General features: G+C 57.7%; 106 protein-coding genes and 1 pseudogene (2 of these 107 running past the window's edge). 79 read left to right on the forward strand and 28 right to left on the reverse strand.

Annotated elements, in window-relative coordinates; genetic code table 11:
* The 5 genes from SB725_RS21705 to SB725_RS21725 form a co-directional block, all read right to left on the reverse strand.
* A protein-coding gene (locus SB725_RS21705; protein WP_059182348.1) for a termination factor Rho crosses the window boundary here: on the reverse strand, positions 1 to 269 show its 5' portion. 112 nt of this gene lie to the left of the window's left edge; the window shows 269 of its 381 coding nt (coding positions 1-269); it begins with the start codon at positions 267 to 269; its stop codon lies off the left edge, out of view.
* Between the two features lie 25 nt (positions 270 to 294).
* A complete protein-coding gene (locus SB725_RS21710) occupies positions 295 to 549 on the reverse strand; it encodes a hypothetical protein (RefSeq protein ID WP_027924063.1) in 255 nt (84 codons plus the stop codon).
* Positions 550 to 593: 44 nt separating this feature from the next.
* A complete protein-coding gene (locus tag SB725_RS21715; protein WP_027924064.1) occupies positions 594 to 932 on the reverse strand; it encodes a hypothetical protein in 339 nt (112 codons plus the stop codon).
* An 83-nt stretch (positions 933 to 1015) separates the two neighbouring features.
* Positions 1016 to 2221, reverse strand: coding sequence for an MFS transporter (locus SB725_RS21720; RefSeq protein ID WP_410922572.1), 1206 nt, complete (start codon positions 2219 to 2221; stop codon positions 1016 to 1018).
* A 112-nt stretch (positions 2222 to 2333) separates the two neighbouring features.
* Entirely contained in the window at positions 2334 to 2987 is a 654-nt protein-coding gene (locus tag SB725_RS21725; RefSeq protein ID WP_410922573.1) for an HD domain-containing protein, read from the reverse strand.
* A gap of 146 nt (positions 2988 to 3133) precedes the next feature.
* Here SB725_RS21725 and SB725_RS21730 point away from each other — a divergent pair, with 146 nt between their 5' ends.
* The 6 genes from SB725_RS21730 (at position 3134) to SB725_RS21755 (ending at position 8946) form a co-directional block, all read left to right on the forward strand.
* Positions 3134 to 3616: a GNAT family N-acetyltransferase gene (locus SB725_RS21730; RefSeq protein ID WP_027924067.1), complete on the forward strand. Its 483-nt coding sequence runs from the start codon at positions 3134 to 3136 to the stop codon at positions 3614 to 3616.
* Positions 3617 to 3773: 157 nt separating this feature from the next.
* On the forward strand, positions 3774 to 4766 hold the full coding sequence (locus SB725_RS21735) for a 2-dehydro-3-deoxygalactonokinase (protein ID WP_059182351.1): 993 nt from the start codon (positions 3774 to 3776) through the stop codon (positions 4764 to 4766).
* 19 nt (positions 4767 to 4785) lie between these two features.
* Positions 4786 to 5406 carry a 2-dehydro-3-deoxy-6-phosphogalactonate aldolase gene (locus SB725_RS21740; protein ID WP_027924069.1) on the forward strand — a complete coding sequence of 207 codons (621 nt, stop codon included), beginning with the start codon at positions 4786 to 4788 and terminating at the stop codon, positions 5404 to 5406.
* A 47-nt stretch (positions 5407 to 5453) separates the two neighbouring features.
* Complete coding sequence (gene dgoD / locus SB725_RS21745; RefSeq protein ID WP_007903915.1) at positions 5454 to 6602, forward strand: galactonate dehydratase; 1149 nt, start codon at positions 5454 to 5456, stop codon at positions 6600 to 6602.
* A 169-nt stretch (positions 6603 to 6771) separates the two neighbouring features.
* Positions 6772 to 8082, forward strand: a complete 1311-nt coding sequence (locus tag SB725_RS21750; RefSeq protein WP_027924070.1) for an MFS transporter — start codon at positions 6772 to 6774, stop codon at positions 8080 to 8082.
* Between the two features lie 60 nt (positions 8083 to 8142).
* Positions 8143 to 8946, forward strand: coding sequence for an IclR family transcriptional regulator (locus SB725_RS21755; protein ID WP_027924071.1), 804 nt, complete (start codon positions 8143 to 8145; stop codon positions 8944 to 8946).
* Here SB725_RS21755 and SB725_RS21760 read toward each other — a convergent pair.
* Complete coding sequence (locus tag SB725_RS21760; protein WP_410922574.1) at positions 8943 to 9995, reverse strand: NAD(P)-dependent alcohol dehydrogenase; 1053 nt, start codon at positions 9993 to 9995, stop codon at positions 8943 to 8945. The genes SB725_RS21755 and SB725_RS21760 overlap by 4 nt on opposite strands.
* Before the next feature lie 190 nt (positions 9996 to 10185).
* On the opposite strand from SB725_RS21760, the gene SB725_RS21765 reads away from it, so the two are divergent.
* On the forward strand, positions 10186 to 11076 hold the full coding sequence (locus tag SB725_RS21765) for an AraC family transcriptional regulator (protein ID WP_027924073.1): 891 nt from the start codon (positions 10186 to 10188) through the stop codon (positions 11074 to 11076).
* A gap of 100 nt (positions 11077 to 11176) precedes the next feature.
* On the opposite strand, the gene SB725_RS21770 is transcribed toward SB725_RS21765, so the two are convergent.
* Positions 11177 to 12841, reverse strand: coding sequence for an electron transfer flavoprotein-ubiquinone oxidoreductase (locus SB725_RS21770; RefSeq protein WP_194940688.1), 1665 nt, complete (start codon positions 12839 to 12841; stop codon positions 11177 to 11179).
* 547 nt (positions 12842 to 13388) lie between these two features.
* Here SB725_RS21770 and SB725_RS21775 point away from each other — a divergent pair.
* The 10 genes from SB725_RS21775 to SB725_RS21820 all read left to right on the forward strand — a co-directional run bounded on the left by SB725_RS21775 (position 13389) and on the right by SB725_RS21820 (position 22853).
* The gene (locus SB725_RS21775) at positions 13389 to 14138 is read left to right on the forward strand and encodes an electron transfer flavoprotein subunit beta/FixA family protein (RefSeq protein WP_007945693.1); all 750 of its coding nucleotides are present in this window, start codon (positions 13389 to 13391) and stop codon (positions 14136 to 14138) included.
* Positions 14139 to 15068, forward strand: a complete 930-nt coding sequence (locus SB725_RS21780) for an electron transfer flavoprotein subunit alpha/FixB family protein (RefSeq protein ID WP_027924075.1) — start codon at positions 14139 to 14141, stop codon at positions 15066 to 15068.
* An 81-nt stretch (positions 15069 to 15149) separates the two neighbouring features.
* Positions 15150 to 15983: a substrate-binding periplasmic protein gene (locus tag SB725_RS21785; protein WP_027924076.1), complete on the forward strand. Its 834-nt coding sequence runs from the start codon at positions 15150 to 15152 to the stop codon at positions 15981 to 15983.
* 9 nt (positions 15984 to 15992) lie between these two features.
* Complete coding sequence (locus tag SB725_RS21790; RefSeq protein WP_027924077.1) at positions 15993 to 16349, forward strand: DUF4398 domain-containing protein; 357 nt, start codon at positions 15993 to 15995, stop codon at positions 16347 to 16349.
* Positions 16346 to 17158, forward strand: coding sequence for an OmpA family protein (locus tag SB725_RS21795; RefSeq protein WP_059182354.1), 813 nt, complete (start codon positions 16346 to 16348; stop codon positions 17156 to 17158). Before SB725_RS21790 ends, SB725_RS21795 begins: the two co-directional genes overlap by 4 nt.
* 248 nt (positions 17159 to 17406) lie before the next feature.
* Positions 17407 to 18846: a PLP-dependent aminotransferase family protein gene (locus SB725_RS21800; RefSeq protein ID WP_027924079.1), complete on the forward strand. Its 1440-nt coding sequence runs from the start codon at positions 17407 to 17409 to the stop codon at positions 18844 to 18846.
* Positions 18847 to 18934: 88 nt separating this feature from the next.
* Positions 18935 to 19408, forward strand: a complete 474-nt coding sequence (locus SB725_RS21805; RefSeq protein ID WP_027924080.1) for a hypothetical protein — start codon at positions 18935 to 18937, stop codon at positions 19406 to 19408.
* Between the two features lie 165 nt (positions 19409 to 19573).
* The gene (locus SB725_RS21810) at positions 19574 to 19828 is read left to right on the forward strand and encodes a YkgJ family cysteine cluster protein (protein WP_027924081.1); all 255 of its coding nucleotides are present in this window, start codon (positions 19574 to 19576) and stop codon (positions 19826 to 19828) included.
* Positions 19829 to 19869: 41 nt separating this feature from the next.
* Positions 19870 to 20475: an START domain-containing protein gene (locus SB725_RS21815; protein WP_027924082.1), complete on the forward strand. Its 606-nt coding sequence runs from the start codon at positions 19870 to 19872 to the stop codon at positions 20473 to 20475.
* 284 nt (positions 20476 to 20759) lie between these two features.
* Complete coding sequence (locus tag SB725_RS21820) at positions 20760 to 22853, forward strand: LTA synthase family protein (protein ID WP_059182355.1); 2094 nt, start codon at positions 20760 to 20762, stop codon at positions 22851 to 22853.
* Positions 22854 to 22923: 70 nt separating this feature from the next.
* Here SB725_RS21820 and SB725_RS21825 read toward each other — a convergent pair whose 3' ends face one another.
* The gene (locus tag SB725_RS21825) at positions 22924 to 23082 is read right to left on the reverse strand and encodes a DUF3309 family protein (protein WP_172825980.1); all 159 of its coding nucleotides are present in this window, start codon (positions 23080 to 23082) and stop codon (positions 22924 to 22926) included.
* 283 nt (positions 23083 to 23365) lie between these two features.
* On the opposite strand from SB725_RS21825, the gene SB725_RS21830 reads away from it, so the two are divergent.
* From SB725_RS21830 to csrA, 3 genes are all read left to right on the forward strand, one after another.
* The gene (locus SB725_RS21830) at positions 23366 to 24181 is read left to right on the forward strand and encodes an SDR family oxidoreductase (protein WP_027924084.1); all 816 of its coding nucleotides are present in this window, start codon (positions 23366 to 23368) and stop codon (positions 24179 to 24181) included.
* Positions 24182 to 24245: 64 nt separating this feature from the next.
* Complete coding sequence (locus SB725_RS21835) at positions 24246 to 24578, forward strand: YnfA family protein (protein ID WP_059182356.1); 333 nt, start codon at positions 24246 to 24248, stop codon at positions 24576 to 24578.
* A 153-nt stretch (positions 24579 to 24731) separates the two neighbouring features.
* Positions 24732 to 24917 carry a carbon storage regulator CsrA gene (csrA, locus tag SB725_RS21840; RefSeq protein ID WP_027924086.1) on the forward strand — a complete coding sequence of 62 codons (186 nt, stop codon included), beginning with the start codon at positions 24732 to 24734 and terminating at the stop codon, positions 24915 to 24917.
* 5 nt (positions 24918 to 24922) lie between these two features.
* Here csrA and SB725_RS21845 read toward each other — a convergent pair whose 3' ends face one another.
* The 4 genes from SB725_RS21845 to SB725_RS21860 form a co-directional block, all read right to left on the reverse strand.
* Positions 24923 to 25150, reverse strand: coding sequence for a YheU family protein (locus tag SB725_RS21845; protein WP_007945785.1), 228 nt, complete (start codon positions 25148 to 25150; stop codon positions 24923 to 24925).
* Between the two features lie 117 nt (positions 25151 to 25267).
* Positions 25268 to 26458, reverse strand: a complete 1191-nt coding sequence (locus SB725_RS21850) for an osmoprotectant NAGGN system M42 family peptidase (protein WP_059182357.1) — start codon at positions 26456 to 26458, stop codon at positions 25268 to 25270.
* 141 nt (positions 26459 to 26599) lie between these two features.
* Positions 26600 to 28345: an N-acetylglutaminylglutamine synthetase gene (ngg, locus tag SB725_RS21855; RefSeq protein ID WP_410922575.1), complete on the reverse strand. Its 1746-nt coding sequence runs from the start codon at positions 28343 to 28345 to the stop codon at positions 26600 to 26602.
* Positions 28346 to 28348: 3 nt separating this feature from the next.
* Entirely contained in the window at positions 28349 to 30121 is a 1773-nt protein-coding gene (locus SB725_RS21860; RefSeq protein WP_059182359.1) for an N-acetylglutaminylglutamine amidotransferase, read from the reverse strand.
* A gap of 296 nt (positions 30122 to 30417) precedes the next feature.
* Between SB725_RS21860 and SB725_RS21865 the strand changes: the two genes are divergently transcribed.
* Together SB725_RS21865 and SB725_RS21870 are read left to right on the forward strand one after the other, a co-directional pair.
* Positions 30418 to 33342 (forward strand): dermonecrotic toxin domain-containing protein, encoded by a 2925-nt coding sequence (locus SB725_RS21865; RefSeq protein WP_410922576.1) that lies wholly within the window; start codon positions 30418 to 30420, stop codon positions 33340 to 33342.
* 324 nt (positions 33343 to 33666) lie between these two features.
* Positions 33667 to 35220: an NEL-type E3 ubiquitin ligase domain-containing protein gene (locus SB725_RS21870; RefSeq protein WP_410922577.1), complete on the forward strand. Its 1554-nt coding sequence runs from the start codon at positions 33667 to 33669 to the stop codon at positions 35218 to 35220.
* 6 nt (positions 35221 to 35226) lie between these two features.
* Here the strand turns inward: SB725_RS21870 and mnmC are convergent, their stop codons facing one another.
* On the reverse strand, positions 35227 to 37206 hold the full coding sequence (mnmC, locus tag SB725_RS21875) for a bifunctional tRNA (5-methylaminomethyl-2-thiouridine)(34)-methyltransferase MnmD/FAD-dependent 5-carboxymethylaminomethyl-2-thiouridine(34) oxidoreductase MnmC (protein ID WP_410922578.1): 1980 nt from the start codon (positions 37204 to 37206) through the stop codon (positions 35227 to 35229).
* A 299-nt stretch (positions 37207 to 37505) separates the two neighbouring features.
* On the opposite strand from mnmC, the gene pap reads away from it, so the two are divergent.
* Positions 37506 to 39020, forward strand: coding sequence for a polyphosphate:AMP phosphotransferase (gene pap / locus SB725_RS21880; protein ID WP_027924092.1), 1515 nt, complete (start codon positions 37506 to 37508; stop codon positions 39018 to 39020).
* 102 nt (positions 39021 to 39122) lie between these two features.
* Complete coding sequence (locus tag SB725_RS21885) at positions 39123 to 40307, forward strand: thiolase family protein (RefSeq protein ID WP_194940692.1); 1185 nt, start codon at positions 39123 to 39125, stop codon at positions 40305 to 40307.
* A gap of 111 nt (positions 40308 to 40418) precedes the next feature.
* On the opposite strand, the gene SB725_RS21890 is transcribed toward SB725_RS21885, so the two are convergent.
* Positions 40419 to 40613, reverse strand: coding sequence for a DUF6316 family protein (locus SB725_RS21890; protein WP_027924094.1), 195 nt, complete (start codon positions 40611 to 40613; stop codon positions 40419 to 40421).
* Between the two features lie 182 nt (positions 40614 to 40795).
* On the opposite strand from SB725_RS21890, the gene SB725_RS21895 reads away from it, so the two are divergent.
* Positions 40796 to 41755 (forward strand): DMT family transporter, encoded by a 960-nt coding sequence (locus tag SB725_RS21895; RefSeq protein ID WP_027924095.1) that lies wholly within the window; start codon positions 40796 to 40798, stop codon positions 41753 to 41755.
* A 105-nt stretch (positions 41756 to 41860) separates the two neighbouring features.
* On the opposite strand, the gene SB725_RS21900 is transcribed toward SB725_RS21895, so the two are convergent.
* The gene (locus SB725_RS21900) at positions 41861 to 43255 is read right to left on the reverse strand and encodes a class II fumarate hydratase (RefSeq protein ID WP_027924096.1); all 1395 of its coding nucleotides are present in this window, start codon (positions 43253 to 43255) and stop codon (positions 41861 to 41863) included.
* A 193-nt stretch (positions 43256 to 43448) separates the two neighbouring features.
* On the opposite strand from SB725_RS21900, the gene SB725_RS21905 reads away from it, so the two are divergent.
* The 7 genes from SB725_RS21905 to SB725_RS21935 all read left to right on the forward strand — a co-directional run bounded on the left by SB725_RS21905 (position 43449) and on the right by SB725_RS21935 (position 51334).
* Positions 43449 to 43976, forward strand: coding sequence for a DUF2059 domain-containing protein (locus SB725_RS21905; RefSeq protein WP_027924097.1), 528 nt, complete (start codon positions 43449 to 43451; stop codon positions 43974 to 43976).
* 12 nt (positions 43977 to 43988) lie between these two features.
* The gene (locus tag SB725_RS21910; RefSeq protein WP_059182364.1) at positions 43989 to 44285 is read left to right on the forward strand and encodes a BolA family protein; all 297 of its coding nucleotides are present in this window, start codon (positions 43989 to 43991) and stop codon (positions 44283 to 44285) included.
* 172 nt (positions 44286 to 44457) lie between these two features.
* Complete coding sequence (locus SB725_RS21915) at positions 44458 to 45399, forward strand: rhodanese-related sulfurtransferase (RefSeq protein ID WP_027924099.1); 942 nt, start codon at positions 44458 to 44460, stop codon at positions 45397 to 45399.
* Positions 45400 to 45402: 3 nt separating this feature from the next.
* Positions 45403 to 46044 carry a DsbA family protein gene (locus SB725_RS21920; RefSeq protein WP_027924100.1) on the forward strand — a complete coding sequence of 214 codons (642 nt, stop codon included), beginning with the start codon at positions 45403 to 45405 and terminating at the stop codon, positions 46042 to 46044.
* Positions 46037 to 47854, forward strand: a complete 1818-nt coding sequence (locus tag SB725_RS21925) for an ABC transporter ATP-binding protein (RefSeq protein ID WP_027924101.1) — start codon at positions 46037 to 46039, stop codon at positions 47852 to 47854. The genes SB725_RS21920 and SB725_RS21925 overlap by 8 nt, the downstream gene beginning before the upstream one ends.
* A gap of 180 nt (positions 47855 to 48034) precedes the next feature.
* The gene (locus SB725_RS21930) at positions 48035 to 50494 is read left to right on the forward strand and encodes an EAL domain-containing protein (protein WP_059182365.1); all 2460 of its coding nucleotides are present in this window, start codon (positions 48035 to 48037) and stop codon (positions 50492 to 50494) included.
* A 78-nt stretch (positions 50495 to 50572) separates the two neighbouring features.
* Complete coding sequence (locus SB725_RS21935) at positions 50573 to 51334, forward strand: TenA family transcriptional regulator (RefSeq protein WP_228758893.1); 762 nt, start codon at positions 50573 to 50575, stop codon at positions 51332 to 51334.
* Between the two features lie 141 nt (positions 51335 to 51475).
* Here SB725_RS21935 and SB725_RS21940 read toward each other — a convergent pair whose 3' ends face one another.
* The 5 genes from SB725_RS21940 to SB725_RS21960 form a co-directional block, all read right to left on the reverse strand.
* Complete coding sequence (locus tag SB725_RS21940; protein WP_059182366.1) at positions 51476 to 52402, reverse strand: GGDEF domain-containing protein; 927 nt, start codon at positions 52400 to 52402, stop codon at positions 51476 to 51478.
* Between the two features lie 372 nt (positions 52403 to 52774).
* On the reverse strand, positions 52775 to 53515 hold the full coding sequence (locus SB725_RS21945) for a YciK family oxidoreductase (RefSeq protein WP_008031809.1): 741 nt from the start codon (positions 53513 to 53515) through the stop codon (positions 52775 to 52777).
* Between the two features lie 191 nt (positions 53516 to 53706).
* Complete coding sequence (gene mupP, locus SB725_RS21950) at positions 53707 to 54378, reverse strand: N-acetylmuramic acid 6-phosphate phosphatase MupP (protein WP_027924105.1); 672 nt, start codon at positions 54376 to 54378, stop codon at positions 53707 to 53709.
* Positions 54379 to 54382: 4 nt separating this feature from the next.
* Positions 54383 to 55081, reverse strand: coding sequence for a bifunctional 2-polyprenyl-6-hydroxyphenol methylase/3-demethylubiquinol 3-O-methyltransferase UbiG (gene ubiG / locus SB725_RS21955; protein WP_007945809.1), 699 nt, complete (start codon positions 55079 to 55081; stop codon positions 54383 to 54385).
* 58 nt (positions 55082 to 55139) lie between these two features.
* Positions 55140 to 56474: a TRZ/ATZ family hydrolase gene (locus tag SB725_RS21960; RefSeq protein WP_027924106.1), complete on the reverse strand. Its 1335-nt coding sequence runs from the start codon at positions 56472 to 56474 to the stop codon at positions 55140 to 55142.
* A 108-nt stretch (positions 56475 to 56582) separates the two neighbouring features.
* On the opposite strand from SB725_RS21960, the gene mtnA reads away from it, so the two are divergent.
* The 30 genes and pseudogenes from mtnA (at position 56583) to SB725_RS22110 (ending at position 88518) form a co-directional block, all read left to right on the forward strand.
* Positions 56583 to 57659, forward strand: coding sequence for an S-methyl-5-thioribose-1-phosphate isomerase (gene mtnA, locus SB725_RS21965; protein WP_027924107.1), 1077 nt, complete (start codon positions 56583 to 56585; stop codon positions 57657 to 57659).
* A gap of 445 nt (positions 57660 to 58104) precedes the next feature.
* Positions 58105 to 60759 carry a DNA gyrase subunit A gene (gene gyrA, locus SB725_RS21970; protein WP_027924108.1) on the forward strand — a complete coding sequence of 885 codons (2655 nt, stop codon included), beginning with the start codon at positions 58105 to 58107 and terminating at the stop codon, positions 60757 to 60759.
* A 265-nt stretch (positions 60760 to 61024) separates the two neighbouring features.
* Entirely contained in the window at positions 61025 to 62110 is a 1086-nt protein-coding gene (gene serC, locus SB725_RS21975; protein ID WP_027924109.1) for a 3-phosphoserine/phosphohydroxythreonine transaminase, read from the forward strand.
* Positions 62110 to 63204, forward strand: coding sequence for a prephenate dehydratase (gene pheA / locus SB725_RS21980; protein ID WP_007899727.1), 1095 nt, complete (start codon positions 62110 to 62112; stop codon positions 63202 to 63204). The genes serC and pheA overlap by 1 nt, the downstream gene beginning before the upstream one ends.
* Positions 63205 to 63214: 10 nt before the next feature.
* Positions 63215 to 64327, forward strand: coding sequence for a histidinol-phosphate transaminase (gene hisC / locus SB725_RS21985; RefSeq protein ID WP_410922579.1), 1113 nt, complete (start codon positions 63215 to 63217; stop codon positions 64325 to 64327).
* Between the two features lie 28 nt (positions 64328 to 64355).
* Positions 64356 to 66563 carry a bifunctional prephenate dehydrogenase/3-phosphoshikimate 1-carboxyvinyltransferase gene (locus SB725_RS21990; protein WP_410922600.1) on the forward strand — a complete coding sequence of 736 codons (2208 nt, stop codon included), beginning with the start codon at positions 64356 to 64358 and terminating at the stop codon, positions 66561 to 66563.
* Positions 66560 to 67249 carry a (d)CMP kinase gene (cmk, locus tag SB725_RS21995; RefSeq protein ID WP_027924112.1) on the forward strand — a complete coding sequence of 230 codons (690 nt, stop codon included), beginning with the start codon at positions 66560 to 66562 and terminating at the stop codon, positions 67247 to 67249. The genes SB725_RS21990 and cmk overlap by 4 nt, the downstream gene beginning before the upstream one ends.
* A gap of 120 nt (positions 67250 to 67369) precedes the next feature.
* A complete protein-coding gene (gene rpsA / locus SB725_RS22000) occupies positions 67370 to 69061 on the forward strand; it encodes a 30S ribosomal protein S1 (protein ID WP_027924113.1) in 1692 nt (563 codons plus the stop codon).
* A 214-nt stretch (positions 69062 to 69275) separates the two neighbouring features.
* Complete coding sequence (locus SB725_RS22005) at positions 69276 to 69554, forward strand: hypothetical protein (RefSeq protein ID WP_027924114.1); 279 nt, start codon at positions 69276 to 69278, stop codon at positions 69552 to 69554.
* Positions 69555 to 69700: 146 nt separating this feature from the next.
* Positions 69701 to 70009, forward strand: coding sequence for an integration host factor subunit beta (ihfB, locus tag SB725_RS22010; protein ID WP_059182368.1), 309 nt, complete (start codon positions 69701 to 69703; stop codon positions 70007 to 70009).
* An 11-nt stretch (positions 70010 to 70020) separates the two neighbouring features.
* A complete protein-coding gene (locus tag SB725_RS22015) occupies positions 70021 to 70260 on the forward strand; it encodes a LapA family protein (protein ID WP_059182369.1) in 240 nt (79 codons plus the stop codon).
* A gap of 229 nt (positions 70261 to 70489) precedes the next feature.
* A complete protein-coding gene (gene rfbB / locus SB725_RS22020; RefSeq protein ID WP_410922580.1) occupies positions 70490 to 71569 on the forward strand; it encodes a dTDP-glucose 4,6-dehydratase in 1080 nt (359 codons plus the stop codon).
* Entirely contained in the window at positions 71566 to 72459 is an 894-nt protein-coding gene (gene rfbD / locus SB725_RS22025; protein WP_059182371.1) for a dTDP-4-dehydrorhamnose reductase, read from the forward strand. Before rfbB ends, rfbD begins: the two co-directional genes overlap by 4 nt.
* On the forward strand, positions 72456 to 73337 hold the full coding sequence (gene rfbA, locus SB725_RS22030) for a glucose-1-phosphate thymidylyltransferase RfbA (protein WP_410922581.1): 882 nt from the start codon (positions 72456 to 72458) through the stop codon (positions 73335 to 73337). The genes rfbD and rfbA overlap by 4 nt, the downstream gene beginning before the upstream one ends.
* Positions 73338 to 73497: 160 nt before the next feature.
* Positions 73498 to 74553 carry an LPS O-antigen chain length determinant protein WzzB gene (locus SB725_RS22035; RefSeq protein WP_059182373.1) on the forward strand — a complete coding sequence of 352 codons (1056 nt, stop codon included), beginning with the start codon at positions 73498 to 73500 and terminating at the stop codon, positions 74551 to 74553.
* Positions 74554 to 74673: 120 nt separating this feature from the next.
* Positions 74674 to 75228 (forward strand): annotated as a pseudogene (gene rfbC / locus SB725_RS22040) (dTDP-4-dehydrorhamnose 3,5-epimerase); the annotation flags it as partial.
* Positions 75226 to 75669 carry a sugar 3,4-ketoisomerase gene (locus SB725_RS22045; RefSeq protein WP_172825981.1) on the forward strand — a complete coding sequence of 148 codons (444 nt, stop codon included), beginning with the start codon at positions 75226 to 75228 and terminating at the stop codon, positions 75667 to 75669. The pseudogene rfbC and the gene SB725_RS22045, both read left to right, overlap by 3 nt.
* A 64-nt stretch (positions 75670 to 75733) precedes the next feature.
* Positions 75734 to 76855, forward strand: a complete 1122-nt coding sequence (locus tag SB725_RS22050; RefSeq protein ID WP_410922582.1) for a DegT/DnrJ/EryC1/StrS family aminotransferase — start codon at positions 75734 to 75736, stop codon at positions 76853 to 76855.
* A gap of 6 nt (positions 76856 to 76861) precedes the next feature.
* Positions 76862 to 78133, forward strand: coding sequence for an O-antigen translocase (locus SB725_RS22055; protein ID WP_194940697.1), 1272 nt, complete (start codon positions 76862 to 76864; stop codon positions 78131 to 78133).
* Between the two features lie 44 nt (positions 78134 to 78177).
* On the forward strand, positions 78178 to 79143 hold the full coding sequence (locus tag SB725_RS22060) for a glycosyltransferase family 2 protein (RefSeq protein ID WP_194940698.1): 966 nt from the start codon (positions 78178 to 78180) through the stop codon (positions 79141 to 79143).
* A 3-nt stretch (positions 79144 to 79146) separates the two neighbouring features.
* Positions 79147 to 80319: an O-antigen polymerase gene (locus SB725_RS22065; protein ID WP_194940699.1), complete on the forward strand. Its 1173-nt coding sequence runs from the start codon at positions 79147 to 79149 to the stop codon at positions 80317 to 80319.
* A gap of 65 nt (positions 80320 to 80384) precedes the next feature.
* Positions 80385 to 81518: an NAD-dependent epimerase/dehydratase family protein gene (locus SB725_RS22070; RefSeq protein WP_194940700.1), complete on the forward strand. Its 1134-nt coding sequence runs from the start codon at positions 80385 to 80387 to the stop codon at positions 81516 to 81518.
* 11 nt (positions 81519 to 81529) lie between these two features.
* The gene (locus SB725_RS22075) at positions 81530 to 82096 is read left to right on the forward strand and encodes a serine O-acetyltransferase (protein WP_410922583.1); all 567 of its coding nucleotides are present in this window, start codon (positions 81530 to 81532) and stop codon (positions 82094 to 82096) included.
* Positions 82093 to 83091 (forward strand): hypothetical protein, encoded by a 999-nt coding sequence (locus SB725_RS22080; protein ID WP_194940702.1) that lies wholly within the window; start codon positions 82093 to 82095, stop codon positions 83089 to 83091. The genes SB725_RS22075 and SB725_RS22080 overlap by 4 nt, the downstream gene beginning before the upstream one ends.
* Positions 83088 to 84068 (forward strand): NAD-dependent epimerase/dehydratase family protein, encoded by a 981-nt coding sequence (locus SB725_RS22085; protein WP_194940703.1) that lies wholly within the window; start codon positions 83088 to 83090, stop codon positions 84066 to 84068. The genes SB725_RS22080 and SB725_RS22085 overlap by 4 nt, the downstream gene beginning before the upstream one ends.
* A 12-nt stretch (positions 84069 to 84080) precedes the next feature.
* Positions 84081 to 85091, forward strand: a complete 1011-nt coding sequence (locus tag SB725_RS22090) for an MraY family glycosyltransferase (protein ID WP_059182382.1) — start codon at positions 84081 to 84083, stop codon at positions 85089 to 85091.
* 185 nt (positions 85092 to 85276) lie between these two features.
* Positions 85277 to 86215: a glycosyltransferase family 2 protein gene (locus SB725_RS22095; RefSeq protein WP_194940736.1), complete on the forward strand. Its 939-nt coding sequence runs from the start codon at positions 85277 to 85279 to the stop codon at positions 86213 to 86215.
* Positions 86208 to 86660, forward strand: a complete 453-nt coding sequence (locus SB725_RS22100) for a sugar 3,4-ketoisomerase (RefSeq protein WP_194940705.1) — start codon at positions 86208 to 86210, stop codon at positions 86658 to 86660. Before SB725_RS22095 ends, SB725_RS22100 begins: the two co-directional genes overlap by 8 nt.
* Before the next feature lie 19 nt (positions 86661 to 86679).
* Positions 86680 to 87036: a GtrA family protein gene (locus SB725_RS22105; RefSeq protein WP_324188407.1), complete on the forward strand. Its 357-nt coding sequence runs from the start codon at positions 86680 to 86682 to the stop codon at positions 87034 to 87036.
* An 18-nt stretch (positions 87037 to 87054) separates the two neighbouring features.
* Entirely contained in the window at positions 87055 to 88518 is a 1464-nt protein-coding gene (locus SB725_RS22110; protein WP_194940707.1) for a hypothetical protein, read from the forward strand.
* 51 nt (positions 88519 to 88569) lie between these two features.
* Here SB725_RS22110 and SB725_RS22115 read toward each other — a convergent pair whose 3' ends face one another.
* Positions 88570 to 89046, reverse strand: coding sequence for an acyltransferase (locus SB725_RS22115; RefSeq protein ID WP_059182386.1), 477 nt, complete (start codon positions 89044 to 89046; stop codon positions 88570 to 88572).
* Positions 89047 to 89427: 381 nt separating this feature from the next.
* On the opposite strand from SB725_RS22115, the gene SB725_RS22120 reads away from it, so the two are divergent.
* From SB725_RS22120 to fabF, 4 genes are all read left to right on the forward strand, one after another.
* The gene (locus SB725_RS22120; RefSeq protein WP_059182387.1) at positions 89428 to 91422 is read left to right on the forward strand and encodes a polysaccharide biosynthesis protein; all 1995 of its coding nucleotides are present in this window, start codon (positions 89428 to 89430) and stop codon (positions 91420 to 91422) included.
* Positions 91423 to 91534: 112 nt separating this feature from the next.
* Positions 91535 to 91870, forward strand: a complete 336-nt coding sequence (locus SB725_RS22125; RefSeq protein ID WP_059182388.1) for a ComEA family DNA-binding protein — start codon at positions 91535 to 91537, stop codon at positions 91868 to 91870.
* Positions 91871 to 92075: 205 nt separating this feature from the next.
* Complete coding sequence (locus SB725_RS22130) at positions 92076 to 92870, forward strand: SDR family NAD(P)-dependent oxidoreductase (protein ID WP_410922584.1); 795 nt, start codon at positions 92076 to 92078, stop codon at positions 92868 to 92870.
* Positions 92871 to 92902: 32 nt separating this feature from the next.
* Positions 92903 to 94177, forward strand: coding sequence for a beta-ketoacyl-ACP synthase II (gene fabF, locus SB725_RS22135; protein ID WP_059182390.1), 1275 nt, complete (start codon positions 92903 to 92905; stop codon positions 94175 to 94177).
* On the opposite strand, the gene SB725_RS22140 is transcribed toward fabF, so the two are convergent.
* Positions 94174 to 94731, reverse strand: coding sequence for a TetR/AcrR family transcriptional regulator (locus tag SB725_RS22140; protein ID WP_027925681.1), 558 nt, complete (start codon positions 94729 to 94731; stop codon positions 94174 to 94176). The two genes, fabF and SB725_RS22140, sit on opposite strands and share 4 nt — an antisense overlap.
* A 175-nt stretch (positions 94732 to 94906) precedes the next feature.
* Between SB725_RS22140 and SB725_RS22145 the strand changes: the two genes are divergently transcribed.
* Both SB725_RS22145 and SB725_RS22150 read left to right on the forward strand, forming a co-directional pair.
* Positions 94907 to 95560 carry a GntR family transcriptional regulator gene (locus SB725_RS22145; RefSeq protein WP_027925682.1) on the forward strand — a complete coding sequence of 218 codons (654 nt, stop codon included), beginning with the start codon at positions 94907 to 94909 and terminating at the stop codon, positions 95558 to 95560.
* Between the two features lie 15 nt (positions 95561 to 95575).
* Complete coding sequence (locus SB725_RS22150; RefSeq protein WP_027925683.1) at positions 95576 to 96427, forward strand: urea carboxylase-associated family protein; 852 nt, start codon at positions 95576 to 95578, stop codon at positions 96425 to 96427.
* Between the two features lie 45 nt (positions 96428 to 96472).
* Here SB725_RS22150 and SB725_RS22155 read toward each other — a convergent pair whose 3' ends face one another.
* Entirely contained in the window at positions 96473 to 96640 is a 168-nt protein-coding gene (locus SB725_RS22155; protein WP_081744012.1) for a DUF2897 family protein, read from the reverse strand.
* Positions 96641 to 96763: 123 nt separating this feature from the next.
* Positions 96764 to 98128, reverse strand: a complete 1365-nt coding sequence (gene eat, locus SB725_RS22160) for an ethanolamine permease (protein WP_027925684.1) — start codon at positions 98126 to 98128, stop codon at positions 96764 to 96766.
* 416 nt (positions 98129 to 98544) lie between these two features.
* On the opposite strand from eat, the gene kdpF reads away from it, so the two are divergent.
* From kdpF to SB725_RS22190, 6 genes are all read left to right on the forward strand, one after another.
* Positions 98545 to 98634: a K(+)-transporting ATPase subunit F gene (kdpF, locus tag SB725_RS22165; protein ID WP_007899818.1), complete on the forward strand. Its 90-nt coding sequence runs from the start codon at positions 98545 to 98547 to the stop codon at positions 98632 to 98634.
* Positions 98635 to 98642: 8 nt separating this feature from the next.
* Positions 98643 to 100337: a potassium-transporting ATPase subunit KdpA gene (kdpA, locus tag SB725_RS22170; protein WP_027925685.1), complete on the forward strand. Its 1695-nt coding sequence runs from the start codon at positions 98643 to 98645 to the stop codon at positions 100335 to 100337.
* A 10-nt stretch (positions 100338 to 100347) separates the two neighbouring features.
* Complete coding sequence (kdpB, locus tag SB725_RS22175) at positions 100348 to 102405, forward strand: potassium-transporting ATPase subunit KdpB (RefSeq protein WP_410922585.1); 2058 nt, start codon at positions 100348 to 100350, stop codon at positions 102403 to 102405.
* Positions 102406 to 102551: 146 nt separating this feature from the next.
* The gene (gene kdpC, locus SB725_RS22180) at positions 102552 to 103097 is read left to right on the forward strand and encodes a potassium-transporting ATPase subunit KdpC (protein WP_027925687.1); all 546 of its coding nucleotides are present in this window, start codon (positions 102552 to 102554) and stop codon (positions 103095 to 103097) included.
* A 136-nt stretch (positions 103098 to 103233) separates the two neighbouring features.
* Positions 103234 to 105885, forward strand: a complete 2652-nt coding sequence (locus SB725_RS22185) for a sensor histidine kinase (RefSeq protein WP_059182393.1) — start codon at positions 103234 to 103236, stop codon at positions 105883 to 105885.
* A 48-nt stretch (positions 105886 to 105933) separates the two neighbouring features.
* Positions 105934 to 106623 carry a response regulator gene (locus SB725_RS22190; protein ID WP_027925689.1) on the forward strand — a complete coding sequence of 230 codons (690 nt, stop codon included), beginning with the start codon at positions 105934 to 105936 and terminating at the stop codon, positions 106621 to 106623.
* 104 nt (positions 106624 to 106727) lie between these two features.
* Here the strand turns inward: SB725_RS22190 and SB725_RS22195 are convergent, their stop codons facing one another.
* A complete protein-coding gene (locus SB725_RS22195) occupies positions 106728 to 107768 on the reverse strand; it encodes a patatin-like phospholipase family protein (RefSeq protein ID WP_027925690.1) in 1041 nt (346 codons plus the stop codon).
* A gap of 225 nt (positions 107769 to 107993) precedes the next feature.
* Between SB725_RS22195 and SB725_RS22200 the strand changes: the two genes are divergently transcribed.
* The 3 genes from SB725_RS22200 to SB725_RS22210 all read left to right on the forward strand — a co-directional run bounded on the left by SB725_RS22200 (position 107994) and on the right by SB725_RS22210 (position 110118).
* Positions 107994 to 108272: a hypothetical protein gene (locus SB725_RS22200; protein ID WP_027925691.1), complete on the forward strand. Its 279-nt coding sequence runs from the start codon at positions 107994 to 107996 to the stop codon at positions 108270 to 108272.
* Between the two features lie 45 nt (positions 108273 to 108317).
* Positions 108318 to 109085 (forward strand): CHAD domain-containing protein, encoded by a 768-nt coding sequence (locus tag SB725_RS22205; protein ID WP_410922586.1) that lies wholly within the window; start codon positions 108318 to 108320, stop codon positions 109083 to 109085.
* A 235-nt stretch (positions 109086 to 109320) separates the two neighbouring features.
* The gene (locus tag SB725_RS22210) at positions 109321 to 110118 is read left to right on the forward strand and encodes an acyl-CoA thioesterase (protein ID WP_027925693.1); all 798 of its coding nucleotides are present in this window, start codon (positions 109321 to 109323) and stop codon (positions 110116 to 110118) included.
* Here SB725_RS22210 and SB725_RS22215 read toward each other — a convergent pair whose 3' ends face one another.
* From SB725_RS22215 to SB725_RS22225, 3 genes are all read right to left on the reverse strand, one after another.
* Positions 110119 to 110484, reverse strand: coding sequence for an Mpo1-like protein (locus tag SB725_RS22215; protein WP_027925694.1), 366 nt, complete (start codon positions 110482 to 110484; stop codon positions 110119 to 110121).
* A gap of 210 nt (positions 110485 to 110694) precedes the next feature.
* On the reverse strand, positions 110695 to 112176 hold the full coding sequence (locus SB725_RS22220; RefSeq protein WP_027925695.1) for a methyl-accepting chemotaxis protein: 1482 nt from the start codon (positions 112174 to 112176) through the stop codon (positions 110695 to 110697).
* A gap of 204 nt (positions 112177 to 112380) precedes the next feature.
* Entirely contained in the window at positions 112381 to 113190 is an 810-nt protein-coding gene (locus SB725_RS22225; protein WP_059182398.1) for a TatD family hydrolase, read from the reverse strand.
* A gap of 235 nt (positions 113191 to 113425) precedes the next feature.
* Between SB725_RS22225 and SB725_RS22230 the strand changes: the two genes are divergently transcribed.
* Both SB725_RS22230 and SB725_RS22235 read left to right on the forward strand, forming a co-directional pair.
* A complete protein-coding gene (locus tag SB725_RS22230; protein ID WP_194940712.1) occupies positions 113426 to 114847 on the forward strand; it encodes a transglycosylase SLT domain-containing protein in 1422 nt (473 codons plus the stop codon).
* 103 nt (positions 114848 to 114950) lie between these two features.
* Positions 114951 to 115343 carry the 5' portion of a DoxX family protein gene (locus tag SB725_RS22235; protein ID WP_027925698.1) on the forward strand. 42 nt of this gene lie beyond the right edge of the window, so 393 of the gene's 435 nt are visible here — the first part of the coding sequence; the start codon lies at positions 114951 to 114953; the stop codon falls past the right edge of the window.

A 115343-nucleotide genomic window follows, 5' to 3' on the forward strand; every position in this document is an offset into this window, starting at 1 on the left:
CGCGAAGCCTTGCTGTTACGCGAATGGCCTTCACGGGTCGCCACCGCCCGCCGCGATGATTCCTTGCGATCCTCGGACTTGGCACTGGCCGGTTTCTTGCGCCCGGAACCCCCGGCGCGTTCACCGCCACCCGACTGCTTGTTCACCGTGGCCCAGGCGCGGGCCTCGGCTTCATCCTTGGACACACCTTTGTGTTCATAGCTTTCTTCGATGTGCTCGGCCTTGCGCTTTTGCTCGGCGGTGTATTTGTCTTTGCTTCCACGAGGCATGGGATCTCTCCTGGCTTCAGAGTGTTCAGATTTCCAGTTTGCGTGCCGCTTCAACCCCGGCGCAACTGAGCTTGATCGGCAGGTTCAGCGAGTGCTCACCCGCTTCGTTGCACGTCACGTGGCCGTGTTGAATCAGCCCTCGGTCCTGCAGGGCGGCGAGGGTGCTGGCCACGACTTTCTCCCCGCGATAATTGTCCAGGACCTCCTTGCCCAAGCCACTTGGGTGGGCGTGCAGCAGGCGGATCAGGACTTCTTTTTCCAGGTTGTTATCGTCGTTCATGCTTACCTCTGGATGGTGGTGGAGAGGTTGCTCGCGGCGGCGAGCTATTGATTGGCGGCCCCTTCGGAACCCGAGCCGCCGGTGGTGGTTTTCGAGCCGATGCCACTGCCGGCGTTATCGGGTGTGCGCGTGTCGGGCAGATTCAGCCCGCCTTGACGGCCGGCGTCGTTGCCCTGAGTCCGTGGGTCAGTGCCCGTGGAGGGCGGCAGGCTGTTGTCGATGCCGGAGCCGTTGGTGTTCATGCCGGGTGCGCTTTGGATGGCGGGCGCTTTCGGGCCCTCGACCGGGTTGGTGGGGCCGGTTCCTTCAGCGAGTGTCGCGGCGAATGCGGCAGAGGACAGCAGCGTGGTGAGGGCGAGGGCGGTCAACCTGGACATGAACATGGCATCGTCTCCGTTTAATAGAGTCCTTACCTGATGTTGGTCCGCCCGGGATTTGCATTGGTGCCTGAGGAGCGACGAACGGTCTAGGCTGGCTGCACGGCTTTAGCCGGCGCAAACCGACGCCAGATCAACCGGCCCACGGTGATCAGCCAGTTCAGGACAGCCACGGCCAACACGGTCAGGAGCAGCGTCGGCATCCCGTGTTCAACGATGATTGTCCCCGCCAGCAAAGGAAATCCAAACACACCGATGAAGTAGGCGAGGCTGAACAACAGCAAGGCTTGTGAGGTCGTGCCGTGCGGCGCTTCGTTGGCCGCCAGGCCATTGATCACCGAATAGGTCAGCCCGTATCCGACACCGAGCATCACCGCCGCCAGTACATAGCTGACCCCGCTGTCGACCACGAAACCAAACACCACAATCGAGCCCATCATCAGGCCCGACAACAGGCAGGAGGCGCGGAACGGGTCACGCTTGACCACGATGCCTGCGATCAACATGCGGCTGCTGATCGCCGCGCCCATGAAGCCGAAAAAGAACAGTGAGTAGTCCAGCGAACGGGATGCGGCGTAACTGGTCTGGAAGCTCGACAGACCGCCGAACACACAACCGCCGAGACCGACCATGATGATCGGGAACACAGCTTTGGACGACAGCACTTGAGCCGTTGCGCGCCAGGAAATCCGTGCGACCGAGGTGGCAGGCGCGGGCGCTTTCTTGAGCTGTGCATCCAGTCGCCAGAACAGTAAAACGCCGATCAGGCTGGCCAGTGCGGCGAGGTAAAACGCGGCGGTCACCGGATAACCGAGGGCGCTGGCGGCACGGCCCAGCAACGGGCCGCTGCCAATCCCGGTCATCATGCTGCCCGACAGCAACGCAAAGTATTTGGCGCGTTGGGCCGACGTCACCAGGCTGGCCACGATGATCGGCCCGAGGGTGTAGAACACGCCCCAACCCAGCCCCAGCAACAGTCCGAAAAACAGCAGCAGGTTGCCGAAGCCCGGGGTCAAGGCGAAGCCGAGACTGGCCGCCACCAGCAACACGCCAAACACGGCAATCGACCGCGCAGCACCGAGCCAGTCAGACAAATGCCCGGAGACGATCACCGCCGCAAAGGTGCTGAGCATGGCCGCCGAAATCACGCTGCCGGCATCGTGTTCATTGCCGCCGCGTGAGCCGATCAGCAACGACAGTAAAAACGTTGCGCCATAGGACAGCGACAGCAAATAGCTGGCGAGGCAAAACAGACCGAACAACCGGCTGGAGACTGGGGGTGTTGCGCTGGACATGACGCGGTTCCTTGACCCGATAGACGTGAGCGTTATCTATCTATCACGGAGGGCGCCGATGTTAGGTCTGTGGTTACCGATTTCAGGGTTAGTGCTCGCCGGAGTATCGCCTTCAGCAGGCGCCGATCTCTTCCTTGAATTGCTCCATGAAACCCTTCAGGCGCTTATGCCTGATCTGCGCCAGGTCTCGACCGGTTGCGGTCTGGAAGCCGTCCGCCAGGTGCAGCAGCTTGGTCTGGAAATGGTCGAGGCAAAAGCGTTTATCGTCGTAGTCGCGATGCTGTGCGTCCGGGTCCAGCGGGTCGTACAACGCGCTGCCCATGCGCCCGGCAACGTAGAACGTGCGCGCGACACCGAGCAGGCCGAGGGAATCAAGGCGGTCAGCGTCCTGCATGATTTGCGCTTCGAGCGATGCCGCGGGAATGTTGGCGGAGAAGCTGTGAGCTTCGATGGCGTGGGCCACTGCGCTGATGTTGGCGCGTGACCAATTCAGGTCGGCCAATACGACAGATGCTTTTTCGGCGGCCAGTCGTGATGCTCGCGAACGCAGCGGAGAGTTCTTCTCCACCGCCACACAATCATGCAACAACACCGCTGCCAGCAACACCTCAAGATTGCCGCCTTCCTGCGCGTGAATTGTGCGCGCGTTGTGCCAGACCCTCTGCAAATGCGACAGGTCATGGGCGCCGTCCTCTGAAGGCTCCAGCGCATGGGGCAGCAAGTCAGCGGCGAGGGTTTGCAGCGGCGCGAAAGCATCAGTGTTCATAAACATCCTGTTAAGTGAAAAAGTTTTCAGCCACAACACAACCCTGTGCAGCAGCTGGGCCATGATTCAGGATCAATTTCCCATGTGACGGACGCAGCGTGGCAACTTAGTATGGCGTTTTCAACCTTTGACGAAGGCACGTCCCCATGACGATCGAGATCCGCCCGGCGACCCCCAGCGATGCACCGCAAATCCTCGGGTTCATCACTGAACTGGCCGACTACGAACGTGCCCGCCACGAAGTCATCGCCAGCGTCGCCGACATCGAGCGCAGCCTGTTCAGCGAAGGCGCCACCGCCCACGGCCTGATCTGCCTGCGCGACGGCCTGCCGATCGGCTTCGCCGTATTCTTCTTCAGCTACTCCACCTGGCTCGGCAGCAACTGCCTGTACCTCGAAGACCTTTACATCACCCCTGAACAACGCGGCGGCGGGGCGGGTAAAACCTTGCTGCGCCACCTGGCGAAAATCGCCTGCGCCAATGATTGCGGACGGTTTGAGTGGAGCGTGCTGGACTGGAACAAACCGGCGATCGAGTTTTATAAATCGCTGGGCGCGCAGCCGCAGGAAGAGTGGGTTCGGTACCGGATGGATGGGAAGGTGTTGCGCGAGTTTGCCGAGGGTAATTGATCGTCAGCCTTGTCGTTTAAAAGATCGCAGCCATGAGCTGCGATTTTTTTTTGCGCCGATCCCAATATATGGGAGTGATATTTATATATTGAGATTATCCTGCTTCCGGGTTTATAGTCCGGCTCACTCACTGCCAATAAACAAAACAGGTGAAGCGATGCTGGCGCAATTGATCGCGCTCGATTGGGGGACAACCTCATTACGTGCTTACAAACTCGCCGCAGGTGGCCAGGTGCTCGAACAGCGTTCGCTGTCGTCGGGGATCATGCAGCTGCCGCGCACGCCGCGAATCATTAACGGTCAGGAATGCGCCGACGGTTTCGAACTGGCCTTCGATGAGGCGTGCGGTGACTGGCTCGATGCACAGCCGGATTTGCCGGTGATTGCCTGCGGCATGGTCGGCAGCGCCCAGGGTTGGCGTGAAGCGGCTTACCGCGATACACCGGCGAACGTCGCCAATCTCGGCACTTCCCTGCAAACGGTTCGCAGTCTTCGCGGTGTCGATGTGCACATCGTGCCGGGTGTGATTCAGCGGTCGCGTTTGCCAAATGTCATGCGCGGCGAAGAAACCCAGGTCCTTGGTGTTCTGCAAACCCTGTCGAGCGAGGCGGGCAGCGACCTGTTGATCGGCCTGCCGGGCAGTCATTCGAAATGGGTGGAAGTGGCCGACGGCTGCATCGTGCATTTCGATACCTTCATGACCGGCGAAATCTTCGCCGTGCTCAGCGAACACAGCATTTTGGGGCGCACCCAGCAGCAGGGCGCGTCCTTCGATGGCCAGGCTTTTGATCGTGGTGTGCAAGTGGCGTTGTCGCCAGACGGCGAAATCGGTCCGCTGTCGACGGTGTTCAGTGCCCGCAGCCTGGGGCTGACCGGTGATCTGAGCGCCACGGCCCAGGCGGATTATCTGTCGGGCTTGTTGATCGGTCATGAACTGTCGGCGCTGGCGACGGCCCAGCGGCGTCGGCGCAATAGCGTGCACCTGCCTTCGATCATCCTCATCGGTAATGCCCACCTCTGTGCCCGCTACAGCCGGGCCCTCGACGCCTGCGGGTTTGCCCGGGTGACGCTGGCCGAACAAGCCACTGAACGCGGGTTGTGGCAGTTGGCGCTTGCCGCCGGACTGATCACTTCCAACCCATCCCGTTAAACCTGACTGGAGGTCTGACATGCTCAAACACGCCTTGGCGCAAAACGGCCTGATCGCGATCCTGCGTGGCCTGCGCCCGGAAGAAGCGGCGGCCATCGGCGAAGTCCTGTACGCCGCCGGATTTCGCGTCATCGAAGTGCCGCTCAATTCCCCTGAACCGTACGAAAGTATCCGCATCCTGCGCAGCACCTTGCCCGCCGATTGCCTGATCGGCGCCGGCACGGTGCTGACACCGGAGCAGGTCGAGCAGGTGAAAGCCGCTGGCGGCCAAGTGATCGTCATGCCGCACAGCGACCCGAAAGTGCTGCGCGCAGCGAAAGCGGCGGGGTTGTTCCTGTCGCCGGGTGTGGCGACACCGACCGAAGCGTTTGCCGCATTGGCCGAAGGTGCCGACGTGCTGAAGATGTTTCCTGCCGAGCAGATGGGGCCGGCAGTCGTCAAAGCCTGGCTCGCGGTATTGCCCGCCGGGACCATTCTGGCGCCGGTCGGCGGGATCACGCCCGACAACATGCAGGTGTTTATCGACGCGGGCGTCAAAGGTTTCGGTCTCGGTTCCGGCTTGTTCAAACCGGGAATGACACCAGAGGACGTGGCCGTCAATGCCAAGGCCTACGTGGCTGCCTGGAAAGCCCTTCGCTAAGACTTTTTGGCGCGGTGAGCGCTGCCTCTAATAAGAGAGACAAGACAATGAAAATTACCAAACTTACCACCTTCATCGTTCCGCCGCGCTGGTGCTTCCTCAAGGTCGAAACCGACGAGGGCGTGACCGGTTGGGGCGAGCCTGTGGTTGAAGGTCGCGCCCACACCGTGGCGGCGGCCGTTGAAGAATTGTCCGACTATCTGATCGGCAAAGACCCACGCAACATCGAAGACATCTGGACCGTGCTCTATCGCGGCGGCTTCTACCGGGGCGGTGCGATCCACATGAGCGCGCTGGCCGGTATCGATCAGGCGCTGTGGGACATCAAGGGCAAGGCCCTGGGCGTGTCGGTCAGCGATCTGCTCGGTGGTCAGGTGCGCGACAAGATTCGTGTGTATTCGTGGATCGGCGGCGACCGGCCGGCAGACACCGCTCGTGCGGCGAAAGAAGCGGTTTCCCGTGGTTTCACGGCGGTGAAAATGAACGGCACCGAAGAGCTGCAATTCCTCGATTCCTTCGAGAAGGTCGACCTCGCCCTGGCCAACGTCGCTGCCGTGCGTGACGCGGTCGGGCCGAACGTCGGCATCGGCGTCGACTTCCATGGCCGGGTGCACAAGCCAATGGCCAAGGTGCTGATGAAGGAGCTCGATCCGTACAAACTGATGTTCATCGAAGAGCCGGTGCTCAGCGAAAACTACGAGGCGCTGAAAGAACTGGCGCCGCTGACCAGCACCCCGATTGCCCTCGGTGAGCGCCTGTTCTCGCGCTGGGATTTCAAACGTGTGCTGAGTGAAGGTTACGTCGACATCATCCAGCCGGATGCGTCGCATGCCGGCGGCATCACCGAGACCCGCAAGATCGCCAACATGGCCGAAGCCTATGACGTGGCGCTGGCGCTGCATTGCCCGCTGGGGCCGATTGCGCTGGCGGCGTGCCTGCAACTGGACGCGGTTTGCTACAACGCGTTCATCCAGGAGCAGAGTCTGGGTATTCATTACAACGAGAGCAATGACCTGCTCGATTACGTGAAAGATCCGCGGGTGTTCGATTACGACAAAGGCTTCGTGAAGATTCCGAATGGCCCGGGGCTGGGGATCGAGATCAACGAGGAATACGTGATCGAACGCGCGGCGGTCGGCCATCGCTGGCGCAACCCGATCTGGCGCCATGCCGATGGTAGTTTTGCTGAGTGGTGAGTGCTTTCTGACTCACCACTATCCCCTGTAGGAGTGAGCCTGCTCGCGATGGTGTGTCAGTGACATCAATGCTGAATGACACACCTCTGTCGCGAGCAGGCTCACTCCTGCAAGAGGCCTGCGCCAGTCTTTCGAACGACCTCAATAAACATAAGAAGAGGCACTCCTCATGCAACCGCAAACCCTCGCCGGGCAAGCGTCGTTGGTGACGCCCAGTCGCAAGCGATTTTTCATCATGGTCCTGCTGTTCATCACCGTGGTGATCAACTACCTGGACCGCAGCAACCTCTCCATCGCCGCCCCGGCGCTGACCAGCGAACTGGGCATCGATCCGATCCACGTCGGGCTGATCTTTTCGGCTTTCGGCTGGACCTACGCCGCCATGCAGATCCCCGGTGGCTGGCTGGTGGACCGTGTGCCGCCGCGCATCCTCTACAGCGTCGCCTTGCTGCTGTGGTCGATTGCCACCGTGATGCTCGGTTTCGCCGCCAGCTTCATCGCGCTGTTCGTCCTGCGCATGGCGGTCGGGGCCCTGGAAGCGCCGGCGTACCCGATCAACAGCCGCGTGGTCACCACCTGGTTCCCCGAGCGCGAGCGCGCCACGGCCATCGGTTTCTACACCTCCGGGCAGTTTGTCGGCCTGGCCTTCCTGACGCCGGTTCTCGCTTGGCTTCAGCACGAATTCGGCTGGCACATGGTGTTCGTCAGCACCGGTGCGGTGGGCATTCTGTGGGCGGTGATCTGGTACGCGGTGTACCGCGAGCCCCGTGATTTCAAAGGCGCCAACGACGCCGAAATCGACCTGATCCGCGAGGGCGGCGGGTTGGTGGATATCCAGGCCGAGCAAGCCAAAGTCAAAGCGAAATTCAGCTGGACCGACCTAGGGGTTGTCCTGACCAAACGCAAACTGTGGGGCATCTACCTCGGCCAGTTCTGCCTCAACTCGACGTTGTGGTTTTTCCTGACGTGGTTCCCGACCTACCTGGTGAAGTATCGCGGCATGGACTTCATCAAGTCCGGTCTGCTGGCGTCGTTGCCGTTTCTCGCGGCCTTCGTCGGCGTGTTGTGCTCAGGGTTCTTCTCCGACTTCCTGATTCGTCGCGGTTACACGGTGGGTTTCGCTCGCAAGCTGCCGATCATTGGCGGCCTGCTGATTTCCACCTCGATCATCGGCGCCAACTTCGTCGAGTCGACGCCGCTGGTGATTGCGTTCCTGGCACTGGCGTTCTTCGGCAACGGGCTGGCGTCGATCACCTGGTCACTGGTGTCAACGCTGGCACCGGCGCGTTTGCTGGGACTGACCGGCGGGGTGTTCAACTTCATCGGCAACCTGTCGGCGATTACCACGCCGATTGTCATCGGTTTCCTGGCGACCGGGGATTCGTTTGCCCCGGCGATTACCTACATCTCGGTGCTGGCATTGATTGGCGCGCTTTCCTACATCTTGCTGGTGGGCAAAGTCGAGCGTATCAAGTTGTAGTGGCAGGCATCGGGCGACCATAATGCCGCCCGTTCACTCGCTCAACGGTAAAGGCTGGATATGCAGGAAGACGCCCCAAAAATCGCCAAGGACGCCGCCCCGACCGGCACCCAGACACTGCTTCGTGGCCTGGGTGTGGTTCAGGCCGTGGCCAGCGGCGCCCGCGATCTCAAGGAAATCGCCCGGCTGATCGGCACGACGCGCAGCACCACCCATCGTCTGGCCAGTTGCCTGGTGGACGAGCGTTACCTGCGTGTGGTGCCGCAAGTCGGTTATCTGTTGGGGCCGAAGCTGATCGAACTGGGTTTCCAGGCGCGCGAAGAGTTGCCGTTGGTGACCTTGGCCGGGCCGTATCTGGATGAGTTGTCGGCGTTGACCGGTGACACCATTCACCTGGCGATCCGCGAAGGTGACGAGGTGCTGTACCTGCACAAGAATCCGGGGCGCAATGGCCCGGAAATGCGTTCGCGGGTCGGCCATCGCATGCCGTTGGCCCGCACCGGGATCGGCAAGGCCTTGATGCTTGATGACTCGCAGGAAGAATGGCAACGGCTGTACGAAGTCAGCTTGCCAGCGGGTGGGAAAAATCTGTTTTGGCCGCAGCACCCGGAGCAATCCTGGGAGCAGTTTCAGCAGCGCATGGTCGAGTATGTGGCGGGTGGCTACGCCTTCGATCTGGAAGACAACGAGCCGTCGATCCGCTGTGTGGCGGCGCCGATCCGTGATGCCAGCAAGCGCATCGTCGCCGGCATCAGCATCGCCAGCACCGTGCCTTATATGCCGCTGGAAAAAATGGCCGAGCTGATCCCCCTGATAAAAGGGGTCACAGCCCGGCTCTCGGCAGAACTCGGCGCGAAGGTTTAGACCTTCAAGGTCGCCATGTCGATCACGAAGCGGTACTTCACATCACCGGCGATCATGCGGGCGTAAGCCTCGTTGATCTGGCGGATGTCGAGCATTTCGATGTCGCAGGTGATGTTGTGTTCGGCGCAGAAATCCAGCACTTCCTGGGTTTCTGCGATGCCGCCGATCAGCGAACCGGCGAGCACACGACGGCCCAACACCAGTTTGGCGGCATGGACCGGCGGATCGATCGGTTCGATCAGACCCACCAGAATGTGCACGCCATCGAAACGCAGGGTGTCGAGGTACGGGTTGAGATCGTGCTGCACCGGAATGGTGTCGAGCAGGAAGTCGAAGTAGCCGGCAGCGGCATTCATCTGGTCGGCATCGGTGGACACGATCACGTGGTCCGCACCCTGGCGACGACCTTCTTCGGCCTTGCTCGCCGAGCGGGTGAACAGCGTCACTTCGGCGCCCATCGCCTTGGCGAACTTGATGCCCATGTGGCCGAGGCCGCCCATGCCGAGGATCCCGACCTTGTCGCCGGCCTTGACCCCGTAATGCTTGAGCGGCGAATAGGTGGTGATGCCGGCACACAGGATCGGTGCAGCGCTGGCCAGCGCGAGTTTTTCCGGGATGCGCACGACAAAGTGCTCGCTGACCACGATGCTGTCCGAGTAGCCGCCCATGGTGTTGCTGCCATCGACCCGGTCCGGGGTGGCGTAGGTCATGGTCGGACCTTCGAGGCAATATTGCTCAAGGTTGGACTGGCAGGCTTCGCAGCTGCGGCAGGAATCGACCATGCAACCGACACCAACCAGATCGCCGATTTTATGCTTGGTAACGTTCGCACCGATGGCGGTGACTTTGCCGACGATTTCGTGGCCGGGCATCAGCGGGTACACGGCAATGCCCCACTCGTTGCGGGCCTGGTGGATGTCGGAGTGGCAGACGCCGCAGTAGAGAATTTCGATCGCCACGTCGTCGGCCCGAGGGCTGCGGCGTTCGAATTTCACGGGGGCGAGGGGAGTGGTGGCCGACTGGGCGGCGTATCCGATGGCGGTGTACATGAGGAACCTCGCTAAAGCAGTGACAAGTGAGGCGGTGCATTCTGGGCGCCGCACCTGGCATCGACCATGGCGATTCCTCCGGGTGTCATGCCTATTCCTCCGGCATCCACGCTGGATTGATCAAATGCGCGGTCAGACCTGCGAAGATGCTTTCATCCCTTTTTCCGCGACATTTTTGTGAAGAGCTCCCATGTTGTTGACCCGACATCTCGATGCCAATGCCACGCTGGTTTCGCTGATCCAGCCGCTGACCACTCGCGACGGCTTCGCGCCCACCGCGTTGCCGGGCGTGCAGGTATTGCGCGCCAGTTGCGATGTGGCCCGTGGTCCGCAGATCTATGAGCCGAGTCTGGTCATCATCGTCCAGGGCAGCAAATTGGCATACCTGGGCCCGCGCACGCTGGAGTACGGCGCCGGCCATTATCTGATTCAGGCCTTGCCGGTGCCGTTCGAGTGCGAAACCTTTGCCGCGCCGGAGGGGCCGATGCTGGGGATTTCCATCGCGATCGACCGCACGTTGCTCGGCGAATTGGTGTTGGCCATGGGGCTGGTGGCGGGGCGCAGTATTGCGGCACAGACGCTGGAGTCGATGACCTCGACGGTACTCGACGACGCGATGCGCGGGTGTGTCGAACGGTTGCTGCGTTGCCTGCACGATCCGCTGGAATGCCAGGTGATGGGGCAGGCGCGTTTGCGTGAGTTGCTGTTCGTCGCGTTGCGCGGGCCGCAAGCCGATGTGTTGCGTGCACTGGTGGAGCAACAAGGGCAATTCGCCCGGGTCGCGGCTTCGCTCAGTCATCTGCATGCACATTACACCGAGCCGCTGAATGTCGAGACGCTGGCCAGTTGCGCGAACATGAGTGCGTCGACGTTTCACGAGCATTTCAAACGCAGCACGTTGTTGTCGCCGGTGCAGTATCTGAAGCGCTTGCGTTTGCTCAAGGCGCAGCAATTGTTGCTGTCTGAAGGCTTGGGCGTGGCGCAGGTGGCGCATCGGGTGGGGTATCAGAGTACGTCGCAGTTCAGTCGGGAGTACAAGCGCTACTTTGAGCGTAATCCGGGGGATGAGCGCGCTGCCTGAGTTGGCAGGCTCACTCCTACAGGGGGATTTGTGGTGTCGGTGAAATCGCGGGCAACAAAAAGGCCCCCATTTCGGGAGCCTTGATGTTCAGAGGTTCGGCTTACATGTTCGGGTAAGTCGGGCCGCCAGCACCTTCCGGTGTCACCCAGGTGATGTTCTGTGCAGGGTCCTTGATGTCGCAGGTCTTGCAGTGAACGCAGTTCTGGGCGTTGATCTGGAAGCGCTTCTCGCCGTCTTCCTTGGTGATCACTTCGTATACGCCGGCCGGGCAGTAACGCTGGGCAGGTTCATCGTACAGCGGCAGGTTTTTGCTGATCGGGATGCTTGGGTCGGTCAGCTTCAAGTGGCAAGGCTGTTCTTCTTCGTGGTTGGTACCGGAGATGAACACCGAGCTGAGTTTGTCGAAGCTGATTTTGCCGTCCGGTTTCGGGTAGTCGATCTTCTTGCAGTCGGCCGCCAGCTTGAGGCAAGCGTAATCCGGCTTGGTGTCGTGCAAGGTGAACGGCAGTTTGCCGCCGAAGATGTTCTGGTCCAGCCAGTTGAAACCGCCGCCGACGATGGCGCCAAACTTGTGGATCGCCGGGCCGAAGTTGCGGCTGGCGAACAGCTCGTCGTAGAGCCAGCTCTTTTTGAAGGCGTCGACGTAAGTGGTCAACTCTTCGGTGCTGTCTTTTTCAGCGAACAGCGCCTCGGCCACGGATTCAGCGGCGAGCATGCCGGACTTCATCGCGGTGTGGCTGCCTTTGATCTTGGCGAAGTTCAGGGTGCCGAGGTCGCAACCGATCAGCGCGCCGCCCTTGAAGACCATTTTCGGCAGCGAGTTCAGGCCACCTTTACAGATGGCACGCGCGCCGTAGCTGACGCGCTTGCCGCCTTCCAGGTACTGCTTGAGCACCGGGTGATGCTTGAGGCGCTGGAACTCGTCGAACGGCGACAGGTACGTGTTGCTGTAGGACAGATCGACGATCAGGCCGACGACCACCTGGTTGTTTTCCAGGTGGTAGAGGAACGAACCACCGGTGTTCTCGGTGCCCATGATGTCCAGCGGCCAGCCGGCGGTGTGAACCACCAGGCCTGGCTGGTGCTTGGCCGGGTCGATTTCCCAGATTTCCTTCAGGCCGATGCCGTAGTGCTGGGCGTCGGCTTCACTGTCGAGGTTGAAACGCTGGATCAGTTGCTTGCCGATGTGGCCACGGCAGCCCTCGGCGAACAGCGTGTATTTGCCACGCAGTTCCATGCCCGGGGTGTACAGGCCTTCTTTCGGATGGCCTTCGCGGTCAACGCCCAGGTCACCGGTGATGATCCCGCGAACCACGCCATTCTCGTCGATCAGCGCTTCCTGGGCAGCGAAGCCCGGGTAGATTTCCACGCCCAGGTTCTCGGCCTGCTGAGCCAGCCAGCGGCACAGGTTGCCCAGGGAGATGATGTAGTTGCCTTCGTTGTGCATGGTCTTGGGCACAAAGAGGTCAGGAATCTTTTGCGCGCTTTCAGCATTCTTGAGAACGAAGATGTCATCGCGGGTGACCGGCGTGTTCAGCGGGGCGCCGAGTGCTTTCCAGTCCGGGAACAGTTCGTTCAGGGCGCGTGGTTCGAACACGGCACCGGACAGAATGTGAGCACCGACTTCGGAGCCTTTTTCGACCACGCAGACGCTGATTTCCTTACCGGCTTCAGCAGCCTTCTGCTTCAAGCGGCAGGCAGCGGAAAGACCAGCGGGGCCGGCACCGACGATGACGACGTCGAATTCCATGTATTCGCGTTCCACAGGTTATCTCCTACTCAAGGCTCAACAGTTTTTTTCTAATTGGAGGTTTGGTGTCGCATCCATGAATCCCTGCACTGATGCTGGGAGGGGACAATCGATTAGTCACCTTTCTCTCTGGGTGGCGCATTATATCTACACCACTCCTAGCGTCCAATACAAACGTTTGTTTGAATTGGCTCAAAGCCAGAGAAATCAAAGTCACGCGGCTTACGAACGGCCATTTTGCCGTATTGACCGGAATAGGCGTTCCGGTCAAGATACGGTCGGTTTTGCGCTCGCCGTAGGCTGACTGTTGGTTTCAAGAGCACCTCTAAAGACAGGGCGATGGCAGTGGCAAGTGATGCGCAGCTCAGGTTTGGCTCGCAGTTTACACGTCGCGATATTGAATGACTCGTTGGTCACCACTGACGAACGGTCATGCACTTCATGAGCGATGGTCACTTGACACGTTTGCCGGCGTTTTTAGAGGTGCCCTTGCGCCCGATGAGCATCAACCGCCAGGTTCGCCTAGGCGACTTTCTTTTCACCGGAGAGTAACGAGGAATCCATGAAGGTTCTTGTAGCTGTCAAACGCGTTGTGGATTACAACGTCAAGGTCCGCGTCAAGGCGGACAATTCCGGCGTCGATCTTGCCAACGTCAAGATGTCGATGAACCCGTTCTGCGAGATCGCCGTGGAAGAAGCCGTACGCCTGAAAGAGAAAGGCGTTGCGACTGAAATCGTCGTCGTCTCCGTCGGCCCGTCCACCGCTCAAGAGCAACTGCGCACCGCGCTGGCTCTGGGTGCCGACCGCGCCATCCTCGTCGAATCCGCCGAAGACCTGACTTCTCTGGCCGTTGCCAAACTGCTGAAGGCCGTTGTCGACAAGGAACAGCCGCAGCTGGTAATCCTTGGCAAACAAGCCATCGACAGCGACAACAACCAGACTGGCCAGATGCTCGCTGCATTGAGCGGCTACGGTCAGGGCACGTTCGCGTCGAAAGTCGAAATCAGCGGCGACAGCGTTGCCGTGACTCGCGAAGTCGACGGCGGCGCGCAGACAGTTTCCCTGAAACTGCCGGCCATCGTCACCACCGACCTGCGTTTGAACGAGCCGCGCTACGCGTCCCTGCCAAACATCATGAAAGCCAAGAAGAAGCCTCTCGAAGTGCTGACTCCGGACGCTTTGGGCGTTTCCACCGCCTCCACCAACAAGACCGTGAAAGTCGAAGCGCCTGCTGCACGCAGCGCGGGTATCAAGGTCAAGTCGGTGGCTGAACTGGTCGAGAAACTGAAAAACGAAGCGAAGGTAATCTAAATGACTATCTTGGTTATTGCTGAACACGACAACAAAGTAGTGGCCCCGGCCACACTGAACACCGTGGCTGCCGCTGCCAAAATCGGTGGTGACATCCACGTTCTGGTTGCAGGCCAGGGCGTTGGCGCCGTGGCTGAAGCCGCTGCGAAAATCGCTGGCGTGAGCAAAGTATTGGTAGCTGACAACGCTGCCTATGCTCACCAACTGCCGGAAAACGTAGCGCCTCTGGTTGCAGAGTTGGGCAAGGGCTACAGCCACATCCTGGCTGCCGCGACTTCCAACGGCAAAAACATCCTGCCGCGCGTTGCCGCTGCGCTGGACGTTGACCAGATCTCCGAGATCATCTCGGTCGAAAGCGCTGACACCTTCAAGCGCCCGATCTACGCCGGTAACGCCATCGCGACCGTTCAGTCCAACGCTTCGGTGAAAGTCATCACCGTGCGTGCCACCGGTTTCGACCCGGTTGCTGCTGAAGGCGGTTCGGCTGCGGTTGAGTCCGTTGCTGCTGCTCACGATGCTGCGATCTCCAGCTTCGTTGGCGAAGAGCTGGCCAAGTCCGATCGTCCGGAACTGACCGCTGCCAAAATCGTCGTTTCCGGCGGTCGTGGCATGCAGAACGGCGACAACTTCAAACATCTGTACGCCCTGGCTGACAAGCTGGGCGCTGCTGTCGGTGCTTCCCGCGCCGCGGTCGACGCAGGTTTCGTACCCAACGACATGCAGGTCGGTCAGACCGGCAAGATCGTTGCTCCACAGCTGTACATCGCGGTCGGTATCTCCGGCGCGATCCAGCACCTGGCCGGCATGAAAGACTCCAAAGTGATCGTTGCGATCAACAAGGACGAAGAAGCGCCGATCTTCCAGGTGGCCGATTATGGCCTGGTGGCAGACCTGTTCGAAGCAATCCCCGAGTTCGAGAAGCTGGTCTAATCCAGCGGCCTGACTTATAAAGAGCCCGACCTTTTGGTCGGGCTTTTTTTTTGTTCCGGAGTTGAGTGGGAGAGTGTTGCCATGGATCTGCGTCGCGTGTGTGGCTGGTCGTTATTGCTGGGCCTGACGATGTTGCCGACCTTGTCCAATGCGGCGGGCAAGTGCGATCGACTGATTGTGACCGGCAGCCCGGACGCACCACCGTATTTGTGGCAAGACCCGCAAAACCCTAAAAAGCTGATCGGTGCCAGTGCTGACCTGTTGCAGCAAGTGGCGGGGGAGTTGGGCATCAAGGTCGAGTTGCTGTATGCCGGCAAACGCGCCCAGGCGCTGGACGAAGTACGCAGCGGGCGCATGGACATGTTGGCCGATGCAACGTTGACCGTGAGCGAACTGGAAACCCTGGATTACATTCATCCGCCGTTGCTGGAAAACGATTACCTCGTCTGGACTCGCAAAGACTCGGCATTGATCTACAACCAGGCCCAGGACCTCCACGGCCATCCCGGCGCATTGTCGGAAAAGTCTCGAATGACCCCGGATTTCGGCACTTTTGCCGATCAGCAATTGACCCTCACCCGTACGCCCAACCTGACCCAGGCCTTTCAGAAATTACTCTTGGGCGAGGTGGAATTTGTACTCGCCGGACGCTACTCCGGCATGGCGGCCGCGCAGGCGCTGAGCATGGCCAATGACCTGGTCCCCCGTGCCGAGCCAATCGACAAACCCGGTCTGTACCTCGCGGTTTCCCATAACTCCGCCTGCAACGATCCGTGGTTGCGCGGACAGCTGGCCAAAAAGATGACAGAATTGCCCGCCTCAGGACTGACGGACACCGCGTTGCAACGCAATATCGAGCGTTGGAAAGCGCAGCAACAGCAGCAGCAACAACCTGTCAGTACCCCAAAACAGTAGGGATTTTTAGTGAGTATTCGACCTCTTTTCGCTGCCCTGGCCGTTCTGGCTCTGGCGGGTTGTGCAGCCGATCCGGCGCCGAATGAACAGATTCGCCTGACCGAACAGGCACTCGTCCAGGCAAAAGCCGTGGGCGCCACCGCCGACGACATGCCGGAAATGAAACTGGCCGAAGAAAAATTCGCCCGTGCCCAAAGCAATATGACCGAGCAGTCCTACAAACATGCGCGCATGCGGGCCGAGCAGGCCGAACTGGACGCGCGCCTGGCCGAAGCCAAGGTGTTGACCCTCAAGAGCGAGGAGCAATTGAACGTGCTCAATACCCGTATCACCCGTCTGCGCAAGCAACTGGGAGATGCCCAATGAGCCTGAAGTCGAAAGCGCTCGCCAGCTTGATCCTCGTCGGCTGCACCAGCCTGTATGGCTGCGCTGGCCAGCACAGTGACGCCGCTTTGCAAGAAGCGGGCGCCGACTTCCAGAAGGTCAAGGAAGACTCCAATGTGCTGCGCATCGCGCCCAAGGACGTGATCCGCGCCGGTGAGTCGCTGGCCCGCGCCGATCGTCTGTCCAGCTATTGGGGCAGCGGTTCGGACGTGGTGCATTACGCCTACCTGAGCCAGCGCTACAGCGAAATTGCCCGGGAGCACACCAATCTGGTGCTCAACGAAGAGCGCGCGGCGAAGCTCGAACTGGAGCGTCAGCGTCTGCAACTGGCATTGCGCGAATCCAAATTGCTCAGCGTTCAGCAACAGGGCAAGTGGCTCGAAGAGCAGATTGTCGCGCTGGCGACCACCCAGACGGATCGTGGCCTGGTGATGACCTTGGGCGATGTGCTGTTCGATACCGGTGAGGCCGAGCTGAAAAATTCGGCCAACCGTGTGGTGCTGAAGATTGTTCAGTTCCTGCAGCTCAATCCGAAACGCGTGGTGCGGATCGAAGGCTATACCGACAGCACCGGCGGCAAGCAGGACAACCTCAAGCTGTCCCGTGACCGTGCGCAATCGGTGGCTGACGTCCTGATGGATTTGGGCATCGACGACAAACGCATTCAAGTTGAAGGCTATGGCGATGAATACCCGGTGGACGTAAACGCTTCCGAGCGTGGCCGTGCGCAGAACCGTCGGGTGGAAATTGTGTTCTCCGACGAAAAAGGCCAGCTCGGCGCCGCCCGCTAAGCATCTTTGGAAAGGTAGGTTCGCGAAAGCGAATTACCCCCGAAATCTTGTAGCAAACCCGGCCTGCCAGACAGAGCCGGGTTTTTTTTCGTCTACTTTTTGCAGGGTTGATCGCAAAAAGCAGTACAGATTTTGCTGACACTGCACTGTACGGTCGACTATTGTGGCAACTGTCCCAGTACACTTCTAAACTGTTCCGGTATTGTTTCACACAAGAATAAAATGCCCGTGAAATCGAGTGCTGCGTCATGACCAATCTCTTGCTCTACCAACGTATTGCTCAACAACTGGCCGAAGACATCCGCCGTGGTGTCTATCAACCGGGGGAGCGCGTGCCTTCGGTGCGCAAGATGAGCTCGCAGCTCAACGTCAGCCATGCGACGGTGTTGCAGGCGTATGCCAATCTTGAAGATCAAGGGCTGATCCGCGCCCGGCCGCAGTCGGGCTACTACGTTCACCAGACGCCGGCCCTGACTGCGCCGACGCCGGACATCGCCCGGGTCGAGCGTCCTGGCCTGGTCACGCGCAGCAGCATCATTCAACAAGTGTTGGTCGAATCCCGCCGCGAGGGTGTTTTTCCGTTGGGTGCCGCAGTGCCCAGTGTCGATTACCTGCCGGTGCGGGCGCTGCATCAGCAATTGGCCAAAGTCACTCGTTTCCATAGCCCGCGAGCCTTCAGCTACATGTTCAGCCCCGGTTTTGAACCGTTGCGCCGACAAGTGGCGATCCGTATGCGCGATGCCGGCGTGGTAGTCGATCCTTCCGAAGTGGTCATCACCCACGGCTGCGTCGACGCGTTGCAGATGTCACTGCGGGTATTGACCCGGCCGGGCGACCTGATCGCCGCCGAATCGCCGACGTATTACGGTCTGCTGCAACTGGCCGACTTGCTCGGCCTCAAAGTGATCGAAATCCCGAGTGATCCTGCCACCGGTATGAGCCTGGAAGCACTGCAACTGGCGGCCAACCAATGGTCGATCAAGGCGCTGGTGCTGACCACGCGACTGAGCAATCCCTTGGGTGGGACCATGCCCGAGGAGCGGCAGAAACAATTGCTGCGCCTGGCGTCTGATTTCGACATCCAGATTGTCGAAGACGATATTTACGGCGAACTGATGTTCGAGCAGGGGCGTACCAAATCACTCAAGGCCTATGATCGGCTGGATCGGGTCATCTATTGTTCAAGCTTCTCCAAAACCCTGTCGCCGGGCGTGCGGATCGGCTGGATGATTGCCGGCAAATACCAGCAGGAAATCCAGCGCCTGCAGACGTTCAGTACCCATTCGGCGTGCAGTGTTACGCAAATGGGCATTGCGGCGTATCTGGAAAACGGCGGCTACGACCGACATTTGCGCTACATCCGCCAGGAATACCGCAAGAACCTCAGCGCCTTCCAGCTCGCCGTTCAGCAATACTTCCCTGAAGGCACGCAGATGACCCGGCCGACCGGCGGCTTCATCTTGTGGGTCAGTTTGCCGGGGCGGGTCAACACCCAGGAATTGCACGTACGGGCGTTGCAGCAGGGCATCAGTATTGCGCCGGGGCTTATCTTCAGTAACACCGAGCAGTTCAATCACTGCATCCGGCTGAACTGCGGCATACCCTGGAACCGTGAAGCCGAACGGGCCTTGATGACGTTGGGGATGCTGGCGACGCAACTTTGCCAGGAGACGGCCGGCGGCTTCTGAGCAGTCGGGGGGAGGTTCTCGGCGGAGCTTGTCATGTGGCGCGCAACAGGCGAGCATATGGCCCTCTGCCGTTACTGCTGTTGGGTTCATGAAACCGATTTTTCCTGCCGTCTGCCTGTTTCTTTGCCTGTTGATGACCGTTCACGCTGAAGGCGTCATGGCAGCGGCTGCCCAGGAAAAACCTGCCGCCAGCGCAACCGCAAAAAAACCGCTGCCTGCGAAAAAGGCCACGACGGTGAAAAAGCCAACGGCGGTGGTGAAAAAGCGTCCACCCATTGCCGCCAAGTCGAAGGCGCCCAGTGAAGTGGTGAAAACCCAACTGCCTCCCGTCAAACTTGACTTGAGACTGCCACCGCAGATGGCCCAGGAACTGAAACCGATCGGCACCGTGCCGCTGCCCAGTCACGATGCGCTGCTGCCACAAATGTTTGGTGAAAAGTCCGGCAGTAGCCCGTTTCAGCTCAACGGTCGGCTGCTCAGTAACGAAATGCAATTGCAGCTGCGCAATGAAGAGCGTCGGGACGTCGAAGGCGCAGCCTTGGATTTCGAGTTCAAGCAGTAAATCGTTCCCATCCGTGAGCCGCTGGCCAGACGCTTTGTCGGAGACTGGTCAGTCACACGGATTTGAATGAAAAAACCCCGGTCCGGGTAATTTTAAACAACTGTTTTAGCGGTTACTCTGTGCCCTGTCCTTTTACACATCACACCTCGTGAGGAGCTCGTCGTCATGAAATGCCGTGAAGGCTGTGGCGCCTGTTGCATTGCCCCTTCCATCAGTTCACCGATTCCCGGTATGCCCCATGGCAAAGCCGCTGGCGAACGTTGCGTGCAACTTTCGGTCGATAACTTGTGCAGCATCTTCGGCAAACCCGAACGCCCCGCAGTCTGTTCGGCTTTTGAAGCCGATATCGAAGTCTGCGGCAGTAGCAGTGACGAGGCGATCAAATTGCTGGGATGGTGGGAGCAAATGACGGCGGCGTGATGTGTTCAACCAACGGAACTTCAACAATAAGGAATAAAACCATGGGTTCACTGCATCGTATCGCTGTGTTGTGTGGATTGACTGCGGTTCTGGCTGCTACGGCTGCCCAGGCCGAAGACTGGAAGGTCGCCAAGAACGAAGACGGCATCAAGATCTCTCTGGCCGAAGTACCGGGTTCGGACTACAAGGCCTATCAGGGCGTCACTTTGATGAAGACCACCGTCGCCAAACTGCGCGCTCTGCAAGAAGACGCGTCCGGTGCCTGTGCCTGGATTCACGACTGCAAAATGCAGAAGTCGCTCAAGCACGAAGGCGACCAGAGCTGGACCTATACCCAATTCAATACCCCGTGGCCCGTCACGGCACGTGATTCGGTGCTGCACATCACCACCGTTGAAGGCGCCGATGGAAGCATGACCCGCAAGCTCGAAGGTGTACCGAAATACATTCCGGAAGAAAAAGGTTTCGTGCGCGTCGCCAAAGTCGACGGGTTCTGGAAGTTCGTGCCCAAGGGTGACCAGGTCGAAGTGACCTATCAGGTGCACACCGAGCCAGGCGGCAGCGTGCCATCGATGATTGCCAACAAGTTCGTGGTCGATGCACCATTCAATACCCTGAAAGCCCTGAAAGAACGCGCCGAGAAGTAATTACAGCGTCGTTCAGCAAAACGCCCCGACTGGTTCGGGGCGTTTGCGTTTTCAGCCGTGCGCGGCTTTATTGTGTTTCCGGATATGCGTTGCACAAAATTTTCACAAAGCCTCCAAGACAATCCGCCCGCATCTGTCAGCCAAACAGTAATCAATGGCAATGAGGCGGGTGATGGTGCAACATTTGCGCATCGCGCAAGCCCCGGGGCCAAGCAATGGTCAATAGAGGGCAGGGCGCCGCTGTATTTTTTGAAACTTCAACTTCCAATGGGTCCTTAAACGACATGGCAAACCCGGACGCCCTGAATCAGCAGCGAGCTTCTAGTCGCCTGCTGCAACCGACCGTCAAATCGCATCTGGCCTACACGCTGCTATGTGCCTTGATCATGATGGTCATGTTCAGCCTGCTGCGTGTTGCGCTGCTGGTCTACAACCGCTCGATGATCCTCGACACCCCGGCTTCGACTTTCCTTGAAGCGTTCGCCAACGGCCTGCGTTTCGACCTGCGCCTGGTGGTTTACCTCAGCGTTCCGCTGTTGCTGGCGCTGTTCAGCGCGCGGGCCATGGCTGCTCGCGGGTTCTTCCGGTTCTGGCTGACCATTGCGTCGAGCATCGCGCTGTTCCTCGGGCTGATGGAGATGGACTTCTACCGCGAGTTCCACCAGCGCCTCAATGGCCTGGTCTTCCAGTACGTGAAGGAAGACCCGAAAACCGTGATGAGCATGCTCTGGTACGGTTTCCCGGTGGTTCGCTATCTGCTGGCGTGGGCCTTTGGCACATTGATCCTGACCCTGGCGTTCAAGGGCGCCGACCGTGCGACCCGGCCTCGTGGCCCGTTCAGTGGCGGCAGCATCGGCACGCGTCAGATCGCCCCCTGGTATGCGCGAGGCGTCGTGTTCGTGGTCTGTCTGCTGGTCTGCGTGGTCGCCGCTCGGGGCACCCTGCGCCAGGGACCGCCGCTGCGTTGGGGTGACGTCTACACCACCGACTCGAACTTCGCCAACCAGTTGGGCCTCAACGGCACGCTGTCGCTGATCGCGGCGGCCAAGAGCCGGATCTCCGAAGATCGCGACAACATCTGGAAAGCCACACTGCCGCAGCCTCTGGCTCAGCAGACCGTGCGTGACATGTTGGTGATGAAAGACGAAAAACTGGTGGATGCTGAAACAGCCGCCGTGCGTCGTGACTACACACCACCGGCCGACAAGACCCTGCCGATCAAGAACGTGGTCGTGATCCTGATGGAAAGCATGGCCGGTCACTCGGTCGGCGCGTTGGGCGGCCCGGGCAACATCACGCCGTACCTCGACAAACTGTCGAAGGAAGGCCTGCTGTTCGACCGCTTCTTCTCCAACGGCACCCATACCCACCAGGGCATGTTCGCCACCATGGCGTGCTTCCCGAACCTGCCGGGTTTCGAATACCTGATGCAGACCCCGGAAGGCAGCCACAAACTGTCCGGCCTGCCACAGTTGCTCAGCGCCCGAAAATACGACGACGTGTACGTCTACAACGGTGATTTCGCCTGGGATAACCAGTCGGGCTTCTTCAGCAACCAGGGCATGACCAACTTCATCGGTCGTAACGACTTCGTCAACCCGGTGTTCTCCGATCCGACCTGGGGCGTGTCCGACCAGGACATGTTCGACCGTGGCCTGGTAGAGCTCAAGGCCCGGGAAAACGGCAAGCCGTTCTATGCCCTGCTGCAGACGCTGTCCAACCACACGCCGTACGCCTTGCCGACGCCATTGCCGGTCGAGCGCGTGACCGATCGCGGCAGCCTCAACGAACACCTGACCGCCATGCGTTACTCCGACTGGGCGTTGGGTCAGTTCTTCGAGAAAGCGCGTAAAGAGCCGTACTTCAAGGAGACCCTGTTTGTGATCGTGGGTGACCACGGTTTCGGTAACGAGCAGCAAATCACCGAAATGGACCTGGGCCGTTTCAACGTGCCGATGCTGATGATTGCACCGGGTATCCAGGAAAAGTTCGGCCAGCGTGACCACACCGTGGGCACTCAGATCGACATCGTGCCGACCATCATGGGGCGTATCGGTGGCGAAGTGCGCCATCAGTGCTGGGGGCGCGACCTGCTCAACCTGCCGGAAGGCGACACCGGTTTTGGTGTGATCAAGCCGTCAGGCAGCGAACAGACCACGGCCATTCTCACGGCTGACCAGATTCTGGTGTTGCCGAAAGAGAAGGAAATGGAGCCAAAGATGTACCGCTATGAACTGGGCGCGAAGCCGCATGCCGAGATCGTGCCGAACGATCCACGCACTGCCGAGTTGAAGCTCAAGCTTGAGTCGTTCCTGCAAACCGCGACCAAGAGCCTGCTCGACAACACCGCGGGTGTTGTGGACGGCAAGCCGGACTAAGTTTTCGGCGCAATAAAAAGAGGCCCTTTTTCAAGGGCCTCTTTTTTTGTCCGTTAATTCGTTATATCCGTTAGATCCTGCCAAGCAAGAGCAGAATCAACAGCACTACCAGGACGACGCCGATGATACCCGACGGGCCATAACCCCAACTTCTGGAGTGTGGGAAAACCGGCAGACCACCGATCAGCAAGAGGATCAGAATAACGATCAGAATTGTGCCCATGTCTATTATTTCCTTGTTGGAAGTGTTCTGGATTGACCTGTCTTTTAACGGTCAGCTGGAAGGTTATTAATTCAAGCTGCTTACAACGTCCGACTGGTGCGTGAGTCGGAAAATTCCATGTTTTTTTAATGTTTTTCGAAGGCCTGTTTATTTCGTTTTTTCCAGGATTAGTTGAACCACACGCGCCCACGGTTTGTTCGGGCCATTCAGCAATCTGATGGAGCGTGGGTCGGGCAAGGACCTTCGCTACACTCAGCGCATCTTTCCCGGAACCACAAGGCTGTTTGCTATGCAAAATCGCATGATGATCACTGGCGCGGGCTCGGGCCTGGGTCGCGAAATCGCGCTGCGCTGGGCGCGTGAAGGCTGGCAACTGGCCTTGTCGGATGTCAGCGAACCCGGCCTGCAAGAAACCTTGAAGCTGGTTCGCGACGCCGGTGGCGATGGCTTTATCCAGCGTTGCGATGTACGCGATTACAGCCAGCTGACCGCATTCGCCCAGGCCTGCGAAGAGAAGCTCGGCGGCATCGATGTCATCGTTAACAACGCCGGTGTCGCGTCCGGCGGCTTCTTCAGTGAACTGTCGCTGGAAGACTGGGACTGGCAGATCGCGATAAACCTGATGGGGGTGGTCAAGGGCTGCAAGGCGTTCCTGCCGCTGCTGGAGAAAAGTAAAGGCAAGATCATCAACATCGCGTCGATGGCTGCCCTGATGCAAGGCCCGGCGATGAGTAACTACAACGTGGCCAAGGCCGGCGTGGTGGCGTTGTCCGAGAGCCTGTTGATCGAACTGGCGCAACAGGAAGTGGGCGTGCATGTGGTTTGCCCGTCGTTCTTCCAGACCAACCTGCTCGACTCTTTCCGTGGCCCGACTCCGGCGATGAAAGCCCAGGTCGGCAAACTGCTGGAAAGTTCGCCGATTACCGCCACCGACATTGCCGACTACATATACAACCAGGTGGCTGCTGGCGAGTTCATGATCCTGCCGCACGAGCAGGGCCGCATGGCCTGGGCGATCAAGCAGAAAAACCCGCAACTGCTCTACAACGAAATGACCCTCATGGCCGACAAAATGCGCGCCAAGGCCAAACAAAGCGCAGGCTGATCTTGCCCGTAGGCAACCGCGTCGTTAGGGTGGCCGCCATCGGTCACTCTAACGAGACACCTGCATGCTCAATTACCTGTGGTTTTTCCTCGCGGCGCTCTTCGAAATCGCCGGCTGCTTCGCGTTCTGGATGTGGCTGCGCCAAGGCAAAAGCGTCTTGTGGGTGCTGCCTGCGTTGCTCAGCCTGACCTTGTTCGCGCTGCTACTGACCCGAGTCGAAGCCACCTACGCCGGGCGCGCCTATGCGGCCTACGGTGGGATCTACATCATTGCCTCGATTGGTTGGCTGGCCGTGGTCGAGCGGATTCGACCGCTGGGCTCGGACTGGATCGGCGTAGCGCTGTGCGTGATCGGCGCGAGCGTCATTCTGTTTGGCCCGCGCTTTTCCGCATCCTGAAGGATCGGTCCTGCATTAAAACAATTTGTCGGACGCTTCCGTCAGGAGGGTTCTTCCAGAGCTGTAGGGCTGGACTGATTTGCCGCCATCGCATTGAAGACCCGCTAAACGCCGGGCATCTTCAAGGGCCGGCAATCTTCAAGGACCAATACCATGCTTGTACTCAGTCGCGTTGTGGGCGAGATGATTTCCATCGGTGATGACATTTCAGTGCGTATCCTCAACGTCAGCGGCAACAGTGTGCGTTTTGGCGTCGAGGCGCCGCAGAACGTCAATGTGCATCGCGCCGAGGTCTATGAGCGCATCCAGGTCAAACTGGCCAAGACCAAGGGGCGCTGAGCCGTTCAGTCGAACAGGTGCTTGGGTACATCGTGCTTGAGCATCAACTGGCACTGCTCGCTTTCCGGATCGAACACGATCAGTGCCTGACCTTTGGTCAATGCCTGGCGAACCCGCAATACACGGGTCTCCAGCGGTGTGTCATCGCCGTTGTCCGTACCGTCACGGGTCACGAAATCCTCGATCAGGCGGGTGAGGGTGTCGACTTCAAGTTGGTCGTAGGGAATCAGCATAGGCACCTCGGCTAAAACAATGTCGGGATGCTACGGCGAATGATCGGTCGCGGCTAGCCTCGGGCTGATGTGTTGCCAGGCCTGTCCCCTCGCGAGCAGGCAATACAAATGTCGGGATCAGCTATCGGAGCGCTGCCCGACAAGGCTGTCCACCGAAGGAACCCGCGTATCACTTTCCATCTGCGTCTCATGTTCGATCTGATGACTGAACCGGTCCAGCGACCCCTTCGCTGGTTGCGCGTCACTGGCAAACACCGGCGGGCTCAGGATGTAGGCGCCGAGCAAGCGACTCAACGCCGCCAGGCTGTCGATGTGCGTACGCTCATAACCGTGCGTGGCGTCGCAACCAAAGGCGAGCAGGGCGGTGCGGATGTCGTGTCCAGCCGTCACCGCCGAATGCGCATCGCTGAAGTAATAACGGAACAGGTCGCGGCGCACGGGTAATTCGTTGTCACTGGCCAGGCGCAGTAAATGCCGCGACAAGTGATAGTCATAAGGCCCGCCGGAATCCTGCATCGCCACGCTCACCGCGTGTTCGCTGGAATGCTGGCCGGGCGCGACCGGCGCAATGTCGATACCGACGAATTCACTGACATCCCACGGTAGCGCGGCCGCCGCGCCACTGCCGGTTTCTTCGGTGATGGTGAACAGCGGATGGCAGTCGATCATCAACTCCTCGCCACTGTCGACGATGGCTTTCAGCGCCGCGAGCAACGCCGCAACGCCGGCCTTGTCGTCCAGGTGACGGGCGCTGATGTGACCGCTTTCAGTGAACTCCGGCAAGGGGTCGAAGGCCACGAAGTCACCGACGCTGATCCCCAGCGAGTCGCAGTCGGCGCGGGTGGCGCAATAGGCATCGAGGCGCAGTTCGACGTGATCCCAACTGATCGGCATTTCGTCCACGGCGGTGTTGAAGGCGTGCCCGGAAGCCATCAGCGGCAACACGCTGCCGCGAATCACACCGTTGTCGGTAAACAGGCTGACCCGGCTGCCTTCGGCAAAACGACTGGACCAGCAACCGACCGGTGCCAGAGTCAGGCGTCCGTTGTCTTTCACGGCGCGAACCGCCGCGCCGATGGTGTCCAGGTGCGCGGACACCGCACGGTCGGGGCTGTTTTTCTTGCCTTTGAGGGTGGCGCGGATAGTCCCGCGACGGGTCATTTCGAAGGGGATGCCCAATTCTTCAAGGCGCTCGGCGACATAGCGCACGATGGTGTCGGTGAACCCGGTGGGGCTGGGAATGGCGAGCATTTCCAGCAGGACTTTTTGCAGGTAGTTGAGATCCGGTTCAGGGATTTTAGTGGTCATGGAAACTCCTGATGAGTGAAGAGCTGATCGTTCCCATGCTCTGCGTGGGAATGCAGCGAGGGACGCTCTGCGTCACAAGGGCGGACGCGAAGCGTCCGATGAGGCATCCCCACGCAGAGCGTGGGAACGATCAAGAAGGAGCTAGACCGCCGGCTGACTATGCGGAAACAACAAATCCACAAACCGCTCAGCCGTGGGCTGCGGTTCATGGTTGGCCAGACCGGCGCGCTCATTGGCTTCGATAAACACATACTCCGGCTGATCGGCCGCCGGCACCATCAAGTCGAGCCCGACCATCGGGATATCCAGCGCCCGGGCCGCCCGCACCGCTGCATCGACCAACGTCGGATGCAGAATCGCCGTGACGTCCTCCAGCACCCCGCCCGTATGAAGATTCGCTGTACGCCGTACGAACAAATGCTCACCCGCCGGCAGAATGCTGTTGTAGTCGTAACCCGCGGCGTGCAACGTGCGCTGGGTCTCATGATCGAGCGGTATTTTGCTCTCGCCACTGGTGGCTGCCTGTCGCCGTCGACTCTGGGCTTCGATCAATGCGCCGATGGAATGCTGACCGTCGCCAACCACCTCCGCCGGTCGCCGAATCGCCGCCGCCACCACCTCAAATCCGATCACCAGAATCCGCAGGTCCAGGCCTTCGTGAAAGCTTTCCAGCAGCACTCGACTGTCGAACGTGCGGGCGGCTTCGATGGCTTGCTGCACGTCTTCAATGGTTCGCAGGTCCACGGCAACGCCCTGGCCTTGTTCGCCATTCAGCGGTTTGACCACCACCCGCGCGTGCTCATCGAGAAATGCCAGGTTGTCATCGGCGTTGCCGGCCAGTTGTTGCGAAGGCAGGTTCAAACCTGCGGCCTTGAGCGCTTTGTGGGTCAGGCTCTTGTCCTGGCACAAGGTCATGCTGATGGCGCTGGTCAGATCGCTCAACGATTCGCGGCAACGCACCCGGCGCCCGCCATGGCTGAGGGTGAACAGGCCGGCATCGGCGTCATCGACCTGCACATCAATGCCGCGGCGAAGGGCTTCCTCGACAATGATCCGCGCATACGGATTGAAGTCCGCCTCCGGACCGGGCCCAAGGAACAGCGGCTGATTGATGCCGTTCTTGCGCTTGATCGCAAAGGTCGAGAGGTTGCGAAAACCGAGCTTGGCGTAAAGGCTTTTTGCTTGTCGGTTGTCATGTAGAACCGATAAGTCCAGGTAACTCAGCCCACGGCTCATGAAGTGTTCGATCAAATGCCGCACCAACACCTCACCGACGCCCGGCCGCGAACAATGCGGATCGACCGCCAGGCACCACAAGCTGCTGCCGTTTTCCGGATCGTTGAATGCCTTGTGGTGATTGAGGCCCATGACACTGCCGATGATCGCGCCGCTGTCTTCGTCCTCGGCCAGCCAATACACCGGTCCGCCCAAGTGTCGCGGGGTCAGCAGGTTTGCATCGATCGGCAACATGCCGCGCGCCTGATACAACTGATTGATCGCCTGCCAATCCGCATCGCTTTGTGCCCGGCGAATGCGGAAGCCGCGAAACACACGAGTGGCTTGACGGTAATCGCTGAACCACAAACGCAAGGTGTCGGACGGGTCGAGAAACAGCTGGGCCGGTTCCAATCCAAGGATTTGCTGCGGCGCGGCAACGTATAAAGCAATGTCGCGCTCGCCCGGTTGCTCATTGAGCAACTCCTGGGCGAGGCTGGCCGGATCGGGGAAAGTGTGCCCGATCAGCAACCGGCCCCAGCCGCAATGCACGGCAATCGGTTCCGCACTCAGTTCGCTGCCGTCTTCGGCGAGACGCGCCTGCAAGCGTTCATAAGACGGTGTCTGGCCGCGCAACAAGCGTTGGCTATAAGCCGTGGCGTGGGGTTTCATCGATCAGATTCCTTGCTCGCTGAGCCACAGGTTCAGGGCCGCCAGTTGCCACAGCTTGGAGCCGCGCAGCGGAGTCAATTGACCCTGCGGGTCAGTCAGCAAACGGTCGAGCATCGCCGGGTTGAACAGACCGCGATCCTGACTCGGATCGAGCAGCAGTTCGCGCACCCAGTTCAGCGTATCGCCCTGCAAATGCTTGAGGCCGGGCACCGGGAAGTAACCCTTCTTGCGGTCGATGACTTCACCCGGAATCACCAGGCGCGCCGCTTCCTTGAGCACTTGCTTGCCGCCGTCCGGCAGTTTGAATTTGCCCGGCACACGGGCCGACAACTCCACCAGTCGATAGTCGAGAAACGGCGTGCGTGCTTCCAGGCCCCAGGCCATGGTCATGTTGTCGACGCGTTTGACCGGGTCGTCCACCAGCATCACCGTGCTGTCCAGACGCAGGGCTTTGTCCACCGCCGCATCGGCGCCGGGCTGTGCGAAATGTTCCTTCACGAAGTCACCGGCGGCGTCATTCGCTGTCAGCCATTTCGGCTGCACCGTGGCGGCGTAATCGTCATAGCTGCGGTCGAAAAATGCCTCGCGATAGGCGGCGTACGGATCGGCGGCGCCGTCGACTTGCGGATACCAGTGATACCCGGCGAACAACTCGTCCGCGCCCTGGCCGCTCTGGACCACTTTGCAATGTTTGGCCACTTCGCGGGACAGCAGATAAAAAGCGATGCAGTCATGACTGACCATCGGCTCGCTCATGGCGCGGAACGCAGCAGGCAGTTGCTCGATGATCTCTTTTTCGTCGATGCGCAATTGATGGTGCTGAGTGCCGTAGTGCTTGGCGATCAGGTCCGAATACTGGAACTCGTCGCCGCGTTCGCCGCCGGCATCCTGAAAACCGATGGAGAAGGTCGACAGGTTTTCCACGCCGACTTCACGCAACAGCCCGACCAGCAAACTCGAGTCGACGCCGCCCGATAGCAGTACGCCGACATCGACCGCCGCCCGTTGACGAATCGCCACCGCATCTCGGGTGCTGTCGAGCACCCGGTCGCGCCAGTCTTCCAGGGTCAGGTTCATTTCGTCGGCGCGAGGGCCGTAGGGCAGGGTCCACCAGGTTTTCTGCTCGGTGCGGCCATCGGCTTCGATGCGCATCCAGGTGGCTGGCGGCAGTTTTTCAATGCCGGCCAGCAAGGTGCGCGGTGCCGGGACCACGGCGTGGAAGTTCAGGTAATGATTGAGCGCCACCGGGTCGAGTATCGGGCTGATGTCGCCACCCTTGAGCAACGCCGGCAGTGCCGAGGCAAAGCGCAGGCGCTGGCCGGTGCGCGACAGGTACAGCGGCTTGACGCCGAGACGGTCGCGGGCGATGAACAGGCGCTGGGCATCGCGCTCCCAGATAGCGAAGGCAAACATGCCGTTGAGCTTGGGGAGCAAGGCTTCGCCCCAGGCGTGATAGCCCTTGAGCAGTACTTCGGTGTCACCGCCGGAATAGAAGGCATAACCAAGGCTTTCGAGCTCGGTGCGCAATTCCGGAAAGTTGTAGATCGCGCCGTTGAAGGCCAGGGACAAGCCCAATTGATTGTCGACCATCGGCTGCGCCGAACCGTCCGACAGGTCCATGATTTTCAGCCGACGATGACCAAGCGCAATCGGCCCTTGGGCATGGAAACCCCACGCATCGGGGCCGCGAGGGGCCAGGTGATGGGTGATTCGTTCAACGGCCGCGAGGTCCGCAGGTTGATGATCAAAGCGTAACTCGCCAGCTAATCCGCACATAAAATCCTTACCGGTTTTTCCGTTGGGGAGGGTCAATCGATACCCGGCCAAAACGGCGGGTACTCAGAAACTGACCCGGTGGGACCGTGGGAGTTTTAGATCGATAAGTAATAAGCCGCCGCAGTGAACCGGACGGCCTTACCCGAAAAGAGCTGGAGGTGTGCGGTACATATTGATGCGACGCATTGAAAATGCTGCTGCTTAAGCAACTGAATACACGAGGTTTTCTGGTTATTCATTGACGATTGAAGGGGCTACTTTAGGGACTCTCCCGCTTGCAATAAGGAACATTGCGAATGTCAGACAAGGACCCCGTCAACCCGGCTGTCAAGCCATTCACGGATTCAGATCAGCTATCGGCTTTGATCGACATGACTGGCGATCTGGACAGTGCCGAAACGCTTCAAAAGACCTTGCCCAAGTGGCTGACCGACGCCACACCCGAGCAGATCGCCGCGCTTGCCAGCGCCATGCGTGAGCTGCAGGTCTGTCAACTCAAGGTTCAGCCGACACTTGATGCGCTCAAGCCGCTGTACGAGTTCTGTCGCACTGAATTGACGGAAGCGCTGACGACGCAATTCGCTGTGGCGTTCGACGTTGAAAAAGACGCCGTCGAGCTACCGGGATTCGATTGCGGTTGCCCCGGTTCCACCGCGACCGATGATGTAGCCAAACAGCAAGTGATCGCCCAACGCAGCTTGTTACAGGCTGCAATGCATAACTTCACCGAGGACGAAACGGCTGAGAATGGCTTCCCTCCAGGCGCGATTGTACGTCTGGTTTCAACGCCAGAGGGTTTGCGCCGGTTGACGCCCATGGCATTTGCCAAAGTGTGTCGCGATCTGGATTTGGGGAAGCGCTACCAGACTCATTTCGAGACCACCTTCAAACCTGCCGCGGTAGGGCTGGACATCCGCCGGCTGAAATTGAGTGCGCTCAAGGTGGACGCTCATACGGCGCTATTGAAAGGCGACATTGGTGACTCGGCGTTTCAGATGTTGCAAAGCCTGGAGTTGAACAGCGGCGCAGGCGACGCTGCGGGCGTGAAGGCCATTCTCTACGAGGATTTACCGGTTCATACGCAAGGGCTGGAGTTGTTCGGAACCTGTGTCTGGGGAGTGGTCATCTTCTCAAAACGAGCGCTAACGGATCATCCGATCGACGGGTGTGTCGTGTACATGCCGAACGAGCCAACCCGGCCGTTATACGAATACAGCACCTTCGCCCTGTTCGAGTATTATTTGTACCGACAGCTGAAGGATCGTGCCTACGCGGATTTTTTCGCCAGCTACATCGATGAAAGCAACAAAACCAATTTCTACACCTCTGTCACACAAAAGAAGGCAATGAACCTGCAGGCGTCTCCCATTCTGGTGACGCTGTTCAATTTCCTTTACCAGAGCCATGTCACGAAGATGCAGAGTGATGCATTGATCCTGGCTGTGCCGACGGCGGATGTTGACGCCGTTTCGCGTCAGAACCGTCTGGAAGCATACGAAGAAGCAGGCCTGCTGATCGCCAACATCGCCGGGTTATTTGTTCCGGTGCTGGGGCAATTGATGATGGGGCTTGCGGTTGGACAACTGTTGGGCGAGGTCTACGACGGTATTGAAGACTGGCGCCATGGCGACAAGGCCGGGGCAATGGCCCACCTGCTCAACGTTGCAGAAAACATTGCCATGATGGCGGCATTTGCGGCGGGCACCAAAGCCATCGGTTCACTGGTCAGGAGGACTGTCGAGCAGCATCCGGAATTTTTCAGTCGGTTCACCGCCGTAAAGAATTCGGCAGGCAACCCCCGGCTCTGGTTGTCGGACGGGGCGCCCTACCGACGAACGCCGCCAGTGGGGGGCACCGCTGATGCCGAGGGCATCTATCACGTCGGTCCCCAGCGTTTCATCAGGATCGACGATGCGAATTATGAGATTACCTTCGATCAGGTTCTGGACGCATGGCGAGTCAGCCATCCTGCCCGCCGCGGCGCTTTTTCACCGGTTGTCGAGCAAATCGGTGAGGGCGGTTGGCGCTTTGCTCATGAACAATCCGAAACTTGGAGCAGCGGTGTCTATGCCTTGAAACGCATCGATCCGCGGTTGGCCGAACTCGATGAGTGGCGGCTGGAAGATATACGGAAAATCACCGACACCCCGTTCGCGCGACTGCATCATCTGGCTGACAAAAACAGAGGGTTGCCTGCGCGGTTCAAGGATAGCGTCGCGCGTTTTCGTCTCGAGCAGCGGCTGACCGATTTCATTGCAGACCTGGAGAAAGGTGATACACGACGTGCCGAGTATGCCCTGGAGCAACTGCATACCTTGCCATCCCTGCCGGGTTGGCCAGCAGACCGTTATATTGAAGTGCTCGATAACGAGCGCAAGATCACCGCGATGTACCCGCCAACGACGTTGGTCCCGGACGAAGAGTTGAGTATCGTAGTGACCGAGGCGCAGTTGGCCAGGGGCGATTTGCTGGATACGGTGGTGGCCGGGCTGTATCAGAGTGAGGTCGATGCATTGCTGGGCAAGCCCATCGTCAAAGGTACAGAGAGCGGATTGCTTGCGAGGAAAATCGGAGCGGCGGTGAAGGCTGATCGCAGATCCGTCTTCAAGCACCTGTATCAACGGCATGACCAGAGCATCGTCAGCGATGTGCAAAAAGTACGCAGCGTCTTTTCCGAACTTCCCGCCGGTCTGGCGCAGGAGTTGATCGCCGCCTCTAGCAGTGCCGAACGCCTTGGCTTGCGAGCAACAGGGCGGATTCCCATGGGGTTGGCGCAAAACGTCCGGCAAGTGTTGGCCGATATCCGTCTGGACCGGGCGCTGGCCGGGTTTTCGTTACCCGAAATTGCGGAGGCCGACACGCGGAAGCTGGCCATACCGTTGCTTTCCCGCCTGGGTGGCTGGAGCAAAGATGTGCGGATTGAACTCCGAGAGGGTTCTACCACCGGTACCTTGTCGGCCAGCGTGGGCAACGAGAACGCTGCGCTCAAACGCGTCATCATCAGCACTGCCAGCGGACACGAAGCGTTCGGCAGCGATGGGAAATCGCTTGGCGCCGCTTTGGGGGCCAACAGCCTCTACAGCGCGATCTTGCGCGCGCTTCCCCTGGAGCAACGCACGGCCATGGGCGTCGCCGGAATCGGGGACAACGATGCGCGGCAATTGAGTGTCGATCTGCTGGGCAAGGGCGTTGAGAGTAGAGCCATCGCCGAGCGAGTGTAGTCAGGTGCCTCAATTGAAGATCCGCCTTCGTCCGGCGAGTGCCTGCAAGCCGATGAACCGGTGCCCGGAACGACTCACCCTCGAGCGCTGGTTCGCAAGGTCAGAAAGCTTTACCCGCTGCTGACCGACGCTCAGGCCCGGGCATTGCTTGAGGGACTGGGTAGCGACCACTTGGTGCGAGCGAAGGAGGTCAGAAGTCGACAGCAGGCGTTGAAAAAGCTGCGAAGTACGCTCCGCGCCTGGCGCGCAGAGGAGATCGATCCGAGGTCACCGACCGAGAACCCCAGCGAGTGGCGCCAGAGTCGCTTGCAAGTGTCCGACATCATGGAAAACAGCTGGCGTCGTCTGTTTTTCATGCGCAATGAAAAAGCGACTTCGGTACCGGGTTTGAGTCTGGACAAGATGCGCGTTGGCAAGCTTCCGATCTTGCCACCCGAGGTCACCTTTGATCACGTGCAATACCTGTCGCTCAAGGACATGGAGCTGGATAACGATGTGGCGTACTTCCTCAAGGCGTTCAGAAACCTTGAATCCCTGGTGCTGGATGCCAACAAACTGACATTGCTGCCGGAAATTCTTTCGCAGATGCCGACGCTCAAACACCTCAGCCTGGCGAACAACGATTTGCAATTGACCGAGCAGACCTTGAAGAAGTTGAACGGTATGCGAACGCTTGAAACCCTCAACCTGACTGGAAACCGCCGACTCGGCGCAACGCTGGATGTTGGCCGGCTGTTTGATTTGCGTTACCTGTCACTGCGCGACACCCGGGCTACTGAATTACCGAAAAACCTCGCGCGCTTACCCAATCTGGAGCGAGTTGATCTGCGCGACAATGAGATCAAGGACCTGCCGGACTGGTTGTTCAGCAGCACCCGGCGGTTGAGCGAAACACTCAACTTGCGGCATAACCCTCTATCGGACGATAGCCAGTCCCGCCTTGGGCAATTTCGTGAACGGGTCGGCGTCGGCATGGGGTATCTCGAAGACGACATTGCCCGCTTGAACGAGCAACAGGCGCGAGAACTCTGGTTGCCAGAGGAGTGGGTGTCGCCCGCGCGGGCTGCAACATGGACGGCATTCAAGGACGTCCCGGCATCTGATGGTCTGTTTCGATTACTGGCCGAACTGGGAGACACCGCGGATGCCGAATATGTGCGCGAGGACATGACCCGACGAGTCTGGAGCGTGCTGGACGCCGCCCAGGCCAATACGTTGCTGCGCGAGCAGGTGTTCGAACTGGCTGCCAATCCAATCAACTGCACGGATTCGGCGGCAATGAACTTCAGTCATCTGGAAGTGGCCACGGAAGTGGACAAGGCGATCAATCCCGTCGGGAGTTTGCGTTCTACGGCAGCAGGTTTGTTGAAGCTTGGGCGAGGTCTATTTCGGCTTGAGGAACTGGAGAAGCTCGCTCAAAGCCACATCAGGCAGGACCTCAAGGCTGATCCGCTGGAAGTCAGCCTCGCCTATCGAACCGGGTTGGCCAACACTCTGGACTTGCCGGGACAACCCACACACATGCGCTATGCCTCTTTGAGCGGTGTGAAGCAGACCGATCTCGACATTGCGGAACGCAAAATTAAAAGCGCAGAGCTGTCACCGCAGTTAAAACGGTTTTTGATCCGTCAGCCGTTTTGGACGGATTACCTGAGTCGCCATTACTCTGGACGATTCGCATCGGTCAGCGGGACGTATCCGGCAAAGTTGCAAGCGGTATTCGATAAGGCCGAGAGCCTGACGACGGCCGATTATCTCAGTCAGGTATCGGTGATCAAGACCGAAAAAGAAACGGCGGAGAATGCCGTTTTCGAGCGCTTGACCGAGGACGTCATGAAAATGGTGGAGCTGGGCACTTGCTCTCTGGCGGACGGTTGAGCGGTTTCACTGACCCCGGATCAAACGCCGCAAGGCAAAGCGGTTTGGATGACAGGCTTCAGCCACGGCTCTGGGTAATGGCAGCGGCTCGTCATCCAGCCACGCTGCCAGCAACTCGCCCGACAACGGCGCAGTAATCAGCCCCCGTGAACCGTGACCGCTGTTGACGTACAAACCGTCCAGCCATGGGCAAGGGGTGTCCGGAGTTTGCCGGGCATCCTTGCTCAGGGCGATGTAGGCGTCGGCAAATGCCTGGCTGTCGGCCAAGGGGCCGACAATCGGCAAGTAATCCGGGCTGGTGCAGCGAAACGCTGCGCGCCCTTCAAGTGCTTCTGGTTGCAAGGTGTCTGCACCGAGTCGCGCGACCAGGTCCATCGAGATTTCTTCGAGCATGTGCAGATTGCCGGCATGCTCGGCAGCTGTGGGGGTCAGGTCATCGTTATTGAAATCGAAACTCGCGCCGAGGGTGTGCTCATCCAAACGTGCCGGAGCGACATACCCTTCGGCGCACACGACGGTGCTCAGGCTTTGGCTTTCAGGTGTCTGGTGCAGGCGGGTGATCTGCCCGCGAATTCGTTTGAGCGGCAGCTCGCTGCTGTAGGGGAAGCGCTTGATCTCGGCGGCGCCGGCAAGCACCACCACGGGAGCATCGGCCAGCAATGATGTGCCATCCCACGCTTGCCATTGCCCGTCGACACGGCGTAGCTCCAGCACATCACGATGGGTCAGAATCCGGATGTTCGGATGCCCGGCTTGCCAGTGGCACAGGGCGGGTGGATGCACCCAACCGCCTTCGGGGTAAAACAGGCCGCCCGATTGCAGCGCGACACCGGCGCGACGCTCGGCTGTTTCGCGATCAAGCAGGTGCAGCAGGTCTTCGGGAAACGCTGCCGCCAACTGCGCCTGACGTTCCGCTTCCTTGGTACTGAAGGCCAATTGCAGTACACCGCAATCGCCCCAGTCGACACCGCGCTGCAAATGCTCCAGCAACCGACGGGTGTGGCCAAAACCGCTGACAATCAATTGTGACAAAGCCGTGCCATGGGCCGACAGCTTAAGGTACAAAACGCCTTGTGGATTGCCTGAGGCTTCTTGCGCGAGCGCGTCGTGACGCTCCAGCAAGCTGACCTGCCAACCCCGTGCAGCGAGACTCGCGGCCGTGGCGCAGCCGGCCAGTCCGGCACCGATCACCAGCGCATGACGTTCGCCGTCCAGCGGCGTCGGGCGAGCAAACCAGGGTTTTGCCGTAACGGGTGCGGCGCTGTCTTCAGGCCAACCGAGAAACACGCCCCGCAGGATTTCCCATTTGTGGCCGATGCCAGGCGTGCGCTTCATCTTGAAGCCCGCCGCATTCAGCAAACGGCGCACCCAACCGGTGCTGGTGAATGTGCTGATGGTCGAGCCTGGCGCTGCGAGCCGTGCCAGTTCGGCAAACAGTTCGGCGGTCCACATGTCGGGATTTTTCGCCGGGGCGAAACCGTCGAGAAACCAGGCGTCAATCTGCGCGTCCAGTTGCGGCAACTGCTCCAGTGCATCGCCGATCAGCAGCGTCAGGGTGATCCGGCCGTTGTCCAGGACCAGACGCTGGAAGCCTTGATGGATTGCCACGTATTGCGCGAGCAGTTGATCGGCGAACGGTTTGAGTTCCGGCCATAACGCCAGGGCTCGTTGCAAATCGGGTGCGTTCAACGGGTACTTTTCGACGCTGACAAAGTGCAGTCGCGCACCCGCCACCGCGTGTTGCTCAAACAATTGCCAGGCACACAAAAAATTCAACCCGGTACCGAAGCCGGTCTCGCCAATGACCAAGCGGCCACCGTCCGCTAACGCCGCAAATCGCTCACGCAAATTGTTTTGTTCGAGGAACACGTAACGGGTTTCTTCAAGACCGGATTTGTCCGAAAAATACACGTCATCGAACACTCGCGAATACGGGCGACCCTGGTCGTCCCAGTCGAGTTGGGCGTGAGGCAATACAGGTTTCATGGCAGGCTCGGCAACGGCAAGGCCGCCATTCTAGCCGATCGCCGGGGGGATGCTTGATCTATGGCACGGGATACTTGTAGCCGCTGCCGAAGGCTGCGTTCGGCCGCGCAGCGGTCGCAAAATCGAGCCATGGGTTTTTTTCAGGTAAATAACGAGTTCAGGTTTCACGACCGCTACGCAGTCGAACGCAGCCTTCGGCAGCTGCTACACGAAACTGTTCCGGCAGTGAGGTGAGGGATTTCTCCCCCGCAAGGGAGGTCAATCCGCTAGTCTTGCTCAATCAGGAAAGGGAGCCGTCCATGTTTGAATCCGCCGAAATCGGTCACGCCATCGACAAAGAAACCTATGACGCCGAGGTGCCGGCGCTGCGCGAAGCCTTGCTGGAAGCGCAATTCGATCTTCAGCAGCAGCAACGTTTCCCGGTGATCATCCTGATCAATGGCATCGAAGGCGCCGGCAAGGGCGAGACGGTCAAGCTGCTCAACGAATGGATGGACCCGCGCCTGATTGAAGTCCGCACCTTCGACCAGCAGACCGACGAAGAGCTGGCGCGGCCACCGGCCTGGCGTTACTGGCGGATGTTGCCGGCCAAGGGCCGCATGGGGGTTTTCTTTGGCAACTGGTACAGCCAGATGCTGCAAGGCCGGGTCCATGGCCTGTTCAAGGATGCCGTGCTCGATCAGTCGATCAACCAGTCCGAGCGCTTTGAAAAAATGCTCTGCGACGAAGGTGCGCTGATCGTCAAGTTCTGGTTCCACCTCTCCAAAAAGCAAATGAAGGCACGCCTCAAGGCCCTGGCCGACGATCCGCTGCACAGCTGGCGCATCAGTCCGCTGGACTGGCAGCAATCCCGGACCTACGACAAATTCGTGAAGTACGGCGAGCGTGTATTGCGTCGCACCAGTCGCGACTACGCGCCGTGGCATGTGATTGAAGGGGCGGACCCCCACTATCGCAGCCTGGCGGTGGGCAAGATCCTGCTCGAAGGCCTGCAAAATGCGCTCAAGCGACCCAAGGTCCATCCCGACAAGGTCAACGCCGCGCCGCTGCCGATCCATATCGATCAGATCAACCTGCTCGACAGCCTCGACTTGACCCAGCAGCTGGACAAGGAAGATTACGAAGAACAGCTGATTACCGAGCAGGCGCGGTTCTCCGGTCTGATGCGCGATAAACGCATGCGTCAGCACGCGTTGGTGGCGGTGTTCGAAGGCAATGATGCGGCGGGCAAGGGCGGGGCGATCCGGCGAGTCGCGGCGGCGCTCGATCCGCGTCAGTACAGCATCGTGCCAATTGGCGCACCCACTGAAGAGGAGCGGGCACAGCCCTATCTGTGGCGGTTCTGGCGCCACCTGCCGGCCAAGGGCAAGTTCACGGTATTTGATCGGTCCTGGTATGGGCGGGTGCTGGTGGAGCGCATCGAAGAGCTCTGTCCGCCAGCAGACTGGCTGCGGGCCTACAGTGAGATCAACGACTTCGAAGAGCAGATTTCCGATTCGGGCATCATCGTCGTCAAGTTCTGGTTGGCCATCGACAAGCAGACCCAACTGGAGCGTTTTCAGGCGCGAGAAGAAATTCCCTTCAAGCGTTTCAAGATCACCGAAGACGATTGGCGCAATCGCGAAAAATGGGACGCTTACCGCGCCGCCGTCGGCGACATGGTCGATCGCACCAGCACCGAAATCTCGCTCTGGACCCTGGTGGAAGCCAATGACAAGCGCTGGGCGCGGGTCAAAGTCCTGCGCACGATCAATCGGGCATTGGAGGACGCGTTCGAAAAGTCCGACAAGAAGGCCAGGCAGCACAAGAACTGAGGCGATGGTTACGCATACGCGGGGTGAATGATTGTCGCGGTCGGTTATGAGGTGGACTTATGCTCGGTCCACTCTCAACCGACAACAACAATGAGGTATGCCATGCGTGAAGTGGTGATCGTCGACAGCGTGCGGACCGGCCTGGCCAAATCCTTTCGCGGCAAGTTCAACCAGACCCGTCCGGACGACATGGCGGCCCATTGTGTCGATGCCTTGTTGGCGCGTACCGGCATCGATCCGGCCAGCGTCGAGGATTGCATTGTCGGTGCGGGCTCCAACGAAGGCGCGCAGGGCTACAACATCGGGCGCAACGTGGCCGTGTTGTCGCGTCTGGGCATCGGCACCGCCGGCATGACCCTCAACCGCTTTTGCTCCTCGGGCTTGCAGGCGATTGCCATCGCCGCCAACCAGATTGCGTCGGGTTGCAGCGACATCATCGTTGCCGGTGGCGTCGAGTCCATCAGCCTGACCATGAAAAGCGTCAACACCGACAACCTGATCAACCCGCTGCTGAAAGAGCAGGTGCCTGGCATCTATTTCCCGATGGGCCAGACCGCCGAAATCGTCGCGCGTCGCTACGACGTCAGCCGCGAAGCGCAGGATCTGTATGCGTTGCAAAGTCAGCAGCGCACGGCAAAGGCTCAGGCCGCCGGTCTGTTCGATGATGAAATCGTGCCAATGGCGGTGAAGTACCGGGTCGAAGACAAGGCCACCGGGCAAATTCAAATCCTCGATGGCATCGTCGATCGCGACGACTGCAACCGCCCGGACACCACGCTGGAAAGCCTGGCCGGTTTGAAACCGGTGTTTGCCGAAGACGGCTCGGTCACGGCAGGCAACTCGTCGCAACTGTCCGACGGCGCGTCGATGACGCTGGTGATGAGCCTGGAAAAAGCCCTGGAACTGGGCTTGAAGCCCAAGGCGTTCTTCCGTGGTTTCACGGTTGCCGGGTGTGAACCGGATGAAATGGGCATTGGTCCGGTGTTCTCGGTGCCGAAGTTGCTCAAGGCCAAGGGCTTGCAGTTGGCCGACATTGACCTGTGGGAACTCAACGAAGCGTTTGCTTCGCAGTGCCTGTACAGCCGTAATCGGCTGGAGATCGATCACGAGAAGTACAACGTCAATGGCGGCTCGATTTCCATCGGGCATCCGTTCGGCATGACCGGTTCGCGTCAGGTCGGGCATCTTGTGCGGGAGTTGCAGCGACGCAATTTGCGTTATGGCGTCGTCACCATGTGCGTGGGTGGCGGGATGGGCGCGACGGGGTTGTTTGAGGCGGTGCGTTAAATTCGCAAAACGGTGTCGCCTGATCAATCGCTATCGCGAGCAGGCTCACTCCTACAGTTGATCGCATTTCAATTGCAGGAGTGAGTCTGCTCGCGAAGGCAGCGCCTCGGTCTAACGGCGGGCCCTTAAAATCTGCATCCGCTCGATATACGCCTGAATCTCCCGCGCCGCCGCCTCGGCATTATCAAACGGCCCTTCGAGCGTATTTTCCCGAGTACTGAAATACAGTTCCCCATTCACACGACACAACCGGTCACTGCGAAAGTGCATCGCGGGGGCGTTGTCCTTGGCGCGCATGCCGTACATGGCGATCTCCTGGGGGGAATACCGTGAGCTTATGCACGAACCTCCGACTGTGCCCGGCCAACTGATCGACGGCCGCTGCGACCTGCACAGTTTCATTCGCGTCCACTCGCCAACTGTCCCTGTGTGCCAGACGCCGCTGCGCCTAGAATGGTGTTTCTCGCCATCAGGCTGTTGGGGTTCGCATGCACATTTCATCCGGTCGCTGGGTTTACGGTCTGTTTCTGGCCCTGTTGACTGCGCTGTTGTGGGGAATCCTGCCGATCAAGCTCAAGCAAGTGCTGTTGGTGATGGACCCGGTGACTGTCACCTGGTTTCGCCTGATTGTGTCCGGTGGTTGCCTGTTTGTGTATCTGGCCGCGACCAAACGTTTGCCAACGCGCAAAGTCCTCGGCCCGCGAGGTGGCTGGCTGGTGTTGATGGCGGTGCTCGGTCTGGTCGGCAACTACGTGCTGTACCTGATGGGTTTGAACCTGCTCAGCCCCGGCACCGCGCAACTGGTGGTGCAGATGGGCCCGATCATGTTGCTGATCGCCAGTCTGTTTGTGTTCAAGGAGCGTTTCAGCGTGGGGCAGGGGATTGGCCTGTTGGTGCTGCTGATCGGTTTCGCCCTGTTCTTCAATCAGCGCCTGGCCGAGTTGCTCACTTCGTTGACCGAATACACCACGGGCGTGCTGCTGGTGTTGTTGGCGTCCACGGTCTGGACTTTCTATGCCTTGGGGCAGAAGCAATTACTGACGGTGTGGAATTCGTTGCAGGTGATGATGGTGATCTACCTGTTCTGCGCGTTGTTGCTGACACCGTGGGTGCATCCGCTTGAAGCGCTGCAATTGAGCCCGCTGCAAGGCTGGCTGCTGCTGGCGTGCTGCATGAATACGCTGATTGCCTATGGCGCGTTTGCCGAAGCGCTGGCCCATTGGGAAGCTTCACGAGTGAGTGCGACGCTGGCGATCACGCCGTTGGTGACGTTTGTCGCGGTGGCCGTGGCCGCGTGGTTGTGGCCCGATTATGTGCATGCCGAGACGATCAACGGTCTGGGGTATGGCGGGGCGGTGCTGGTGGTGTTGGGGTCGGCGTTGGTGGCGTTGGGGCCTTCGTTGATGGCGGGGCTCAAGGCTCGTAAGGTCCGGATGGCAGCAGGTTAATCGCGTCATCGTTCATCGCGGGCAAGCCACGCTCCCACAGGAAATGGCGATCCCCCTGCAGGAGTGAGCCTGCTCGCGATAGCAATCTAACTGACACTGTAAAACTTAACCTTTGGCCCCAGCCTCCAGCATATTCTCCGGCCTTACCCAGGCCTCAAACTGCTCATCCGTCAGATACCCCAGCTGCAATGCCGCTTCCCGCAAGGTCAGCCCTTCGGCATACGCCTTCTTGGCAATCTCCGCCGATTTGTCATAACCGATGTGCGGATTCAGTGCTGTCACCAGCATTAACCCACGCTCCAGGTGTTCAGCCATTTTCTCTGCGTCCGGCTCAAGCCCGGCGATGCAGTGCTGCTGGAAGTTGCTGCAGCCATCCCCCAGCAGGCGGATCGATTGCAGCAGGTTGTGAATGATCACCGGTTTGAACACGTTCAATTGCAGATGGCCCTGACTCGCCGCGAAGCCGATGGCGACGTCATTGCCCAACACCTGACAGGCCAGCATCGACAGCGCTTCGCACTGCGTCGGATTGACCTTTCCCGGCATGATCGAGCTGCCCGGTTCATTGGCCGGCAATTTAACCTCGGCCAGACCGGCGCGGGGGCCGGAGCCCAGCAGGCGCAAGTCGTTGGCGATTTTCATCAGGGTCACCGCCAGGGTCTTCAACGCCCCCGAAAGAGTCGTCAGCGGTTCGTGACCGGCCAGCGCCGCGAATTTGTTCGGTGCGGTGATGAAGGGCAGGCCGGAAAGGGCCGCCAGCTCGGAAGCAATCGCTTCGCCAAAACCGTGGGGCGAGTTCAGCCCGGTGCCAACGGCGGTGCCGCCCTGGGCCAGTTCACACACGGCTGGCAGTGCGCTGCGGATCGCCCGTTCGGCGTAATCCAGTTGCGCGATAAACGCCGAGATTTCCTGGCCGAAAGTGATCGGCGTGGCGTCCATCATGTGCGTTCGGCCGGTCTTGACCAGTTTCATGTGGCGCGCCGCCAACTCGGCCAACCCGCCCGACAGTTCACTGATGGCCGGTAGCAAATGCTGTTGCACGGCTTGGGCCGCCGCGATGTGCATGGCGGTGGGGAAGCAGTCATTGGAGCTTTGCGAGCGGTTGACGTGATCGTTGGGATGCACCGGCGACTTGCCACCGCGCGGGTTGCCGGCCAGTTCGTTGGCGCGGCCGGCGATCACTTCGTTGACGTTCATGTTGCTTTGAGTGCCGCTGCCGGTCTGCCAGACCACCAGCGGGAACTGGTCGTCATGGCTGCCATCGAGCACTTCGTCGGCGGCCTGTTCGATCAGCCGGGCGATGTCGGCGGGCACATCACCGTTACGGTCGTTGACCCGCGCCGCCGCTTTCTTGATCAATGCCAAAGCGTGCAGCACCGCCAGCGGCATCTTTTCGTTGCCGATGGCGAAGTTAATCAGCGAGCGTTGCGTCTGAGCGCCCCAGTAAGCTTCATCCGGGACTTCCACCTGGCCAAGGCTGTCGGTTTCGATACGGCTCATCAATGCACACTCCTGTAGGGCTGATAGCGCAGTTTAGGCCGTGATCGCCGGCCGTGGTTCCATCTGAAGGTTTTTTGCCTCTTCAACCCCTCTAATTCAGGCCTGACAAGGCTTGGGGTTGAGCGACACACTTTTTTAGGCGCAGAATGGACGCCCTTGGGGTTTTACCTCGCCTGCTAGAAAAGGAAACTCGATGACTCGTCTTCGTGCCATCTGTACCGCGGTTGCACTGGTTTGCGCCAGCGGCCCAGTTTTTGCCGATACCGCCAGCCACAACGCCAGTGCCGAAGCTTTCCTGACTCTGGCGCACGCTGACAAATTGGGCACTCCGGTGTACATGCAAGTACAGCAAATGTTCGCTCAGCGCTTTGAACAGACCAAAGCCCCTGAATCGAAAAAAGCCTTGCTGGAAACGTATCAAGCCAAAGCCAACGCCGCGCTGGACCAAGCCATTGGCTGGAACAAGCTGAAGCCGGACATGGTCAAGCTCTACACCACCAACTTCACCGAGTCCGAGCTCAAAGACCTGGTAGCGTTCTACCAGTCGCCGCTGGGCAAGAAAGTCCTGGAAAAAATGCCGCAGCTGACTCAGCAATCGGCCCAGATGACTCAAGCCAAGCTGGAAAGCGCGGTACCTGTGGTCAACAAACTGTTGGCTGACATGACTGCCGAGCTGGACCCGAAAGGCGCTGCGGCTCCAGCAGCCAAGAAAAAGCCTTAAGCGGAGTTCGGTATGACCATGCAACAACGCATCGAATCAACGCTGGGCCTGTTACAGCCGCAGCATCTGCAAGTGCTGGATGAAAGCCACATGCACAGTCGTGGGTTGCAGACTCACTTCAAGGCCGTGGTGGTCAGCCAGCAGTTCGAAGGGCTGAACCGGGTCAAGCGTCATCAAAAAGTCTACGGCACGCTCGGCGAGCTGATGGGCGAGTTTCATGCGTTGGCGCTGCATACCTACACGCCTGAGGAATGGGCACAGATCGACGCGGCTCCGGCCTCGCCGACCTGTGCTGGAGGAAAGCAGTAAAAAGCAGCTTCAAGCTGCAAGCTGCAAGATCACGGCGACCTGCTTCAACTTGCCGCTTGAAGCTTACCGCTCGAAGCTGCTTTCTTGCTAAAATCCGCAACGCGCCGCTCACCCGGCGCGTTTTTTTTATCCGGTTCACCCTTTGCGAGGGTAGCCACCTGGAGAAATACCCATGACACAACAGATTGTCGTGGCGGCACTGTATAAGTTCGTCACCCTGGAAGATTACGTCGCCTTGCGCGAGCCACTGCTGCAAGCGATGGTCGACAACGGCATCAAAGGCACGCTGCTGATTGCCGAAGAAGGCATCAACGGCACCGTGTCCGGCAGCCGCGAAGGCATTGACGGGCTGATGGCCTGGCTCAAGAACGACCCACGCATGGACGACATCGATCACAAAGAGTCGTACTGCGACGATCAGCCGTTCTACCGCACCAAGGTCAAGCTCAAGAAAGAAATCGTCACCCTCGGCGTTGAAGGCGTAGACCCGAACAAAAAGGTCGGCACCTACGTGGATCCACAGGACTGGAATGCGCTGATCAGCGATCCGGAAGTGTTGTTGATCGACACCCGTAACGATTACGAAGTCTCGATCGGTACCTTCGAAGGCGCCATCGACCCCAAAACCACCAGTTTTCGCGAATTTCCTGACTACATCAAAGCCAACTTCGACCCGGCCGTGCACAAGAAGGTGGCGATGTTCTGCACCGGTGGCATTCGCTGCGAGAAGGCGTCGAGCTATATGCTCAGCGAAGGCTTTGATGAGGTCTATCACCTCAAGGGCGGCATCCTGAAGTACCTCGAAGAGGTGCCGCAGGAAGAAACCAAATGGCAGGGCGACTGCTTCGTGTTCGACAACCGCGTGACCGTGCGGCATGACCTCAGCGAAGGCGACTACGATCAATGTCATGCCTGCCGTACGCCGATCAGCGTTGAAGACCGCGCCTCCGAGCATTACGTCGCCGGCATCAGCTGCCCGCATTGCTGGGATACGCTGAGCGAGAAGACCCGACGCAGTGCCATTGATCGGCAGAAGCAGATCGAACTGGCCAAGGCGCGCAACTTGCCTCACCCGATCGGCTACAACTACAAGCAAACCCCTTCCGAGGCTTGAATCATGTCTGCGCGCCGCCGTCTGCTCTATGTGATGGATCCGATGTGTTCCTGGTGCTGGGGTTTTGCGCCAGTGGCCACTGCCTTGGTCGAACAGGCGCGTGCGGCGGGCGTAGAGGTGCATCTGATTGTCGGTGGTTTGCGCACCGGCAGTGGTGCGGCGCTGGAGCCGACTACCCGACGTTACATTCTTGAACATTGGCAGGCGGTCACCGAAGCCACCGGCCAACCGTTCAAGACAGAAGGCGCGTTGCCGGACGGCTTTGTGTATGACACCGAGCCTGCCTGCCGGGCGTTGGTGACCGCACGTGCCCTGGCGCCGGATTGCGCATGGAAACTGTTAGGCCTGATCCAGCACGCGTTCTACGTCGAAGGGCGCGACGTCACCCACGCCAGTGTGCTGGTGGAATTGGCCGAGCAGGCCGGTCTGCCGCGCATCGAATTCGCCGCCTTGTTTGACAGTGCCGATATGCACGCCGCCACGGCGGCCGATTTCACCTGGGTCCAGGACCTGGGCATCGCCGGTTTCCCTACCTTGCTGGCTGAGCGCAAAGGTCAATTGGCGTTGCTGACCAATGGCTATCAGCCCCTGAGTGAATTGTCCCCGTTGCTCGGCCGCTGGCTGGAGCACTCTGTCTGTGCATGATGGTCCTGATGGCGTCCCGGCTCCCGCGTGTGTCGATCGGCTGAGCTGGGCCGAAATCCGCCGACTGGCCTTGCACCATAAAAAATCCCTTTGGATCGCCAATGGCGTCGCCGTGTTGGCGACCTTGTGCAGCGTGCCGATTCCGTTACTGCTGCCGTTGCTGGTGGACGAAGTGTTGCTGGGCCACGGTGACGCCGCGTTGAAGGTGATGAACCACGCCTTGCCCGAAGGCTGGCAGAAAGCGGCAGGCTACATCGGCCTGATGTTGTTCGTGACCTTGTTGCTGCGCTGCGGCGCCTTGTTGTTCAACGTGATCCAGGCGAAATTGTTTGCGGCGCTGGCCAAGGACATTGTGTATCGCATTCGTACCCGCCTGATCGAGCGGCTCAAGCGCATTTCACTGGGCGAATACGAAAGCCTGGGCAGCGGCACGGTGACCACGCACCTGGTCACCGACCTGGACACGCTGGACAAATTCGTCGGCGAAACCCTCAGCCGGTTTCTGGTGGCGATGCTGACGCTGGTCGGCACCGCGAGCATTCTGATCTGGATGCACTGGAAGCTGGCGCTGCTGATCATGCTGTTCAATCCGTTGGTGATTTACGCCACGGTGCAGCTGGGCAAGCGGGTCAAACACCTGAAAAAACTCGAAAACGACAGCACCTCGCGCTTCACCCAGGCACTGACCGAAACCCTCGACTCGATTCAGGAAGTGCGTGCTGGCAACCGCCAGGGGTTCTTCCTCGGTCGCCTTGGCCTGCGGGCCCGGGAAGTGCGCGATTACGCGATCAGCTCGCAATGGAAAACCGATGCCTCGAACCGTGCGAGCGGCCTGCTTTTCCAGTTCGGTATCGATATTTTTCGCGCGGCGGCGATGCTCACCGTGCTGTTCTCCGACCTGTCCATCGGCCAGATGTTGGCGGTATTCAGCTACCTGTGGTTCATGATCGGCCCGGTGGAGCAATTGCTGAATTTGCAGTACGCCTATTACGCCGCCGGGGGTGCGCTGTCGCGGATCAACGAGCTGTTGGCCAGGGCAGATGAGCCGCATTATCCCGGTGGGGTCGACCCGTTCCAGGGCCGCGACACGGTGGGTATTGAAGTGCAGGGGCTGAGCTTCGGTTATGGTGATGAGTGGGTGTTGAACAAGATGGACCTGTCCATCGCCCCCGGTGAAAAAGTCGCGATTGTCGGCGCCAGTGGCGGTGGCAAAAGTACGCTGGTGCAACTGTTGCTGGGGTTGTACACGCCGTTGGCCGGGACCATCCGCTTCGGTGGTTCGACCCAGCAGGAGATCGGCCTGGACACCGTGCGCGAAAACGTCGCCGTGGTCCTGCAACATCCGGCGCTGTTCAACGACACCATCCGCGCCAACCTGACGATGGGCCGTGTACGCAGCGACGATGCCTGCTGGCAGGCACTGGAAATTGCCCAACTGCACCACACGGTTCGAGAGCTACCCAATGGCCTGGACAGCGTCGTCGGGCGCTCCGGCGTGCGTTTGTCCGGCGGCCAGCGCCAACGCCTGGCGATTGCGCGGATGATACTGGCCGAACCCAAAGTGGTGATTCTCGACGAGGCCACCTCGGCGCTGGACGCTGCCACCGAATACAACCTGCATCAGGCCTTGTCGCGGTTTCTGAGCCACCGCACCACGCTGATCATTGCGCACCGGTTGTCCGCGGTGAAACAGGCTGATCGGGTGCTGGTGTTCGATGGCGGACAGATTGCCGAGGATGGTGACCATCAACAGTTGATAGCTGATGGTGGTTTGTACGCGAAGCTTTATGGTCATTTGCAGCAACTTTAGCGTCGACGTACAGTCCCTTTTCTATTGCGCTTCATGCGTCGCCGGGAACATCCCGGCGAATAATCAAGGACTTGCCCGTCCTGGCAGGCTTCTCGCTTGCCGGGATCGAGAACGCACCCTAGTCTAGCTATAGCGATCACGTTGGGATGATGATCTGGCAGTGCTAAAACAAGGGACCTCATGAATCAAACCCGGACTCTCGGAACGCCACGGTTGTTGGGCATCGTCTGGCCATTTATTGCCGTCGTGCTGTTTCAGGCCCTGTTGGGTGGCGTCAGCCTGTACGTTCTGTCGGCGGTTCGCGGCTACGTTGCCGGTGAAAGCCTTTGGTCAAAGGGCCAAAAGGACGCCATCTATTACCTCAACCTCTACGCGGACAATCGCGACGAGGCGATTTTCCGCAAATACCAGAACGCCATTGCCGTTCCTCAGGGTGGCCACGAATTGCGTGTGGCGCTGGATCTCCAGCCGCCCGATATCGAAGCTGCGCGAGTGGCTATCCTCAAGGGGGGTAACCACCCCGACGACGTTTCAAGCCTGATCTGGCTCTACCTCAATTTCCGCCATTTCACCTACCTTGAAAAAGCCATTGACCGCTGGACGGTGGGCGACGCGTACCTGCTGCAACTCAATGACGTGGCGCAAGAGATGCACCAGCGCATTACCGAAGGTCAGGCCACCACCGCCGATATCTGGCGCTGGAAGGATCGGATATTCGCCATCAACGATGCAGTGACGCCCGCTGCCAAAGCGTTCAGCGATGCGTTGGGCGAAGGCTCGCGCCTGATTCTCCGGTTGCTGCTGGTGACCAATCTCGCCACGGCGCTGGGCCTGATCGCGCTGGCGTTGCTGCGTACCCACAAGTTGCTCAGGCAGCGCCATGAGTTCGCCGAGGCGCTGCAACTGGAGAAAGACCGGGCGCAGATCACCCTGCAATCCATTGGCGACGGGGTCATTACCACGGATGTCGAAGGCGCTATTGCCTACATGAACCCCGCCGCCGAGGCGCTGACCCACTGGAAAGCCGAACAGGCGACGGGTCTGCCTTTGGCGGCACTGTTCAACTTGCTGGATGAAAACGCCCAGGCTGATGGTTTCACGTTGATCGAACATATTCTGAGCGGTCAGCTCAGCGGGGGCAGCGAACATTCAAAGCTGATTCAGCGCCTGGATGGCAGCACGGTGTCGGTGACGCTGGTTGGCTCGCCGATTCGCAATGCGGGCAAGGTCAGCGGCACCGTGCTGGTGTTGCATGACATGACGCAGGAGCGCCAATACATTGCCAATCTGTCCTGGCAGGCGACTCATGACGCCTTGACCGGGCTCGCCAACCGCCGAGAGTTCGAGTTTCGGCTGGAGCAGGCACTGCACAACCTGACGCGGCATTCCGGGCGTCATGCCCTGATGTTTCTCGATCTGGATCAATTCAAACTGGTCAACGACACCTGTGGCCATGCGGCGGGCGACGAGTTGCTGCGGCATATCTGCGCGCTGTTGCAGTCGGGCTTGCGCGAAGGCGACACCCTGGCCCGCCTCGGTGGCGACGAATTCGGCATCTTGTTGGAAAATTGCGCGCCGGAAGCGGCCGACAAGATTGCCGAGAACCTGCGCCAGACCGTCCAGAACCTGCACTTTGTCTGGAAAGGCCGGCCCTTCGTGACGACGGTGAGCATCGGGCTGGTTCATCTGGCGCAAACGCCAACTTCCCTTGAAGCCTCGCTGCGTGCTGCGGACATGGCGTGTTACATGGCCAAGGAAAAGGGGCGCAATCGAGTTCAGGTCTATCACGCCGATGACTCGGAGCTGTCGCTGCGCTTTGGCGAGATGGCCTGGGTCCAGCGTCTGCATATGGCGCTGGAAGAGGATCGCTTTTGCCTGTACTCCCAGGAAATCGCACCGCTAGGGCATACCGAGCGCGGGGGTGGGCATATCGAAATTCTGTTGCGCCTGCATGACGAAGCCGGCCGCATGATCCTGCCGGACAGTTTTATTCCGGCGGCGGAGCGTTATGGCTTGATGACTGCACTCGATCGCTGGGTCGTGGAGAACGTCTTCAAGGTCATTGCCCAATGTATATCGGAGGCGCGTAAAGGTCCGTTAGCCATGTGTGCGATTAATCTGTCAGGTACTACTATCGGAGATGAGGCGTTTCTGGACTTCCTGCGTGAACAGTTTGTTAACTATTCCATTCCGCCTGAAATGATTTGTTTTGAAATCACTGAAACCAGTGCTATTTCCAATTTGGGCAGTGCAATCAGATTTATCAATGAGCTCAAGGGTTTAGGTTGTCACTTCTCGTTAGATGACTTTTGCGCCGGAATGTCCTCGTTCGCTTACTTGAAACATTTGCCTGTAGACTTCTTGAAGATCGACGGGAGTTTCGTAAAGGACATGCTGGACGACCCGATTAACCGCGCCATGGTCGAAGTGATCAACCACATCGGCCATGTCATGGGTAAGCGCACGATTGCCGAGTTTGTAGAGTCACCCCAGATCGAGCAGGCATTGCTGGAAATCGGGGTCGATTTCGCTCAAGGGTATGTGATTGAACGCCCGCATCTGTTTACCTGCGATAGTTTGCAAAGTCGTCCTGCCCGGCCTCAGCCTTTGTTGTTCAAGGCCCCGGGCACGTTCCGTTGAAATCTCTTGCTGATCCGAACAATCACAATCAAAAGGAGCCCGACAGTGATCGACACATTCAACCGAACCGGACCACTCATGGAAGCTGCAAGTTATCCTGCCTGGGCGCAACAGCTCATCAAGGATTGCAGCGAGAGTAAGCGCCGGGTTGTCGAACACGAACTGTATCAGCGCATGCGAGATAACAAACTCAGCGCAAAAACCATGCGTCAGTACCTCATCGGTGGCTGGCCGGTCGTTGAACAGTTCGCGTTATACATGGCACAAAACCTGACCAAGACTCGCTTTGCCCGCCATCCTGGCGAAGACATGGCGCGTCGCTGGCTGATGCGCAATATTCGCGTGGAATTGAACCATGCCGATTACTGGGTGCACTGGAGTCGGGCGCACGGCGTCAGCCTTGAAGATTTGCAGGCGCAGCAGGTGCCCCCTGAACTTCATGCCTTGAGCCATTGGTGCTGGCACACCAGTTCGGCGGATTCGCTGATCGTCGCCATCGCCGCGACCAACTACGCCATTGAAGGCGCAACCGGTGAGTGGTCGGCGCTGGTTTGCTCCAGTGGCGTCTATGCGGCGGCGTTTCCGGAAGAGGATCGCAAACGGGCGATGAAGTGGTTGAAGATGCATGCCCAGTACGACGATGCCCATCCGTGGGAGGCACTGGAAATCATCTGCACCCTGGCGGGCATGAACCCGAGCAAGTCATTGCAAGTGGAACTGCGTCAGGCCATCTGCAAAAGCTATGACTACATGCACCTGTTTCTGGAGCGCTGCATGCAGCTGGAGCATTCGGAAAAAGCACCGGTGGCGCGTGAGCGCATGGCGCTGGCAGAAAGCTAAACGGGTTTAAAGACACTACAAACCAAATGTGGGAGCGAGCTTGCTCGCGATGGCTGCTAAACATTCAATAAAGATGCTGAATGTTAGAAAGCTATCGCGAGCAAGCTCGCTCCCACATTGGTTTGTAGTGTTGTTTAGAGCTCAACCCGCCATCGTCAACCGGTTGCGCCCCTCGCGCTTGGCGACATACAACGCACTGTCAGCCCGTCGCAACAAGCTCTCGGCAGACTCACCCGGCAGCAGGGTCGAACATCCGAGGCTGACGGTCAGTTCTACTGCATTGCCATCCGCCCGATAGTCCTGAGCCTGAGCTGCTGCCCGCAGCCGTTCGCCGACCATGGCGGCAGCTTCTCGAGTGGTGTTGGACAGCAGGATCAGAAACTCTTCGCCGCCAAACCGGAATACCATGTCGACATTGCGCAACTGGTTTTTGATCGCCGTGGCGACGGCCTTGAGTACGTCATCGCCGGCGTTGTGGCCATAACTGTCGTTAACGTTTTTGAAGTGGTCGATGTCCAGCATCAGCAGGGACAGAGGCATCAAGTGGCGTCGCGACATCTCGATTTCGCGTTCCAGGGTCTGATCCATGGCGATGCGGTTGCCAGTATCGGTCAATGGGTCACGCAATGCGCTTTGCGTCGCCGCCCGGTAAAGCAGGGCATTGCGCATCGGGAACAGCAGTGCCGACAGCAACGACTCCAGATTGCCTTGATCAAGCTCGCTGAATCGCTGATTGCGGCGGAAGACCAGTTCACCCAGCTGCTCGCCTTCATGGCTGAGGCTGTAACTGACCGAGTGATGGCCGCGCTGACCGAACTCCAGGCGCAAGTCACTGGCCTGATGCCGATAGTTCAAGGCATCCAGTGGTACCAGGCGCTGAACTTCGCGGAAGAAAAGTCCGAGAATGCGTTGTGGCTCGAGGCTGGTTTGCAACTGCTGACCCAGTTGCTGGCGCAATAGCGCAAGGCTGACGGGGCGTTCCAGAAGAGGAGGTTGCTGACCAAATCCCAGGCGTTGCAATTTGGCGCTATCGAAGTCAATTGCGTTGGTCTGGGAAGGTGATTTCATATGGCTGAGCCCCTAAGCGGTAAAGCTGTCTTACAGGCTGGGTGAGAGCGGCTTCAGGCTGCGCGTCATACTGGTCCATCAGTCCCGTGGGACAGTTGGCGCAAGTTTAGTCTGCTTTGCCGAAGATTAGTAACCTATCGACTTGGGAGCCCGCCTGTCTGCTTTCACACTGCGTGTCTGAGCAAATTTAGAGCGAAAGTCGTGCCATTCGGTTCATTCGAATATAAAGCTATAAAAAACATAGAGTTGAGTTTGATTTTGAGTTTTTTTAACGAAAAGGGGTGGCGGTTGTTTGACTGGGAGGAGGGTAGTTACGACTCACTTTGAGTGCCGCGCCGGAAAATCGGCACGGCACAAAAGCGACGCACGGTGTTACTGGGCGTTGAACGCCTGGCCGTTGATGCCAGTGCTGTCCGGTCCCATCAGGTAGAGGTAGACCGGCATGATCTCCTCCGGGGTCGGGTTGTTGAGCGGGTTTTCCCCAGGGTAAGCCTGGGCCCGCATGCTGGTGCGCGTGGCGCCCGGGTTGATGCTGTTGGAGCGGACCGGGGCCACGGTGTCCACTTCGTCGGCCAGGGTTTGCATCAGGCCTTCGGTGGCAAATTTGGACACGCCATAAGCGCCCCAGTACGCGCGGCCCTTGCGGCCGACACTGCTGGAGGTAAATACCACCGAGGCGTCTTGCGACAATTTGAGCAGTGGCAGCAGGGTGCTGGTGAGCATGAACATGGCGTTGACGTTGACTTGCATGACGCGCATGAAGTTTTCGCCGGACAGTTGTTCGATCGGCGTGCGGGGGCCGATGATCGATGCGTTGTGCAGCAAGCCGTCGAGATGGCCGAATTCGGTCTCGATCATCGCCGCCAGTTCATCGTACTGGTGGGGCAGGGCGGTCTCCAGATTGAACGGGATCACCGCCGGCTGTGGATGCCCGGCTGCTTCGATTTCGTCATACACCTGAGTCAGGTTGGCTTCGGTCTTGCCCAGCAGCAGGACAGTGGCGCCATGGGCTGCGTAGGTTTTCGCAGCCGCCGCGCCGATGCCGCGGCCGGCACCGGTGACCAGAATGACCCGGTCCTTGAGCAATTCGGGGCGAGCGGAATAATCAAACATAAGAAAACCTCAACACAATTCAACAATAAGGCGAACACCGAACCTGTGGCGAGGGAGCTTGCTCCCGCTCGGCTGCGCAGCAGTCGTGAAACCTGCAGATGCGGTGTGCCTGACAGAGTGCGGTGATAGCTAGAGGGGTCGCTTCGCGCCCCAGCGGGAGCAAGCTCCCTCGCCACAAAAAGCCGCTCTACTTAGCAACTGCATAAAGCGCTATCGAGCACCTTGCGCAACTCCAGCGGGTGATCAACCACCACGTCCGCACCCCAGTGACGCGGGTTGTCGTCGGGGTGAATGTAGCCGTAGGTCACCGCAGCGGTCTTGGTGCCGGCATCGCGGCCCGATTCGATATCGCGCAGGTCATCGCCGACAAACAACACGCTGGCCGGGTCCAGGTCGAGCATCTTGCATGCCAGAATCAGCGGCTCCGGGTCTGGCTTGCTGTTCTTCACGTGGTCCGGGCAGATCAGCAGCGCGGAACGCTCGGCCAGCCCCAGTTGCTGCATGATCGGCTCGGCGAAACGCAGCGGCTTGTTGGTCACCACGCCCCAGATCAGGCTGGACTGCTCGATGTCGGCCAGCAATTCGCCCATGCCGTCGAAGAGCTTGCTATGCACCGCGCATCCGGCGAGATAGCGCTCGAGGAATTCGAGTCGCAGCTCTTCAAAGCCTGGCGACTCCGGGTCCATCGAGAAGGTCACGGCGACCATCGCCTTGGCGCCGCCGGAAATCTCGTCACGGATGTGCTTGTCATTCATTGACGGCAAGCCGCGATCGGCGCGCATTGCCTGGCAGATGGCAATAAAGTCCGGCGCGGTGTCGAGCAGCGTGCCGTCCATGTCAAAAAGGACTGCTCTGATACGCATCGGCTTACTCCTCGCGCAGGGTCTGGATCATGTAGTTGACGTCCACGTCGGCCGCCAGTTTGTAGTGCTTGGTCAGCGGGTTGTACGTCAGGCCGATGATGTCCTTGACGGTCAGGCCAGCCATGCGGCTCCAGGCGCCGAGCTCGGAAGGGCGGATGAACTTCTTGAAATCGTGCGTGCCGCGCGGCAGCAGCTTCATGATGTATTCAGCGCCGACGATGGCGAACAGGTACGCTTTCGGGTTGCGGTTGATGGTGGAGAAGAACACCTGGCCGCCCGGCTTGACCATGCGGAAGCAGGCGCGAATGACCGACGACGGATCCGGCACGTGCTCGAGCATTTCCAGGCAGGTAACAACGTCGAACTGCTCGGGCATTTCCTCGGCGAGGCCTTCGGCGGTGATCTGCCGGTACTCGACGTTCACGCCCGACTCCAGCTGATGCAACTGCGCGACCGCGAGCGGTGCTTCGCCCATGTCGATGCCCATGACGGTGGCACCGCGCTGGGCCATGGCCTCGCTCAGGATCCCGCCGCCGCAACCGACGTCCAGCACCTTCTTGCCGGCCAGGTTGACGCGTTCGTCAATCCAGTTGACCCGCAGCGGGTTGATGTCGTGAAGCGGCTTGAACTCGCTTTCACGGTCCCACCAGCGATGGGCCAGGGCTTCGAATTTGGCGATTTCGGCGTAGTCGACGTTGCTCATGGTTCAGTCCTCTAAAACTTGAAAAATCCTGTTGCCCCGGTTTTCTGGTCCGGGGATCTTACGATTCGGTGCGGCCACTGATGCGCTGGCCCCAGGCCTTGGCGGTGGCGCATAACTGTTCTTCATCGAGGCGGGTCAGGCGTCGGTCATCAAGCAGCTGCTTGCCCGCGACCCACAGGTGTTTCACGCAGTCCCGGCCGGTGGCGTAGATCAGTTGCGAAACCGGGTCGTAGACCGGTTGCTGCGCCAGGCCGGAGAGGTCAAACGCGACGATGTCTGCCGCTTTGCCGATTTCCAGCGAGCCGGTTTCAGCCTCGATCCCCAGCGCACGGGCGCCATTGAGCGTGGCCATGCGCAAGGCGCGATGAGCATCCAGCGCGGTGGCCGAGCCGGCGACGGCCTTGGCCAGCAACGCAGCGGTGCGGGTTTCGCCCAACAGGTCCAGGTCATTGTTACTGGCGGCGCCGTCGGTGCCGACGGCCACATTGACGCCGGCCTGCCACAAGCGCTCGACCGGGCAAAATCCGCTGGCCAGCTTGAGGTTGGATTCCGGGCAATGAATCACGTTGGTGTTGCTTTCTACCAGCATCACCAGGTCTTCATCGCTGATCTGGGTCATGTGAACGGCCTGGAAGCGCGGCCCGAGCAAGCCCAGGCGGCCAAGGCGAGCCAGCGGGCGTTCACCGCGCTGCTCGACCGATTGCTGCACTTCGAAGGCGGTTTCATGGACGTGCATGTGGATCGAGGCGTCCAGCTCTTCGGCAATCACCCGGATTTTCTCCAGGTTTTCATCGCTCACGGTGTAAGGCGCATGGGGGCCGAAGGTGATTTTGATGCGCTCGTGGTGCTTGAGATCGCCAAACAATTCCACGCCCTGACGAATGGCTTCGTCCGCCGTGCTGGCGCCCGGGATCGGGAAATCGAGGATCGGAATGGCGATTTGTGCGCGTATACCGCTGTTGTGCACGCGCTCGCTGGCAACCTTCGGGAAGAAATACATGTCAGAGAAGCAGGTGATGCCACCTTTGATCTGCTCGGCGATGGCCAGGTCCGTGCCGTCCCGTACGAAGGCTTCATCGGCCCATTTGGCTTCGGCGGGCCAGATGTGGTTTTCCAGCCAGGTCATCAGCGGCAGGTCATCGGCCAGGCCACGAAACAGCGTCATGGCGGCGTGACCGTGGGCATTGATCAGGCCGGGGCTGAGCAGCATGTCCGGCAACTCGCGCACTTCAGTTGCGTTAAGCTTCAGCGCAGTCGAGCGTGGGCCGATAAATACGATGCGTCCGTCACGGATGCCCAGGCCATGCTCTTTGAGGACAACGCCAGCGGGTTCGACGGGTACCAGCCAGGTCGGCAGCAATAACAGGTCGAGCGCAGCGGCAGTGTTCGGCATCGAGGGTCGGTTCCAGTGCTTTTGTAAAGGATGGCGAAGTATACCCGAGCGTCTTCGCGGGGGGATCGCTATAATCGGCGGCTTTTGTGCTTGAGTGCGGGGTGTGGGATGCGCGATCGACTGTTGGCTGCGGAGAAAGTGAAGGCCATCGATTGGCGTGATGGCGCCCTGTACCTGCTGGATCAGCGTGTTTTGCCCTTCGAAGAAACCTGGATTGCCTACACCAGTGCAGCCGGTGTGGCCGAGGCCATTCGTTCGATGGTGGTGCGCGGTGCGCCGGCGATTGGCATCAGTGCGGCGTATGCCATGGTGCTGTCGGCCCGCGCCCGGATTGCCGAGGGCGGTGACTGGCAGGCTGCGTGGGAAGAGGATTACGCGGTACTGGCCGATTCCCGTCCAACCGCGGTGAATCTGTTCTGGGCCCTGAGTCGCATGCGCGACCGCCTGGATCGTCTCAAGGAAGACGCAGACCCACTGGCGGCCCTGGAGGCCGAGGCTCTCGCCATTCATGAAAGTGATCGCGAAGCCAATCTGACCATGGCCCAGCTGGGTGTGGACTTGATTCGCAAGCACCAGGGTAATGCTCAGGCAATCCTGACCCACTGCAACACTGGCGCACTGGCCACCGGCGGCTTCGGCACGGCGCTGGGCGTGATTCGCGGGGCCTTTATCGAGGGTATGGTCGAGCGGGTTTACGCCGATGAAACCCGGCCGTGGCTGCAAGGTTCGCGTCTGACCGCATGGGAGCTGGCCAATGAAGGCATTCCCGTGACCCTGAATGCCGACTCCGCCGCCGCGCACATCATGAAAACCAAAGGCGTGACCTGGGTAATCGTCGGCGCCGACCGCATCACTGCCAATGGCGATGTGGCGAACAAGATTGGCACTTATCAGCTGGCGGTCAACGCCATGCACCACGGCGTGCGCTTCATGGTGGTGGCGCCGAGTTCGACCATCGACATGAACCTGGCCAGTGGCGATGAAATTCCTATCGAAGAACGCGATGGTCGTGAATTGCTGGAGGTCGGGGGCAAGCGGATCGGGGCGGATGTCGATGCGTTCAACCCGGTGTTCGACGTGACCCCGGCGGACTTGATCGACGTGATCGTTACCGAAAAGGGCATTGTCGAGCGCCCGGATACGGCGAAGATGGCGCTGTTGATGTGCCGTAAGCGCTTGCATTAATAATGTCTAGCGCCTGAAACATCGCTTTCGCGGGCAAGTCTGCTCCCGCAGGGATCTGCATCGTTCGGGAGATCTCGGGCATGCAGAGATCCCTGTGGGAGCGGGCTTGCCCGCGAAGAGGTCATCAAAGTCAATGAATCAGCATGAATCAGGCATGATTTTTTGATTCGGTGCAGCTCTAAGCCCCTCTCGTCTCCCTCAAGCCTGTCACCGGTCAACTTACTATGCTCCATGCGCGTCTGGGGGATAGGTGCGTGGCGGCTCTTGTGATAACATCCGGCGTTTTCCGAGGCAGTCCCACGGGGTTGTCTTTACTGCGCAAATCCATGGTTAATCTTGTTGATTTGTCGTAAGTCGGTGTATGGCACTCAGCCTGCAGCGGCGAGCTTCGTTCGTCCCATATGGATGTGACGAAGTTTCACCAGAAAAAGGAATCGAGCTTCTCATGGGCGAACTGGCCAAAGAAATCCTCCCGGTCAATATCGAAGACGAGCTGAAGCAGTCCTACCTCGACTACGCAATGAGCGTAATTGTCGGGCGGGCCCTGCCGGATGCGCGCGATGGCTTGAAGCCCGTGCACCGGCGTGTGCTGTTCGCGATGAGCGAGCTGGGCAACGACTTCAACAAGCCGTACAAGAAATCTGCCCGTGTTGTCGGTGACGTCATCGGTAAGTATCACCCGCACGGTGATACCGCGGTGTATGACACCATCGTCCGCATGGCACAGCCGTTCTCGCTGCGCTACCTGCTGGTAGACGGTCAAGGCAACTTCGGTTCGGTGGATGGCGACAACGCCGCGGCCATGCGATACACCGAAGTGCGCATGACCAAGCTGGCGCACGAGCTGCTGGCTGACCTGCATAAAGAAACCGTGGACTGGGTGCCGAACTACGACGGCACCGAAATGATCCCGGCGGTCATGCCGACCCGTATTCCCAACCTGCTGGTCAACGGCTCCAGCGGTATCGCCGTGGGCATGGCGACCAACATTCCGCCGCACAACCTCGGTGAAGTCATCGACGGTTGCCTGGCCCTCATCGACAACCCTGAGTTGACCATCGATGAGCTGATGCAATACATCCCCGGTCCGGACTTCCCGACCGCCGCGATCATCAACGGTCGCGCCGGCATCATCGAAGCCTACCGCACCGGTCGCGGCCGCATTTACATGCGTGCCCGCTCGACGATCGAAGACATCGACAAGGTCGGTGGCCGTCAGCAGATCGTCATTACCGAACTCCCTTACCAGCTCAACAAAGCCCGTCTGATCGAAAAGATCGCCGAGCTGGTGAAAGAGAAGAAGCTTGAAGGCATCACCGAGCTGCGCGACGAGTCCGACAAGGACGGTATGCGCGTTGTGATCGAATTGCGTCGCGGCGAAGTGCCAGAGGTGATCCTCAACAACCTCTACGCCCAGACCCAGTTGCAAGCGGTGTTCGGTATCAACATCGTCGCGCTGATCGACGGCCGCCCACGGATCCTGAACCTCAAGGACCTGCTGGAAGCCTTCGTTCGTCACCGTCGCGAAGTCGTTACCCGTCGTACTGTGTTCGAACTGCGTAAAGCCCGCGAACGCGGTCACATCCTGGAAGGTCAAGCGGTTGCCCTGTCGAACATCGACCCGGTCATCGCCCTGATCAAGGCCTCGCCAACGCCGTCGGAAGCCAAGGAAGCGCTGATCAGCACAGCCTGGGAATCCTCCGCCGTAGTGGCCATGGTTGAACGCGCTGGTGCCGATTCTTGCCGCCCTGAGACCCTGGACCCGCAATACGGTCTGCGCGACGGCAAGTACTTCCTGTCGCCAGAACAGGCGCAAGCCATTCTGGAGCTGCGTCTGCACCGTCTGACCGGTCTGGAACACGAAAAACTGCTGGCCGAGTATCAAGAGATCCTCAACCAGATCGGCGAGCTGATCCGCATCCTCAGCAGCGCCACGCGCCTGATGGAAGTGATCCGCGAAGAACTGGAAGTGATCCGCGCCGAATACGGTGATGTGCGTCGCACCGAGATCCTCGATGCCCGTCTCGACCTGACCCTGGGTGACATGATCCCGGAAGAAGAGCGCGTCGTGACCATTTCCCACGGTGGCTACGCCAAGACCCAGCCATTGGCTGCGTACCAGGCTCAGCGTCGTGGCGGTAAAGGCAAATCGGCCACCGGCGTCAAGGATGAGGACTACATCGCTCACCTGCTGGTCGCCAACAGCCACACCACGCTGCTGCTGTTCTCCAGCAAGGGCAAAGTGTACTGGCTGAAAACCTACGAAATTCCAGAAGCGTCCCGCGCTGCTCGTGGTCGTCCGCTGGTCAACCTGCTGCCGCTGGACAGTGATGAATACATCACCACCATGCTGCCGGTCGAGGAATACACCGAAGGTCACTTCATCTTCATGGCGACCGCCAAAGGCACCGTGAAGAAGACCCCGCTGGAATCCTTCAGCCGTCAACGCAGCGTGGGTCTGATCGCGCTGGAGCTGGACGAAGGTGACGTACTGATTTCTGCGGCCATCACCGATGGCGAGCGCGAAGTCATGCTGTTCTCCGACGGCGGCAAGGTCACTCGCTTCAAGGAAACCGACGTTCGCGCCATGGGCCGTACCGCTCGCGGTGTTCGTGGCATGCGTCTGCCGGAAGGCCAGAAGCTGATTTCCATGCTGATCCCGGAAGAAGGCAGCCAGATCCTGACCGCTTCGGCGCGTGGTTTCGGCAAGCGTACGGCGATCACTGAGTTCCCTGAATACAAACGTGGCGGTCAGGGCGTTATCGCCATGGTCAGCAACGACCGTAACGGCCGACTGGTCGGCGCGGTCCAGGTGCTCGATGGTGAGGAAATCATGCTGATTTCCGACCAGGGCACCCTGGTTCGTACCCGTGTCGACGAAGTGTCCAGCCTCGGTCGTAACACCCAGGGCGTGACCCTGATCAAGCTGGCCAGCGATGAAACGCTGGTCGGTCTGGAGCGGGTTCAGGAGCCATCGGAAGTCGAAGGTGAAGAGCTGGAAGGTGAAGAGGGTGCAGAGTTCATCGGCGAAGTCGTGATCGACGACGTTGTTGATGATCAGCAACTCGATGCCGCCGCTGACGAAGAGCCACAAGAGTAAGCGAACAAACAGGGGGCGGATGAGAATTCGCCCCCTTGTTGTTTGTCCCGTATGAAAATATCGACACCTATGGAGTCCCTTGTAGGAGTGAGCCAGCTCCGGGCGGCGTTCCGACGATACGGGCGCCGCGGTATGTCTGACACATCGCGGTGATGCATTCGCGAGCAGGCTCACGCCTACAAAAGCTGTGCTTCAGCAGGGACTCTGTGTCGATTGATGTTGTGATTTATTGCGTGATTACCACCAAATCAGAGCGAGATTGGATGTGAGCAAGAGAGCCTATAACTTCTGTGCCGGTCCTGCGGCACTTCCCGAAGCTGTCCTGCAGCGCGCTCAGGGTGAACTCCTTGACTGGCACGGCAAGGGCCTGTCGGTCATGGAAATGAGCCATCGCAGTGATGAGTTCGTGTCCATTGCCACCAAGGCCGAGCAGGATCTGCGTGATCTGCTGAATATCCCTTCGAACTATAAAGTGCTGTTTCTGCAAGGCGGCGCCAGCCAGCAATTTGCTCAGATTCCTCTGAACCTGTTGCCGGAAAACGGTACTGCCGACTATATCGACACCGGTATCTGGTCGCAGAAAGCCATCGAAGAAGCTTCGCGCTACGGCAATGTGAATGTCGCCGCGACTGCCAAGCCTTACGACTATTTCGCTATTCCCGGTCAGAATGAATGGAACCTGTCGAAAGACGCGGCCTACGTTCACTACGCGCCGAACGAAACCATCGGCGGCCTGGAATTCCAGTGGATTCCGCAAACTGGTGATGTTCCGCTGGTGGCCGACATGTCCTCGGACATCCTGTCGCGTCCAGTCGATGTTTCGCGCTTCGGCATGATCTACGCCGGCGCCCAGAAAAACATCGGCCCGAGCGGCATCGTGGTCAACATCGTTCGTGAAGACCTGCTCGGTCACGCCCGTTCCCTGTGCCCGACCATGCTCAACTACAAGGTAGCGGCCGATAACGGCTCGATGTACAACACCCCGCCAACCCTGGCCTGGTACTTGTCCGGCCTGGTGTTCGAGTGGCTGAAAGAGCAGGGTGGTGTTGAGGCCATCGGCAAGCTCAATGAAGTGAAGCAGCGCACGCTGTATGACTTCATCGACGCCAGCGGCTTGTACAGCAACCCGATCAACAAGCCGGATCGCTCGTGGATGAACGTACCGTTCCGTCTGGCTGACGACCGTCTGGACAAGCCGTTCCTGGCCGGTGCCGACGAGCGTGGCCTGTTGAACCTCAAGGGCCACCGTTCCGTGGGTGGCATGCGCGCCTCCATCTATAACGCCGTCGACATCGTTGCGGTCAACGCACTGGTTTCGTACATGGCAGAGTTCGAGAAGGAACACGGCTAATGTCTGAGCAAGAACTCAAGGCACTGCGCCTGCGCATTGATGCCCTGGACGAAAAAGTCCTGGAGCTGATCAGTGAGCGCGCACGCTGCGCCCAGGAAGTTGCGCGAGTAAAGATGGCCTCGCTGGCCGAAGGCGAAGTGCCGGTGTTCTATCGTCCTGAGCGTGAAGCCCAGGTGCTCAAACGCGTGATGGAGCGTAACCAGGGGCCGCTGGGCAATGAAGAGATGGCGCGGTTGTTCCGCGAAATCATGTCTTCGTGCCTGGCGCTCGAGCAGCCGTTGAAAGTGGCTTACCTCGGCCCTGAAGGCACCTTCACCCAAGCCGCAGCCATGAAGCACTTCGGCCACGCGGTGATCAGCAAGCCGATGGCGGCGATCGACGAAGTGTTCCGCGAAGTGGCGGCCGGTGCGGTGAACTTTGGCGTGGTCCCGGTGGAGAACTCCACCGAGGGCGCGGTCAACCACACGCTGGACAGCTTCCTCGAACACGACATGGTGATCTGTGGCGAAGTCGAGCTGCGTATTCACCACCACCTGTTGGTCGGTGAAAACACCAAGACCGACAGCATCAGTCGCATCTATTCCCATGCCCAATCGCTGGCCCAGTGCCGCAAGTGGCTGGACGCACACTACCCGAATGTCGAGCGCGTGGCGGTGTCCAGCAACGCCGAAGCGGCCAAGCGGGTTAAAGGTGAGTGGAACTCGGCGGCGATTGCCGGCGACATGGCCGCTGGTCTGTACGGGTTGACCCGTCTGGCCGAGAAAATCGAGGATCGCCCGGATAACTCCACGCGATTCCTGATGATCGGCAGCCAGGAAGTGCCGCCGACCGGCGACGACAAGACCTCGATCATCGTCTCCATGAGCAACAAACCGGGCGCGCTTCACGAGTTGCTGGTGCCGTTCCACGACAACGGTATCGACCTGACGCGCATCGAGACGCGTCCGTCGCGCAGCGGTAAATGGACCTACGTGTTCTTCATCGACTTCGTCGGCCACCATCGCGATCCATTGGTCAAAGGTGTGCTGGAAAAGATCAGTCAGGAAGCAGTGGCACTCAAAGTGCTGGGTTCCTACCCGAAAGCAGTTCTCTAAGGGGTAGCAAATGAGTGATGACTTCCTCGCCCTGGCACAGCCGGGCGTGCAACAACTTTCGCCGTACGTCCCGGGCAAGCCTGTGGACGAACTGGCGCGCGAGCTGGACCTTGATCCGGCGAGCATCGTCAAACTGGCCAGTAATGAAAACCCGTTGGGCGCGAGTCCCAAGGCGCTGACGGCGATTCAGAATGCGCTGGCCGAGCTGACCCGTTATCCAGACGGCAATGGTTTTGCGCTCAAGACCCTGTTGGCCGAGCAGTGCCGCGTCGAACTGAATCAAGTGACGCTGGGCAATGGCTCCAACGACATTCTGGAGCTGGTCGCGCGTGCCTATCTGGCGCCGGGCCTCAATGCCGTGTTCAGTGAGCATGCGTTTGCGGTCTATCCGATCGTGACCCAGGCCGTCGGTGCCCAGGCCAAAGTGATTCCGGCCAAAGACTGGGGGCATGACCTGTCGGGCATGCTGGCGGCGATCGATGCCGACACTCGCGTGGTCTTCATTGCCAACCCGAACAACCCGACCGGAACCTGGTTCGATGCCGAGGCACTGGACGAATTCCTGCAGGATGTTCCGGCGCATGTGCTGGTCGTGCTGGACGAGGCCTACATCGAATACGCCGAGGGCAGCGACTTGCCGGATGGCCTGGATTATCTGGCGGCTTATCCGAACCTGCTGGTTTCTCGTACGTTCTCCAAGGCCTATGGCCTGGCGGCATTGCGGGTCGGCTATGGCTTGTCCACCGCCGTGGTCGCGGACGTCCTGAACCGTGTGCGTCAGCCGTTCAACGTTAACAGTTTGGCCTTGGCCGCTGCATGCGCTGCGCTGCAAGACGTCGACTACCTGGCGCAAAGCCGTCGCCTGAACGAGTCCGGCATGCTGCAACTGGAAGCCGGTTTTCGTGAGTTGGGGCTGAGTTGGATCCCGTCCAAGGGCAACTTCATCTGCGTCGATCTCGGTCGCGTGGCTGCACCGGTGTTCCAGGGGCTGTTGCGCGAAGGCGTGATCGTGCGTCCGGTGGGCAACTACGGCATGCCGAACCACCTGCGTGTCACGATCGGTTTGCCGGCGGAAAACAGCCGCTTCCTAGAGGCGCTGACCAAGGTTCTGGCTCGTGGTTGATGTCACTGCACTGCAATCTGCTGCACCTATGATCGGTCGCCTGGTGGTGGTCGGTCTGGGATTGATCGGTGGTTCGTTCGCCAAGGGCATGCGTGAAAGCGGCCTGTGCCGCGAAGTGGTCGGGGTTGACCTGGATCCGCAGTCGCGCAAGCTGGCGGTCGAGTTGGGCGTGGTGGATCGCTGCGAAGAAGACCTGGTCGCTGCTTGCCAGGGCGCTGACGTGATTCAACTGGCCATTCCGATCCTGGCCATGGAAAAGATGCTGGCACGCTTGGCGGCAATGGATCTCGGATCGGCGATTCTGACCGACGTCGGTAGCGCCAAAGGCAATGTCGTCCGTGCGGCAACCGAAGCGTTTGGCGGCCTGCCGTCGCGCTTTGTGCCGGGGCATCCGATTGCCGGTTCCGAGCAGAGCGGGGTGGAAGCCTCCAACGCCGAGCTGTTCCGTCGTCATAAAGTGATTCTGACGCCGCTGGATCAAACCGATCCGGCCGCGCTGGCGGTGGTCGACCGTCTGTGGCGCGAATTGGGCGCCGATGTCGAACACATGCAGGTCGAGCGCCACGATGAAGTGTTGGCGGCGACCAGTCATTTGCCGCACCTGTTGGCGTTCGGTTTGGTCGATTCGTTGGCCAAGCGCAATGAAAACCTTGAGATCTTCCGTTACGCTGCCGGCGGTTTCCGCGATTTCACAAGAATTGCGGGAAGCGATCCGGTCATGTGGCACGACATCTTCCTCGCTAACCGCGAAGCTGTCCTGCGCACACTCGATACATTTCGCAGCGACCTCGACGCCTTGCGCGACGCGGTCGATGCAGGGGATGGGCACCAATTGTTGGGCGTGTTCACGCGCGCCCGGGTTGCCCGCGAGCATTTCAGTAAAATCCTGGCCCGCCGGGCCTATGTGGACGCTATGAACTCCAACGACCTGATTTTCCTGGCACAACCTGGTGGCCGCCTGACTGGGCGGATTCGTGTACCGGGCGATAAATCGATTTCCCACCGTTCGATCATGCTTGGCTCCCTGGCCGAAGGCGTCACCGAAGTCGAAGGCTTCCTCGAGGGCGAAGACGCTCTGGCGACCCTGCAAGCCTTCCGTGACATGGGTGTTGTGATCGAAGGTCCGCATCATGGTCGTGTGACCATCCACGGTGTCGGCCTGCATGGCTTGAAGCCGGCACCCGGCCCGATCTATCTGGGTAACTCCGGTACTTCGATGCGTCTGCTGTCTGGCCTGTTGGCTGCGCAGAACTTCGACAGCACCCTGACCGGTGACGCTTCGCTGTCCAAACGCCCGATGAATCGCGTGGCCAATCCGCTGCGTGAAATGGGTGCCGTGATCGAGACCGCTGCTGAAGGTCGTCCACCGATGATCATTCGTGGCGGCCACACGCTCAAGGGCTTGACCTACACCATGCCAATGGCCAGTGCCCAGGTTAAATCCTGCCTGCTGCTGGCGGGTCTGTACGCTGAAGGCAAGACCACCGTTACCGAGCCTGCCCCGACGCGCGACCACACCGAGCGCATGTTGCAAGGTTTTGGTTATCCGGTCAGTGTCAGCGGTGCGACTGCATCGGTCGAGTCCGGGCACAAGCTGACCGCGACCCACATCGAAGTGCCGGGCGACATCTCGTCCTCCGCGTTCTTCCTGGTGGCCGCATCGATCGCTGAAGGTTCTGAGCTGGTGCTCGAACACGTCGGCATCAATCCGACCCGTACCGGCGTGATCGACATCCTGCGCCTGATGGGCGGCGATATCACCCTGGAAAACCAGCGTGAAGTCGGCGGCGAACCGGTCGCGGACTTGCGCGTACGTGCAGCTAAACTTAAAGGTATCGAGATTCCCGAGGCCCTGGTTCCACTGGCCATCGACGAATTCCCGGTGCTGTTCGTGGCCGCGGCCTGTGCCGAAGGGCGCACGGTGTTGCGTGGTGCCGAAGAGCTGCGGGTCAAAGAGTCGGACCGGATCCAGGTCATGGCCGATGGCTTGCTGGCGCTGGGCGTCAAATGCGAGCCGACCCCGGATGGCATCATCATCGACGGCGGCCAGATCGGCGGCGGCGAAGTGCATGGTCATGGCGATCACCGGATTGCCATGGCGTTCAGCGTTGCATCGCTGCGCGCGACTGCACCGATCCGCATCCACGATTGCGCCAACGTCGCGACGTCGTTCCCGAACTTCCTTACGCTGTGCGCGCAGGTCGGTATCCGGGTTGCTGAAGAGGCTCAGTCGTGATCAACAAGTCGCCAGTCATTACCATCGATGGCCCGAGCGGTTCCGGTAAAGGCACGATCGCCGGGATTCTGGCGAAACGTCTGGGCTGGAATCTGCTGGATTCCGGTGCGCTGTACCGTTTGCTGGCGTTCGCTGCGCACAATCATGGTGTTGATCTGACCAATGAAGAATTGCTGAAGGCGCTCGCGGCACATCTGGACGTGCAGTTCATCGCTGCGACGGACGGTCAACTGCAGCGAATCATTCTGGAAGGCGACGAAGTCAGTGATGTGATTCGTACTGAAAGTGTCGGCGCCGGCGCATCCCAGGTTGCGGCATTGCCTGCCGTACGCGAGGCGCTGCTGCAGCGCCAGCGTGCTTTCCAGGAAATGCCGGGGCTGGTAGCCGATGGCCGGGATATGGGCACGGTGGTTTTTCCGGACGCGCCCTTGAAGATATTCCTCACTGCCAGTGCCGAGGAGCGTGCGCGCCGTCGATACTTGCAGTTGAAGGGCAAAGTCGATGGTGTTAGTCTGTCGAGTCTGCTAGATGAGATACGTGTCCGCGATGAGCGTGACACCCAGCGAGCGGTAGCCCCGCTCAAACCGGCGGCTGACGCCATACAGCTGGATTCCACGGAATTGTCCATTGATCAGGTGTTGGAACGCATCATGAGCGAGATCGCCATTCGCGATATCGCCGGGTGACCAAGAAGGCCGCGGGGGACCAGTCATAGTCCTGCGGTGGCTTCTTTTAAATGAAACTAACCCATACCGTCTGGGGTGTGGAGATGGGCGTAGTCTTCGCCCTCATCAACAGGAATTAAAATGAGCGAAAGCTTTGCGGAACTCTTTGAAGAAAGCCTAAAAACCCTGAACCTTCAGGCAGGCTCCATCATCACCGGTGTTATCGTTGATATCGATTACCAAGCTCGCTGGGTAACCGTTCACGCTGGCCTGAAGTCTGAAGCACTCATCCCGCTTGAGCAGTTCTACAACGACGCTGGCGAACTGAACATCAACGTCGGTGACGAAGTTCACGTTGCTCTGGACTCGGTTGAAGACGGCTTTGGTGAAACCAAGCTGTCCCGTGAAAAAGCCAAGCGCGCTGAATGCTGGATTGTTCTGGAAGCAGCCTTCGCAGCCGAAGAAGTGGTCAAGGGCGTTATCAACGGTAAGGTTAAAGGCGGCTTCACTGTCGACGTTAACGGCATCCGTGCGTTCCTGCCAGGTTCTCTGGTTGACGTCCGTCCTGTGCGCGATACTACGCACCTGGAAGGCAAAGAGCTGGAATTCAAGGTCATCAAACTCGACCAGAAACGCAACAACGTTGTCGTTTCCCGTCGCAGCGTCCTCGAAGCCGAGAACTCCGCCGAGCGTGAAGCTCTGCTGGAATCCCTGCAGGAAGGTCAGCAAGTCAAAGGTATCGTCAAAAACCTCACCGATTACGGCGCATTCGTCGATCTGGGTGGCGTCGATGGCCTGCTGCACATTACCGACATGGCTTGGAAGCGTATCAAGCATCCTTCCGAAATCGTCAACGTTGGCGACGAGATCGATGTCAAGGTTCTGAAGTACGATCGCGAACGCAATCGTGTTTCCCTGGGCCTGAAGCAACTGGGCGAAGATCCATGGGTTGCTATTAAAGCCCGTTACCCAGAAAGCACTCGCGTTACCGCTCGTGTAACCAACCTGACCGACTACGGCTGCTTCGCTGAGCTGGAAGAAGGCGTTGAAGGCCTGGTACACGTTTCCGAAATGGACTGGACCAACAAGAACATCCACCCTTCGAAAGTCGTACAAGTCGGCGACGAAGTGGAAGTTATGGTTCTGGACATCGACGAAGAGCGTCGTCGTATCTCCCTCGGCATCAAGCAGTGCAAATCTAACCCATGGGAAGATTTCTCTGGCCAGTTCAACAAGGGCGATAAAATCTCCGGCACCATCAAGTCGATCACCGATTTCGGTATCTTCATTGGTCTGGACGGTGGCATCGACGGTCTGGTTCACCTGTCCGACATCTCCTGGAACGAAGTGGGCGAAGAAGCCGTTCGCCGCTTCAAGAAGGGCGACGAGCTGGACACCGTTATCCTGTCGGTTGACCCAGAGCGCGAGCGTATCTCCCTGGGTATCAAGCAACTGGAAAGCGATCCGTTCTCCGAGTACGTTCAAGAGAACGACAAAGGCGCAATCGTTAAAGGCATCGTGAAAGAAGTTGACGCTAAAGGCGCCATCATCACTCTGGCCGACGATATCGAAGCGACTCTGAAAGCCTCCGAAATCAGCCGTGACCGCGTTGAAGACGCGCGCAACGTTCTGAAAGAAGGCCAGGAAGTAGAAGCCAAGATCATCAGCGTTGACCGCAAGAGCCGTGTAATCCAGCTCTCCATCAAGTCGAAAGACGATGCTGAAGAGAAAGAAGCAATCCAGAGCTTGAAAGACAAGCCTGCTGCTGACGTCGCTGCTGGTCCTACCACTCTGGGCGACCTGTTGCGTGCACAAATGGAAAAACAGAACTAAGTTCTGTCAGACCATAGAAAAAGGGCGACTTCGGTCGCCCTTTTTTGTGCCTGCGATTTGGTGGTCTCGCCGATGCTTTTTGGCTGCAAGGATTGTGAAACCAATATCCCCGATAAGTTGTCTCTTTCTTTAATCGGATCAATCGTTTGTTTGCAGCTAACCTTTAGCCTGAAGTGAACGACAGTCGGGCAAGCCGCCCGGCATAAGGAAGTGAATGAACAAGCTCATTGTCGTAATAGCAGTACTGACATTGGCGGGTTGTACCACTAATGCCAAGACTCATGTCGTGCGCGGGGTCAGTGGTATTGAGATTGACTGTTCCGGGCTGGGGTCCGGGTGGGAAAAGTGTCGCAAGCGTGCGGATAGGGAGTGTAAGGCGGCAGGGTATAAGGTCGTCGCAAGGTCTGATGACGCCAAGGACGAGGATGAATTCCCTTTTGGTTTCAATCCGGCGGGCTACCTGACGCGGACCATGTTGGTTATCTGTCGCTGAGTGAGGGCTATATCGGGGAGCCGGGGTTTATATGGCATCCCCGGGGCTTGAAAATATATGTGAAAACTCGGGCTGTTCAAATTCTTTCGAGCATGCTAAAACCTTTGAAGCGCTTTTCCTAGCTGCTTGAAAAAGAAGGGAAAAATATGACGAAGTCGGAGTTGATCGAACGAATTGTCACCCATCAAGGGCTGCTCTCATCCAAGGATGTGGAGCTGGCCATCAAGACCATGCTTGAGCAAATGTCCCAATGCCTCGCCACAGGGGATCGTATCGAGATCCGTGGGTTTGGCAGCTTCTCCTTGCACTACCGTGCACCACGCGTAGGTCGCAATCCAAAAACCGGCCAGTCCGTCAGCCTCGACGGTAAGTTCGTTCCGCATTTCAAGCCGGGGAAGGAGTTGCGCGATCGGGTCAATGAGGAAGAGGAGGAGGGTTTTGGCCTTCATGAATAAAGGATCGGCGCATGCGTAACCTCAAGCGCGTACTACTCGCAATAGTTGTCCTGTTGCTGATTTTGGCAGTTCTGGCTTTCATGCTTGAAAATCAGCAGTCGGTTTCATTGCTGTTCCTCGGCTGGTCAGTTCCGCAAATGCCAGTATCGCTGGTCATGGTTCTTGCGCTGCTGTTTGGTATGCTGATTGGGCCTATTCTAGGGTGGTTTCTGGGGCGGGCGTCCAGATCTTCCCGCAAGCGTCTTGTCTGATCACGAAAACCTCAGGCGCATCAAGAATTCGCTTCACAGCTTGTCTATATCCATTAGTAAAAGCGTCATTAAGCTGTAAAATGCTGCGCTTGTCCGATAATGGCACTGTCCTGCATCGGTACAGACTGACACTGTCAGAAGCCTCAGCTTAGAAGACGGCTTTTGCATTCATGGATTAGGCAGCGCTCGGTTGACGGCCCTGTCAGTAACTCAAAGGGTGTGTTTTCGCGTGAAAATTCTAGTAACCGGCGGCGCCGGGTTCATCGGCTCGGCAGTCATCCGTCATATCATCTCCAATACTGCCGACTCCGTGGTTAACGTCGATAAGCTGACTTACGCCGGTAACCTCGAGTCATTGGCCGAAGTTAGCCAGAACGAACGCTATGTGTTCGAGCGCGTCGACATCTGCGATCGTGATCAAGTCGACCGCGTTCTGCGTGAACACCAACCAGATGCCATCATGCACTTGGCCGCAGAGTCGCACGTTGACCGCTCGATTTCGGGGCCATCGGAATTTATCCAGACGAACATCATCGGCACTTACACCCTGCTGGAAGCCGCACGCCACTACTGGGCTGCACTGGACAATGGGCGCAAAGCCAATTTCCGCTTCCACCACATTTCCACTGATGAGGTTTACGGAGACCTGGAAGGTCCGGAAGACCTGTTCACCGAAACTACGCCGTATCAACCGAGTTCACCTTATTCCGCCAGTAAGGCAAGCTCTGACCATCTGGTTCGTGCCTGGAGCCGGACCTACGGCCTTCCGACATTGGTCACCAACTGTTCAAACAACTACGGTCCGTGCCATTTCCCCGAAAAGCTGATCCCGCTGATCATCCTCAATGCGCTGGAAGGCAAGCCGTTGCCGGTTTACGGCAAAGGCAACCAGGTTCGCGATTGGCTTTATGTCGAAGACCACGCCCGTGCTTTGTACAAAGTTGTGACTGATGGTGTTATTGGCGAGACGTACAACATCGGTGGTCATAACGAAAAGCAAAACATCGAAGTCGTACACACACTTTGCGCTTTGCTTGACGAATTGCGCCCGGATTCTGCCCATCGCCCGCACGCTAGTCTGATCACCTATGTCCAGGATCGCCCGGGCCACGATCAGCGTTACGCGATTGATGCCAGCAAAATTCAGCGCGAGCTAGGCTGGACGCCGGAAGAAACATTTGAAACCGGTATTCGCAAGACCGTCGAGTGGTACCTCAGTAACACTGAATGGGTAGCGCATGTGAAAAGCGGTAGCTACCAGCAGTGGATAGACCAGAATTACGCGGATCGTTCTTCGAGCAAAGCATGAAGATCCTGCTCCTGGGAAAAAATGGCCAGGTAGGCTGGGAGCTGCAACGCTCCTTGGCGCCACTCGGTGATTTGATTGCGCTTGATCGTCACAGCGTTGACGGTTTGTGCGGTGATCTGTCTGACCCTGATGCATTACGCGCAACGATTCGTCAGGTCAAGCCTGATGTTATCGTCAATGCTGCGGCTTACACGGCTGTCGATAAAGCTGAGTCCGAGACTGAGCTGGCGGATCGTGTGAATAGCCAGGCGAGTCAAGTCATGGCTGAGGAAGCCGCTACCTTGGGGGCGTGGTTGATCCACTATTCGACCGACTACGTCTTCGATGGGCAGGGTACATCGCCTTGGCAAGAGTCTGATGCGGTTGCGCCAGTGAATCACTACGGCGCCAGCAAACTGGCGGGTGAACAGGCGATCATTGCGTCTGGCTGTAAGCATTTGATCTTTCGCACCAGTTGGGTCTACGGCGCTCGTGGCAACAACTTTGCCAAGACAATGCTGCGATTGGCTTTGGATCGCGAAACGCTGAACGTTATTGCCGATCAGGTTGGCGCACCCACGGGGGCCGATCTGATCGCAGACGTGACAGCTTTGGCAATCCAGCAGGTCATGCAACGTCCTGAACTGGCAGGCTTGTATCATCTGGCCGCTAGTGGCGAGGTGTCGTGGCATGGCTATGCGAGTTATGTCATTGACTTCGCCAAGGCCAATGGCGAAACGTTGGCCGTCACCGCGATCAATCCCATTGCCACGACCGCTTATCCAACACCTGCGCGTCGACCTCTGAATTCACGATTGAATACTCAGAAGCTGCGTGACAATTTTTCTCTACACTTGCCGGATTGGCAATGTGGTGTAACCCGAATGCTTAGGGAAGTCCTGAATAAATGACCACGACAAATCGTAAAGGTATCATCCTGGCCGGCGGCTCGGGCACTCGTTTGCACCCGTTGACTCTCGGCGTGTCCAAACAGATGCTGCCCATCTACGACAAGCCGATGATCTTCTACCCGCTGTCGGTATTGATGTTGGCAGGGATGCGAGAGATTCTGATCATCTCCACGCCTGAAGACTTACCTTGTTTCCGCAAGCTGTTGGGTGATGGCAGCATCTACGGGATCAAGTTGACCTACGCCGAGCAGCCAAGTCCTGACGGCCTGGCTCAAGCGTTTATTATTGGTGAAGAGTTCATTGGCAAGGATCCGTGCTGCTTGATCCTGGGTGACAATATTTTCTACGGTCAGCACTTCTCCGATAACCTGCGTTCCGCTAGCTCTCAGCAGGTGGGTGCTACTGTTTTTGGCTATCACGTTTCCGACCCTGAGCGGTTCGGTGTGGTCGAGTTCGATGCAACGGGTCGCGCGCTGAGTATTGAAGAGAAGCCGCTGAAGCCTAAATCCAACTACGCGGTAACCGGACTGTATTTCTACGACAATGATGTTGTAGAAATTGCCAAGGGTATCCAGCCGTCCGAACGTGGTGAACTGGAAATCACTGATGTGAACCGTGCTTACCTCTCGCGTAAGAGCCTGAATGTCGAAATGCTGGGTCGCGGCTTCGCCTGGCTAGACACAGGTACCCACGATTCGCTGCTGGAAGCCAGTCACTTCGTTCATACTATTGAGCAACGTCAAGGCCTTAAAGTGGCTTGTCTGGAAGAGATTGCCTTCACGAATGGCTGGATCGACAGGACACAGCTGGCAGAGCAAGCTGACCGACTCAAAAAGACAGGGTACGGCCAGTACCTGGCTAAATTGCTAAATTGCTAAATTGAGATTCCATATTGCCGTGACGGGGGCAGCGCTCTGTCATGCTCGGGTTCAATTTCAACGCGATGGACGATGCGTCCGTGCGAAACAGTTGGGCAAAAGACCGTAATGCAGCGACCTCCTGTTAGATGTAAACAGATGAAAACAAGGCTCAAAGACCATGCGAAGTGATGCAACAAATAATCAATACCAAGATGACATTGATATTTTTTCGATAGCACGTGGGCTCTGGAGCCGCGTGTGGGTAATTATTGCCGTCACATTGATCGCTGGTGTTTTGGGTCTAATGTATGCGTTCTTGAGTGAGCGTGTTTATGAAGCCAAAGCCTATTTGGTGCCTCCTACCCAGAGTGATATTGCGGATCTGAATACTGGGCGCACCGCAAAAAACGAACTTACTCCCTATTCAATTGGAGATGCCTACCGCTTATTTTTGCGGAACCTCCAATCCGAATCGTTGCGTCAAGAATTTTTCTCTGAGGTATACCTGTCATCGCTGAGCGATGATCAAAAGACTCGGCCACAAGACGCCTTGTACGCGGAGTTCTCAAAAAAGTTTCAGGTTAATCCAGTGACTGCTGATGAGGCAGGCCGGTTTTCTGTGATCGTTCAAACTACCAGCCCTCAACAAGCTGTTGAGTGGGTGAAGAGCTACATAGAAAAAGCCGCGCTATTGGCCGCTGATGAAATCACAAAAAACGTATCTTATGAGGCTAAGGTTCGCTCCCGGGGCATTAGTCAGGAAATAGATACTCGACGTGAAACAGGTGAGTTTTCGCGTGGGGATACCATCGTCAAATTACGGGAGGCACTCAGTGTCGCTAAGGCAGCTGGTCTGCAAAAACCAACTGTGATATTTGGCGCAGCGCCGACTGCAATGGCTGGGAAAATGGACGGTGAAGTGAGTTTCCTGAGAGGTGCGGAAGCACTCAATGCGGAGATAAAGAATCTCGAAAGCAGATCGTCTAACGACGCGTACATCAAAGAATTACGTAATCTTCAAGCCAAGAAGAGCTTCTACGATAAGTTGGCGGTCGTGTCGAAAGATTTTAGATTGTTCCGGTATGACGGTAATGTCGAAACGCCGCTAAGCGCAGTCAAGCCAAAGAAAGCGTTAGTGATCTCTCTGGCACTGGTACTGGGGCTGATGCTTGGTGTGCTTTTTGCGTTTACTCTGTATCGCTTGGATGAGTCGCGAAAAGTATCGCTTACGTGATATGCAATCGCAGCAACGCTGTTTTTAATAAGCGTTGCAGAGGCCATGAAAATTGTGCCTTTAAGTTGTTTATAAGTCATTGTCGGCAGGAAATTTCACTGCCGTTTAAGGTGTAACTACATGAAAGTACTAAAAACCGATTTACAGGAAGTAATTATAATAGAACCAACGGTTTTTAGAGATGATCGCGGCTGGTTTGCTGAAAGTTTCAACGAGCCGCGTTTTCATGAAGCGCTGTCTCAGTCGGGATTACCCGTGCCGAGAAGTTTTATTCAGGATAATCATTCTTGCTCTCAAAAGGGCGTACTTAGAGGGCTGCACTATCAGTTGTCACCTCATGCCCAGGGGAAACTGGTCAGAGTTGTTTCCGGCGCTGCGTACGATGTGGCCGTTGATATTCGAAAGGGATCCCCTACCTATGGTCAATGGGTTGGCGTCGAATTGAGTGCGGACAACCATAAAATGTTGTGGATTCCTGAGGGGTTTGCTCACGGGTTTGTGGCGCTTGAGGATGACACTCACTTTCTTTACAAAACGACAGATGTCTACTCCAAGGAGTCCGAGCGCAGTATCCGCTGGGACGATCCCGATATCGGCATAACGTGGCCGGAAGGCCTCGACTTCATCGTGAGTGAAAAAGACAAGCAGGCGAACGCTTTGAATGATGCGGATTTGCCGACTTTTTACGAAGCAGGCACGACGCAGCTAATCGAATTGGATGTGATAGGCGACAATCGTGGAAGCTTGATTGCGCTGGAGCAGGGCGGACAAATTCCGTTTGAAATAAAGCGTGTCTATTATATTTTCGGCACCCTGCCAGATGTCAGTCGTGGATTTCATGCGCACAAACAGTTGCGACAACTAGCCGTCTGCGTGGCAGGAAAGTGCCGCATGCTGATGGATAACGGCGTCTCTAAAGAAGAAGTCTGGCTGGACTCGCCAACGAAAGGGGTTCTTATTAATAATCTCATTTGGCGAGAGATGCATGATTTTAGTGAGGACTGTGTATTGGTCGTCTTTGCCAGTCAGGAATATGACGAGTCGGACTATATACGCGACTATGAAGAGTTTGTAAGTGTTGTAGCAAGCCAGATGGTAACGAATAGCGCGAATTGATCGGAATCCAGGCATCGAAAAAATTTGCCATGGGTTTTAGTAAGACGAAAAAACAGGTGACCTGATGATTGAGTTTTTAAGTTTGAAAGATGTGAACGCAGCCTACGCTGATGAACTCAAGGCTGCCTGTGCGAGAGTCATTGATTCTGGTTGGTATATTCAGGGTAAAGAGTTGGAGCAGTTCGAAACAGAATTTGCTGCTGCCTGTGGCGCGGAGTTTTGCTTCGGCGTAGCGAATGGTCTGGATGCGCTCACACTCACCTTGAGAGCCTGGAAAATTCTCGGTAAGTTGAATGTTGGCGATGAAGTGATCGTCCCTGCCAATACCTACATCGCCAGTATTCTGGCCGTCACTGAAAATGGCCTGATACCCGTTTTGGTTGAGCCAGATGAGTCGTTGAATATTTCTCCTGCCCTTATCAAGGCCGCCATTGGTCCAAAAACCAAGGCGGTTATTCCAGTCCACCTGTATGGACAGTTGGCTGATATGCCAGCGATCATGAGTATTGCGAAAGACCATGGCCTGTTGGTGCTGGAAGATTCTGCTCAGGCGCACGGTGCTAGTATTGACGGGAAAATCGCCGGTAGTTGGGGTGATGCATCCGGGTTTAGTTTTTACCCAGGGAAGAACCTGGGGGCGCTTGGAGATGCAGGTGCCATCACAACCAACGATCCGGAATTGGCGCGAGTTGTAAAAGCACTGCGCAATTATGGATCACACGAAAAATATAAAAATATTTTCCAAGGTGTGAATAGTCGTCTGGATGAGATCCAGGCAGCGATGTTAAGTGTAAAGCTGAAATACCTGTCAGAAGATATTCAAAAGCGCAGAGCAATAGCAGAACTCTACATGACGGGCATCAACAATAACCTGATTCAATTGCCTCTCAGCAAGGAAGTGTCGCCGCTGAATCTGCAGAGTCATGTTTGGCATCTTTTTGTGGTTCGTTCGGAAAAACGTGACCAATTGCAGAAGCACTTGGCCGCCTCCGGTATTCAAACACTAATCCATTACCCTATTCCGCCTCACAAGCAGCAAGCTTATAAAGACTGGAATGAGATGTCCTTTCCTGTTACTGAAGCCATTCATGAGCAAGTATTGAGCCTGCCAATCGGACCAACGATGACTCTGGATGATGCAGCGAAAGTAATTAGTGCTTGCAATAGTTTCAACGGTAATGGTTGAAGGATAATGACACTGATAAAAACGAGCCTGCTGAACGGAATTGCTGTTCTCGTCAAAATGCTCACTTTGCTTGGGATCAATAAAGTACTGGCAATTTATGTCGGTCCTGTCGGCTACGCTGCGCTTGGTCAGTTTCAGAATGCCATACAGATGATAACCACGTTTGCCAGTGGTGCGATCAATACTGGCGTTACCAAGTACACAGCCGAGTATCACTATAGTGAGGAAAAGCAGCAAGCCGTCTGGCGCAGTGCGGGCACTATCGCCATCACCGGTTCGTTACTATCCAGTGTTGTTATATTTGTTTTTAGCGCGGACCTTGCTGGTTGGATACTGAAGAACAAGGAGTTCGCGGGCGTTCTCAGATGGTTTGCAGCCACGTTGGTATTCTTCACCCTGAATACACTTTTACTTGCCATACTTAATGGTAAGAAAGACCTTGTTCGTTACGTGGCTGCAAACATTGCTGGTAGTTTATTTGCATTCGTGGTGACCACGGTCCTGTCAATATTTTCGGGGCTTTATGGTGCATTGATAGCGTTGGCCATTTATCAGTCAATTAGCTTTTTTGTTACACTAATGATTTGTTGCAGGGCACCTTGGTTTCGTTTGGCCTATATGTATGGGCGAGTGGATAAAGAGGTTGCAAAGAACTTTTTTAAATTTACAGCGATGGCCCTTACTTCAGCAGTTTGCGTCCCGGTCAGTCATATTTTGGTGCGTAACCATTTGGGCGCTACTTTGGGTTGGGAGGCCGCAGGTTACTGGGAGGCTATGTGGCGATTAAGTGCGGCTTATCTAATGCTTGTGACGACCACGTTAAGTGTCTACTACCTGCCCAAACTATCTGAGTTAACCCATCAGTCGGAGATTAAGGACGAAATACTCCAAGGCTACAAATTTATTCTGCCGTGCGCAGCCGTTTGCGGGCTTCTGATGTATGTGCTGCGTGATTTTATTATCCAGGTTTTGTTTACAGCTGACTTCCTGCCCATGAGGAGTCTGTTTGCTTGGCAACTTGTTGGCGATACTCTGAAAATCGGCAGCTGGATACTGGCGTATGTGATGCTTGGTAAGGCGATGTTTAAGCTGTTCATTGCTTCTGAAGTTTTCTCCGCGATAAGTTTCTATGCGTTAACGGTGATACTGACGAAGTATATGGGGTTGGAGGGCGTGTCCCTCGCTCATGCTTTAAATTATGCAATCTACTGGTTTGTGATGATTTTTTTTGTTACTGGCGCACTCAAAAGGATGAAGCCTGAGACGTTAATTGGCTGACCGTAGTTGGATGCTTGATTATTTTTGCTTATTGAGGCGCGAAGTTGAATATTTATAATCCAAAAGTTTCTGTGATGATCATAACCTACAATCAATGTCACTTGATTGCAGAAACTATTGAAAGCGTACTTTCACAAGATTATAAAAATCTTGAAGTTGTGGTTGCTGACGACGCGTCGACCGATGGAACGCAGGACGTTATATTGGATTTTCAACGCCGGTACCCTGATACAGTGGTGCCTGTTTTGAATGAAAAAAATATTGGGATCACCGGTAATTCAAATGCTGCTTTTTTTGCTTGCACGGGTGATCTGGTGGCGATCCTTGGTGGCGATGATCTATTTCTGCCAGGAAAAATTACCGCTCAGGTGGCACAGTTTGAAGATCCGAATGTAGTTCTTTCGTATCATCCCGTCGATATCTTCAATCATGCTGATGGAAGTCTTATTTTTCGGACCAATACCACCGAAAAAGAAAAGATCCATAATGCTTACGACTTGATTGCCAAGGGCGGTATACCAGGTGCTTCGTCTGTAATGGTGAGACGTTCGGCATGTCCAGCACATGGCTTCGATCCACTTATTCCTATGGTCTCGGATTGGATCTTCAATATCGAAGTTGCCCTGCGTGGTGAAGTTCGCGAGCTCGAGGGTGTTTATGGAAAGTACCGTAAGCATGGTCTCGGAGCGAGTGACAGAACATTTGAACTGCTCGCAGAATCCTTGTTGACGTTAGATGTCATATCGCAACGTTATGCAGGTGACCCGCTTCTTCATGAAGCCTGTCAGCAGGGAGGCTACCGTTATCTGCTGGGTGAGCTCTTCCGGCAAGTAGTCAAGAAAAATAAAGCGAATGTAGAGACATTGCACCCTTTGTTTTTGAAGTACTCGGCCGGTAACAAGAGATTTTTGACCAATGTCATGTTTAAAGTACTGAATAATTCACTGGTCTTTAAGTTTGTTTCTGAGCTTCTTCCAAAGCTGAAGAATGCTATAAAGCGGAACGTATAATTTATGCTAAATCCCGCATTTGTTTATATATCCATGTGGTCTTTGGTCTTGCTGCTGTATTTTTTGGGGTTGACCAGCAATTTGGTCGCCCCATCAGTAGTAGGGCTGATGGTTATATTGATGAATATGGTAAGTATTTTTTTACTGTATGTGTTGTTGAAGAACCGAAAAAGTACTGAGTCGGTAAGTCTCGAAAGGGCCGAATTCTATACACGAGTGGTCAGTCGTTTTTTTCGTGTTTTGTTTGCTCTTTGGGTTGTAGGAACCCTTTTTGAAATTTATTATTCGGGTGGTGTGCCACTTTATTGGCGGCTTGTCGGTATCGATAAGTTGTATACAGAGTTTGGCGTGCCGTCGCTCCATGGTGTGATGAACGCTTGCTACTTGCAAGTACTGTCTATGGCGACTTATCTGTCAATAAGAACCAAGTCAAAATCGCTGGCATTGTTTGTTGCGCTGTTACTGTTTTGGCCTGTACTCATGTTAGGGCGCGGGATTCTGCTAAGTGGATTGATCCAGATAGTGTGCGTCTCCCTTTTGCTGACCAAGGTGTCTTATAAAAAGATATTAAGCCTGGTTCTGGTGGCTCTCTCTGTGGTTGTCGTGTTTGGCTATCTTGGGGATATGCGACAAACATCCAATCCATTTTCCTATCTGGTTTCTGGTAGGTCGGCAGCAGTATTCGATGCTCTACCTAGCGGTTTTCTTTGGTTTTATGTTTATTTAACTGCGGGGTTAAGTAACTTTTTTCATAATATCGATATCGTTACGCCGGCCTGGTCGTTTTCGTACTCGATGTCCAACATGCTGCCTTCGATCGTGAGGGATTTTTTTGGGTTGGATGCCAGAAACGATCTTTTTACCTTCGTTGATAGAAATTTGAATACTTCAACTATTTATGCTGGCTTCGTATCGGATGTGGGGGCGATGGGTGGTTTCATCTTCGTTGCCATTATTCAGTTAGTGTGTTGCTGCATTTATAATGCCTCGCTGAAGGGCAAGCCTTGGGGGATTTTTGCCTATTCGGTTGCTTTCCAGATTCTGGTTTTTTCAATATTCTATGACATGTTTTTTTTACTCCCCACCCTGTTTCAGTTGTTCATCTGTTTTTCGCTTTATGTTTTTGCAAATCTGCGGCTCATCCATCAAACAAAGGAAGCGGCGCAAGGCGCATAATACAATCCGTAGGTGGGATGCGAGCGTAGGAAACTGTTTCACTGTCGATTTCTAAAGGTACCATCATGAAAAAAATTCTCATCACCGGCGGCGCAGGATTCATAGGTTCGCACCTTGTTCCAAAGTTGCTGAGCACCAATCACGCTGTCAGGATTCTTGATCCTTTGACCGTTCAGGTGCATGGCCAGGTCCCCGCTGATCTCGATTGGCTCAGTCATGACGGTGTCGAATTCATCCGTGGAAGCGTCACGTCCAGAGAAGACTGGATAAAGGCGCTGGACGGTGTCGATGGTATCGTCCATCTCGCCGCCGAGACCGGCACTGGCCAATCGATGTATGAGATCGCCCGTTATAATGAGGTGAATTCGCAAGGCACTGCGCTGATGTTTGACGTGCTGGGTAAATTGCCTAGCCATCAAGTCACGCGAATTGTTTTGTCGTCGAGCCGATCGGTTTACGGTGAAGGTGCCTATATCAACCCCGTTACCAACCAGCGAGTCTCACCTCTAGCGCGTTCGGCAGAGGCTTTGAGCCAATCAAAGTGGGAGCCATTGTGCCCTTCGACGGGTGCCCCGCTTCAGTTGGTGCCTACGTCGGAGTCAGATCTGATTGCGCCGTCTTCGTTTTATGCGGCGACTAAATATGCTCAGGAAGATCTTGTTCGTATTGGCTGTCAGTCAATGGGCATTGATTACACGATATTCCGTTTGCAGAACGTGTATGGCGAGCGTCAGTCGCTGAATAACCCCTACACCGGTATTTTGTCCATTTTTTCGACGAAGATCCGCCGCGATAGCGTCCTGCCACTCTTCGAGGACGGGTTGGAAAGTCGCGACTTTGTCCACGTTGACGATGTTACTGATGCGTTGCTGGCCGGTTTGCTCGTCGAAAAATCGCCAAACACAGTGGTTAACGTGGGTAGCGGTATAGCGACTTCTGTCAAGGAGGTTGCGGAGGAGCTGACACGGGCATTCGGTAAAGAGCCTAATGTAACGGTCACTGGCCAGTTCCGGGTAGGGGACATTCGGCATAACTATGCAGACGTTACTCGGCTTAATAATTTGCTGGGTATTTACCCGAAAGTGTCTTTGAAAGAAGGCTTGAAACGATTCGCTGAGTGGGTGCTTTCCCAGCCTCTGCCTGAGGATCAGCTTGAAAAAGCCAATCAAGAGCTGCGTGCCCGAAAGTTAATGAATTAAGGAATATGTCTATGGAGCAGCACGACGCCGGGTTGAGAGCTTTACTGCGAGCGGATTTGGAGCGACAGAGAGCTTTGTTCAATGCGCCTCCCGTCGCATCAAAAATAAAGTTCTTCTTGAGTATGTTTTCGCCACGATTCGCCCCCGTGCTGCTTTACCGACTTGCCTTTCAATCCAATACCAAGGGCTTTAAAGTCCTGGCTCGCTTTTTTTCATTGCTGAATTTTACGGTATTCGGCATTGAGATCGCAGTCGTGTGCAAGATTGGTCCGGGCTTGTTTTTTCCCCATACCCAAGGAACGGTGATCGGTGCAGTGAGCATTGGCAGCAATGCAATCATCTATCAAGGCGTAACGCTAGGCGCCAGAGACCTGGATTTTACCTACGATAGCGATCACAGGCCCGTCGTCGGAGATAACGTTGTTATCGGCGCGGGCGCAAAAATACTGGGAGGGCTGGTGTTGGGGAACAACGTGACTGTCGGTGCTAATTCGGTACTGCTGATGAGTGTCCCATCCGATGTCATTGTGGCCGGAATGCCTGCGAAAATTGTTAAAGAACGGACGATGTCGTCGTGAATGATCTGCTTGAAAACAAGAAAGTGTTATACGTTGCTCCGGTCTTCTTTGGCTATGAGAATGAAATCAAAGGGGAGCTGGAGCGACAGGGGGCGCAGGTTACGTTTCTTCTGGATCGTCCGTTTAATTCCCCGTTTCTGAAGGCGCTTACCCGTGTGCGCCGTGAATGGGTGATCGGCGCTGCGGATCGTTATTATAAAAAAGAACTCGCGTCGATCAGCGCTGAGTTTGACTATGTCTTTGTAGTGAACGGCCAGACGCTTTCTAAAGAAACTCTCAGCGGATGGCGCCAACAGTTTTCTTCTGCAAAGTTTATTCTTTATATGTGGGATTCGTTTTCCAATCGGCAGCAAACGGTAGAGAATCTCGAATATTTTGATAGTGTGTTTTCTTTCGATAAAAATGACGCTCAAGAATTTGGCGTACATTTTCGACCTCTTTTCTTTTCCAAGGGGTTTGAAGCGACTGAACAAGTCACTCCCGAGTTTGATATAAGTTTTATTGGGACAGCTCATACCGATCGATTTTCTATCGTTCAAAAAATTGATCGGCAGTTGGGTGTCTCCGTAAAAAAATACTGGTACCTCTTTTTGCAAGCGAAGTGGGTCTACTGGTTTTATCGGTTTACGAATGCTTCGTTTCGTAGTGCCAAACGCAGCGATTTTCAGTTTGACTCAATCTCCAAAGCGGAAGTCCAGCGCGTATTTAATCGGTCAAAGGTCATACTTGATATTGAGCATCCTCATCAGACCGGGCTCACTATGCGGACGCTGGAAACATTAGGTGCACGCAAGAAATTGGTGACAACCAATTCCAGCGTCAAGTCATATGACTTTTACAGTGAGGAGAATATCTACGTTATTGAGCGCACCGAGCCTAGTATTCCAGTCGTTTTTTTTGAAAAGCCTTACAAGCAGGTTGAGCCGCAGATCTACCGCAAATATAGTTTGGTTGGCTGGGTCGAAGAGATTATCAATTTGGTGAACTCAAAATGAAGATACTGGTAACTGGGGCTAGCGGATTTATAGGTCGGGCTTTATGTCTGGATCTCCAAGCCAGTGGGTTTTCAGTTCGCGCAGTGATGCGACAGACATCTTCGGGGGTCGCCGAGTATGAGTGCTGTTATGGTGCGTTGGATGACGAAAGCTTTCTCCTCAAAGCGCTCGACGGGGTAGATGTCGTCATTCATCTGGCTGGGCGTGCACACCAGTTTGGTCAAGCATCCAATAATCTGGAGGCCATGCTCGATGTGAACAAGAGACTCACGCTCGAGCTGGCTTCATCCGCGGCGAAGGCCGGGATCAAGCGATTTGTATTTGTCAGTTCTATCGGTGTGAATGGCGTCGAAACCGGGTCAACACCTGTAGACGAGCTTTCAGAAGTCAATCCGGTAAAAGATTACGCTGTATCCAAATATCAAGCTGAACTCGGGCTCGTCGAGCGTTACGTAACAATTGAAAGCACGATGGAGTTGGTCATAGTGCGTCCGCCATTGGTATATGCAGGGAACGCACCTGGTAATTTTCAGCGATTGTTAAAGCTTGTCGATCTCGGTGTGCCGCTGCCGTTTTCCGGGGTCAACAATAAGAGAAGTATGATTTCGCTGAATAATCTTACTGATTTTTTAAGGACGTGTGCAGTTCATCCCGGTGCCCGCGGGCAGTTGTTCCTGGTTTCGGACGGAGAAGATCTGTCGCTGCCTGAGATAATTCGGGGGCTGGCTTCGGGGATGGGGCGTAAATCGCGGCTGTTTTATTTTCCCGTTTCAGTAATGTCCGCGTTTAGTAAGATGCTGGGTAAGAGCGCGCTGATGACGCAGTTATGCGGTTCATTTGTATTGAACTCGACTAAAGCAAGAGTCTGCTTGAATTGGACGCCGCCATTTTCGTCTCGCGAGGAGCTTGTTAAGGCGGCTCAAGACTACAAAATGTCCAGTGATGCACGTAGTTTAAAATCGGCGCAGTCCGAGTAGGGAGCAGTCTTCATGTTGTGGTTGTTTTTGCTGGTCATTGCAATATTTTCTTTCGGGTTGACGTGGGTTCTTCGTCGGTACGCGTTGGCTCGTAGCTTAATCGACGTTCCTAATGCCCGCAGTTCCCACACGATCCCCACGCCCAGAGGCGGCGGCGTGGCGATTGTGCTGTGCTTCATCGCAGCTGTCGTGGTCATGAATGTGTTGAAGATGATGTCTTTCAACGATTCTCTGGCATTGCTCGGCGCCGGTGCCGCGGTAGCGATCCTCGGTTTTTTGGATGATCACGGGCATATCGCCGCCAGATGGCGTCTATTGGGGCATTTTTCAGCGGCTTTTTGGGCGCTTTACTGGATCGGCGGACTTGCGCCCATTTCAATCTTCGGAGCAACGATTGAATTGGGAATACTCGGTTACGTCGTAGCGGCCATGTTTCTTGTCTGGATGCTGAATCTCTATAACTTTATGGACGGTATCGACGGAATCGCCAGCGTTGAGGCCGTGACGGTTTGCGTCGGGGTCGCTGTCTTGTACGGGTTGCAGGGCGGCATCTCCACCGTGGCGCCGTTACTGCTCGCTTGTTCCGTGCTAGGTTTCCTTTGCTGGAATTTTCCTCCTGCGAAGATTTTTATGGGCGATGCCGGTAGCGGTTTTCTTGGCATTACCCTTGGCATCCTCGCTCTGCAGTCGGCATGGATATCGACGAATCTGTTCGTGGGGTGGTTGATTCTCCTGGGAGTATTCATCGTCGATGCCACCGTTACGTTGATCCGTCGGTTGGTGAGAGGTGACAAGGTATACGAAGCTCATCGCAGCCATGCCTACCAGTTTGCTGCCCGCCAATACAAAAGGCATCTGCCGGTAACATTGGTGACAGGTGTGCTTAACATTGCATGGTTGTTTCCGATTGCCTGGCTGGTCGTCGAAGGCAAGCTGGAAGGGCTGATAGGACTGCTTGTTGCGTATATACCTTTGGTGCTTCTGGCATTAAAATTTCGCGCCGGGGATTTGGAGGGTCGCTGATCCTCAGCGCTTTCGACGGTGCTAACTGATTGCAGTCGACCCTGACCACTGCAGGCGTGAGTGGGGTTGATTTACCAAGCGGTTACACTGTCCATCGGCACCTCAACGGCTCGAAAAATAGTGTTAGTGTAGGCCTTATATCTCGTCCCTTTTTAGGGCTTTCGTCATTTTCAGGGGCGTGTGTTTTGCTGACCTTGGTCATTCCCGTTTATCGCAATGAAGGTTCGATTCCGCAGTTACTCTCGGCAGTTGACCAACTTAACGAGCGTTTAAAAAACGACCTGGAGGTTGTTTTTGTCGTAGATGGCAGTCCGGATAACTGTTACGAGCTTTTAAGGCATGATCTGCCCAAGAGAACTTTTCGTTCCCAACTGATCCTCTTGTCGCGAAATTTTGGCTCGTTCATGGCAATTCGCACCGGCTTCCAGTTTGGCTCGGGCCAACGATTTGCTGTGATGGCCGCGGATCTCCAAGAGCCACCCGAATTGATACTCGAGATGAATGCCCTTTTGATGGCACAGGACGTGGACGTCGTCGTGGGCGTTCGCGAAGGACGAGACGATCCGTTACTCAGCCGAATGGCCTCAAAGATTTTCTGGGGACTGTACCGTCGCTACGTGGTGCCTGAAATACCGCTCGGCGGCGTAGACATGTTCGCCTGCAACAAGCCTTTTCGCGATACGTTGCTGACGCTTGAGGAGCGGCACAGCTCGCTCATAGCGCAAATTTTCTGGCTGGGATTTCGACGGACTACGGTAAAGTACACGCGCCAAAAACGAGAGCATGGCGTGTCCGCCTGGACGTTGCGCAAGAAAATAAACTACATGATGGACAGCGTGTTTGCATTTACTGATTTGCCAATTCGCCTGTTGATACGCGTGGGCGCTGCAGGGTCAATATTGGCATTGTTGTTCGGCCTGGTTGTTGTTCTGGCAAAGCTCGAAGGTGATATCACGGTACCTGGTTACGCGGTAACCATGCTGATGATCACATTGCTGGGCAGCTTGAACCTGATGGGCTTGGGGGTTGTCGGGTCATACGCATGGCGTACGTACGAAAATACAAAAAACAGGCCACTTGCGATCCCCATGCGAGTTGATAAATTTGGAGAAACACATGAGTGACTTGGATGTACAACAAACTACGGTAGCGGGTGTAACGCTGCATAAATTACCCGAGGTCAGCGATCCGCGGGGTAGTTTGTCGGTGGGTGAATTTGGTCGCACTGTGCCCTTCATGGTTTCGCGCTATTTTCTTGTTTACGGTGTACCTGAGGATGGCGTGCGCGGTGATCATGCCCATTTTCGTTGCCATCAGTTTCTCATCGCCGCGAAAGGCACCATCCATGTTACCGCCGACGATGGGGTAAACAAGGAAGAATTTGTATTGGATAAAGCCAATATGGGGATTCATATCCCTCCCATGACCTGGGGCAGTCAATATCAGTATTCTTCGGATGCGGTGCTGTTAGTGCTGGCTTCTGACTATTACGACAACGAAGACTATGTCACCAGTTACGAAGAGTTCTTGGCGCACGTAAAGTTACGTACGGAAGGCGGTGGTGCATAAGTTAATAGCTGGCTCAGGTGTGTTCGGGCGGTTTCTGCTATCAGGTGGTTTTAACACGCTAGTCACGTATTTGCTATATCTGCTGCTGCTGGTTTTTTTCTCTTATCAGATTAGTTATACGATTTCTTACTGTTTAGGTGTGGTGTTGGCGTATTGCCTAAACAGGGTGGTGGTTTTTAAAAGTCATCGTGGTTTGCGATCGTTATTGTTGTTTCCGCTTGTATATGTCGTCCAGTATTTGTTGACCAGTGGCGTGCTATGGGTCTTGGTGGTCCGGCTTGGCGTGGACGATCGAATAGCGTTGCTTGTGGCAATTGTGTTGATGGTGCCTGTTAACTTTCTGCTATCGAAAAATATCTTTACTCGGAAAATTTAAATTGCCTGGAGTTATAACTTGAACAGGGTTTCTATATTAAATGGATTGGCCGTTGCAGGTTTGCTTCTGCTGGTCCATCTGGTGGTTGGCTTTGTGCCAGTTGGCGATGGTGCCGGGTGGGACGGTGGACTTTACGTTCAATATATCCAAACCCTGGGCCAGGGAAACCCGATCGTGGATGACCCTTACCGGTCTATTCGTATGTCGGGATTTTTGCCTCTGATATTGGCATCCGCTCTGGGCGCATCCAAGGCTGGGCTGATCTGGATTCAGCTTTTCCTTAACGTGGTCATGCTGTCGGTAGGCGCAGCATTACTTCACGACACGATGTTAAGGCTCAACGTAAAAAAATCGGTTGCCACAATATCCGTAGCGATATTGACTTGCAGTTGGGTGTTTTTGTGCATGCCGATGTTCTATCCCATCCTCAGCGACAACATCGCATTAGCCATGGTCTGCATCTGCCTATGGTGCTGGGTTCGCTCTTATCGTTGGGCTGTTTACGCTTTTTGTGCATATTTTACTTGGCTGATGCCTGGGCTGTTTCTGATCCCTTTAATACTGGCCACGTTCCCCCATGAACAGTCACTGAAGCCAGAAAGTGGTGTTGTCAGCTCCAAGCTGTCACTGTGGTTATTTGCAGTGGTGGCTTTGCCGGCGTCTGCTGTGATGTTATTCATGATTTACAAAGTGCCACTATCTGCTGTGGTTTCGCATGCTGCCAGTGTGATCGGCAAAACCGCCAGTCTCGACATGATATTGTTGTCGGTCACCGCGATGCTGGTTTCGCTGTTGTTGATTGTTTGGCTGGGTGTCAGGTTGTTACTGGATCCAGTGACTTGGCGCTCGATTAGCTTCAGTGGCCTTCTTGCGGCAGGATTGTCCTTTGTAGTGTCCGCCGTTTTGATAAAGACTTGTATTGATTGGAGTGGTGGTTTCAATGGACCGCCGCTACTCGATTATCTGTTTTATCAGTCGCTTGCAGCTCCTTTTAAACCGATCATTGCCCACTTCATCAGTTTTGGTCCGGTTATATTACTTGCGATATTTGCGTGCCTGGCTTGGGCGTTTGGCTGCAGACACTCGATCCCCAAGGCATTGATCGTTATCTGCTTTGCCTTCCTGCCGTTGCTGGCCTATGGGTCTGAAACTCGGCAGTGGATTGGTGTGTTGCCGGTTGCAGTCGTTATTTTCGCCGTCTCAGATTTTGCCTGGCTAACACGGGTGTGGTGCCTGGTGATTTCGGCTGTAGTGTTTGCGCCGTCTTTGTGGATCAAGGGCTTCGTAGGAATGGCCGCGACGGCCGGGCTGAGTTTTCAAAGCTACCAGTGGCAATTTTATTTCGGCCGACACGGGCCATGGATGTCCATGACCGTTTACCAGATCGGCTTGATCCTGGCGCTGGGTTTTATCGCTGTGGCGGTATTGTTGCAGAAGCGGGCGAAGGGGCAGCTTGCAGTGTCTGTTCCTCCACTGAAATAAGCCCTTGGCGGCGATGCGTGATTATTCTGCGCATCGCCGCCAAGCGTTGCATTACTCGTGGGACTTAAGAATTCTTGCAGGATTGCCTACGACGGTAACGTTGGCAGGTACCGATCGAGTGACCACGGCACCAGCACCGATCATCGCATTTTCACCAATGGTGATGCCCGGGAGGATGGTGCAGTTGGCGCCTAGAGATGCCCCCTTGCCGATCACGGTTCTATCGAAACTGTCAGGATAGACTTTACTTCTTGGAAATCTATCATTGGTAAAGGTCGCGTTAGGGCCGATGAATACGTCATCCGCGATGGAAATTCCGTCCCAGATTTGCACGCCACATTTGATCGTTACCCGATCGCCAATGACGACATCGTTCTCGATGAAAACGTGATCACATACGTTGCATTCCTGGCCAATTTTCGCCTGCGGCAACACATGTGTAAAAGCCCAGATTCGAGAGCCTTTGCCTATGTTGGTGGATTCGCACAAGGCGTGGGAGTGCACGAAATAGTCTTTGGGCTCACTCATGTTTCGTTCGATCCATACAAGGTTAAGCGGCATAGTTTCCTAGAAAACATGCAGCGCTTCCAATGTTTTTGCAGCGTTGCAAACTCGCATGTTGTAAACGCCGTGAGCGATTCACTCTACCCTTCAGGATCGACAACCTCGTGCAGAGGTGTCTACGTTCATGACGTTGACTCTTGGCGCGGGAACCTGTCCTTGCGGTGCCTGTCGAAGCTTCCAGGCAGCGAAAACCCGGTACCGCTCAAGTGTTGTCCGTTGGGCCGAAGAAATGCGGTCAGCGGCGTGCGCAAAAGCAGTTTTTTTCTGTTACGGCGATGGCGACCTACGTACAATGAACATCATTGAGTTCAGGCAAGGGAGTAGGGGACATTGGGACATGGCTATATGGATAAGCTGAGGATGTTTTTGTTGGGACTTCCGCGCCGACAGAAGCGGTTGATCCAGGTGTTCACGGACGTCATTCTCGTTTGGATTGCGTTGTGGATGGCATTCGTCGTGCGTTTGGGGGTTGATGAGATGATCAATCCCTTCAAAATTCATATCTGGTTGTTCGTCTGCGCTCCAGTTGTCGCGATTCCCTTGTTCATACGATTCGGCATGTACCGGGCCGTAATGCGTTATTTTGGCAATGATGCGCTCGTTGCCATTATCAAAGCAGTCAGTCTTTCCTCACTGATCCTGGCGTTGGTGGTCTACTGGTATAGCAATCATGAAGCGGTTGTCCCGCGCTCCATCATTTTTAACTACTGGTGGTTGAGCCTTGTCATCATTGGCGGACTGCGCCTGTGTATGCGCCAGTATTTCATGGGCGACTGGTTCACGGCTGTCCAGCACGTGCCTTTCACCAACCGTGATGACGGTTTGACCAAGGTCGCCGTCTACGGCGCCGGTGTCGCGGGTAATCAGCTGGTTGCCGCATTGCGCATGGGGCGTGTCATGCGTCCGGTCGCGTTCATTGACGACGACTCCAGCATTGCCGATCGTTCCATATCCGGCTTGCACGTCTACAAGCCCAAGCACATCCAGCAGATGATCGATGTTACCGGTGCCCAGGAAATCCTTCTCGCGCTGCCATCCTCCACCCGGGCCCGTCGCCGGGAAATTCTAAATGTGCTGGAAAGGTTTCCGCTTCACGTACGTAGCGTGCCTAATTTCACTGATTTGGCCAGCGGCCGTGTGAAGGTCGAAGATATCCGGGAAGTTGACATAGCCGACTTGCTCGGGCGCGACTCGGTGCCCGCACAACCTGAGTTGCTAGAACGTTGTATCCGGGGCAAAACGGTGATGGTAACAGGCGCCGGCGGCTCAATCGGGTCAGAGCTGTGTCGGCAGATATTTGCTCTTGAGCCTACAACGCTTATTTTGTTCGAGCACAGTGAGTTCAATCTTTACAGCATTTTGTCCGAACTTGAGCAACGTAGCTGTCGGGAGTCGGCAGCTGTTCAGCTGTTGCCGATTCTCGGATCTATCCGTCATAAGGACAAACTCCTGGATGTGATGAAAACGTGGCGTGTCGACACGGTCTATCACGCAGCCGCTTACAAGCATGTGCCGATGGTCGAGCACAATATTGCCGAGGGCGTGCTTAATAACGTAATCGGGACGCTTAACACAGCTCAGGCGGCGTTACAGACGGGAGTAGCCAACTTTGTACTGATCTCTACCGACAAAGCGGTCCGTCCTACCAATGTGATGGGCAGCACCAAGCGTCTCGCCGAATTGACACTTCAAGCGCTCAGTCGCGAGATTGCCCCCGTATTGTTCGGCGACAAGGCGAACGTCTCTCGCGTTAACAAAACCCGTTTTACGATGGTTCGTTTTGGCAATGTGTTGGGCTCTTCAGGTTCCGTAATCCCGCTTTTCCACAACCAGATCAAATCGGGTGGCCCACTAACGGTCACCCACCCGAAGATCACCCGCTATTTCATGACCATTCCCGAAGCGGCGCAATTAGTCATCCAGGCGGGTTCCATGGGGCAGGGCGGCGATGTGTTTGTTCTGGACATGGGCGAGCCGGTAAAAATTGTCGAACTGGCGGAGAAGATGATTCACTTGTCCGGCTTGAGCATTCGTTCAGACAAGAATCCGCACGGTGACATTTCCATCGAGTTCACTGGGTTGCGTCCAGGAGAAAAGCTCTATGAGGAGTTGCTGATCGGCGACAACGTATCGGCTACCCAGCACCCGATGATCATGAGCGCGAATGAAGATCACCTCGGGTGGGATATCCTGAAGGGGCGTTTGACTGAGTTGCTGGCCGCTGTCGAGCTGGACGACTACTCGCGCGTCCGCCAACTTCTGCGCGAAACCGTCAGCGGTTACAGCCCCGATGGCGAAATCGTCGACTGGATCTACCAACAACGACGCCTTGAGCCCTGATTGTTTCACATTCTGCAACAGACACATTTTTGACAAGCTCCCACCATCGCCTAAGTTTGGAGAGCAGCTTCGGAAAAGCTGCTTTCTCAAACGATGTTATGGAGCTTCATCTATGCGTACTGGCTATTTCTACTCTTTGGTTTTTGCACTGCTCACCAGCGCCTCTATTGCCGCTATTGCCGCGCCAGCTGTGAAACCCGAGCCTGCCAACGCACCTTCGGTGCTGGAAGTTTCCCCTAAGATGCAGGTTGGCAAAGTCGATCTCAATGCAGCCGATGCACCGACATTGCAGCGTGAGCTGTCCGGTATCGGTGAGGCCAAAGCCAAGGCGATTGTTGCTTATCGTGAGAGTAATGGGCCATTTTCGTCTGTAGACGAACTGCTGGAAGTGAAAGGGATAGGGAAAGCGATTGTGGACAAGAACCGCGAAAAGCTTCAGGTGAACTAAGCTTGTAACTCAAGCCCAGAGGCCGGTCATTGACCGGCCTTTTTTCATTCAGGGAATAGGGGAGGGGAGACGCCTTTCATCGGCTGATAAAAAATTATGGCTATCATATGTCGCTGATATTATGCCTATAATTCATTCGCGTGCCGCTGAAGCGTGCTGATGTTCAGACGCTCACTTTCCTCAAGTCTTTTCCTGGAGCACAGTCATGACTTCCTCCCAGTCCCAAGGTACGGCCCTTGTTACCGGCGCATCTTCCGGTATCGGTGCGATATACGCTGAGCGGTTGGCGGCGCGTGGTTTTGATTTGCTGCTGGTCGCTCGCGACGAGCAGCGGCTTGAGGCGGCAGCGAGCCAGTTGCGCACCGAGTATGGTGTTCAGGTAGAAGTGCTGAAGGCAGACCTGACACAAAAGGATGATGTGCTGAAGATCGAACAACGTATTCGCAGTGATTCGAGTATCAGCCTGTTGCTGAACAACGCTGGCGTCGCGTCGGATGGTCTGCTGGCAAATGCCGACATGGAACAGCTGGAAAAGCTGATTCAACTGAATGTCACTACGGTCACACGCCTGGCATCGGCGGCAGCCGCCAGTTTTGCCAAGGCCGGCCGGGGTTCGATCATCAATATCGCATCGGTGGTCGCGCTGTTCCCTGAGCGCTTCAATGCAACCTACAGCGCCAGTAAAGCTTATGTGTTAAGCCTGACCCAATCCCTGAATGCCGAACTGGATGGCACCGGGGTCAAGGTCCAGGCCGTTTTGCCGGGTGTCACGCGTACCGAAATCTGGGAACGCTCCGGCATCGACGCCAGCCAGATTCCGGCGGAGATGGTCATGGAAGCCGGCGAAATGGTTGATGCGGCGTTATCCGGCTTGGACCAAGGTGAACTGATCACCATTCCATCGTTGCCGAACGCCTCGGACTGGGACGACTTTGTAAAGGCCCGCCTGGTCATGGCGCCGAATCTTTCCAAAAGTACCGCCGCCGCACGTTACAAATGAAACACCTTCAATCGTATTGAGGTAATTACGGCATGAGTGATCGTCGAGTAGTTGTCACCGGCATGGGCCTGGTGTCTCCATTGGGTAGCGGTGTAGAAGTTGTCTGGGAGCGTCTGCTGGCCGGGCGTTCCGGGTTGCGGATTTTGCCGGACGAGGTGGTCGCCGATTTGCCGGCAAAGGTGGGCGGTGTGGTGCCGACTGCCGAGGAGGATGCCGAGGCGGGTTTTGACCCGGATCGGGCGACGCCACCCAAAGAACAGAAGAAGATGGACCGCTTCATTCTGTTTGCCATGGAAGCCGCGCGGCAGGCGTTGGAGCAGGCGGGTTGGCAGGCGCTGGACGCGCAAGCCCAGGAACGTACCGCAACCATCATCGGCTCAGGAATCGGCGGATTCGGCGCCATTGCCGATGCGGTGCGCACCACCGACAGCCGTGGCCCACGGCGACTGTCGCCCTTCACCATTCCGTCGTTCCTGGTCAACCTCGCTGCGGGTCATGTGTCGATCCAGCACGGTTTCAAAGGCCCGTTGGGTGCTCCGGTGACGGCGTGTGCGGCGGGGGTTCAGGCGATTGGTGATGCGGCGCGGCTGATTCGTTGTGGCGAAGCGGATATTGCCGTGTGCGGCGGCGCGGAGGCGGCGATCGATCGGGTCAGTCTTGCCGGGTTCGCGGCGGCGCGAGCCTTGTCCAGCGGTTTCAACGAAACCCCGGAACGTGCTTCCCGGCCGTTCGACAGTGCTCGCGACGGCTTTGTGATGGGCGAGGGCGCGGGCCTTCTGGTGATTGAATCCCTGGAGCACGCCTTGGCGCGCGGGGCTCAACCGTTAGCCGAGTTGGTCGGCTACGGCACCAGCGCCGATGCTTACCATCTGACGGCGGGCCCGGAAGATGGCAATGGTGCACGTCGGGCGATGTCGCTGGCATTGGCACAGGCCGGTGTTTCAGCCGCACAGGTGCAACATCTCAATGCGCATGCCACGTCGACGCCGGTGGGCGACCTCGGCGAGTTAGCGGCGATCAAGTCATTGTTCGGTTCAGACAACAAGGTGGCGGTGACATCGACCAAGTCGGCGATAGGGCATTTGCTCGGCGCTGCTGGTGGGGTTGAGGCGATCTTCACGCTGTTGGCGATTCGCGATCAGATCGTGCCGGCCACTTTGAACTTCGATAACCCGGACCCTGCGGCGCAAGGTGTGGACATCGTCCACGGTCAGGCGCGGCCAATGGCTATCGAGTACGCGTTGTCCAACGGCTTCGGGTTTGGCGGGGTCAATGCCAGCGTGTTGTTCAAGCGCTGGCAGGGTTAATCCTGCGGTTGTTTAAGAAACGCGCGGGTCACGTCAAGAATCCGCTGAGCCAGCTCCGGACTCTCGACACTGCGCGATAACAACAATGCGCCGACCAGGGCGGACATGATAAAGACGCTCTGGTCAGCGGCATCTTCGCCTTCAAGGCTGTTTTCTATTTGTTGGAGTCGTGCGTTCAGCACCACGTCCGAGGTCGGACTTGGCTGCCCGCGCAAGCCGAGTTCCGAGGACATGGTCGGTAACGGGCATCCTTCATGCGGCGAGGTCTGGTGCCATTCCGACAAATAGGTGTCGATGAACGCTTCCAGCGGGCGATCCTGGGCGAACAACTCGGCGCAGACGGCGTCGCACTGATCACCCGCCGCTTGCAACGCCTTTTCAACCAGTTCGTCCTTGGACGTGAAGTGCGAGTAAAAACCGCCGTGGGTCAACCCCAGGGCTTTCATCAGCGGTTGCAGGCCGGTCGCACCAATACCGTCGCGGCGGAATCGCGCTGACGCTTCCTTGATGATGCGCTGATGGGTCTGGGCTTTATGGTCCTGCGAGTAACGCATCTGAAATCTCCGCAACAATGCGCCATCTTAACCAATGAAAATAAGATGGCGACTGTACTTCTACTTCTATAAAGCATGCAGATGCGTCCAACTCCGTCCTGAACACGACGTGATCTGGCACGGATAGTGATTACTCATTAGCCAGAGATTGTTGAACAATCATAAGGCGAAGCGCATGAGCAACGGACAGTCCCTGGCCGACCACATCACACTGGAATTGCGTGCCGACATCATTGGCGGCCGATTGGTGCCCGGCATGGCGTTGGTGGAAAACGATCTGGTGTCTGCCTATAACGCTTCTCGCAATACGATCCGCGAGGCCTTGCACCGCTTGGGTCAGGAAGGGTTGACCGTGTATGTCCGCAACAAAGGGGTGAGCGTGCGCAGGCTGGGCGTAGTGGACGTGCGTGACCTGTTCAAGGTCCGGCGCACCCTCGAGTTGCAAGCCATCAATGCCAGCCCGCCGCTGCGCGACGATCAGTCGGCGCGGATGCTCCAGGCCCTGGAAGCCACCGAGCTGGCCAGAGAGCGTGAGGACTGGCGTGCCGTCGGCACTCACAGCCTGGCCTTTCATCAACACATTGTCGGGTTGCTGCGCAGTCCGTTGTTTGATGAGTTCTTCACCAACGTCGTCGCGCAATTGCGCCTGGTGTTCTCCACCGCGCCCGATGAATCACGTTTTCAGGCGCCATGGCTGGCGCGTGACCGGCAGATCCATGCCTTGCTGGCCGAGGGCGATACCCGCGCAGCTGCGGATGCCATGAGCCTTTACCTGGATGATTCGGAACACCTCCTGTTGCAGATATGTACCCCTTCTTCCCATCACTGATCGAGGATTCGTGCCATGTACAAAGACTATCCGGCGGCCTATCAAGTCAGCAAAGGCTCGGCGTTGCAGGTGGATACAGCCTTCTACGAACGGATTCGGGATGCGAAGGACGGGCGGACGCTGATCGAGCAGTTCGAAGTACCGATCCGCACCGGCCGCGCCTGGAACGTGCCGGCAGGCCATGTGTTTCGTGTCACCACACCGGTCGGGCCGCAAGTGGGGGATTTCAACGTCTGGAACGCCCATGACCCACGGGAGCGCTTATGGGCGGCGCGCACCCGTCAATTGCAGGGCGCCCACGTCAGCACCCACGACCGGCTCTGGTCGAACCTGCCTTTTTTGCGGCCGCTGGTGACGATTACCGACGACAGCCTGGCGGGTTATGGCATCGACGAACACGGCGGTCGCTTGCATGATTTACTCGGCACGCGCTGCGATCCTTATGTGAACAAGATGCTCACTGGTGAGGACTTCCATCATCACTGCCATTCCAACCTGACTCGCGCCGTTTTGCCCTATGGCCTGACCGAGTTCGACGTGCATGACGTGCTGAACATTTTCCAGTGCACCGGTCTGAATCACGACGACCTATACTTCATGAAAGCCTGTCCGGCGCAGAAGGGCGATTACCTGGAGTTCTTTGCCGAGATCGATTTGCTGTGCGCGCTCTCGACCTGTCCAGGTGGTGACCTGTCGCTGGCCATGTGGGGGCCGGATGCGCAGGATCCGCTGACCGTATGTCGACCGCTGGGCGTGGAGATTTATCGGTTGCAGGAGTCGTTGCTGGAAGGCTGGAGCCAACCGGAGCGTGCGGCGTACAAAGGTATGCACGGCTTGCACATCGCCAAAGCCGACTGGGAACAATAAAAGCAAACCCCCTGTCATTCACTGAGAATGACAGGGGGTTTTTCGTTAGCGGTCCTGTGCTTCCTTGGCATCCATTTCCGCATTGCGTTCAGCGACGCGCTTTCGTTGCTCTTCGGTCAGGTCGACCTTGGTGGCGGTGTCTCGCAACATCATCAAGCCACCAACGATCGAGCCGATTGCAACGACCAGAATCAACCAGGCATACCAGGGCATAGGGCTCTCCTTGAGGCAGGGCGATTGGCGGAGGTCGCCAATCGATCGTGCATACCACTTTGAGCGATGGATTTTCGCAGTGGTTCCATTCTATGCCTGATAAGCCAATCGCACCTGAAGCGTTTACAGCCCGGTCAGCATCGCGTCTGCCGGTGCGTCTGCACGCAATTGCGCCGTGAGCAGGAAGTACACGAAACCTGCCGCCATGAAGCCGAGGAAGATCAGCCCGATCAAGGCGTTGAACCAGGCCATCGCCACCAGGCAGACCACCGCCAGTACCAGCGCGATCATCGGCACCAGCGGATAGCACGGTGCACGGAACGTACGCTCAAGGTTCGGTTCGGTTTTGCGCAGTTTGAACAGGCTGAGCATGCTCATGATGTACATCACGATCGCACCGAACACCGCCATGGTGATCATCGCCGCGGTCAGTGTCATGCCGCCGAGGTTGATCAAACCGTCGCTGTAAATTGCCGCGATGCCGATCACGCCGCCAGCGATGATTGCCCGGTGCGGCGTCTGGAAACGCGACAGTTTCGCCAGGGAGGTTGGCAGGTAGCCGGCCCGGGCCAGGGCGAAGAACTGCCGCGAGTAGCCGAGGATGATCCCGTGAAAACTCGCCACCAGCCCGAACAGACCGATCCACACCAGCATATGCAACCAGCCGGAACTCTCGCCGACCACGGTTTTCATCGCCTGTGGCAGCGGATCGTTGATGTTTGACAGGGTGCGCCAGTCGCCGACGCCGCCGGCGAAGAACATCACGCCCATGGCCAGCAACACCAGGGTCAGGATGCCGCTGATGTACGCCTTGGGAATCGTGCGTTTCGGGTCCTTGGCTTCTTCGGCGGCCATGGCGGCGCCTTCGATGGCGAGGAAAAACCAGATGGCGAACGGAATCGCCGCGAACATCCCGGCAATCGCCGGGGCACCGAACACATCGCTGCCGGCCCAGCCATTCAGCGCAAAGTTGCTGAAGCTGAAGGCCGGCGCAACCACGCCCATGAACACCAGCAGTTCAGCCACGGCCAGTACGCAGACGACCAGTTCGAACGTGGCCGCAAGTTTCACCCCGAGGATGTTCAGGCCCATGAACACGATGTAGGCACCGACCGCCGCGTGTTTGGGGTCGAGTGCCGGAAACTGCACGTTCAGGTAAGCACCGATCGCCAGGGCAATCGCGGGGGGCGCGAAGACGAATTCGATCAGCGTCGCCAATCCTGCGATCAATCCGCCTTTTTCGCCAAAGGCGCGGCGACTGTAGGCAAAGGGACCGCCGGCATGGGGGATCGCCGTGGTCAGTTCGGTGAAGCTGAAGATGAAGCAGGTGTACATCGTCGCGACCATGAACGAGGTCACCAGAAAGCCCAATGTACCCGCGACGCCCCAGCCGTAGCTCCAGCCAAAATATTCACCGGAAATCACCAGCCCGACGGCAATGCCCCATAAGTGCAACGTGCCCAGCGTGGGTTTGAGTTGTGTGTTCATGCGGTTGCTCCCTGAACGGTTTGGATTGCTCGGGGGAGGGTGTTTGCAGTGGGCGTGCCAGTGTTGTGATAGCAGTCGTAAAGCGTAAAAAGGTGTCGTATCAGGGATGTTCGCCGCTGGATGAGCGCATTTTTGTGCGCCAGTTGAGGGCAAGGGCGTCAGTTGTGCCGCCATCGCGAGCAAGCTCGGCTCCCACAGGGATTTGGGTCAATCTCCGAATCCGACGCCACCGCTGAACCTGTGGGAGCCGGGCTTGCCCGCGATGAGGCCCGCCCAAACACCGCTGTAAAGCAGGCATAAACCCACTCTTTACGCTTTCTTTATGCCCCGCCCGCACCCTCGATCTCGTTCCTTTACAGCCTCCCTGCCGACAATGACTCCACACGCGGCAATACGCCGTAACACGGAGAACTTCCATGAGCGTTCTGGACGGAGTGTCACTGCTACTGGCAGTGGGGCTGTTCATTTATCTGTTGGTTGCGCTGTTGCGCGCGGACCGGAACTAGGAGCGGCTATGCACAGTTATGACTATTGGCTGATCCTCGCGTTTTTCGCGGTGGTATTGGTCCCGGCGCCGTTTCTCGGGCGCTTCTACTACAAGGTAATGGAAGGTCAGCGCACGTGGCTGACGCCGATTCTCGGGCCGGTGGAGCGAGGCTGCTATCGCGTGGCCGGCGTTGATCCGCAGGCCGAACAGAGCTGGCAGAAGTACACCTTGGCCCTGCTCGCCTTTAACCTTGCGGGCTTTTTGCTGTTGTTCGCGATCCTGTTGTTTCAGGATCACCTGCCGCTGAACCCGCAAAACCTGCCGGGCCAGGAATGGACGCAAGCGTTCAATACGGCCGTCAGCTTCATGACCAATACCAACTGGCAGTCCTACAGCGGCGAAGCAACCCTGAGCTACCTGAGTCAGATGGTCGGCCTCACCGTGCAGAACTTCGTCAGCGCCGCCACCGGCCTCGCCGTGTTGGTAGCCCTGTGTCGCGGTATCGGTCGCAAGTCGTCCAAGACCCTCGGCAATTTTTGGGTCGACATGACCCGCGCTACCCTCTACGGCTTGCTGCCGCTGTGCCTGCTGCTGGCGCTGTATCTGGTCTGGCAGGGCGTGCCACAAACCTTCGCCCAGTACGTGAATGCGGTGACGATGCAAGGCGTCGATCAAGTGATCCCGCTCGGCCCGGCCGCCAGCCAGATAGCGATCAAGCAATTGGGCACCAACGGGGGGGGCTTCTTCGGCGTCAACTCGGCGCACCCGTTCGAGAACCCGACGGCGTGGAGCAACCTGTTCGAAGTCGGCTCGATCATTCTGATTCCGGTCGCCCTGGTGTTCACCTTCGGCCATTACGTCAAAGACCTGCGTCAGAGCCGCGCGATCATCGCCTGCATGCTGGCGCTGTTCCTGATCGGCGGCGCGACTTCGCTGTGGGCTGAATACCAACCGAATCCAACGCTGAACAACGTCGCCGTCGAACAGACCGCGCCGCTGGAAGGCAAGGAGGCGCGCTTCGGCACCACGGCCACGGTGTTGTGGTCGGTGACCACCACGGCGGCGTCCAACGGCTCGGTCAACGGCATGCACGACAGCCTTAACCCGCTGAGCGGCATGGTCGCGCTGGTCAACATGATGGTCGGCGAAGTGATCTTCGGCGGCGTCGGTGCCGGGCTCTACGGCATGTTGCTCAACGTGTTGATCGCGGTGTTCCTCGCCGGCCTGATGATCGGCCGCACCCCGGAATACCTCGGCAAGAAACTGCAAGCCCGAGAAGTGCAACTGCTGGTGGTGACCTTGCTGGTGATGCCGGTCGGCGTATTGGTGCTCGGCGCGATTGCCGCCAGCCTGCCCGGTCCGGTCGCGGCGGTGAGTAACCCTGGCGCCCACGGTTTCAGTCAGTTGCTCTATGCCTACACCTCGGCCAGTGCCAACAACGGTTCGGCGTTCGGCGGCTTCGGGGCCAACACCGCGTTTCACAACCTGATGCTCGGTCTTGGCATGTTGATCGGTCGCTTCGGTTACATCCTCCCGGTACTGGCATTGGCCGGCAGCCTGGCGATGAAGAAAACCGCACCGATCGGCCAGAACAGCTTCCCGACCCATGGCCCGCTGTTTGTGACCCTGCTGACCGTGACCATTTTGCTGGTGGGTGGTTTGACCTTCTTGCCGACGCTGGCGCTGGGTCCGATTGCTGAACATCTGAGCATGGGCTTCTAAGGAATCCATCATGAATATGCCTGTAAGCAAAACCGCCGTCGCCAAGGCGCCGGAACAACCGAAAACCGCGATCTCGGCCCTCTGGCGCCCGGCGCTGGTGCAAGCCTTCGTCAAGTTCGATCCACGGCAATTGCAGCGTGCGCCGGTGATGCTGGTGGTCGAACTGACTGCCATTCTGACCACCGTGCTGTGCTTCATTCCCGACAGCGCCGTGCCGACGTTTGTCGCCGCGCAAATCGCTTTGTGGCTGTGGTTCACCGTGCTATTCGCCAACTTCGCTGAAGCCCTGGCTGAAGGTCGCGGCAAGGCCCGCGCCGACAGCCTCAAGGCCGGCAGCGAAGGCTTGAGCGCCCGTCGTAAAACCAGCAACGGCACCTTTCAGGTGGTGCCGGCCACCAGCCTGCGAAAAGGCGATGTGGTACGCGTCGAAGCCGGGGAAATGATCCCCGGTGACGGCGAGGTGATTGAAGGCATCGCGGCGGTCAACGAAGCGGCGATTACCGGTGAATCCGCGCCGGTGATTCGTGAGTCCGGGGGCGATCGCTCGGCCGTCACCGGCAACACCCGACTGGTGTCCGACTGGTTGCTGGTGAAGATCACCGCCAACCCTGGCGAATCGACACTGGACCGCATGATCGCCTTGGTTGAAGGCGCCAAACGCCAGAAAACCCCGAACGAAGTGGCGCTCGACATCCTGTTGATCGGCCTGACGCTGATCTTCCTGCTGGTGGTCGTGACCCTGCAGCCGTTCGCCCACTTTGCCAATGGCAGCTTGCCGCTGGTGTTCCTGGTGGCGTTGTTGGTCACGCTGATCCCGACCACCATTGGCGGTTTGCTGTCCGCCATTGGTATCGCCGGGATGGACCGTCTGGTGCGCTTGAACGTGATCGCCAAGTCCGGCCGTGCCGTGGAAGCAGCGGGGGACGTACACGTCCTGTTGCTGGACAAGACCGGCACTATCACCTTCGGTAACCGTCGCTGCACCGCGGTGCATCCAGCCCCGGGCGTCACCGCCAAGGAACTGGCCGAGGGCGCATTGTTCGCCTCGCTGGCCGATGACACGGCTGAAGGCAAATCCATCGTCGAGTACCTGCGCGGCACTCAGCCACAACCAGAACCCGCCGCCGAGTTGCTGACAGCGGTTCCGTTCAGCGCTGAAACCCGTCTGTCCGGTGTCGACTATCAGGGCCGCGTGTATCGCAAAGGCGCGGTGGATTCGTTGCTGGTCTTCGTCGGCCTGAAACGCGCTGACCTGGCCGCGCCGCTGTCCAGGGAAATCGACAAGATTGCCCAAAGCGGCGGCACCCCGTTGCTGGTCTGCGCCGACGGCAAACTGCTCGGTGTGATTCACCTCAAGGACGTGGTCAAGCCTGGCATCCGCGAGCGTTTCGCCGAGCTGCGCAAATTGGGGATTCGCACGGTCATGGTGACCGGCGACAACCCGCTGACCGCCGCTGCGATTGCTGCCGAAGCGGGCGTCGACGACGTGCTGGCCGAAGCCACCCCAGAGAAAAAACTGGCGCGCATCCGTCACGAGCAAAACGACGGTCGCCTGGTTGCCATGTGCGGCGACGGCGCCAACGACGCCCCGGCATTGGCCCAGGCGGACGTCGGCATGGCGATGAATGACGGCACCCAAGCGGCGCGCGAAGCGGCCAACATGGTCGACCTCGACAGCGACCCGACCAAACTGCTGGACGTGGTGCAGATCGGCAAGGAATTGCTGGTGACCCGCGGCGCGTTGACGACCTTTTCCATCGCCAACGACGTGGCCAAATACTTCGCGATTTTGCCGGCGTTGTTCGCCTCGATTTATCCGCAACTGGGCGTGCTGAACGTCATGCACCTGACCAGTCCGCAGAGCGCGATTCTCTCGGCCATCGTGTTCAACGCCTTGATCATCGTCGTGCTGATTCCACTGGCCTTGCGTGGCGTGCGGGTGCAAGCGGCGAGTGCGGCGGCGTTGCTGCGACGCAATCTGCTGATCTATGGATTGGGCGGGATTGTGGTGCCGTTCGTGGGCATCAAGGCAATCGACATGCTGTTGACGGCGTTGCATCTGGTTTGACGCCATCGTCGGAACGCCGCCCCGGAGCAAGCTCGCGCCCACCGGGGAATGCGGTGCTTTTGTAGGCGTGAGCCTGCTCGCGATGAAAGCACCTCGGTGCACCTGATCGAACCCTGTATGTGTTATCCGAATTCGAGGATTTTGAAATGTCCACAATGATACGTCCGGCCTTGAGCCTGTTGGTCTTGATGACCCTGATCACCGGCGTCGCTTACCCGTTGGTGGTCACCGGTGTCGCCCAGGTTGCGTTCCCGGATCAAGCCAATGGCAGCCTGGTGCACGACGCCGACGGCAAGGTCCGTGGCTCGTCGCTGATTGCCCAGGATTTTGTCGGTGACGCCTGGTTCCATCCACGCCCCTCCGCCGGTGCGTTTGCCACCGTGTCGAGCAGCGCGAGTAACCTGTCACCGAGCAACCCGGCGTTGGCCACACGAGTGATCGACGATGCCAACAAACTGCTGGTGCCGGGTCAGGGGCCTGTGCCATTGGCCATGCTGACCACCTCCGGCAGTGGCCTCGATCCACACTTGCCACCGGCCGCGATTGCCTATCAACTGGCGCGTGTTGCCGCTGCGCGTAATCTGCCGGTGTCTACGCTGCAACAACTGCTGGACGCGCACATTGAACAACCATTGGTGGGACCGCCGGTGGTGAATGTGCTGGCGCTTAACATCGCACTGGAAAAGCTGTAAGAGATGATCGTTCCCACACGCTGCGTGGGAACGCATCAATGGACGCTTAGCGTCCGCTTTAAGCAGGGACGCGGAGCGTCCCGGGCTGCATTTCCACGCAGAGCGTGGGAACGATCAATTAGAGAGAGCTTCAAGCATGAGTGATTCCGGCCGCGCCGACGCGTTGTTAGCAGACTTGCCCCGCGATGGCCGTGGCCGGCTCAAGGTTTTCCTCGGCGCCGCGCCCGGTGTCGGCAAAACCTACGCCATGCTGCAAGCCGCTCATACCCAGCTGCGCCAGGGCGTCAAAGTCATTGCCGGCGTGGTCGAAACCCATGGCCGCGCCGAAACTGAAGCGCTGCTCGGCGGCTTGCCGCAACAGCCGTTGGTGCGCTCGGAATACCGGGGCGTGATGCTCGAAGAAATGGACCTGGACGGTCTGCTCGCGGCCAAGCCGAAACTGGTGCTGGTCGATGAACTGGCCCACAGCAACGCCCCCGGCAGCCGCCATACCAAACGCTGGCAAGACATCCAGGAATTGCTCGCCGCCGGCATTGATGTCTACACCACGGTCAACGTCCAGCACCTGGAAAGTCTCAACGATCAAGTGCGCGGCATCACCGGTGTGCAGGTGCGTGAAACCCTGCCGGACTGGGTGCTGCAAGAAGCCTACGAACTGCTGCTGATCGACCTGCCACCAAGGGAATTGCTTGAGCGTCTGCGCGACGGCAAGGTCTACGTGCCGGAGCAGGCGCGGGCGGCCATCGACGCGTTTTTCACCCAGACCAACCTGACCGCCCTGCGCGAAATGGCGATGCAAACCGCTGCCGCGCAGGTCGACAATGACCTGGCCCAGGGGTATCGCCAACTCGGTCAAGCAGCGCCAGCGGTACGTGGTCGTTTGTTGGTGGGGGTCGATGGCGATGCGCAGGCCGAGCGCCTGGTGCGTCACGCCAGTCGCGTTGCCCAGCGCCGGCATTTGCCATGGAGCCTGGTGCATGTCGACAATGGCAGCGTGCGTGACGAGCAATCGCGCCTGCGTCTGCAAAGTGCCCAGCAATTGGCCGAACGCCTCGGTGGCGAAGTGGTGTTGCTGCGTGCCGGTGAAGTCGCGAAGACCCTGATCCAGCACGCCGCCGAACGCCGCGCCAGTCTGGTGCTGGTCGGCCAGTCCCGGCAGCGGTTGCGTCGGCGCTTGTTCGGTGGGGGCTTGGCGTCACGCCTGCTGCGCGATGCGCGCGGGCTGGAAATCAACGTCCTCGACAGCGATGATTTACCGCAACAACCGCGCCAGCGTTCGGCACAATCGCTGGTGTGGTTCGACTACGTGCTGGCACTGGTGGCGACCGTTTTGGCCAGTGCGTTGGCGTGGGGCGTGGCGAGTATTTTACCGCTGCCCAACATCTCGCTGGTGTTTCTCGCCGCTGTTCTGCTGGTGGCGGTGCGCAGCAGCCTCGGCCCGGCGCTGGCCTGTGCGGCGCTTTCATTTCTGACCTACGACTTTTTGTTCATTCCGCCGAATTTTTCTTTCGCCATCCAGCGCGAAGAAGACGTGCTGACCTTGCTGTTCTTCCTGCTGATGGCGGCGCTCACCGGCAACCTCGCGGCGCGGCAACGTCGGCAATTGCAGGCACTGCGTGACACCCAGGAAGAGACCACCGAACTGCTCGACCTGTCGCGCAAACTGACGGCCGCCACTGATCGCCAAGCCGTGATCAGCGCCGCTGCCCAGCACCTCAACGGCTGGAGTGACTTGCAGCTGTGCCTGCTCAATCAAGACGGGCAGGGTGGCTGGAAAGTCGAAACTGGCGGTCCGATAGAATTCTCCGAAGCTGAACGCGCTGCCGCCGATTGGGCCTGGCAACACGATCAACCCGCTGGTGCAGGCACCGGAACATTGCCAATGGGGCGTTGGTGGTGGTGGCCGTTATCGGTGGAAGACGGGCCGTTGGCATTGATGGGTGTGTGCGCCAAAGAAGGCCAGACCTTAAGCGGTCAGCGTCGGCGTTTGTTGACCGCATTGAGCCAACCGCTGGCCCAGGCGTTGGCTCGCGCGCAACTGGCCGAAGACCTCGAAGCGGCGCGACTGCACGGCGAAACCGAGCAACTGCGCAGCGCACTGTTGGCGTCGGTGTCCCACGACCTGCGCACGCCGCTGACGTCCATGCGCGGCAGCATCGACAGCCTGTTGGCCCTCGGTGAAGCCATTCCGCTGGAGGATCGCAAGGAGTTGCTCGAAGGCACGCGTGACGAAGCCGAGCGGCTGGATCGCTACATCCAGAACCTGCTGGACATGACCCGCCTCGGTCACGGCGCGCTGAAGCTGGCGCGTGATTGGGTGTCGCCGGCCGACATCGTCGGCAGTTCACTCAATCGACTGCGCGCCGTGCTGGCGCCGTTGCAAGTCAGCACCGACGTGCCGCCGGAGTTGCCGCTGCTGTATGTCCACGCGGCGCTGATCGAGCAGGCGCTGGTCAACGTGCTGGAAAACGCCGCGCGATTCTCACCGGCACATGGGCGCCTGCAATTGCGCGCCGGTGTCGAGGATGGCGAGCTGTTTTTCTCGGTGAGTGATGAGGGGCCGGGTATTCCGGAGGAGGAACGGGCGAAGATTTTCGACATGTTCTACACCGCCGCGCGCGGTGATCGGGGCGGGCAGGGCACCGGGCTGGGGCTGGCGATCTGTCAGGGCATGGTCGGTGCGCATGGCGGACGGATCAGCGTCGCTGACGGCATTGAGGGACGCGGAACGTGCATTACGCTTCACTTGCCCTTGCAGGAACAACCCGCCTTTGAAAGTGAGCGCTGAAGTGAAGCCTGATACCCTTTGGACATCCCCATGCCGCGATCAGAAACCATGAGCCAGACCGCGACCATTTTGGTCATCGACGACGAACCGCAAATCCGCAAATTCCTGCGCATCAGTCTGGTCTCCCAAGGCTACAAAGTGCTGGAGGCCGGCACCGGCACCGAAGGCCTGGCGCAAGCGGCGCTGAACAAACCGGACTTGCTGGTGCTCGACCTCGGTTTACCCGACATGGACGGCCAGCAAGTGCTGCGCGAGTTTCGTGAATGGTCGACGGTGCCCGTGCTGGTGCTGTCGGTGCGTGCGAGCGAAGGGCAAAAAGTCGAAGCACTTGATGGCGGCGCCAATGACTACGTGACCAAGCCCTTTGGCATTCAGGAGTTTCTGGCGCGGGTGCGTGCTTTGTTGCGCCAGGCGCCAGTCGGTGAAGCCCAGCAGGCGGCGTTGACGTTTGGGCCGTTGACCGTGGACCTGGCTTATCGGCGGGTGCTGCTCGAGGGCGTCGAAGTGGCGCTCACACGCAAGGAATACGCGGTGCTGGCGCAACTGGCGCGGCATCCGGGACGGGTGATTACCCAGCAGCAACTGCTCAAGGATATCTGGGGGCCGACCCATACCGAGGACAGTCATTACCTGCGGATTGTGGTGGGGCATTTGCGCCAGAAGCTGGTGGATGATCCGACTCAGCCGCGGTTTATCGTGACGGAGGCGGGGGTCGGGTATCGGTTGCTTGATACCTGATTGTTCCTGCGTGGTAACGCATCCCGTGACGCTCCGCGTCACGATCTCAACAGCGGACACAGGGCGTCCATGGCGGTATTCCCACGCAGCGCGTGGGAACGATCTCAGGGCTCACGCTCATTCTCATACCGATCCAGCGTATCCCGAGCAATCTCGCGTCCCAACGCGATCAACTCCGGCGCCTTGTAAAACTCGAAAAACCGGCAAACCCTTTTCGGCACGTTGATCAGGATGTCCGGCGGATACCCGGCAATCTTGTACTGCGCCAGCGACGTCTGCATCACCTCGAAACTCTGGTTGATCAGGTCCAGCAAAGACGCCGGCCCAACGTTATCGATGATGAACGAACCGGTGGCCGACTTCGGCGCGCCTTCGCGCTCGGGAGCGGCGGCAGGTTGCTGGGCTTCGGGCTCGGCGGATTCGATCCAGGGGTTGATGTCAGCCGCTTCTGCCATCAACGCTTCCTTCTCCAGCAGCAGCAATTGTTCGGCCTGTTTGCGCCGGAACGGCAACTTCGAACCCAGTGAATTGATCAAACTGTCGAAACGACTCTTGAACGCTGCCGGTCGCTGGATCACCGGCAATTGATAGTGGCGCTGGTTGGTGGAGTTGAGGTTGACTGCGATGATCAGGTCGCAATGACTCGACACCACTGGCACGATTGGCAAAGGGTTGAGAATGCCGCCATCCACCAGCATCCGGTTGCCCTGCATCACCGGAGTGAAGAGGCTGGGGATCGCCGCCGAGGCGCGCATGGCCTGATGCAGACAACCTTCCTGGAACCAGATTTCCTGCTGGTTGGTCAGGTCCGTGGCCACGGCCGTGTAGGGAATGCGCAGGTCCTCGATATTGATCTCGCCGACGATCTTGCGGATCTGCCCGAAGACCTTCTCACCGCGAATCGCGCCAAGCCGAAAGCTGACGTCCACCAGGCGCAACACATCGAGGTAATCCAGGCTTTCGATCCAGCTGCGATACTCGTCAAGTTTGCCCGCCGCATAAATTCCGCCAACCACCGCTCCCATGGAACAACCGGCAATGCAGGCGATGTCGTAACCGCGCCGTTCGAGCTCTTCAATGACACCGATATGGGCATAACCTCGGGCTCCGCCTGAGCCCAGTACCAGTGCGATACGCTTTTTCATGAATCGCCCTCGTCTGACAAGGTTCAACAATGCACCCATCAAGGGGCGGGCTTCAATCGCCATGGTCGCTCGACAGGCCGATGGCGTCGTTTTTTCGACACTCCATGGCGGCACTTGGCTATTCTTGCCCACGCTATAGTGAGTTTGCTTCGAGCGGCCAAGGCACTTTTCCCGCGCCGGGCCGTCTTACCTGCACGACTGTTGACCTATCTTGAGGTGGTATTGATGAAAGCCTGGATTTGCGTACCTTTGATTGCGCTGGCGCTCGCCGGTTGTGCCGGCAAAACGGCTTACCGCGAAAGCTGCGGCAGCCAGATTGACGCCGCGTGGCATGAGCTAGACTTGGCCAAGGCCGAAGGTTTCGCCGGGACTGTCAGCTATTCCAAGGCCCTGTCGTTACTGACAGGCGCCAAGACCCAGCAACAATTCGAAGCCTACGAAGGCTGCACCAGCAAAGCCGAGAAAGCGCGCTTCTATATTCGGGAGTCGCGTGCAGGCCGTTGAGGCATGACGCGGGTAAAAAGGGACACTCGATTCAGGGAGTAAGCGATGTCTGATTTGGTTGATCGGTTGGTGGCCCATGTCCTGGGCCTTGAAGTCCGCTTGTTGGCCTGTCAGGCGCGTTTGACTGCCCGCACTGACCCTGAAGCGTTACACGACCTGCGCACCACGGTTCGCCGTTTGCGCAGCCTCTTGCGCCCCTTGCGCGGCCTGCCCGGTGTCGAGCAGGTGGAAGCGGCGGCGTCCCGGGTCGGCGAGCTGACCACGCCGTTGCGTGATCGCGAAGTGCTGGCGGCGTACCTGCTCGAGCACGGTCAACCCGAAGCCGCCCACCGGCGCATGGCGCTGATGGCCGAGGCGTATCCAGCGGTGGCGGCCAGTCCCGAGCTGGCGCAGTTGCTAATGATCTTCGATGCCTTTCCGCGTTTTTTGCGCGCGTCCCAGCGCCAGGGCTTGCTCAAGGGCCTGCGCAAGCGCATTGAAAAACGCTTGGGCAAACAATGGAAGAAACTCGATGTTGCCCTGCACGACCCGGCCCACGACCGTCATCGCTTGCGCCTGTTGATCAAGCGTGTGCGCTACGGCATCGAGGCCTATCCCGAGCTGGACCGTTTGCCGAAGGCTGCCTTGGCCCGATTGAAATCGGCACAGGGGGCTTTGGGTGATTGGCACGACAGTTGGCAATGGCTGGCCAGGGCGCAAGAAGAGGCGGACTTGCAGCCTTGTGTCGCGGTCTGGAAAACCACCATGGCTAACGCTGAAGCCCGCGCCGACCGTGTCCTCGACAAACTCAGCGCCCGCTGCTTCAAATCCTGAAAACCGCGCAAATCAAATGTAGGCGTGAGCCTGCTCGCGATGAGGCCGTGACATTCAACAGTGATGTTGGCTGTCATGCCGCTTTCGCGAGCAGGCTCACTCCTACAGGGTTTTGTGTTGAGTATGGAATCTAGTATGCGGCTCTTCTGTCAGTACTTTTGGCCGGAACAGGTGCTGTATCCCCATCGCTGGCTGGTTAAGATCTTCCTCTCCTTTTCCCGTTTCCGAGGTCTTCATGCGCTTTTGCGATCTGCTCGACGCCGTCCGCCAGCAACCGCTGGAGCTGTCTATTCCAGCCGGATGGGCGCAGGGGCGGGCCAGTTTTGGTGGTCTGGTGGCGGCATTGCAATACGAAGCCATGCGCGCAAAAGTCCCGGCAGACCGGCCGGTGCGTTCGCTGGCGATCACCTTTGTCGGCCCCGTCGAGCCTGAAGTGCCGGTCAGCTTTGAAGTCGATGTCTTGCGCGAAGGCAAAGCCGTCAGCCAGGTGCTGGGCCGGGCGATGCAGAAGGGGCAAGTGGTGACGTTAATTCAGGGCAGCTTCGGTGCCTCGCGGCCTTCCGAAGTGGCGATCACGGCTGAACCTGCTCCGGAAATGAAGCACTGGGACGAGTGTCAGGAATTGCCCTTCATCCCCGGCGTGATTCCGGAGTTCATGCGCCATCTGGCAATGCGCTGGGCCGTCGGCGGCATGCCGTTTACCGGCAACTCTTCCCGTCAAATGGGCGGTTGGGTGCGGTTACGTGGGGATGTGAAGGAAGAGGCCGTCACCGAGTCGCATATCCTCGCGCTGGTGGATGCCTGGCCGCCGTCCTTGCTGCCGCACCTGAAAAAAACCGCGATGGGCAGCACGCTGACCTGGACCATCGAATTCGTTCAGCCGTTGCTGGAACTGAGCACGCTGGACTGGTGCAAATACCTGGTCGAAACCGAGCATGCCGCAGACGGCTACGGTCATGCGGCCGCGAAGTTGTGGAGCGCGGACGGCCGGTTGATCGCCATGAGCCGGCAGACGGTAACGATTTTCGCCTGATCAGTGCCGACGATGGCGCTCACGCCAGGCGCGCCACCAGCCGCCGCTGAGGAAAAACCGTGGGAAGGTCAGGAATTGCTCGACCAGCAAGCGTGACACTGCATCTTTGCGATCACTGAACGGTTCGGAGGCTTGCGCCTCCAGGCTGTGACCGTGACGTTGCAGACCCAGCGCAGCGAGCAGGCCGATCACGCCGATGGCGATGTTCAACAGGCTCAGGCTGAACACCCCGGACACAATCAGCAGAAACGCGACAATGAACAGTGGTACGGCAATCAGGTGCAGCACCAGGTTGGTCGGGTGCTGGTGATTGTTCGGGTACGCTCGCCATTGCCAGGCGGGTAGGTTGGGGTGACGTTTGCCCATGTTGAAACTCCTCAATCCGTGTTGACCGTATGATTGAAGAATAGGCGGGGGGAGGGTGGTCGGCGAATCGAGGTTGGCTATGGGGGTGATAGGTGGGGATTGATGTTGACCGGACTGACGCTGTCGCGAGCAGGCTCACTCTTACATTTAATCGCATTCATCTGTTAAAACGCGGTCACTGTGGGAGCGAGCTTGCTCGCGATGGGGCCCTTACAGCCTGAGCTGCCCGATCGCCTTGCTCAACTCCCCAGCCAACGCTGCCAGCTCATGACTGGTCGTCGCAGAGTTAATGGTCTGCTGCACAGTGTTCTCGGTCACATCGCGAATACTCACCACCGCCCGATTCATCTCCTCTGCCACCTGGCTTTGCTGCTCGGCCGCCACCGCAATCTGCGTATTGCTTTCACGCATCTGCGCCACGGCGCTGGTGATTTCGGCCAGCGCGGCGCCAGCTTCTTGAGCCTGCTTCACGCAATCATCAGCCTTGAAGGAGCTTTCCTGCATGAAGTCCACCGCGTCCCGGGTCCCGGCCTGCAAGGCGGAGACCATCAGGGTGATCTCGTCGGTAGAGGTCTGCACGCGCTTGGCCAGGTTGCGCACCTCATCGGCCACCACTGCAAAGCCCCGACCCATTTCGCCCGCCCGTGCCGCTTCGATGGCCGCATTCAGGGCCAGCAGATTGGTCTGCTCGGCAATGCTATGAATCACCCCGACTACGCCGTTTATTTTCTGACTGTCCTCGGCCAGGCGCTGAATCATCTCCGCCGTCTGCTGCACACCGCTGGACAACCCGGCAATCGACTTCTGCACGCGACACACCACTTGCTGCCCACTGCCCGCCAGCTTGTCTGCCGTTTGCGAGAGGTCGCGGGTGGCGCCGGCGTGCTGGGCGATGTGATAGACGGTGGCGGTCATTTCATTGATTGCCGTGGCGGCCTGATCGGTTTCGCTTTGCTGGCCGAGCATGCCGTGGCGCACTTCGTTCATGCTCGAAGCCAGGCGCGCAGCACCGACATCCAGTTGCCGGGCCGTGCTGGCGACGGTGTTGACCACTCGCTGGTATCCGGCCTGCATCGCGTTGAAGGCGTTGGCCATCTGCCCGACTTCATCCTGGCAGGCCAGCGGCACACGGGCCGACAGGTCGCCGGTTTTTTCGACGTGGAGCATCACGTCTTTCAAGGTGTTGAGCTGACTCAGCAGGAAGCGGATCAACAGCTGCGATGCGCCCAACATCGCCAGCATCAAGATAAATACAGCCACCGCGTACTGGGCGAAACGTTCGCTGAAGACTTGACTCAGGCTCGGGCCAAAAGCGATCACCGCGACTTGCTGCCCGTCGGGGCGGGTGAACACCTCGGCACCCATCAACGGGTTGTCGCCGAGCAGTGGCATCGGGTGGATCTCGACCCAGCCGTGGCTGTCCGTCAGTTCCAGGAGTGGCTGACCGTTCAACAATGGCGCCTGTCCGCGTCCGAAGGTCAGCAGGTTGTCGGCCTTGGGCAGCGGTTGCCCGACGGGCCAGGCACTGAGCAATCGCGCCTGTGCCTGGGCAGCCCCTTGCGCGGCGTGACTGCGGACTTGTTGTTCGAGTTGCACGGCGTACAGCACCAGCAACAGGGTGGTGAAGAAAGCGACCGCGTTGACCGCCCAGAATTTGTATTTCAGCGAGATGTTGCTAAGCCAGGCACCCATGGAGGTCTTCTCTGATAGCGGAAACAGCATTGGCAAGGTGCCAGCATTGTGCCGCTATCGAAGATTCTGAATTTGATGTGGATCAACATGCACCACAGTCCCCCTGCAGGAGTGAGCCTGCTCGCGATGGCGTTCTGTTGAGACATCAATGTTGAAAGTGCTGGCGCTATCGCGAGCAGGCTCGCTCCAACAGGGGATCGGTGATTACTGGGGGATTGTGGGCAAGCCGAAAAACGCTCGTGCACAGGCAGTGGTGTGATCAGCCAGATCCTCCAGCGTCTCCCCACGATGCAACGCCACTTCCCGCAACACTTCAGTTAAATACGCCGGCTCGTTGCGCCCGTTTTTCGGCTTCGGCCGCAAGCTGCGTGGCAGCAGATACGGTGCATCGCTTTCCAGCATCAAACGTCCGCGTTTGATCTCCTTCACCAACGGATGCAGATGCGTGCCCCGGCGTTCGTCGCAGATCCAGCCGGTGATGCCGATGTGCAAATCAAGATCGAGGTAGCTGAACAGGGCTTTCTTTTCGCCGGTGAAGCAATGCACCACGGCGGCCGGCAATTGATCACGGTAGTCGCGCAGGATTTCCAGCAGTCGCTGACTGGCATCGCGCTCATGCAGGAACACTGGCAACTGCAACTCGACCGCCATCGCCAGGTGCTCTTCGAGGACCTTTTCCTGTTGCGGGCGTGGCGAGAAGTCACGATTGAAATCCAGCCCGCATTCACCCACGGCCACCACGTTCGGCTCCTTGAGCAAACTGCGCAAACGCTGGGCGCTGTCAGTGTTCCAGTCGCTGGCCGCGTGCGGGTGAATGCCCGCGGTGGCGAACAGGCGTTGAGCGCTTTCGTCCAAGTGTTGGCACAGTTCCAAAGCCTGTTCGCTGCCCTCGACACTGGTGCCGGTCAGGACCAATTGGCAAACCCCTGCGGCGTACGCGCGGTCGAGTACGGCCTGGTGTTTGTCGGCAAAACTGGGGTTGGTCAGGTTGACGCCGATATCGATGAGTTGCATGGTGCTACCTCGGACCAAAGGCCGGAAAGCATATCAGAGCTGTAGATTTATAAGAAAAGCCAAGAACTACAACGAGTTGAAGCTGTCTCTTGATGCCGCGAGACAGGCCCGGGTGGTCATTGTGCCATCACTGTGCCAGTCTTTCGCACTTTGCCAGCGCTCATGGCGCTCTGTTTCTGACGTTCGATTTCGAGATTTTTTTGGAAATCGGCCCAGTATTCTTTCCGGAGAGTGGATGACACGTCCCTCGATTTTGCTACTGCTGTGCTGTTCGTTGCTGCTGCCGATGCCGGCGGTCGCGCGTCTGGCCGGGCCGCTGCAAGCCGTGCCGGCGGCCAAGGTGCGCGATCTGGCAGAAATTCGCAGTAGCCGCGTGTTGCGGGTGCTGGTCAATCAGAGCCGCAACAGCTCCGGCGAAGTCCAGGGCCAGGCCATCGGCGTCGAATACCACCGCTTGCGCGCCTTCGAGCAATACCTCAACGGCCACGCCCGCGACGGTCAGGAAGTCACCCTCAAGATCATTCCCAAAGCCAAGGATCAACTACTCGGCGCGTTGCAGCGCGGGGAAGGGGATCTGGTCGCGCCCGGGGAGTTGCTCGATTTGCAGCCTGGCCACGCAGTCAGCAGCAGCGAACCGATCGCCAGCAACATCCCGTTGGTGCTGGTGGGGATCAAGGGCGAACGGCGTTACACCCGGGTCGAACAACTCTCGGGCAAGACCCTGGCGTTGCCCACCGGCAGCGCGGCCGGCGATGCCGTGAGCCAGATCAATTCAAGACTCGCACTGCACAAGTTGGCGCCGATAAAGATCGAGTGGGTCGATCCGAGTCTGGCCGTCGAAGACGTGCTGGAAATGGTGCAGGGCGGGATCTTTCACCTGACCATCGTCGAGCAACCGATTGCCGAGCGCTGGGGCAGGATCCTGCCAAAATTGCGCTTCGACAAGCAGTTGCTGATCAGTGATCCAGGCGAAGAATTCTGGTTTGTGCGCCGTGACGCCTCGATGCTACGGGCGAGCATTGATCGTTTTCTGACGACGTACAAGAAGCCCTCGGACCAGGACGTAGCGTTTCTGCGGATTTATCGGCGGCTGTACCAAGTGCACTATCCACTGGCAAAGGCCGACCGTCAGCGCCTGGAAAAACTGCGACCGGTGCTGCAGAAACACGCCGATGCCCAAGGCATGGACTGGTTGAACCTGGCGGCGCTGGCGTTCAAGGAGTCGGCGCTGCAACCCAGCGCCCGCAACGGTGGTGGCCCCACCGGCCTGATGCAAATCACCCCGTCTGCCGCCCAGCGGGTGGGGGTCAACAACATTCAGGACCTCGACGCCAACGTGCAGGCCGGGGCCAAGTACCTGGCCATGATCCGCCGCAAGTTCTTCTCCAGCCCCAAGCTCAACGAACGTGAGCGCATGGCGTTCGTACTGGCGGCCTACAACATTGGCCCGGAGCGGGTTCAGGGTATGCGCGCCGAAGCCCGACGGCGTGGCCTGAATCCCAATCAGTGGTTCTTCCAGGTCGAGCGCATTGCCATGGAGCAGGTGGGGATGGGGCCCGTCAGCTATGTTAATAGCGTGAATAAGTATTACTTGGCGTTCGATCGTGAGAGGGAGTCATTGGAGCCACAGGGACAAAAAGTGGCCTCTCGTAAATAATCAACTAAACTGATTGTTATGTCGCAATTATTGCGCTTTTCACATTTGTTTTATCGATTAATATGGTGCCCAACGAACACACACTCACAATGGATGACACAGCATGAGCTCACTGATCAACAAGGTACTGTTTACCCGCGCCGGTTTCGGCCTGACCGCGATACGGATCGTCGTCGGGATCATCTTCGCTGCTCATGGCGCGCAGAAGCTCTTCGGTATGTTTGGTGGCTACGGCATTGCCGGCACCGCGCAGTACATGGAAAGCCTGGGCCTGGCACCGGGTCACCTGATGGCGATTCTGGCCGGTGGTACCGAATTCTTCGGTGGTCTGGCGTTGATCATCGGTCTGCTGACACGTCCGGCAGCACTGGGCCTGACCTTCCTCTCGCTGGTCGCGATTTTCTCGGTGCACATCCATAACGGCCTGTTCATGGCCAACAACGGTTATGAATTCGCCCTGGCTTTGCTTGGCGGCAGCATCGCGGTACTGATCGAA

Source organism: Pseudomonas sp. SIMBA_041, from assembly GCF_046535095.1.
In the GTDB taxonomy this organism is placed as follows: domain Bacteria; phylum Pseudomonadota; class Gammaproteobacteria; order Pseudomonadales; family Pseudomonadaceae; genus Aquipseudomonas; species Aquipseudomonas mucoides.

Bases quoted from the DNA above. Each gene is read 5' to 3' on its own strand.
- mnmC (WP_410922578.1), bottom strand. From the start codon at position 37,206: ATGAAACCTGTATTGCCTCACGCCCAACTCGACTGGGACGACCAGGGT.
- SB725_RS21720 (WP_410922572.1), bottom strand. From the start codon at position 2,221: ATGTCCAGCGCAACACCCCCAGTCTCCAGCCGGTTGTTCGGTCTGTTT.
- pap (WP_027924092.1), top strand. From the start codon at position 37,506: ATGTTTGAATCCGCCGAAATCGGTCACGCCATCGACAAAGAAACCTAT.
- SB725_RS21940 (WP_059182366.1), bottom strand. From the start codon at position 52,402: ATGAAATCACCTTCCCAGACCAACGCAATTGACTTCGATAGCGCCAAA.
- SB725_RS21830 (WP_027924084.1), top strand. From the start codon at position 23,366: ATGCAAAATCGCATGATGATCACTGGCGCGGGCTCGGGCCTGGGTCGC.
- csrA (WP_027924086.1), top strand. From the start codon at position 24,732: ATGCTTGTACTCAGTCGCGTTGTGGGCGAGATGATTTCCATCGGTGAT.
- SB725_RS21775 (WP_007945693.1), top strand. From the start codon at position 13,389: ATGAAGGTTCTTGTAGCTGTCAAACGCGTTGTGGATTACAACGTCAAG.
- SB725_RS22065 (WP_194940699.1), top strand. From the start codon at position 79,147: ATGCTAAATCCCGCATTTGTTTATATATCCATGTGGTCTTTGGTCTTG.
- SB725_RS21860 (WP_059182359.1), bottom strand. From the start codon at position 30,121: ATGTGCGGATTAGCTGGCGAGTTACGCTTTGATCATCAACCTGCGGAC.
- SB725_RS21890 (WP_027924094.1), bottom strand. From the start codon at position 40,613: ATGTACGGCATGCGCGCCAAGGACAACGCCCCCGCGATGCACTTTCGC.
- SB725_RS22200 (WP_027925691.1), top strand. From the start codon at position 107,994: ATGAAAGCCTGGATTTGCGTACCTTTGATTGCGCTGGCGCTCGCCGGT.
- rfbD (WP_059182371.1), top strand. From the start codon at position 71,566: ATGAAGATCCTGCTCCTGGGAAAAAATGGCCAGGTAGGCTGGGAGCTG.
- SB725_RS21910 (WP_059182364.1), top strand. From the start codon at position 43,989: ATGACCATGCAACAACGCATCGAATCAACGCTGGGCCTGTTACAGCCG.
- SB725_RS22015 (WP_059182369.1), top strand. From the start codon at position 70,021: ATGCGTAACCTCAAGCGCGTACTACTCGCAATAGTTGTCCTGTTGCTG.
- SB725_RS22225 (WP_059182398.1), bottom strand. From the start codon at position 113,190: ATGCAACTCATCGATATCGGCGTCAACCTGACCAACCCCAGTTTTGCC.
- fabF (WP_059182390.1), top strand. From the start codon at position 92,903: ATGAGTGATCGTCGAGTAGTTGTCACCGGCATGGGCCTGGTGTCTCCA.
- SB725_RS21795 (WP_059182354.1), top strand. From the start codon at position 16,346: ATGAGCCTGAAGTCGAAAGCGCTCGCCAGCTTGATCCTCGTCGGCTGC.
- kdpB (WP_410922585.1), top strand. From the start codon at position 100,348: ATGAATATGCCTGTAAGCAAAACCGCCGTCGCCAAGGCGCCGGAACAA.
- SB725_RS22190 (WP_027925689.1), top strand. From the start codon at position 105,934: ATGAGCCAGACCGCGACCATTTTGGTCATCGACGACGAACCGCAAATC.
- SB725_RS22100 (WP_194940705.1), top strand. From the start codon at position 86,208: ATGAGTGACTTGGATGTACAACAAACTACGGTAGCGGGTGTAACGCTG.
- SB725_RS22215 (WP_027925694.1), bottom strand. From the start codon at position 110,484: ATGGGCAAACGTCACCCCAACCTACCCGCCTGGCAATGGCGAGCGTAC.
- SB725_RS22115 (WP_059182386.1), bottom strand. From the start codon at position 89,046: ATGAGTGAGCCCAAAGACTATTTCGTGCACTCCCACGCCTTGTGCGAA.
- SB725_RS22085 (WP_194940703.1), top strand. From the start codon at position 83,088: ATGAAGATACTGGTAACTGGGGCTAGCGGATTTATAGGTCGGGCTTTA.
- SB725_RS21765 (WP_027924073.1), top strand. From the start codon at position 10,186: ATGTTGTTGACCCGACATCTCGATGCCAATGCCACGCTGGTTTCGCTG.
- kdpF (WP_007899818.1), top strand. From the start codon at position 98,545: ATGAGCGTTCTGGACGGAGTGTCACTGCTACTGGCAGTGGGGCTGTTC.
- SB725_RS22220 (WP_027925695.1), bottom strand. From the start codon at position 112,176: ATGGGTGCCTGGCTTAGCAACATCTCGCTGAAATACAAATTCTGGGCG.
- gyrA (WP_027924108.1), top strand. From the start codon at position 58,105: ATGGGCGAACTGGCCAAAGAAATCCTCCCGGTCAATATCGAAGACGAG.
- SB725_RS21800 (WP_027924079.1), top strand. From the start codon at position 17,407: ATGACCAATCTCTTGCTCTACCAACGTATTGCTCAACAACTGGCCGAA.
- dgoD (WP_007903915.1), top strand. From the start codon at position 5,454: ATGAAAATTACCAAACTTACCACCTTCATCGTTCCGCCGCGCTGGTGC.
- SB725_RS22230 (WP_194940712.1), top strand. From the start codon at position 113,426: ATGACACGTCCCTCGATTTTGCTACTGCTGTGCTGTTCGTTGCTGCTG.
- SB725_RS21820 (WP_059182355.1), top strand. From the start codon at position 20,760: ATGGCAAACCCGGACGCCCTGAATCAGCAGCGAGCTTCTAGTCGCCTG.
- mtnA (WP_027924107.1), top strand. From the start codon at position 56,583: ATGCGCGATCGACTGTTGGCTGCGGAGAAAGTGAAGGCCATCGATTGG.
- SB725_RS22125 (WP_059182388.1), top strand. From the start codon at position 91,535: ATGCGTACTGGCTATTTCTACTCTTTGGTTTTTGCACTGCTCACCAGC.
- SB725_RS22055 (WP_194940697.1), top strand. From the start codon at position 76,862: ATGACACTGATAAAAACGAGCCTGCTGAACGGAATTGCTGTTCTCGTC.
- SB725_RS21735 (WP_059182351.1), top strand. From the start codon at position 3,774: ATGCTGGCGCAATTGATCGCGCTCGATTGGGGGACAACCTCATTACGT.
- SB725_RS21850 (WP_059182357.1), bottom strand. From the start codon at position 26,458: ATGACCACTAAAATCCCTGAACCGGATCTCAACTACCTGCAAAAAGTC.
- SB725_RS21885 (WP_194940692.1), top strand. From the start codon at position 39,123: ATGCGTGAAGTGGTGATCGTCGACAGCGTGCGGACCGGCCTGGCCAAA.
- SB725_RS22075 (WP_410922583.1), top strand. From the start codon at position 81,530: ATGGAGCAGCACGACGCCGGGTTGAGAGCTTTACTGCGAGCGGATTTG.
- ngg (WP_410922575.1), bottom strand. From the start codon at position 28,345: ATGAAACCCCACGCCACGGCTTATAGCCAACGCTTGTTGCGCGGCCAG.
- SB725_RS22155 (WP_081744012.1), bottom strand. From the start codon at position 96,640: ATGCCCTGGTATGCCTGGTTGATTCTGGTCGTTGCAATCGGCTCGATC.
- SB725_RS21810 (WP_027924081.1), top strand. From the start codon at position 19,574: ATGAAATGCCGTGAAGGCTGTGGCGCCTGTTGCATTGCCCCTTCCATC.
- pheA (WP_007899727.1), top strand. From the start codon at position 62,110: ATGTCTGAGCAAGAACTCAAGGCACTGCGCCTGCGCATTGATGCCCTG.
- ihfB (WP_059182368.1), top strand. From the start codon at position 69,701: ATGACGAAGTCGGAGTTGATCGAACGAATTGTCACCCATCAAGGGCTG.
- mupP (WP_027924105.1), bottom strand. From the start codon at position 54,378: ATGCGTATCAGAGCAGTCCTTTTTGACATGGACGGCACGCTGCTCGAC.
- SB725_RS21905 (WP_027924097.1), top strand. From the start codon at position 43,449: ATGACTCGTCTTCGTGCCATCTGTACCGCGGTTGCACTGGTTTGCGCC.
- SB725_RS22210 (WP_027925693.1), top strand. From the start codon at position 109,321: ATGCGCTTTTGCGATCTGCTCGACGCCGTCCGCCAGCAACCGCTGGAG.
- SB725_RS21710 (WP_027924063.1), bottom strand. From the start codon at position 549: ATGAACGACGATAACAACCTGGAAAAAGAAGTCCTGATCCGCCTGCTG.
- SB725_RS21935 (WP_228758893.1), top strand. From the start codon at position 50,573: ATGGAAGCTGCAAGTTATCCTGCCTGGGCGCAACAGCTCATCAAGGAT.
- SB725_RS22145 (WP_027925682.1), top strand. From the start codon at position 94,907: ATGAGCAACGGACAGTCCCTGGCCGACCACATCACACTGGAATTGCGT.
- SB725_RS21990 (WP_410922600.1), top strand. From the start codon at position 64,356: ATGATCGGTCGCCTGGTGGTGGTCGGTCTGGGATTGATCGGTGGTTCG.
- SB725_RS22185 (WP_059182393.1), top strand. From the start codon at position 103,234: ATGAGTGATTCCGGCCGCGCCGACGCGTTGTTAGCAGACTTGCCCCGC.
- kdpA (WP_027925685.1), top strand. From the start codon at position 98,643: ATGCACAGTTATGACTATTGGCTGATCCTCGCGTTTTTCGCGGTGGTA.
- rfbA (WP_410922581.1), top strand. From the start codon at position 72,456: ATGACCACGACAAATCGTAAAGGTATCATCCTGGCCGGCGGCTCGGGC.
- SB725_RS21960 (WP_027924106.1), bottom strand. From the start codon at position 56,474: ATGCCGAACACTGCCGCTGCGCTCGACCTGTTATTGCTGCCGACCTGG.
- SB725_RS21835 (WP_059182356.1), top strand. From the start codon at position 24,246: ATGCTCAATTACCTGTGGTTTTTCCTCGCGGCGCTCTTCGAAATCGCC.
- rpsA (WP_027924113.1), top strand. From the start codon at position 67,370: ATGAGCGAAAGCTTTGCGGAACTCTTTGAAGAAAGCCTAAAAACCCTG.
- SB725_RS21895 (WP_027924095.1), top strand. From the start codon at position 40,796: ATGCACATTTCATCCGGTCGCTGGGTTTACGGTCTGTTTCTGGCCCTG.
- SB725_RS21915 (WP_027924099.1), top strand. From the start codon at position 44,458: ATGACACAACAGATTGTCGTGGCGGCACTGTATAAGTTCGTCACCCTG.
- SB725_RS22205 (WP_410922586.1), top strand. From the start codon at position 108,318: ATGTCTGATTTGGTTGATCGGTTGGTGGCCCATGTCCTGGGCCTTGAA.
- SB725_RS22035 (WP_059182373.1), top strand. From the start codon at position 73,498: ATGCGAAGTGATGCAACAAATAATCAATACCAAGATGACATTGATATT.
- SB725_RS22150 (WP_027925683.1), top strand. From the start codon at position 95,576: ATGTACAAAGACTATCCGGCGGCCTATCAAGTCAGCAAAGGCTCGGCG.
- SB725_RS22140 (WP_027925681.1), bottom strand. From the start codon at position 94,731: ATGCGTTACTCGCAGGACCATAAAGCCCAGACCCATCAGCGCATCATC.
- kdpC (WP_027925687.1), top strand. From the start codon at position 102,552: ATGTCCACAATGATACGTCCGGCCTTGAGCCTGTTGGTCTTGATGACC.
- SB725_RS21815 (WP_027924082.1), top strand. From the start codon at position 19,870: ATGGGTTCACTGCATCGTATCGCTGTGTTGTGTGGATTGACTGCGGTT.
- SB725_RS21900 (WP_027924096.1), bottom strand. From the start codon at position 43,255: ATGAGCCGTATCGAAACCGACAGCCTTGGCCAGGTGGAAGTCCCGGAT.
- SB725_RS21750 (WP_027924070.1), top strand. From the start codon at position 6,772: ATGCAACCGCAAACCCTCGCCGGGCAAGCGTCGTTGGTGACGCCCAGT.
- SB725_RS21805 (WP_027924080.1), top strand. From the start codon at position 18,935: ATGAAACCGATTTTTCCTGCCGTCTGCCTGTTTCTTTGCCTGTTGATG.
- SB725_RS21755 (WP_027924071.1), top strand. From the start codon at position 8,143: ATGCAGGAAGACGCCCCAAAAATCGCCAAGGACGCCGCCCCGACCGGC.
- SB725_RS21760 (WP_410922574.1), bottom strand. From the start codon at position 9,995: ATGTACACCGCCATCGGATACGCCGCCCAGTCGGCCACCACTCCCCTC.
- SB725_RS21870 (WP_410922577.1), top strand. From the start codon at position 33,667: ATGGAAAACAGCTGGCGTCGTCTGTTTTTCATGCGCAATGAAAAAGCG.
- SB725_RS21730 (WP_027924067.1), top strand. From the start codon at position 3,134: ATGACGATCGAGATCCGCCCGGCGACCCCCAGCGATGCACCGCAAATC.
- SB725_RS22090 (WP_059182382.1), top strand. From the start codon at position 84,081: ATGTTGTGGTTGTTTTTGCTGGTCATTGCAATATTTTCTTTCGGGTTG.
- SB725_RS21780 (WP_027924075.1), top strand. From the start codon at position 14,139: ATGACTATCTTGGTTATTGCTGAACACGACAACAAAGTAGTGGCCCCG.
- SB725_RS21785 (WP_027924076.1), top strand. From the start codon at position 15,150: ATGGATCTGCGTCGCGTGTGTGGCTGGTCGTTATTGCTGGGCCTGACG.
- ubiG (WP_007945809.1), bottom strand. From the start codon at position 55,081: ATGAGCAACGTCGACTACGCCGAAATCGCCAAATTCGAAGCCCTGGCC.
- SB725_RS22195 (WP_027925690.1), bottom strand. From the start codon at position 107,768: ATGAAAAAGCGTATCGCACTGGTACTGGGCTCAGGCGGAGCCCGAGGT.
- SB725_RS21920 (WP_027924100.1), top strand. From the start codon at position 45,403: ATGTCTGCGCGCCGCCGTCTGCTCTATGTGATGGATCCGATGTGTTCC.
- eat (WP_027925684.1), bottom strand. From the start codon at position 98,128: ATGAACACACAACTCAAACCCACGCTGGGCACGTTGCACTTATGGGGC.
- SB725_RS22005 (WP_027924114.1), top strand. From the start codon at position 69,276: ATGAACAAGCTCATTGTCGTAATAGCAGTACTGACATTGGCGGGTTGT.
- SB725_RS22130 (WP_410922584.1), top strand. From the start codon at position 92,076: ATGACTTCCTCCCAGTCCCAAGGTACGGCCCTTGTTACCGGCGCATCT.
- SB725_RS21945 (WP_008031809.1), bottom strand. From the start codon at position 53,515: ATGTTTGATTATTCCGCTCGCCCCGAATTGCTCAAGGACCGGGTCATT.
- SB725_RS21725 (WP_410922573.1), bottom strand. From the start codon at position 2,987: ATGAACACTGATGCTTTCGCGCCGCTGCAAACCCTCGCCGCTGACTTG.
- SB725_RS21930 (WP_059182365.1), top strand. From the start codon at position 48,035: ATGAATCAAACCCGGACTCTCGGAACGCCACGGTTGTTGGGCATCGTC.
- SB725_RS22050 (WP_410922582.1), top strand. From the start codon at position 75,734: ATGATTGAGTTTTTAAGTTTGAAAGATGTGAACGCAGCCTACGCTGAT.
- SB725_RS21865 (WP_410922576.1), top strand. From the start codon at position 30,418: ATGTCAGACAAGGACCCCGTCAACCCGGCTGTCAAGCCATTCACGGAT.
- SB725_RS21715 (WP_027924064.1), bottom strand. From the start codon at position 932: ATGTTCATGTCCAGGTTGACCGCCCTCGCCCTCACCACGCTGCTGTCC.
- SB725_RS22070 (WP_194940700.1), top strand. From the start codon at position 80,385: ATGAAAAAAATTCTCATCACCGGCGGCGCAGGATTCATAGGTTCGCAC.
- SB725_RS22120 (WP_059182387.1), top strand. From the start codon at position 89,428: ATGGATAAGCTGAGGATGTTTTTGTTGGGACTTCCGCGCCGACAGAAG.
- SB725_RS21740 (WP_027924069.1), top strand. From the start codon at position 4,786: ATGCTCAAACACGCCTTGGCGCAAAACGGCCTGATCGCGATCCTGCGT.
- hisC (WP_410922579.1), top strand. From the start codon at position 63,215: ATGAGTGATGACTTCCTCGCCCTGGCACAGCCGGGCGTGCAACAACTT.
- SB725_RS21845 (WP_007945785.1), bottom strand. From the start codon at position 25,150: ATGCTGATTCCCTACGACCAACTTGAAGTCGACACCCTCACCCGCCTG.